The following is a 115,343-nucleotide window of genomic DNA, read 5'->3' as shown; positions in this document are numbered from 1 at the left end:
ATCAATGTATTGGCACGGCCATCAACTAAATCGCTGAATGGGTGATTTTCCTTTAATAAATCAATATCAAATGGTAAGTGTGCTTGCATTTCGCCATCGACAACCATTGTTGGGTGTTTGTCTTTCAAAATGCTTACCGCTTTTTGCATTTTAACTGCATCATCGCCGTCAGCACTTCCAAAATTTGAGTAAGTCAATAAGGCTATTCTTGGCTTGATATTGAATTTCTCTACTTCTTTGGCTGCCAATTCGGTAATTTCCACGATTTCCTCAGCAGTTGGATTGAAGTTTACGGTCGTATCGGCCAAGAAAAGTGGGCCAAAACGACTCATTAATATATACATACCCGAAACTTTCTTCACACCGTCTTGACGACCAATAATTTGAAGTGCTGGACGAATTGTTTCAGGGTAATTGCGTGTCATACCGCCAATCATGGCATCAGCTTCGCCTGTCTCTACCATCATCGCACCAAAATAGTTACGATTACGCATCAACTGCATCGCCTCAAAATGATTGTAGCCTTTACGCTTACGTTTTTCGTAGAAAATAGCCCCAAATCTTGCCAAACGTTCTTCTTGGTCAGCCGAGCGAGAGTCGATGATTTCTGCGTAAGGTAGGTCGATGTTGTTTTCTTCGAGCAATTGATTGATTTTTGCAACATTTCCTAACAGAATTGGCGTTGCAATTTTCTCGTCTTGTACTTCTTGAGCAGCCTTCAGAACCGTCAAGTTTTCGGCATCGGCAAAAACCACACGTTTAGGGTGAAGTTTAGCTTTATTCGTGATTACTTTCTTGAGCGAGTTATCTTGACCTAAGCGTTTAGCCAACATTGTGTCGTAAGCTTCCCAATCAGTTATCGGGAATTTCGCTACTCCACTTTCCATGGCTGCTTTGGCTACTGCAGGAGCAACTGTTGTGAGTAAGCGAGGGTCAACTGGTTTTGGAATGATATAATTTCGACCAAAAACCAAATTTGTTTCTCCATAGGCCAAATTCACTACATCAGGCACAGGTTTTTTAGCCAAATCGGCCAATGCTCGTACGGCTGCCAACTTCATTTCTTCGTTGATAACCTTCGAGCGAACATCTAATGCACCACGGAAAATGTATGGGAAACCAAGTACGTTATTCACTTGATTCGGGTAATCCGAACGACCAGTTGCCATGATAATATCTTCACGGGCAGCAATCGCATCTTCGTAAGAAATCTCTGGTGTTGGATTGGCCATTGCAAAAACAATCGCATCTTTTGCCATTGATTTTACCATGTCTTGGCTCAAAATATTCCCTTTTGAAAGACCCACAAATACATCAGCATCAACCAAAGCTTCTGCTAATGTAGTCTCGGCTAACATATTATCATTTGCAAATTCGATTTTCTTTCCATCCAAATTCGTGCGACTCGGGTGAATCAAACCTTTGCTATCAAACATGAAAATGTTCTTTTTATCAGCACCCAACGAATTATACAAGCGAGTACAAGAAATGGCCGAAGCACCTGCACCGTTGATGATAATTTTTACTTGAGAAATATCTTTTTCTACTAATTCGAGAGCATTTAGCAATGCAGCCGACGAAATTATGGCCGTACCATGTTGGTCGTCGTGCATTACTGGAATATTCAGTTCAGCCTTTAAGCGTTCTTCAATTTCAAAGCATTCGGGGGCAGAAATATCTTCAAGGTTTACTCCGCCGAAAGTTGGTTCAAGAATTTTTACTGTACGTACAAATTCGTCAACATCTTTGGTATTTAATTCAATATCAAATACATCAATATCGGCATAAATTTTAAATAAAAGCCCTTTTCCTTCCATTACGGGTTTTCCTGCGGCTGGGCCAATATCACCCAAACCCAAAACGGCAGTTCCGTTTGAGATTACAGCCACAAGATTCCCCTTTGCCGTATATTTATATACGTCTTCGGGATTTTCAAAAATAGCCATACATGGGTCGGCTACCCCTGGTGAATATGCCAAAGATAAGTCTTTTTGAGTAGCATACTCTTTTGTCGGAATCACTTCGATTTTACCCGGACGCCCTTTTGCGTGGTAATGAAGTGCCTCTTCTTTTAAATTTTGTTTACTCATTTTCGAATAAAATTAGTTTGATGATGCGAAGGTAAGGCTGAAAGTTTTTAGAGTTAAAGAAAAATAGCCTTTTTTTGATTAAATAACTGTTTTTGCCTATAAAAACAGCTTTTTGCATACTTTCTTACTTATTATTGATGTTGTCTTTCACAATATTCTCATAATCGTCAACGTGAGCAAAGGCTGCTTCCATTTTAGAGCGGTCGAATTCGTTTTCGTTATTTGAAATCCAAATTGTGGCTACGCCGTTTCCGATGAAGTTTGTAATGGCACGGGCTTCTGACATAAATCTGTCAACCCCCAAAAGCAGTGCTAAACCTTCTACTGGAATAACTTTTAGAGCCGTTAGGGTTGAGGCCAGTACAATAAATCCGCTACCAGTTACGCCCGCTGCTCCTTTCGATGTTACCATTAAGATACCAACGATTGTCAGAATTTGCTGAATATCCAGATGAACATTGAAAACTTGTGCCAAGAAAATAACGGCCATTGAGAGATAGATAGTCGTACCATCAAGATTGAACGAATAACCCGCAGGAACAACCAATCCAACCACTGATTTTGAGCAGCCCATTTTCTCCAATTTCTCCATCAATGATGGCAAACCTGCCTCTGAAGAAGATGTACCGAGTACAATGAGTAGTTCTTCACGAATAAATTTCAAGAATTTCCAAAGACTAATTTTATAGTATCGCAGAATAAAATAAAGTACTACAAAAACAAAGATTGCCATTGTTACATAGACTGTTCCCATCAATTTGGCGAGTGGGAGGAGGGTTTGAATACCGTACTTGGCAATCGTGAAAGCCATACCACCAAATGCCCCGATTGGTGCAAAAAGCATAACTTTATGCAAAGCCCAAAATACTTTTTTTGAGATGGGAGCAAGAAAATCAACCACTTTTTGTCGGCCTGAATAATTACTTAGTACAATTCCCAGTACTATGGCAATGACCAAAACTTGGAGCGTAACATTATCTAAGAAGAACTTCAGCCAACTAAATTCAGTGGCACTTTTGGTATATTTTGAAATATCCCCACCTTTGATAGCGTCAGTAACAACGCCATCACCTGGGCGGATTACATTGGCCACCACAACGCCTACCAATAATGCTATGGTAGTAACTACTTCAAAATAGATTAAAGCTTTTGCTCCAACTTTCCCAACTTTTTTCAAATCACCCATCGAGATGATTCCGAGTGTGATTGTTAGAAAAATGATTGGATTGATAAAAAGTTTTACGAAGCTAATGAATATGCTACTCAGAAACTCAGAAAATGTATTTTTGATTTCAAATTCAGAAATAATTAGGTTCTGTTTAAAGCCTTTTTCAAAGATTTGGTGCAGGGCAAATTCGGGATTGTAATGGCCGAGCAAAACACCACAAACAATGGCAGTAAGTACCCAAAACGTAAGGTTAGTAAAGAGTTTTTTCATTTTGAAATTTTATTATTCGGAATTTTATTGGGGTTATTTTTGAAAAGTGTATTTCAGAAAAAAATCAATAAATAGTGCCATAGCATGGCTGTTATTAGCGATAGTGGGATACTGATACCAATCATTAAACTTGCCAATGGTGGGTTTAATTTATGATTGATTGCAATAATTGAAGCTGTATTCATCGAACCCAAAGCTGCTCCAACCACGCACATTTTACCAATCCAAGTGTTTTCATGCAATAGAATGTTTTGTTGAAGCAATATAAGATATAATACAAAGATTATCAATGGTGCAACCAATAGTTTGAAAAATAAGCCAAATATTAATGGTTTTTGTGCAATATTTGCTTTAGATACATTGATTTGTAAACCTACTGATAATAAGGCAAGTACAGTGAACGGGCTACCTAATTTTTGTAAAACTTCGCTTATATAACTTGGAAAATGAAAGTTAATGATATTTAAACAAACGGCCACACAAAAAGCTACAAACGGCGGAAATGTGAAAATACTTTTGATAATAGATTTCGCTGATGGCTCTGAGGCTGAATAATAAGAGGCCGTCATGATTCCGAGTGTTCCACAAACTACAAACGAACCTGCCTGACTCATCAGAATTCCCATCTGTACGCCCGCTTTGCCGTACAATAATTCAAAAATTGGGAAGCCCACAAAAGAAATGCTACTAATGCCGGCCGTTATTGTCAATGCCCCTGTCGTGCTTCTGTCGAAGTGAAGGATTTTGGCAATGATTCTGAAAAATATAAATGAGCTTATGAATAGAATATAGGGCGTCAGGATAACGAGCAACTGATTTGCTTTGAAAGAAATTTCGCTTGTATAAAGTAGCGTCAGTGCAGGTAAACAAATATTAATGATAACTGCATTCAAACCCAAATAGGCATCTTTCGGAAAGCCTTTGGTTCGTTGGAGGATTCCCCCCAACGAAAGGCATATTATCAATAAAAACAGGTTAGCCATTTTTTAGCATTGACATTCGATAAAAACTTGATTTTTTAACTGCCCTCTCATACCATCAATCAACAAATTTAGTCTTTTAAATCTCTTGTCTGTAATAGTCTAAAAATTTATTGTAGCATTAACATAATAAAATGCTCCATTGAAACCAAATTGGTTGGCGTTTCGGGTGTAAGGTATCTGACCGTTGGTGTATCCCGCAAAATTAGTCAATACTTTGTCTGGATAAACATCGGTTATGTTATTACTACCCAAAGTGAGTGAAAACTTAGGAGAAAAAGCATAAGTAAGAGCTACATCAATGAGGGTTTTTCCACCGAATGTTTGCGTAATATGCGGTTTCCCTGTTGGTTTTTCCCAAGCCGTTACTGGGCCAAAGTAAGAAGCTCTAACATTTGCATTGAATTTGTTGATTTGATAACCCACCGATGCCAGTATTTTCTGACGTGGCTGAGCCGTTTCGATGAGGCTGATGCTCACAGTATCAATCATTAAAATCTTTGCGGTTGTGCCTGCCTGCAATAAACTTGGGGTTGGTTTCTGCGAAGTAAGCTTAGTTTCATTGAAAGTTAAGGCCAAACTTGCCGTGAGTTTACTTTTTGAGCTAAATTTATGATTGAAAGTAGTCACGAAGTCGATTCCTTTTGTTCGAGTGTTGATATGATTAGTAAAGAAACGTATTTCGCTAATTCCTGGGAATAATGGTTTGAGGGAGGCAATGCTACTCACAATCATACGCTCAGAAAGAATAATGCGGTCGGTGATATCAATTTGATAAGCATCCAGAGTAAATAAAAATTTATCGCCTGCTTTGGCCGTAATACCTAAATTATAGTTAAGCGAATTTTCTGCTTTTGGTTTTTCGATACCAAGTTGAGCCAAGCGAGGGTCGGAGTTAGGTAATTGTTTGGTTTGGATAATTGCCCCAGCCTGTACGGTTGATGTCGTTACGCTATTATATGTTTGCTGTAATGATGGAGCTCTAAAACCTTTATTTATCGAACCTCTGATTGAAATGCTTTCGTTAAGTTTCAAACGTGCCGCCAATTTTCCAGAGACATTACTACCAAAATCACTGTAATTTTCATAGCGAAGTGCTGCCGCAATCAAAAACTTGTTCGTAATATCACTTTCTACGTCTGCATATATACCGATATTATTTCTTGTAGCGTCTGTTTCATCGGCAGGTGCAATTCCTGGGCGACCACTCGAACCTGGTGCTTTATTTTTAGAAGTTGCCAATGGGCCAACTTGATATGATTCGGGGCTGCCTTGCTTCAAGAGAAATTGTTCGGCTCTGAACTGACTTCCAAATGCTATGTTTGTGTTTTTTGTACCAAGCAAACCTTTATAATTCTTTGAAATATTTGCCTCGATAGTAGTTTGCCCAACTGCACTTCGGCCAACGTAAAATTCAGTAGGAGAAGATGCTCCCATCGAAGGGTTTACGGTATTATTTGCCCATAAATCTAAATAATTATGGCCGTATCCTGCACTAAAATCCAGATTCCAACCATCCATTACCTTTCTATTTACACCTATTACCGAAGAATAATCTATTGTTTTACCAGGTAATTGTGGCGTAAAGCCATCAGGGAAAATCTCCGGAGTTGAATTGGCATTGGAAGGGTTGGCTACTCTGAAAAATCCATAAGCTAAAACATCTTTGGCCGAGACACCTCCAAAACTGTATAAATTCCATTTTTCATTAATCGGATAGCCTAAGTTATAAAAACCTTGGTAAGCCGTATTTTGATTACTACCGTATTTTGTTACTTTAAATGTGCCATAGTCACCCCAAACGCCTCTTGTTTTGAGAGTTGCTTCATCAGTAGCCTGTGTTGACGAGTAAATACCTGTATATGTACCGCCCGCAACTGGTCTTGGATTATAGAAATCAGAGCGGTCGGTGCCATTGGCGTGCTGATAATGAAGAGTCATATTAAGGTAGCTTTTTTCTTTACCCAGCTTAAACCCGTAATTCAAAGCACCCATATAAGTTCCTCCATCGCCCATTTTGGTAACCCCGAATTGGGTTTTGAATGTACCCTTACCAACACTTTTATTTAAACCTAAATTGACAATACCTGCAATGGCATCAGAGCCATATTGTGCAGCAGCACCATCACGCAAAACTTCAACTCGGTCGAGAGCTAATGATGGAATTGAGTTCATATCGGTCACGACAGTTCCTAAACCAACGGTTACGTTGAGATTTAATGCAGAAAACTGATGACGACGTTTGCCATCGACCAAAACTAATACTTGGTCAGGCGAAAGACCACGTAGTGTTGCAGGGTCGGCATAATTGGCTACACCATTGATACCAGTTTTAGCCGAATTGAATGAAGGGGAATTAAATTGTACCATTTGTCCAAGTTCGACTTGCCCTGTTGCTTGTAGTTCTTTGGCACTAAGCACATCGACTGGAACTGGACGCTCAACGTCAGTACGAGGCTGCCCTCGTGAGCCAATTACTACAACTTCGCTTAGTTGAGAAGCGGCTTCTGCCAACGTAACGTTAATAACATTGTTTTCACCAACTGTAATTTCTTGGTTTTGGTAGCCAATAAATGAAAACTGTAAAACTTCTCCCTTATCAGCGTTTATTTTGAATGTTCCATCAACTTCGGTGCTGGTGCCACGTTTAGTGCCTTTCACAACCACACTTACACCTGGCAGAGTTTCTCCTTTAACAGAGATTACTTTACCCGTAATTGGGTCTGCAATTGGCAAAACGGGAATGTTTGTATCGTTGTCTTGTATCTTTGTTTCTTCGATGGCTGAGTTCAGTACAATCTGATTGCCATAAACTTTATATGAAATCCGTAAAGGCGAAAAAACTTGACTTAGCACATCCGAAAATCGCTGATTTTGTACTTGTAAGCTAATTTTCTTGTCAGATAAAATTACTTTTGAACTATAAAAAAACTTTGCATCTGCCACTTTCCCGATTTCAGAAATGGCATCTTGCATATTTACATTTTGCAGATTTACCGAAACTTTCTTTTCGAGTAAATCTTGTGCTTTGCCATCATGGGCCAAAGACTGCAACACAAGTACAAATGCGAGAAAACATTGTGTTAGCGAAATTTTCATCATTTTAAGCAGAAGTGCTTGATTGAATAGTGGTTTTTGCATAGGTTTACAAAGGTTTTGTTTGATTAACTAAACTGAATGTGTTGCCTCAGCTGACATTTGGCGATGAAACTGAGGTGATTTTGAGCCGAAAGTGTTTCCAGCACTCTCGGCTTTTTTGTTGAATTTTGTTTTTGGGCTTTATTTATGAAGTTTTAAAATATAAATTCTTGTGTTATTCGCACCCCGCACCACTGACCAAAATACTTGTACCTTTTACTTGGTAGGTGGCATTGAGTGAGCGGGTGATGATGTCGAGCTTTGTGAAAAGTGGCATTTCGCTCAAATCTCCATTGAGCGTACAGTTGCCAAGCGACTCGTTTTCTAAAACCATCTCAATGCCGTAGGCTTTTTCGAGTGTCGTCAAAACCTCATTAAGCGGGGCATCTTTAAAATTGAAACTTATATTTTCTTTTTTAATTGAGGGTAATACTTCTGGTTTTTCGACCAATCCTGTTACAAAATGCTCTTCTTCATCAAAAAAAGTTACTTTAAGGTTAGGGGTAAGTATCACGCCATTGCTGTGTTTGCTTTCAGCATCTTTTTCATAAACCGTTACTTTTCCTGACACGACCGAAACCTCTGATTTTTTCATACTCGGAAAAGCCTTTATTGAAAAACTTGTACCTAATACCTTTGTCGTCATTTTGCCTGTGTAAATCAAAAACGGTCGAGTGGCATCGTGCATCACATCGAAGAATGCTTCGCCTGTTAGATTTACTTCTCTGAATTTTGTATCTGATTGATTATAAGAGAGTTGTGTTTTTGGTTGTAAGACCACTAAACTGCCGTCGGGTAAAGTAACTTTCAATTCTTTGGCAGAAACATTCTCGTATTTTGCCCAACCTGAAAATGGAACTCCACTTATGGTTTGAATATTTTTGGTGGATTTGTTATAAGTCCAAAGTCCAAAAGCCAATAATAACATAGCTGCGGCACCGCTCAAATACCAAACCCAGTTGATTTGTCGTGCAGGTGTTTTTTCGACTGGTGAAATTTTTTCTTTGATTTTCAGATAAAGTTCATTTTCTAAATGAAGTTGCTCTTCATCTGTCAGTTGGCTAATTCCATCAAGATTTTTTTCAAACGAATAATACCACGCCTCAATTAGCTCACGCTCTTGTTGAGTGCTTTTGTTATTCAAAAATCGTTCAATTATTTCTTTGTTTAGTATCATCGGTGCGGGGTTCCGTTTTCGTTTTGCTTTCATAGACTAAGTGAAACAAGTAGAGGTTTTCCCCTATACAAGAAATAAAAAAAGTGTAATTATTTTTTGAAATAATTATAAAATGTTTTCGAGAAGGAAAAGAATAAGGAGTGCAGTGTAGTCTTTCAAAGCCTCACGAAGAATTTTGAGGGCTTTTGTCATTTGATTTTCAACGGTTTTCTCCGAAATATCGAGCCTTTCTGATATTTCTCTCTGCGATAGTCCACTACGTTTCAGTAAAAAGACTTCTCGGCATTTTTCAGGAATCAGTTGAAGAGCTTCTTGATACGCTTGGTTCAACTCGTCAAAAGCAACGGCTTGTTCTGTAAAATTATCATCATTTTCAGTAGCATCGAGGGTTGATGAATATTTTTCAAACAAACTGTTCTTTTTGAATTGGGCAATCACAAGGTATTTTATTGAAGAAAATAAGTAGCTTTCGATATTTTCGATGGGAAGTGTAGTGCGTCGTTCCCAAAGCGAAACAAATAATTCTTGTACAACTTCTTCGGTAAGTTCTCTATCTTGGAGCCTTTTGTAAGCCGCTCCGTAGAGCTTAGAAAAGTATCTTCGATACAAAATCTCAAAAGCTCGACTATCGCCGTTGGCAATATCGGCAAGGAGTTCTTGGTCAGTATCGAAGGGTAATTTTTTCATTTTGGTACAAAAGAAAGATTTATTTGCAAAAAAACATAAATATTGACGCCTGATTTATTGATTAAAATATTTTGACTGAACCCAAAGTATAATTCTCGCTGTTAGTTCATAAAGTATCACATACGAAATCTATGGCAAGAGTCCCGTTAAATTTTGATGAAACAAAACCTAATATCAAAGAACGCCTAAAAGCACTGGGGAATTTACCTGCTTTTTTGCGTGAAGTCTATCTGACCTCGCCCGCTTTGACCATCAGCAATACAATTTTACGATTGTTGCGTTCGGCAATTCCGATTTCAATATTATATATAGGTAAACTTATCATTGATGAAGTTTTGGTTTTGAGTTCCACCAAATCAGATAACCTCAATCAAATCTATTTATTGATTGCGGCAGAGTTTGGGTTAATGATTATCAGTGATTTGCTTTCTCGTGGCATTGCTTTGACTGATAGTCTTTTAGGTGATTTATTTGCGAACAGGACGTCAATAAAACTAATGAAACACGCTGTTTCGCTTGATTTAGCTCAGTTTGAAAACGCTACTTTTTATGATAAACTTGAGCGTGCCAGACAGCAAACCAATGGCCGAACGGCACTTTTATCGCAGATTTTAGCACAAGGTCAAGATGCCATTACGATGGGGCTTTTGCTTGTCGGACTTGTAACTTTTAACCCGTGGTTGATTGTCTTGCTTTTGGTTTCGGTAATTCCTTCGTTTATTGGCGAGTGGCATTTCAATGCAAAAAGTTATTCGCTCCAAAGAGGCTGGACTCCCCAACGCCGAGAATTAGATTATTATCGTTTTATTGGTGCGAGTGATGAAACTGCCAAAGAAGTAAAACTTTTCGGGCTTTCGGATTTTATAATTGAGCGATTCAAAAGTTTATCAGACCGATATTTTAAGGAAAATAAGAAACTTGCCATTGAGCGTGCTTCGTGGGGAAGTTTGTTGGTGGCAATCGGAACTTTGGGGTATTTTGGTGCATACACTCTAATTATTGTTGATACTGTCAAGGGAATCGTAACAATAGGTAGCCTAACTTTTTTGGCGGGTTCGTTTCGTCAGTTAAAGTCATTGTTGGAGGGTATTTTGGGGCGATTTACCAGTATTTCGCAGGGTGCTTTATACCTCAATGATTTGTTTGAGTTTTATCAAATTGAGCCACAGATTGTTTCTCCAGTTCAAGCCAAACCATTTCCCAGTCCAATCCGAGAAGGATTTAATTTTGAAAATGTTGGTTTTAAGTACCCAAATTCTGATAAATGGGCAAATAGAAATCTAAATTTTGTATTGAAAGTAGGAGAGAAGCTGGCTTTGGTTGGTGAAAATGGCTCAGGAAAGACAACTTTAGTGAAATTGCTGGCAAGATTATACGACCCAGATGAAGGTCGAATCCTGCTCGATGGTGTCGATTTGAAGGATTATAATTTGGTAGAATTGCGTGAGCATATCGGCGTGATTTTTCAAGATTTTCAGAAGTTCAATTTTACTGCGGGCGATAACATTGCAGTAGGAGATATTGAATCTCGTGAAGAACTGCCCGAACTCGAAAGAGCGGCTCACCAAAGTTTGGCCGATACTGTTATTGAAAAATTACCACTTAAATACGACCAACCTCTGGGACGTAAGTTTTCTAAAGGAATTGAACTTTCGGGTGGTGAATGGCAGAAAGTTGCATTGGCAAGAGCATATCTTCGTGAAGCAGAAGTTCTGATTTTAGATGAACCAACAGCTGCTCTCGATGCCCGTGCTGAATATGAAGTTTTCCGACGTTTCGCCGAACTCACGAAAGGAAAAACTGCCATTCTGATTTCACATAGATTTTCTACGGTAAGAATGGCCGACCGAATTTTGGTACTCGATAAAGGAAATCTGCTCGAAATCGGTACGCACGAAGAACTTTTGGAGAAAAATGGTCGATATGCCGAATTATTTTATTTGCAAGCCGAAGGCTATAAATAGCATAATTTTCTGAGTTATACTAAATTGCCACGAATTTATCATTCGTGGCAATTTATTTGGTAGAATTTCAATAAATAAAAAGTGCATTGAGTTGTAATTCTTCTGAATCATAAACACCCGCTTCCCAATCGAGTTCTTTATAGTGGAGTTTAGATTTTTTAATAAGTGGAATGGGGTCAAATCCTTTTTTGGGCATTTGTAGTTGGTAACTTTTCGGTAAATAAATATCGTCAATTTCTTTAGATTTCATGAAATCTTCAATTAATCTCACTCTATACCCGTGAAATATTGCATAACTAATTGACCGAATTCGAGTTTCGAATCTGTTCTTCAGAATAGAAATGGCTTCGTCAAATTCATTAGTCCTATGAGATTCAATAATCTTCTTTGGGTTGTAGAATAGTAGTTCAGTAATAGAGTTATCCAAATCTTCTGCATACATCAGAACCACATCGACTTCATAAGTTTCTAAATGATTCATTGCCAGTTTGAGGGTATTCAATGATTCTACATGAAAATCTATGGGTATTAAAATTTTTGAGGCCATACTTTAACTTTTTGAATGTTAAAAATTAAAGTGCAAAACTCTTCTAAGCAGATAAGAGAAGCCTAAGAGGTAGATTAAAATCGGATTAGAATTTTAAGATTTGTTAAAATTGGGCATTTTGGTAGCAATTACAACTTTTTAGAAGTTTACTATAGGTTGCCGACCGTGGACTATTCAATATTTTTGAATATTTGCCAGAGGAAGTTTGATTTGAACAGTAGTTCCTTCGTTGACAACCGAAGAAACAAACAGCAACCCGTTGTGAATCTTAATGATATTCCGAGATAGTGGAAGCCCGATACCATAGCCCTCGAAATGTCGAGTGTTTGAGGCCCTAAAAAATGGGTCATAGATAAACTGCATTTCTGATTCAGGAATCCCAATGCCTTGGTCTTTGATAATCAAAAATACTTGATTGTCGCTCGAAGCGATACTCACATTTACGGGTTTATTATTTGAATATTTACAGGCATTGCTCAGTAGATTCGTAAATGCAAGTGATAAAAGTTGCTTATTACCCATTACTTTAAGTTTGAATGGATTTTCGGGTAAAAGACTAAAATCAATAATAATATTATTTTTCGGGTTTAGTTTATCAATAATTCCTTTGGCTTGCCACAAGAGTTCATCCGTACGCAAAATCTCAAAATTTACCTTTTTATTGCTATACCCTGTTTGAGCCAAATAAAGCAAAGTTTGTGTAATCTGATTGAGGCGTTCTGCTTGACCTAAAATACTATTTAATGATTGTTGGTATTCTTCGGGTGTGCGTTCTTTCATGAGCATAACTTCGGCTTCACCCATAATTGAAGTGAGCGGAGTCCCAAATTCGTGCGAAGCATTACTCACAAAGTTTTTTTGTGTTTCAAAAGCCGTTTCCAGTCTATTCAGTAGGTCATTAAATGTCGAAATAAGCTGACTAATTTCGTTATCATTATACTTTTCCTCGATTCGTTGATGAATATTGTCCGTACTGATTTGTCTTACACTATCAGTAATGTTTTTGATTGGGTCAAAAATATGTTTGGAAAAATAGAATGAAAGTGAAGTAATGAAAATAACTATTAGAAAAAACGCAACCAAGATGATATTTCGCATGAAAATAAGGTGATGCGAAGCATAGTAATTTTTGGCAGAAACAATTACGATATATTGTCTATCATTACTATTATATCTGATACCTGTGTAAAAGGTTTCGTTTACTTGAAGTGTCGATTTTGCTTTGTTTAGAATTTCTTTCAAAAAACCGAGCGGTAAAGTCGTTTTTTGAGCTATAATTGATAAATCGTCCTCCGATTTAACCTCGAAACGATAATCCCTTTCTTCGCTCAGCTTTTCAAGATTTTCATCTCTGATTTTCTTAAACGACTGTGCATCAATTTTATCGGCATCATAATTATATTTTGCTGAAATCTTCGCCCGAGTTTCTAAGCGTTTATAAAAGTCAGTGTACGAATAATTGTATAAAAAATAGTAAATGCTCCCACCCAAAAGTAATAGCATTATTACGTTTGTCAGGATAAGTACCAATGCTATTTTTAATTGAGTTTTCATGCTTCCTTCAATACATATCCCATTCCAATGACTGTATGCACCAGTTTGGGTTCGTAGTTTGAATCTATTTTCTTGCGTAGATAATTGATGTAAACATCTACTACATTGGTAGCCAAATTAAAGTTAATATCCCAAGCACTTTCAAGCAAATCGACTCTTGATAATACTCGCCCTTTGTTTTTTATGAGTGTAAATAGCAATCGATATTCGGTAGCGGTGAGCGATATAAATTCGCCATTGCGTTCAACTGTTTTGGCATCATCATCCATTCTGAGATTGGCAATCGTGTAGATATTTTCTTTACTTTTTATCTCATTACCAGCGGACGAACTTCTACGAAGCAATGCCTTGATTCTTGCCACCAGTTCTATAAATTTAAACGGTTTTGCCAGATAATCATCTGCTCCTGAGTTAAGACCGAGTGCGATATTATCGGCTGTGTTTAGAGCCGTCAGAAACAAAATTGGTGTTTGGATACTTTTATTTCGCAGAATCTTACAGACTTCAATACCGTTGGTGTCGGGAAGCATAATATCTAAAATAATCAAATCGAAATCATTATCAGAAGCCATCTGAATGCCGCTGTTCCCATCAAGAGCCACCGAAACCTCAAAGTTTTCTTCAGTTAAGCCCTTTTTTATGAAGCTAACCACATTTATTTCATCTTCTATCAATAATATTTTCTTCATTGTATTATCTGCTTAAAAAGTACAAAACGATTTATTTGGTAAACGTTGTACTATTTTTCCCATAAGGCTAAAGCAATTCTTAGCTTAGCATAATCATAAACTCCTTCGAGTGCTTCAAAAAGCGGTTTGATTGCATCACCTTTCTGAATATTCAATTTCATGGCTTCGGCAATGATTTGATTATATTCATAGGTGGCAATATATTGTTTAAGGTCAATATCTTGGCCATCTTGATAGAGTTTTACTAAATGACTCACAATCGTAACAGGATTAAGTGAGCGTTTGGCTGCCATTTCTTCGAGCGACATTCCTGCTTTATACATTTCAAAGGTTTCTAAAAATGTCATTCCTTTTTCCTGTTTTGCTCGCCCAATACCTGGGTTTTGCCCTGTAAACGACAATATCTCATTGATAAACTCATCGCCATATTGTCTGAATTTCTGCTCACCAACACCCGAAACTGCCATCATCTGAAAACGATTGATTGGCCGTTTCTGAGCCATGTCCGAAAGCGTCGCATCAGAGAAAATCACAAATGGCGGCACATTCTGCTCATCGGCAATTTTCTTACGCAAAATGCGTAACTTCTCAAACAAAGCATCTTTAATAACCTCTTTCTTCGATTTTTCTTTTGGTGCTTCTTCGTCTAATCTCGCACGTTTTACATCGTAAGCCTCAAATCTTACTAAATCAACTTTTCGTTCGCCTTTAAGCACCTGCCACGATACCGAGTTGAGTTTTAAAGCGTGTCTTTCGTCATAAGCAATGTCAATAACTCCCGAATTGAGTAGTTGCGTAATGTAATCGGCCCACTCTTCGTATTTCAGTTCCTTCCCTACACCAAAAGTTTTGAGGTTCTGATAGCCACGCTCATAAATGGCTCGGTTTTGTGCACCTCGCAAAATATCAATGAGCAGTCCCATCGCAACTTTTTCTTCTGCACGAGCAACTGCCGATAAAGCTTTTTGTGCAAAAATAGTCGCATCAAACTTTTTCGGAGGATTATGGCAAACATCGCAGTTTCCACAATCGTTTTGGGCTTCTTCGTTAAAATAACTTAGCAAAATTCTTCTACGACAAATCTCCGATTCGGCATATTGTTTCATACGGTCGAGTTTCGCAAACTGTACTTCTTTCATTTCATCGGGTAATTCCGATTTCTGAATCATCTCTTTGCGAGTAATAATATCGCCAAAGCTATAAAAGAGCAAGGTATCAGACTTCATACCATCACGCCCTGCTCGACCGATTTCTTGATAATAACTTTCTACATTCGATGGCAGACTATAATGAATCACAAATCTTACGTTTGATTTGTCAATGCCCATTCCGAAAGCAATCGTGGCCACAATTACCTGAATCTCATCTTTTATAAAAGCAACTTGCACTTCCGAGCGAGTTTGTGCATCCACACCCGCATGATAGTGCATGGCACGGAGACCTAATTTGCGAAGGCCTTCAGCAACCTCTTCAGTGTTTTTTCTGCTCAAACAATAAATGATACCCGACTGATACGGACGTTTGGCTATAAACTCATGAATGATTTTGAGTCGGTTTCTACCAGGAAGTACCGCCAAACTAAGATTCGGTCTATCAAAAGAAGAAATGAAAATTTGAGCATCAGGAATACCTAACTGAGTCAAAATATCTTTTCTCGTTACTTTGTCAGCTGTTGCGGTCAAGGCAACCATCGGAACACTCGGAAAAGCTTCTTTTAAAACCTTTAATTGAATGTATTCTGGTCTGAAATCATGTCCCCAGTTCGAAACACAATGCGATTCATCAATGGCAATCTGATTAACATTCAAGGTTTTGATAAATCCTAAATAATTATTCGAGAAAAGTTTTTCGGGCGAAATATACAGTAGTTTCAATTCTCCCGACTTACATTGTTCTTCAATCGTACGCAATTCAACCATCGAAAGCGTACTATTCATAAATGCCGCAGGTACACCGTTAGCTTTTAATGACTGCACTTGGTCTTGCATCAATGCAATTAGAGGAGAAATAACCAAAGTTATTCCCTCCATCACCAAAGCAGGTACTTGAAAACAAATAGACTTGCCACCACCCGTGGGCATTAGCACCATACAATCTTGTTTCGCCAAAATTGTATCAATTATGTCAGCTTGTAGTGGACGGAACTTATCGTAACCAAAATATTTTTTTAAAACTTGCTCTTTAGTCATTTATTCAGAAAAAGTAATTTGAGCAAAATTATGAGTAAAACATGACTTCTAATTTGAAAAACATTAATTTTACTGAAATTATTTTCAACAAACCAACCATTATTCATGAAAAAAACGCTGTTTTTATCATTGTTCATTTATTCAGGTCTTTTTGCACAAGACAAATCAACCGAATTTGCATCCACAATTTCAGCACAAGACTTAAAAAAACACCTTACTTACATTGCTTCCGATAGCCTCGAAGGTCGTGATACAGGTTCAGAAGGCCAACGAAAAGCTGCGGCTTATATCTCAAAGCATTTTTCTGATTTGGGTTTACAAGCCATTGCACCACAAAAAGATGGTAGCAAAGGATATTACCAAAAATTTAATCTATATCAGAAAGGTTGGAAAGATGCCTATATAAAGATAGGTAATAAAAAGAAAGAGTTCTTTAAAGATTATTATCCGAATGGTCTCACGAGTATTCCCGACGAACAATCAATGTCGGTTGTTTTTGTCGGCTATGGAATCGAACAGGATGGCTATAATGATTATAAAGATATAAATGTAGAAGGCAAAGCCGTAGTTTTTTTTGATGGCGAACCAAAAGATAAAGAAGGTAAATACTTATTCACAAAAGCTGATGAAAAGTCAGATTGGGTTGAAAGAGCAGGACTTCAAAAGAAAATCAATATTGCGTTGAATCATGGAGCAAAAATGTTTTTCGTAATTTCAGCAACCGATGCTCAAAAATTTACATCACTGGCAGCAGAGCGTAAAGCTGTTTTATCGAGATTCAATCAATTGAGTTTTAATGCTTCTACAACTGCCGAAAAAGCAACCTCAAACCCAACTTTCTTCGTCTCTCAAGAAATGGCCGCCGAAATGCTCGATGTGAAGTCAAATAAGCTGACTAAAATTATTGAAGAAATCAGTGATAAGAAAGAAAGTTTAGCAAGTAAGATAAAACCTTCAACGGTTTCGGTAAAAGCCGAGAGGGGAGAAGTACCAGTTGAAACACAAAACGTTTTGGGTTTTATGGAGGGTACTGATAAAAAAGATGAAGTAGTATTGATTACAGCTCACTACGACCACGTAGGAATTCAAAACGGACAGATTCATAATGGAGCAGATGATGATGGCTCAGGTACATGTGCTGTACTCGAAATTGCCGAAGCATTTGCTAAGGCAAAAGCCGCAGGTAATGGTCCACGTCGTAGTATTTTGTTTATGACCGTAACAGGTGAAGAGAAAGGCCTACTTGGCTCACAATATTATACAGACAAAGACCCAATCATTCCATTGGCTAAAACAGTTTGTGATTTGAACATTGACATGATTGGTCGAATTGATAAGCAGCACGCACCAAAAGAAGAATACGTTTACTTGATTGGTTCAGATAAATTATCGTCAGAATTACACCAAATAAGCGAAGATGTTAATAAGAAATACATCAATTATGAATTAGATTATACATTCAATGACCCTAAAGACCCTAACCGTTTTTACTATCGTTCTGACCATTATAATTTCGCTAAAAATAAAATTCCTGTAATTTTTTATTTCACAGGTGTACACGAAGACTACCACCGACCAGGTGATGACGTTGAAAAAATACTTTTTCCGAAATATCAGCAAATCACACGTTTAGTATTCCAAACAGCATGGGAGTTAGTAAACCGAGAAGACCGAATTAAAGTAGATAGTAATAAACAATAAGACTTTTGAGTGCATTTTGGGCTAAAATCTTACAATTCAGAATAAAAAAAAATATCAACGAAAACTTTAGTTATATGTATATTTGAACTTAATTAAAAATACCGCTAAATACTTGATAGCTAAAATGTTAAGACTTTCTATTGTATCAATTTGATACTAATAAAATCTTGGAAAAGTTCAATAAACCATTTTTTGACTAAAAATTAATTGTATTTATACTTTTTTGTTTCACGGTTTTTCTATAAAATTGTCAAAAAATTAAAAATAATACTTTATCTGGATTGGCAGTATTTTCTTTTGAAATCGCTCGATTTTTTAATTTTTTAAACTTTTATTTAACAAAAAAACATTTTTAACTTTTTAAAACCCTAAAATTTTCTAATCTAATGGAAAAAAAGACAGCAGCCCCTGCAGCTAAACCAGCAGCAAAACAATCAACTGGTGGTGGATTAAATCCAGCGTTAACAATCCCTGTTCTTCTTGCAATTGCAATCGCAACTTACGTTTTCATCTTAGGAGATTCAAGCCACTTCCTTGATGCCGAAAAACACAAACCAAAACCAGGTGACTTCTTTGGCCTTATCCACAGTGGTGGTGTTGTCGTGCCTATTTTGATGACTTGTTTCCTTTGCGTATTAGTATTCTCAATTGAGCGTTTCTTTACAATCAACAAAGCTTCTGGTACAGGTAACATCGACGCATTTGTTCGTAAAGTTCGTTCGTTATTAGATTCAAACAACGTTGCTGATGCAATCAAAGAGTGCGACAAACAAAAAGGTTCAGTAGGCAATGTAGTAAAAACTGCATTAGGTAAATACAGCCTTTTGACAACTGATGCTTCTTTAGATAAAGAACAAAAATTAGCAGCTCTTCAAAAAGAAGTAGAAGAAGCAACTTCATTAGAACTTCCAATGTTAGAGAAAAACCTTACAATCCTTTCAACGCTTGCAACAGTATCTACTTTGATTGCCTTATTAGGAACTGTATTAGGTATGATTCGTGCGTTCTCAGCTCTCGGTGCTGGTGGTGGAGCCCCAGATGCAGCTGCTCTTGCAACTGGTATCTCTGAGGCCTTGATTAACACAGCCTTAGGTATCGGTACTTCAGCTATCTCAATCATCATGTATAACTTCTTTACATCTAAGATTGATGATTTGACTTACAAAATTGACGAAATCGGTTTGAGCATCCAACAAAATTTTGCAGCTCATAACTAATCTTAACTGATGATTTAAGATTGTGTCTAAAAATAAATTATATAATTAGATAACAATCTAAATTTAATTTCGTTATATTTGTAAATAAACTAAATTATTAAGGAGTTATGCCAGCAGTAAAACCAAAACGAAAGAGTCCTGTCATGGATATGACAGCGATGTGTGACGTGGCATTCTTGTTATTGTCGTTCTTTATCATGACTACTCAGTTCAAAGGTCAAGAATCAGTAACAATTGACACACCTTCGTCAATTTCGCAAACAAAAATCCCTGAAACGGGTGTGGCTACTATTAGTATTGACCCTAAAGGAAAATACTATTTCGGTATCGCAGATGCAAAACAGCGTGGTGAATTACTTCAAAGAATGGCCCAAAAGTACGGAGTGTCTGTAAGCACTACTGACTTAAAGAGCTTTGAAAAATTATCAGATTTCGGTATCAGTATTGCTGGCTTGAAGCAATATTTGAATTTGCCTCCAGAAGACCAATTAAATGTTGTAATGGCAGGTATTCCGAACGATAGTACAAAAAGCGAATTAGGTGACTGGGTTTCAACTTACTTATTAGAAGTAAATCCTTCAGCTAAATTGGCAATTAGAGGTGATGCAGCCACTAATTATCCAGCTATTAAGCAAGTACTCAACGAACTTGGTAAAAGAGATATTAACAAGTTTCAATTGATTACTGGTGTTGAAAACGCACCTAATTAATATTTTAATGAATCATCTAAACATTGTAAAACAATGGCAGAAATAGACACCTCCAGTGGTGGTGGCAAAGGTGATGGTAAGGTACGGGCCAAGAAACATTCCGCAAGAGTTGACATGACTCCCATGGTAGATTTAGGATTCTTACTGATTACATTCTTTGTTTTCACCACGACGTTCAGCAAGCCTAATATGATGAAGTTGAATATGCCAGAGAAGGAGAAGGACCAAAACAAACCACCTGAAACGGCAGAAATCAAGGAATCAAACACGATTACAATCATAATGGGCAAAGATAATCGTATTTTCTATCACCAAAAGTCGTCAAAGAACTTGACTCCTGAATTGTTGAATGAAACCGATTATTCTAAAGACGGTATTCGTACCGCTATTTTGAAGGCAAAAGTTAACGCAATTGACCAAACTAAATTTACTGTAGTTATCAAACCAACTGATGACGCAACGTATAAAAATACAGTAGATATTTTGGATGAGATGGCTATCACAAAGTCAGACCTTTATGCAATCGTTGACCCTTCAAAAGAAGAGTTGGACATCTACAAGCAGAAAATCGCTGCTCCAAAACAGTAATTAAGTACATTCGTTAAGTAGTTGATATTTAATGACAAATTAAAAAAATATGGACCCTAAAAATAATGTCAATGTTACCTTAGATGACATGGTGTTCGAGACCCGTAACAAGGCCTATGGAGCATATGACCTAAGAAAGACATACAAAAAGACGGTCAACCGTTCACTTTTGTATGGTTCGATTGCATTTTTGGCAGCTGTGGGTGCTCCAATGCTTTATGCGTCAATCACGCCGAAAGCAAAGAAAGAAGTTGCGGTAGAAATCGACTTAGCTAAGTTGAAAGAAGAGAAAGTGGAAGACAAACCACTTGACCTTCCGCCACCGCCACCACCAGAGCAAAAGCCACCTGAAGTTGCTACAATCAAATTCTTACCTCCTGAGCCAAAGCCAGATGAAGAGGTAAAAAATGAAGAGCCGCCACCACCTGCTGAGCAGATTGAGAAAGCGGTAATCTCAAACGAAACTAAAGAAGGTGTTGAGTCTGATGAAATTGCAGCTGCTCCACCTCCAGTAGTTGAAGCTCCAAAAGCCGTTGAGATTGAGCAACCTAAAGAAGATGAAATCTTTACAACAGTTGAGCAACAACCAGAATTTCCAGGCGGTATCAAAGAAATGTATGCCTTTATTGGTAAAAATCTTAAATACCCATCGGCTGCTCAAAGAGCAAACGTTTCTGGAAAAGTTTTTGCAAAATTCGTTGTTGAGAAAGACGGTAGCTTAGGTGATGTTCAGATTTTAAAAGGAATCGGTTTTGGTTGTGATGAAGAAGCACAACGTGTATTGAAATCAATGCCAAAATGGAATCCTGGTAAACAAAATGGACGTAGCGTAAGGGTATTCTTTACTATGCCAATTTCATTCGTTCTTGAATAATGTTGCAGAATCGAAAACCAGAAGGTTTCAGTCAAATTACAATTTATATCAGAGCATTTACAGCTATTGCGTATGTTGTAATGGGAATATATGTTTTTATGAAGCGTACGCTTCTTCCAGTATCTGATGGTGTCGCTATGATAATGAGTGTTTTAATCATTGTCTATGGGATATTTAGAGGTTGGGGAGCATATAATGCCTACAAAAACAGTTTATAACTTCTGACTGGCTTAATATTGAAGGCCACTTCCTGTTAATGGAAGTGGCTTTTTTACTTTTGTGACCATATTCTATGTTATTATTGGTATAAATTTTTGAAGAAAATTTTATTTTTTGATTTTTGTATTGTTTAAGAAAATAATAGCAATATATTTGTGATTATATATTTAGCAAATAATCTAAATATTTTTAGGCAATTAATTGTAGTATTTGAGCGTTTAAGTATTAACCACCGAAGTTTATAATGAAAAGAATACTTATTGTGATGTGTACAGCACTTGCATTATGGCAGTGTAATTCACAAGAAAAACAAGATTTACCTAATGAAGGTGAGATTACTATTGCTGCAGATGAATCATTGCAGCCAATTGTAGAGGCAGAAGTGATGGCCTATAACGCCCATTATCCGAAAGCTAAACTCAATGTGGTGTATGTGCCAGAGCAAAGAGCTATGTCATTGATGATGAATGATTCGGTTAATGTTGCGATAGTAACTCGTGAAGCAACCCCAGGCGAAAAAGCAGTTTATACAAGTAATAATATTCCTTATTTACCAGCCAAAATGGCTCTTGATGGAGTTGCTATCATTAGTAATACTGAAAGTTCGATTAAAAATCTTTCAGTTATAGAATTGAAAGAAATGTTTGAAGGCCAGAAAAAAACAGATATTAAGTTGGTTTTTGATAATAGTAGTTCAAGTAACTTAAACTACATGATTCAAAAATTGGGCTTAAAAGACATAAAGAAAGCCAATATTTTTGCGGCAGATGGTAATAAGGACGTGATTGAGTATATCAAGAAAAATAAAAATGCCATTGGTGTAATTGGTGGAAACTGGATAAGCGATATTGATGATTCAAAAAGCCAAAGTTTTATAAATAGTATTCACGTGGTTGGGATTTCGGATGCAAAAACACCAGATAAATATTACACGCCAACAACAGCCAGTTTGAAAGCAAGAAAATATCCGTTTGAAAGAAGAGTAATTCTTCATACCAAAAAAGGATATGGTCTTACAAGTGCATTTATTAGATTCTGTTGTGCGTATATAGGGCAGTTAGTTGTTGAAAAATCTGGTTTGTTACCATATTATATATACGAAAGAGAAATAATATTAGAAAAAAAGCCAGTTGGAAAACTGCCATAATAGGTAAAATTAGGAAGTTATGTAGGAAGGCTAATTAACGAAACATTAACATTTTTTTTGATAACTTTCCAAACAAAAAACTGTCTAAACAATAAATAGCAAAAGAATAAAAAAGAGAAGCATAAAAATATTTTTTTATCTAAACGACATTTTATTTAACTTTGCTTACTTTTAATTAAAACCAAGAATCTGTAAACCTAACTTTTAGAGTGAAAATGAACAAGATTTTGAAATCTTTGGCAGTAGCAGCAGTAGCTGTACTGACGTTGTCGTTCCACACAATGGCACAAACTGTGCAGGACGGACTGAGAAATTTGGATGCTGAGCGATACAATGCTGCTGAAACCATTTTCAAGCAATTGGCATCAACTGCTCCATCGGCAGAAAACTATTATTATCTTGGCTACTTCTATCTTAATTTACAAGATGAAGAAGGAAAAGTAAGTTCGGCAGACTTAGAAAAAGCAAAAGATGCCTTTACTAAAGGTACGGCTTTAGATGCAAAGAAACCAGACCCATTGAATCGTGTTGGTTTAGCAACTGTTAAATTATTATCGGGAGATAGAGCAGGTGCGAAGGCTGATTTTGATTTAATTAAAAAAGATACGAAAAATAAGAATGCAGATGTGATTTTTCGTATAGGTGAAGCTTATTCTTTGTCAGCAAAAGTTAACGACCCAGCGGAAGCTGTGACAAATATTCAGGCAGCGTTAGATTTACAAAAAGTAAAAAACAACCCTGATTATTACATTGCAATGGCAAAAGCATACTTGATTAAAAATGACGGTGGTGCTGCCATGACTGCTTTGGAAAATGCTGCTAACATGGGCCAAAAATTAGCGAAAATCAAAACTTTGATGGGCCGTGTATGGTATCAAGGTAAGCAATATCAAAAAGCTGAAGGGTTTTTCAATGAAGCAATTGCTGCTGACCCTGAATATGCACCAGCTTATTATTACTTGAGTTTGCTATATACAACTTTCGGTAAATTTAATAAAGCTAAAGAAAATGCTTTGTTAGCATTGAAGAAAAGTGAGGCCACTGCTGCTGAAAAGTTACGTTACATTAAGTTAGCATTTGCAAGTAAAGATTATGATGGTGCATTAAGTGTACTAAATGAGATTTTTGATGCAGAAAAAGACCCAATCAAATATCGTTTGAAAGGTTATATTCAAACAGAGAAGGGTGAGTGTGCTGAGGCTGTAAAAAATATCACAGAGTTTTTGAACAAGGCAGAAAAAGAGCGTCATTTAGCTTCTGATTGGGGTATGTTAGGTCGTGCTTATGCTTGTATCAAAGATGATGCAAACAAGAAGTTGAACGATTCATTGTCTATCATCAACATGGATATTGCAATCGAGAAAGGTGATTCTACTTTTGATTACAATGGTGCTATCATAAACAACTATAAAGCAGCTAAAAACTGGCCTAAAGTTGCTGAACGTCTTGAGAAATATATTTCTACCTCTAAAAAAGGTGGTAATGCAACTGACTATTATAACTTAGCTGATGCTTATATGCGTTCAAGAAACTTCATTAAAGCAGATACAGTTTATTCAAAAGCTATTGAGTTATACAAAGACACATGGATGTTCCCGTATATTCAAAAGGCTCGTGCAAAACAATATGCTTTAGGAAATACAGTTGATAGTACATTCTCAGCAGCACCGTTATATGAAAAATATATAACTGTTTCGACAGATGCAATGAAAGCAGATGTGAAAAATGCTAAGTATTTCTCAGAAGCTTACGGTTATTTAGGATACAAAGCATTATTAGTTGAGAAAAACCCTGCCAAAGCAACTGAATACATGAATTTTGCTTTGAAGTACGACCCAACTAATACAAAAGCTCAGCAAGTATTGCAAAGCATTAATGGTGGAACTACACCTCCTGCAGGTGGTACTACGCCACCAAACAATAACTCACCTAATGGTGGAGCTCAGCCTAAAAACTAAGTAAGAAAATATATTTTAAAGAAGCCTAACTATATTTTAGTTAGGCTTCTTTGTTTCAAAATGATAATTTATTTCTATTAAAAGATACATTTTCTAAAAATTGCTTTTATTTTTGCCGTTAATACTCTTTTAACTAAGATTTTTTATAGAACTAAACCTCCTAATTGTTTAAGAACCAATCAAATATGTTTAATTTAGTAATATTCGGTCCTCCAGGTGCAGGAAAAGGTACTCAATCGGCAAAGATTATTGATAAATACAAATTGGCCCATATTTCTACTGGAGATATGTTCAGAATGCACATTAGTCAAAATACTGCACTGGGTCAAAAAGTGAAACAAATCTTGGCAGATGGATTATTAGTACCTGATTCTATTACGATTGATATGTTGGAGGAAGAAGTTCAAAATAACCCAGATGCAACTGGATTTATTTTTGATGGTTTTCCTCGTACAGTTGCACAAGCCGAATCACTTGATAAATTTTTGGAAGGAAAAGGCCAAAAAATAGATTTAGTATTACAATTAGATGTAACTGAGGCTGAAATCAAAAACCGTATTGCCGAAAGAAAAAAAGTAAGTGGAAGAGCGGATGATGATGAGGATAAATTAATCAAACGCATTGATGAGTATTTTACTAAAACGATTCATGTTTTACCGTTTTATCAAGAACAAGGTAAAGTGGTTAAAATCAATGGAATAGGTGAAGTGGAAAGTATATTTGGCATGATTTGTGCCGCAATTGACGAAGCAAAATAATTGAAAATACTCTTGTTTTGGAGTATTTGTTTTAGGACATTTTAAAGTAAAATATCATTTAAAATGTCCTTATATTGTACATTGAGATATTGATTTTAGCTATGACGAGTAACTTTATTGATTACGTAAAAATAAACTGTGTTTCAGGGAATGGTGGTGCTGGTTCAAGGCATTTTAGACGTGAAAAACACGTGCCTAATGGTGGCCCAGACGGTGGTGATGGTGGTAGAGGTGGACACATAATTTTGCGTGGAAATTCTCAATATTGGACTCTTCTACACTTAAAATACCAAAAACACATTAAAGCTCAGCATGGCGTTGCAGGTGAAGGCGGGCGTAGGTCAGGCCGTCAAGGTGAAGATGAAATCATTGAGGTACCGCTCGGAACAATTGCACGTGATGCTGAAACAGGAGAAGTGATGGGGGAAGTTACCGAAGATGGGCAACAAATTATTTTGTTGCCAGGCGGTAGAGGTGGCTTGGGAAACTGGCACTTTAGAAATTCAACTAATCAAGCTCCTGAATATCATCAATCTGGCGATTCTGGACAAGAGTTGTGGATTATTTTAGAACTAAAAGTATTAGCAGATGTGGGCCTTGTAGGCTTCCCAAATGCTGGAAAATCAACATTGCTTTCTACGGTATCGGCAGCTAAACCAGAAATTGCCGATTATCCATTTACAACTTTAACCCCTAACCTTGGCGTCGTTGCCTATCGTGATTTCAAATCGTTCGTAATGGCCGATATTCCTGGAATCATCGAAGGTGCATCTGAAGGCAAAGGTCTTGGGCTTCGCTTCCTAAGACACATCGAAAGAAACTCAATTTTGCTGTTTGTGGTTTCTGCCGATGCTGAAAATCCAATGAAAGAGTACAAAACACTACTCAAAGAATTGAAAGTTTATAATCCAGAATTACTCGATAAAAAAAGAGTGCTTAGTATTTCGAAGATTGATTTAATTGACGAAAAACAAATCAAGAAAATAAAAGCCAAAATTCCCGAAGATTTACCTTATGTATTTTTCTCGGCTGCAACTAATCAAGGAATTGATGAGTTGAAGGATTTAATTTGGCAAAATTTAGAAAGATAAATTGTGTATTGAACCTACACACTATTTTCATATTGATTAAAAATAAAATTCAAACACACAACTCCGATTGATAATCTGAGTGAACCTTTATTTAATGATTTCGCCATGAAAAAAACTTTTTTAAGTTTATTTCTCTTGGTGCATGTAACCGTTTTTGCTCAAGTGGCAATCACATTTCCTGTGAATAGGGCAGTTTTTCAAAGAAACTCCTCAAATACAGGGATGATTCCTATTGCAGGTACGTTTCAGACCCGAGTTGAAAGAATTGATGCACGACTGACTCCTATCATTGGTGGTAATGCCGTTGACTGGACTGCTATTGCTGTAAATCCTAATTTTGGAACTTTCATTGGTAATATTTTTGCTCAGGCAGGCTGGTACAAACTTGAGGTACGTGCTTCAAGAGGAGGAAGTGTTGTAGGCACTTCGACTATCGAAAAGGTTGGTATTGGCGAAGTGTTAATTGTTTCAGGACAATCAAATGCTCAAGGATACGAAAACCGAGGAAATCCTCCAGCCAATGATGATAGGGTAAATTGTATTACAAATTTCTACTCATATGGTCAAATAACCGAACCCCCTTTTCCTACTATTGCTCAACTAAGCGAGAATGTCAAGATAGCACCACTCGGAAATGGTTCTTGGTGTTGGGGGAAACTTGGCGACCTTTTAGCTGAAAAACTAAATGTACCTATATTGTTCATCAATACTGGTTTTGAAGCAATGGGTATTGAGGCGTGGAGTAAAAGTGCTGATGGTGAACGAGGTCAGGACTTTTATTCTGGGAATTTTGCCTTACCAGGGTATCCATACGAAAACCTAAAGAAATCGCTACACTACTATACCAATATGTTTGGTGTTCGTTCGATTCTTTGGCATCAAGGAGAAACAGATAATGATAAACGTACAAGCACTGAAAAATATCGTCAGAATTTGGAATATATTATTTCAAGAAGTAGAGGTGATACTGGTAAAAATATAAGTTGGATGATTAGTCGAGTTAGTCGAGTTAGTTCAGGAACATATCAGCCAGTTATTGATGCTCAAAACCAAGTAATTCAAAATTATCCTAATACATTTGAAGGCCCTGATACCGACCAAATTCTTGGCAGGACAGATGGCGTTCATTTCTTTGGAAGTGGATTAGTTGATTTGGCTCGAGCTTGGAATAGTAAACTTGACTTAAACTTTTTTGCAAAAGCCAATCCAATTCCACCATCATCTACACTTTTTTTTGATTTAAGATGTAATACAGAAAATGCTCAGAAACCCGTGCAAATTTTTATGCCAAATGGTTTTAAGGAGTATTATTGGACAAACGGTTTTAGTGATATTGCCAATACCGCTTCTTTAGAAACTAATACGGGATTTTATCGTGGCCGTGCGATTGATTATTTGGGTAATGTTTATTACACGCCTCTCGCTAATTATACTTCTCTATCTGTCACAAATCCTCCTTCTATTCAAGCAGAAGGGGCTACAAGTTTTTGTGAAGGTGAGAGCGTAAAACTAACTTCTAATGTTGACCAAGATATTTTTTGGAATACAGGAGCGAGTTCTAAGTCGATTGTAGTTAATCAAAAAGGCAATTATACTGTTAGTCAGGTAAATTATTTAGGATGCTTTGCAAAATCTAATGGTATTTCAGTAGATATTTTACCGAAGCCTGATGTAAAAATTGTAGCTGAAGGAGAAACGACATTCTGTGCTGATAAATCAGTAAAGTTGACAGCAAATACATTAAGGAATCTTGTTTGGAATAACGGAGAAACAAATATTTCAATTACAGCAAATCGGAGTGGAGATTATTTTGCTCGAGCAAAAAATGAATTTGGCTGTGAAGGAATATCTCAAAGTATTAAGATAAATGTCAATCCATTACCCGAAAAACCAATTGTAACTGCTGATGGTCCGACTGTATTTTGTGCAGATAAATCGGTGAGGTTGATTTCAAACGTCACTAATGGCATTACTTGGAGTACAGGAGATAGAACATCAAGTATAAACGTCACGAAAACAGGAGAATATGTAGTAACAGCACGGAATGATTTTGGGTGTCAGAATTCGTCTAACTTTATCCCAATAAAAGTTAATCCATTACCTCCAAAACCATTAATTACTGCCAGTGGGCCAACTACTTTTTGTGATGGTGATAATGTCAGAATTTCTGCCCCAGAAAGTCAAGCATATCAATGGAGTAATGCTAAGACTGCAAGAGAGCAGACAATTACTTCTTCTGGATTTTTCACAGTCAAAACAATTGACCAAAATGGCTGCATTTCGCCTTCTTCCGATGAACTGGAAATAATAGTTAAGCCTTCTCCAATTGGAATAAGTGTTTTACAGACAGGTACATTTACACTCGAAGCCCTTGCCAGTGGACTTTTTGATGCTAAATATGAGTGGTATAAAGATAATGTATTATTGACCAATACTTCAGTTGTGATTAAAGCAAAGACAGAAGGGGTCTATAATGTGAAAGGTTCAATATTATATCAATTAGGGGCAGGAAGGACATTACGATGTTATTCCCCACTTTCAAGTGGATATAGATTTAAAATTGACCCATCTGTACAAGGTATGAGTGTATTTCCTAACCCAGCACCCAAATCAATTATTAATATCGAAACACAAGAAGACCTGCAAGATGCAGTCGTTGATATTTATAATCTAAGAGGAACCCTAATTAAAAGTTACTCAGTACCTAACTTTGATGCCAGACGAACTTTCGATTTAAGTGAAATCCAGAAGGGAGGCTTTCTTGTCAATGTAAAAGCTGAAAATTTTAATGTAATTAAACGAGTTTATATTGAATAAATCTTAGATTTTTGCCATTAAATAACTTTTTTTAATAAGAATAGTAGATGCTGTATTGATTATAGGTACAGGCTTTTGTAAATTTGTAGGAGGCTATGAACCTTAATCCGTTTAAAAATGAATTATTTAAGGAATTGGTTAATATTGTTATTGAATATTGTTCTTTTAGACACCTATTCACAAATACAAATAACCTTCCCCGTTTCACGTATTGTTTTTCAAAGAAATAACCAAAATCAAGCAACTGTAAATATTGCTGGAAGTTATTTTCAACAACTTGACAAAGTAGAAGCAAGGGCAGTACCTGTCTGGGGAGGACAAGGTACTGAAACTGGTTGGAATGCCGTTCAGGAGTTTAAAAATAATGGCATTTTTAGTGGTACAATTCAGCTAAATGGTGGATGGTATAATATTGAAGTTAGAGGTATTTTAAACGGAAATATTATCACGACCTCAACTCTCGAAAGAGTAGGCGTAGGGGAGGTATTTATAGTAGCAGGTCAATCAAATGCACAAGGAGACCAAGGGTATTCTGGTGCAACGATTGGTGCTACTGACGATAGAGTTTCGACTATTAATTACTATGACCCTGCACTTAATGAAGATAATTTGCCCTTCCAGTTCTCGCAAATGGGGAATAATACCAAGATGGCACCTTACAATTACGTTCCATGGTTTTGGGCAAAACTTGGAGATAAACTCGCACAACGATTAAATGTTCCTGTTCTTTTTTATGGTGCAGCATTAGGTGGACTAAGTTGTGAGGTATGGAGACGTTCGGCCGAAGGACAGGACTTGAGACAAGAATTACCTACATTCGTTAAAGTTGCAGGGATGCCTTATAGAGGTATGAAAGCAGCCTTACAACAGTACGTTACTCGTACAGGAGTAAGAGCTATTTTGTGGCAACAAGGTGAGAGTGATGGGAGTTCAAGTGGAGAAACTTATTATAATAACTTACGAACTGTAATCGAAAAAAGTAGGTCAGACTCAAAAAAAGATGATTTGGCTTGGGTTGTTGCACGTTCATCACGTAATCCTTCTATATTACCTACTGTTATTGAGGGACAAAATCTAACAATTCAACGAGTACCAAATGTTTTTTCTGGCCCACCGACCGACGAAATAGTTGGAGCAAACTTTAGAGCCGATGGAATCCATTTTCATAATGATGGTTTATGGCTGGCATCGGATTACTGGAATAATTATCTTGATGGGAACTTTTTTTCTAATTCTCAACCTTTAATGGCGAGAAATTTACCTGTTATCACTATTGCTTGTAATCCCAATAATACTACAAATAAGTTTACAATTATTACTGGTGGATATCCACTTTATAAGTGGAGTAATGGAGGTACTTCAAACTTTATTACTGTTTCAAATGGTACATTTTCTTTTAAAGGCATTGATGAGGTAGGAAATACTATTTTCTCACAACCATTTACAATATCTACGAATAATAATGTAACTCAACCTGTGATTTCGGCTAACGGGAATACAACTTTCTGTGATGGACAAGGTGTTGTATTAACATCAAATATCAGTAGTGGAAATGTATGGAGTAATGGTGAAAGAGGGCAATCGATTGTTGCTCGTGGTTCTGGAAACTACTCTGTAGTTAATTATTCACTCAATGGATGTGCTTCGCCTGCATCTTCGTCAATTAATGTAAATGTACTTCCTTCTCCATTTAATTTTATAAATGCAAGTAAATCTCTGCCAATTTGCCCGGATGAAACTGTTGAGTTATTTACTACTAATAATGATGGTACTTCGTACACTTGGAATACAAATGAAACCTCTAAGCGGATTACTGTAAATAAAGCAGGGTCATATAGTTTGCGTATAAAAGGCCAAAATGGTTGTGAATCACAATCATTTATTGATGTGAATTTTCGTTCTCGACCATCAACTAATATTTTAGCAGATGGTGAAACCACTTTTTGTTTGGGAAAGAGTGTAAATATTTTTCCACAGAATGACTTTTCATCATATATGTGGAATACCGGAGCTACAACAAAGACGCTCAACGTTCGTACTGATGGCACTTATACATTACGAGTAAAAGATAATTTTGGCTGTGTATCTGATGCAATTACAAAGAAAATTACGGTAAACGCTCTTCCTGTAGTAAAAATAAAGGCAGATGGAGTTGATAAATTTTGTGAAGGAAATGTCGTTATTCTCTCGCCACAAATACAGTCCGCTTTAGGGTATAGATGGAGTACTGGTGAATCTTCAAAGGAAATTTATGTAGTTAAAGATGGACTATATACTTTGTCTGTAAGAGATGAAAATGGCTGTGAATCCACTCCAGACTCAATTAAACTAACATATATACCCTCGCCAATTGCTTCGATTACTTCTTCTGAAAATATCAATACGATATGCGATGGGTCATCACTATCGTTGGTTAGTAATGATGCCACCGCCTATGCTTGGAGTACTGGAGCAACCTCAAAAGGTATTTCGGTTGATAAAGCAGGAGTTTACTCATTGAAAATTAAAGATGATAAAAGTTGTTTATCAAAGGCTGTTTCTTTTGAAGTATTTGTAAAAGAAAGTCCTCCGACTCCTTCGGTAAGTTTGGAAGGTTCATTCCAACTTCACGCAATACCCAAAACTAATTTTGATAATCAGTTATTTAGTTGGAAAAGGGATACAGAGCAGCTTTCTACAATATCAGCAATTCTGAAAGCCAATGCCTCTGGTATGTATTCGGTGCGTGCAGTTTGGAAATATTTACTTTCTAATAATAAAGAGTTGTTGTGTTACTCTCCATATTCGAGTGCAGTTGAAGTATTTATTCCGTACCTCGATAATGGTTTTAGAATATATCCAAATCCAAATCCGACAGGAATATTTACGGTTGAAACGATTGGTGATAGTCCAAATGCTGAAGTTGCGGTATTTACCCTTACTGGACAAAAAGTATATTCAGGTTCTTTCAGTGATTTAAAAGAAAAACGAACCCTTGATTTAAGACAATTAGAAAAAGGTGTCTATATCATTCGTCTTGTTAGTGGTTCTTATGAAGCATCTTCAAGAGTAATCCTAAAATAAAAAAGGGGTGAAAATATTTTCGCCCCTTTTTTATTTTGTTTCTAAGTATAACAATAGTAATTTTGGGACATAAAAGACGAGAAGTAGTAAAAAGCTGTAAAAATCAAATTTTGTAACCCTTTGACTACTGTTAATTATTGATTTATGAAAGAATATTTGCCTTCAGATTTCCTCCCAATTTTGGTGCTAATCATAGCTGCCATAGGGTTTATTGTCACAACGATGATTGTAACTCATGCAATTGGTCCAAAACGTAAAAGTGAATTAAAAGATGCACCATTTGAGTGTGGTATTGACTCCGAAGGTGATGCCCGTACACCAATTTCAATCAAATATTTTCTAACTGCCATTTTGTTTGTTCTTTTCGATGTTGAGGTTATTTTTATGTACCCTTGGGCAGTAAATTTTAAAAAACTTGGATGGTTTGGCTTTGTCGAAATGGTTGTGTTTCTTACACTTTTAATGGCAGGTTTTTACTACATCATTCGTAAAGGCGTATTGAGCTGGGAAAGAGATTAATAATTTGTTTCTACCAAAACAAATTACACTAACACATAGTTGAAATAATAGATATTGTAGTTCTACAATTATACTATTGATAATAAGAAAACATGAGTAATCAAATAAAAACAATAGAAGCTCCCGAAGGATTTGAAGGTTCTGGCTTTTTTGCAACTTCATTTGAAAAAGTAATCGGAATTGCACGTAGTAAATCATTGTGGCCACTGCCGTTCGCAACTTCTTGTTGTGGTATTGAGTTTATGGCAACCATGGGTGCTCACTACGATATTTCACGTTTTGGTTCTGAGCGTCCGAGTTTTTCTCCTCGCCAAGCCGATTTGTTGATGGTAATGGGAACAATTGCCAAGAAAATGGCTCCAGTCGTTAAGCAAGTTTATCTTCAAATGGCAGAGCCTCGTTGGGTAATTGCAGTTGGAGCTTGTGCTTCGAGTGGTGGTGTTTTTGATACCTATTCAGTTTTACAGGGTATTGACCGTGTGATTCCTGTCGATGTGTATGTGCCAGGTTGCCCACCACGCCCAGAACAAATTTTAGATGGATTGATGCAAATCCAAGAATTGGCCGTTAATGAGTCACTTCGCAGAAGAAATACTTCCGAATATCAAGCTTTATTAGAATCATACAATATTCAATAAAGTAAAGATTTCTTATTGAAGAAAGTTTAAATTTTAGATTTAGAATGACTAATCAACAAATAGCTGAAGATGTAGTTGCCAAATTTGGAGAAAATACCCACTCTTTTGAAGAACCTTGGGGTTTGCTCACTTTTACTACCAATCGTCAGAATATTATCTCGCTTCTTGAGTATTTAAAAAAACACGAAACTTTTCGTTTTAACTTCTTGACCGATTTGACAGGTATTCATTTGCCAGATAATCAAGGAGCTGAGTTCGGAGTGATTTATCACTTGCATAGCCTCGAAAACAATGTGCGAATTCGTATCAAAGTTTTCTTGTCGCAAGATGATTTACATATTCCTACCACAACCACTCTTTGGCCAACCGCCAATTGGATGGAAAGAGAAACTTATGATTTCTACGGAATTCTTTTCGACGGTCACCCAAAACTAATCAGAATCTTGAATATCGAAGAAATGGACTACTTCCCAATGCGTAAAGAATATCCGCTCGAAGATGCCACTCGTGAAGATAAGATTGATGCTTTATTTGGAAGATAATACACCCCCAGTTAATGGGTAATATACAATAATAAATACTTTTCATTATTAGTCTCCTTCAGGGGATAGGGGTTTTATGGAAGACTTACTAATACCAAAAAATACATCAGATGCTTTGGCCTTAAATAGACCAATAGTTGAAGATACTGAATTTACTACTTTAAACCTTGGGCCAACTCACCCAGCCACGCACGGTATTTTTCAGAATATCTTGAAGATGGATGGTGAGAAAATCGTTTCGGGCGAACAAACAATTGGTTATATTCACCGTGCGTTTGAGAAAATTGCCGAGCGTCGTCCTTTCTATCAAATAACAACACTTACTGACCGTATGAACTACTGTTCGTCACCCATCAATAATATGGGATGGCACATGACAGTAGAAAAACTTTTGGGTGTAACCGTACCGAAAAGAGCTCAGTATATTCGTGTCATTATGATGGAGTTAGCTCGTATTGCTGACCACATTATTTGTAATTCAATCTTAGGTGTTGATACAGGTGCTTATTCGGGTTTCTTATACGTTTTTCAAGAACGTGAAAAAATATATGAAATTTATGAAGAAGTATGTGGGGCTCGTCTAACAACTAATATGGGTAGAATTGGTGGAATGGAAAGAGATTTATCTCCAACCGCAATCGCCAAAATCAAAGATTTGATTTATAATAGTCTTCCAAAAGTATTGGCTGAGTTTGAAAAACTTTTCAATCGTAACCGAATTTTTGTAGATAGAATTGTAAACGTTGGCCCAATTACGGCCGAGAGAGCATTAGAATATGGTTTTACCGGCCCTAATCTACGTGCGGCAGGTGTTGACTATGATGTTCGTGTAATGGAGCCATATTCATCTTATGAAGATTTTGAGTTTGATATTCCAGTAGGACATAACGGAGATACTTACGACCGTTTCATGGTTCGTAACCAAGAAATGTGGGAAAGTATTAAAATTATTCGTCAGGCTCTCGAAAATTTACCTGAAGGTCCATATTACGCTAACGAGAATCATTACTATTTACCTCCAAAGCATGATGTTTACAAAAACATGGAAGCTTTGATTTACCATTTCAAAATAGTAATGGGTGAAATTGATGCTCCAGCTGGCGAAATCTATCACGCAGTTGAAGGTGGCAATGGAGAACTTGGATTTTATTTAGTGAGTGATGGTGGACGAGCTCCATATCGTTTACACTTCCGTCGTCCGAGCTTTATTTATTATCAAGCATACCCAGAGATGTGCAAAGGAGTTTCAATTTCTGATGCCATCGTAATTATGAGTAGCTTAAACGTAATTGCTGGAGAGTTAGATGCTTAATAACAGATTATACAATGACTGAAAATAATAATATAGTTTTTACGCCCGAAAGACTGGCGAAAGTACAAGAAATCATCGCACGTTATCCTGAAGGGAGACAAAAATCCGCTTTATTACCAGTCTTACACTTAGCACAAGAGCAATTTGCTTGGATGAGCCAAGGTGTAATGGATTATGTAGCGAGTTTATTGTCTATTAAGCCTGTTGAAGTTTATGAGGTGGCATCATTTTATACGATGTTTCATTTAGAGCCAGTAGGTAAACACGTAATTGAGTATTGTCGTACTGGCCCTTGTGTATTGATGGGTGGGGAAGAGGTGTTTAGCCATCTTCAACAAAAATTGGGTATTAAGAAAGGTGAAACAACTGCCGATGGACTTTTTACTTTGAAAGAAGTAGAATGTTTGGCAGCTTGTGGTTGGGGACCATGTTTCCAAATTCGTGAAAAGTATTATATGCACTTGAACAACCAGAAAGTTGACGAAATTATTGAAGAACTTTCTAAGTAATAAAGATATATGTCACTAAAAATATTAACCGAACATTGTAGTACACCTGGAATTGAAACTCTTGAGGTTTATCGTAAGAAAGGCGGTTATACAGCCGTTGAAAAAGCCTTGAAAAAAATGACTCCTGATGAGGTTGTAGAAGAGGTCAAGAAATCTGGCGTTCGTGGACGTGGAGGGGCTGGTTTCCCAATGGGAATGAAGTGGTCATTTTTGGCAAAGCCAGAGGGTGTGCCACGTTATTTGGTTTGTAATGCAGATGAATCAGAACCGGGTACATTCAAAGACCATTATTTAATGAAAACTATTCCTCACTTATTAGTTGAGGGAATGATTATATCAAGCTACGCTCTTGGTGCAAACAAATCATTCATCTACGTGAGAGGTGAGTTGATGTACGTCATTCGTATTCTTGAAAAAGCTATTGAGGAGGCAAAAGCTGCTGGTTTCTTAGGTAAAAATATACTTGGAAGTGGCTACGATTTAGAATTGGTAGTTCAACCAGGTGGAGGTGCTTACATTTGTGGAGAAGAAACTGCTCTTTTAGAATCACTCGAAGGAAAACGTGGAAATCCAAGAAATAAGCCACCTTTTCCAGCTGTCAAAGGTCTTTATCAAAGTCCGACAGTAGTTAATAATGTTGAGTCTATCGCCACAGTATCTTGGATTGTCAACAATGGTGGTGAAGCTTATGCTGCTGTTGGTGTGGGTAAAAGTACAGGTACAAAATTAATTTCAGCGTCGGGTCATATCAATAAACCGGGTGTATATGAAATCGAACTTGGACTTTCTTGTGACGAATTCTTGAATTCTGACGAATATTGTGGCGGTGTTCGCACTGGTCATCGTCTGAAAGCAGTTGTTGCTGGTGGTTCATCAGTGCCGATTGTCCCAGGGTCATTATTCTTGAAAAACGCCAATGGTGAAGATAGATTAATGTCCTACGAATCATTATCTGATGGTGGATTTGCAACTGGAACAATGTTAGGTTCGGGAGGTTTCATCGTTTTTGATGAAACAGCTTGTATTGTTCGCAATACTTGGAACTTCTCAAGATTTTATGAACACGAATCTTGCGGTCAATGTTCCCCATGCCGTGAAGGAACTGGCTGGATGCAGAAAGTTTTGAATCGTATCGAACACGGAAAAGGTTCGATGAGTGATATTGATTTATTGGTTGATGTATCGAAAAAAATAGAAGGAAATACCATTTGTCCATTGGGTGATGCAGCCGCTTGGCCAGTTGCCAGTGCGATTCGCCATTTCCGTGATGAATTTGAGTGGCATATCAAACATCCACTTGAAGCAACAAAACCGGGTGCTGTTTACGCAGGTGCAGTTTTGGTTTAAGCCGTTCATCTGTAAAATATTATTTTAAGTAAGAAAAAAGAAGTTTATTATCAGAAAAACTGATGGAAGATATAAAACCAACAATGTTTAAGGTCACTGTGGATGGAGTGGAAGTAGAAGTTGCTCCGGGAACAACCATCATGCAGGCAGCTCGCCAAATCGGGCCAGAAGTAGCACCTCCAGCCATGTGTTATTACGAACCACTCAAGGGTTCGGGTGGAAAATGTCGTGCTTGTTTGGTAAAAGTTGCAGCTGGTTCGGCCAAAGACCCACGTCCGATGCCTAAATTGGTTGCTTCGTGTATTACACCTGTGCAAGATGGTATGGTAGTTGAAAACTTCACCAACCCACAAGTAGTGGAGGCTCGTAAAGGAGTAGTTGAGTTTTTGTTGCTCAATCACCCACTCGATTGTCCAGTTTGTGACCAAGCAGGTGAATGTCATTTACAAGATTTTGCTTTTGAAAATGGTGTAAGCACAACTCGTTACGAAGAAGAGCGTCGTACATTCGAGAAAGAAGACATTGGTCCATATATCCAACTACACATGACACGTTGTGTGTTGTGTTATCGTTGCGTTTATACAGCTGACCAAATCACCGACGGACGTGTTCACGGTGTGATGGGAAGAGGCGACCACGCTGAGATTTCAACATATATTGGTCGTGCGATAGATAATGATTTCTCAGGAAACGTAATTGATGTTTGCCCAGTAGGAGCTTTGACCGATAAAACTTATCGTTTCAAAAACCGTGTTTGGTTCTCAAAACCAGTAGATGCACACTGTGATTGCGATAAGTGTAGTGGAAAAGTTCAATTATGGTATCGTGGCGATGAAGTAATTCGTGTAACTGCTCGCAAAAACGAGTGGGGCGAAGTTAAAGAATTCATATGCAACACTTGCCGCTTTGAAAAAAAGAAAACCAGCGATTGGGTAATTGAAGGACCTACAAAAGTAAATCGTGCTTCAGTTATTTCAGCCAATAAATATGGTGCTAACTTGATTAAGAAACCTGATTTTGCATTAAAATTGGCTGAATCTCAATACAAAAAGATTGATGATTCTCGTCCGTATGTAAATGAAATGGCTGAAATTAAGCAATCAGAAGATTATAAAGCTTTAATGCAAAAAAATGAAAGCTTTTTTAAGAAGTAATTTTTGAGTTTTCATTAATAATATTTTGAATTTATTTGGAGTTGCGATTGAAACGTAATTCATAAATCATAATCCATCGGGCAAGCCCGTCGTAAATTTTTAATTATGAGTTCTTTTGTACAATGGCTGACTGAAAGTATGTTTCTTTGGAAAGCTCTCATTATCATCGTAATTTTTGCAATCACACTCGGCATTGCAGCTTACTCAACTTGGGCTGAGCGTAAGGTTGCTGCTTATATTCAAGACCGTCGTGGTCCGAACCGTGCTGGTTGGGGTGGTTTGTTACAGCCTTTAGCCGATGCGGGTAAAATGTTTTTCAAAGAAGATTTTATTCCAGCACAAGCCGATAAATGGTTATTTATTTTAGGCCCATGTTTATCAATGTTTACTGCTTTAATGTCGAGTGCTGTTGTGCCGTTTGGTAATTCATTTATAATTGGTGGAAAAGAAGTTTTTGTTCAAGCTATCGAAATCAACATTGGTATTCTATACGTTTTTGGTGTAGTTTCACTCGGTGTATATGGTGTAATGATTGGTGGATGGGCTTCTAATAACAAATTCTCTTTGTTAGGTGCTATTCGTGCAGCATCACAAAACATCAGTTATGAATTAGCAATGGGTATGTCAATCATTGCCATTTTGATGATGTCGGGTACATTGTCAGTTCGTGAGATTGTATTGCAACAACATGGCGGAAATTGGAATATCTTCTATCAACCACTTGGATTTTTGATTTTCACAGTTTGTGCATTTGCTGAGTGTAATCGTACTCCATTCGATTTACCAGAGTGTGAAACTGAGTTAGTTGGTGGTTACCACACAGAATATAGCTCAATGAAATTAGGTTTTTATCTATTTGCAGAGTACATCAATATGTTTGCTTCTTCGGCAGTGACAGCTTGTTTATTCTTTGGTGGATATAACTACCCAGGTATGGATTTCGTAGAGACACAGTTAATATCAGCTTTAGGTGCAAATGTTGGTCATAATGTTGCTACTTTGATTGGTATTGGCTCAATGTTTACAAAAATATTATTTGGTATTTTCTTCTTTATGTGGGTTCGTTGGACAGTTCCACGTTTCCGTTATGACCAATTAATGAATCTTGGTTGGAAGGGTCTTATCCCGTTGGCCGTTGCAAACCTTGTTATTACAGCTGGTGCGATTCTTTCAGGTTATAAATTAGTTGGAATCTGGGCAGGCTTAGGTTTAATGATTGTACTAATTTCTGTAGGTTGGTCATTACGTCCGAAAAAGAAAAATGCTATAATGGGAGCTTAATTGGTTTCCTTTTTACAATCACTTATTAATGTGAGCGATTGGCTATAAATAAAAATATTATTTTGAAGGCTTTAGTGATTTCTCTAAGGCTAAATTGATAAAAATTATGCAATTAACTAATAGAGCAAAAAAGACTGATAAATCCGAATTAAGTTTATTCGAGAGAAGTTATTTGCCTTCTCTTGCTACAGGTTTAGGAATTACTATTAAACACTTCTTCCAAAAGAAGCCAACAATCGAATATCCTGAACAAAAACGTTATTTAGGACCAGTTTTTCGTGGACATCATATCTTGAAAAGAGATGAAGAAGGACGTGAGCGTTGTACGGCCTGTGGGCTTTGTGCAGTTGCTTGCCCTGCCGAAGCTATTTCAATGGTTGCTCAAGAGCGTGTAAAAGGTGAAGAACACCTCTATCGTGAAGAAAAATATGCAGCAGTATATGAGATTAATATGCTCCGTTGTATTTTCTGTGGACTTTGCGAAGAAGCTTGTCCGAAGCAAGCGGTTTACTTACGTCACGATAAATTTGTACCTGTATTTACAGACCGTTCGGATGTAATTTATGGCAAAGACCAATTGGTAGAAGACATGAATCAACGTTACCAAAGAGATGCTTGGACCAAAGAAGATGCCATGAAGCTTTGGAAATAATTTTTATTAAGCCTTAGATTTTAACCAGAATATGCAAAATATACTTAGTTTACCTCCAATTTGGTACACTTTCGCAATCTTATCAGTACTGACGCTTTTTGGTGCATTAGGTACTATCATGTCGAAAAACCCAGTGCATAGTGTCATCTATTTAATCGTGACCTTCTTCTCGATTTCGGCACATTATATTTTATTAAATGCACAATTTTTAGCTGCTGTCAACATCATCGTGTATGCAGGTGCCATTATGGTTTTGTTTTTATTCGTGATTATGTTCTTAAATATGAAACAAGAATCTGATGAGATGAAGAATAATAAATTAATTACTACTGCGGTGATAACTGCTCTTTTATTGGGTGGTATTTTAATTATATTTCTCAGAAGAGCCGAAAAGCAGAAAGTTGATGTAACAAGTTTCAGTTCTCAAACAGGTATGGTTGAGGTTTTAGGTAAATCGCTTTATGGAGAATATTTGTTACCATTTGAGTTAGTTTCTGTATTGTTTTTAGTAGCAATGGCAGGAGCTGTAATGTTGGCAAAACGTGAAGCTGGTGAAAGACACTTCTAAGCTTAGGTAAATAATATGATAAAAGCGTCTTGTAAAAACTTACAAGACGCTTTTTGTTTTATGGTTTATTTAGCATCAATTATGATAGCATTCTTTTTTCTGAATTTATTCACAAACTCATTATAAGTGTTTTCGCCTTTTAGAAAATACCTATAAAACCAAATGATTGTGGCACTTGGAATAATATCAGTAAAAGGAATAATTTCTTCCAAGAAACCTGCCACTGCACCAAACGTTGTACGGTGAACGGCGTAAATTAAAATAGAAACAATTGGTGCAATTACCAAATCTGCTGCTTCGCCCAGTGCTGGAATTAGATAAGAAGCCATCCCTAAGGCATCAATAGCTAAACTTGCCATTAAATCTTTACGTTTTTTTTCTTTAAAACTTTGTGAAACGCTATCACTTTGATTTGTCATTATTAAAGGAGAATGAGGGGTGTATTTTCATTCAATATAATTAAACGTAGATTCGTTGGAAAAGTATCAGAATTAGTGAGGAATTTTTATGAATGGTTAAAAAGGCCAATAATTGGCTATTTTTGATGGAAATCTTAGATAATGCAGAAAAAACAGGTGTTATTACTACAAAATCTGTGCCAAAATTAAGCAACTTGCAAAATTTACGGATAACCGCTTGATATGATGGGAAAATATATCAAATTAAAAAATTATCCATTCAATAACTTTTTGGCACGGTTTTGGTTTTAAAAGTAGTGTTCGCAAAAGATACACACAGATAAATAATAGCGTAAGAAATCACTAAGCTATTGTTGTAAAAATATTCAAAAAGGTTCACTCAATAGACTTAAAGTCATCTGATATTATTGGATGACTTTTTTATTTTTTTGGTATATTGAGTAAAAAACTCCGCAGAGATTTCTCCCTACGAAGTTCTCGAAATCACTCAGCAACTTGTCGAATTAAAAGGTTCACTCTTTTTAAACTTACATTTTAAGTGATTTCGTTTATTAGACTATCAAATCTATTCTTTGGTCACAATTCGATTGTAATTTTTATCTAATTCAGTACTTTTCAAGCTAATTTCGACAATAATTGGCTTTTGATTAATATTTTTTCTAAAAAAAGATTTATTTTACACGACTAAAAAAATGTGAATCCTAAATTTCGGCAATGATAAATTTAAGTGCCAATATAGTTAATGTGTTTGATGGTACGATTTCGTACGGAACGTTGATTATCGAAAATGGTAGAATCCATCAAATAAATCTCCAAGGACCAGAAAAAGAAGGTGAGAAGTATATACTGCCCGGTTTGGTAGATGCCCATGTTCATGTTGAAAGTTCGATGCTTACACCCGCTCAATTTGCTCGTTTGGCGGTTGTACATGGAACCGTCGGAACTGTTTCTGACCCACACGAGATTGCCAATGTTTTGGGAGTGAAAGGTGTAGAATTTATGATTGAAGATGGGCGTCGTGTACCATTCAAATTTTGTTTTGGAGCTCCTTCTTGCGTGCCTGCAACTGGCTTTGAAACCGCAGGTGCGGAGATTACTGCAAAAGATATTGCACATTTATTTACGTTCAAGGAAGTCGGCTATTTGGCTGAGATGATGAATTTTCCGGGAGTACTGCACGAAGACCCGATGGTAATGCAAAAAATTGCTTTAGCACAGGCATTTAACAAGCCCGTAGATGGTCATGCCCCTGGTTTGAGAGGTGCTGCTGCAAAAAAATATATTGAAGCAGGAATTGAAACCGACCATGAGTGTTTTACAAAAGGCGAGGCTTTAGAGAAACTCAAGCTTGGTATGAAAATATTGATTCGGGAAGGAAGTGCTGCTAAGAATTTTGAAGAACTAATTCCGTTAGCGGATGAATATTTTGCTAATATGATGTTTTGCTCGGATGACAAACATCCTGATAATTTGGTCGAAGGCCATTTGAATCAATTGGTAAAAAGAGCGGTAGCAAAAGGAATTGATAGATTTAAAGTGCTAAGAATGGCTACTATTAATCCAGTTCTGCATTATAGAATGAATATTGGTTTACTTAGAGAAGGAGATTGGGCTGATTTTATAGTAGTTGATAATTTAGATGATTTTAATGTAGAAGCAACGTATATCAATGGACAGAAAGTGGCTGAAAATGGCGTTTCATTGATTGAAAATTTACAAAGTGAGATTATCAATAATTTTGATTGCGAACCACTTGAACCAAAGCAAATTGAAGTTGTTGCTCCAGAAAATGTTCAACGTATGCGAGTTATACAAACCATTGATGGACAGTTGATTACCAATGAGATATTTGTTGAACCCAAAGTAGAAAATGGTTTGGTCGTATCTGATTTAGAACAGGATGTTCTAAAAATTGTAGTTTTGAATCGTTATAAAACTGCTCCACCAGCCATTGCATTTATCAATAACTATGGTTTGAAAGAGGGGGCTATTGCATCATCAGTCGGGCATGATTCGCATAATATCATTGCAGTAGGAGTGGATGATTTTTCGATTTGCGAAGCAATTAATTTAATTATACGTGAAAAAGGTGGAGTGGCAGCTGTAAGTAATACTAAAAGAGGGGTGCTTGGTTTGCCAGTGGCGGGTTTAATGAGCAGTGATGATGGCTATAAAGTAGCTGAAAGTTATACAAAAATTGACCAATTTGTAAAGGAACAGCTTGGTAGTACGCTAATTTCCCCATTTATGAGTCTTTCGTTCATGGCATTGTTAGTTATACCAGCTTTAAAACTCAGCGATTTAGGACTTTTTGATGGAGAGGAATTTAAATTTGTAGATTTATTTGAATGATAAATAGTCCACGGTCAATAGTCTATAGACCACAGCAGTTCTCTTAATTTGATAACTTAGTGTAAGCAATATATGGTGCAAATTACTTAATAAACGAGGTGAATTAAAAACTTACCTCGTTTGTTGGTTTTAGAATGGTAATTTCCCCAAATCGACATTTCCACCAGTAAGAATAATTCCTACTTTTTTCCCAGCAAATCTTTCTTTTTGTTTTAATAATGCTGCAAATGGCACTGCACACGAAGGCTCAATAACTATTTTTAATCGCTCCCATATCAGTCTCATAGCAGCAATGATTTCTTCATCGCTTACAAGAATAATATCTTTTACATACATTCTGATAATCTCCAGCGTTTTATCTCCTAAATTTGTCATCAAGCCATCTGCAATGGTCTTGATATAAGGTGCTTTCTCAATTTTTCCACTTTTAAATGATAAAATCGCATCGGCTGCACCTTCTGGTTCACCCGAAATTATTTCTGCTTCTGGCAGCAAATAATGTGTGGCAAGGGCTGTTCCGCTTAATAGTCCACCACCTCCAACAGGGGCCATAACCACCTGTAAATTAGGTACTTCCTCAATTAGTTCGAGCGTTGCGGTTGCTTGTCCTGCAATAACATCATAATTATTAAATGGGTGAATAAACGTAGCTCCTGTTCGGTCAATTACTTGCTGAACTGTTGATTCGCGTGCTTCGAGTGTTGGTTCGCACTCAATGATTTCTCCATTAAGGGCTTTCACTCCATTCTTTTTGATGATTGGAGCATTACTTGGCATTACTATATACGCCTTCGTACCAACCGTTTTAGCGGCCAAAGCAATAGCCTGTGCATGATTGCCTGATGAGTGGGTAGTGATGCCTTTCTCTTGTTCTTCTTTTGATAAAGATAAAACGGCATTCATCCCCCCCCTTGCTTTAAATGCACCAATCTTCTGAAAGTTTTCACATTTAAAATATATCTCACAGCCAGCAAGTTCATTAATGCTCGCTGAACTTAACACTGGCGTATGATGAATGAACGGTTTAATACGTTCATGGACTTCTTTGATGTCGTTGAGGCTTGGTATATGATTCATATTTTGGAGAACGGTTTTCTAAGTCGCTCGAGAATTATCTTATGTATAGGATATAATCAGTTGCTGGTAAGGTTTCAACTTTTCCCTTCAACAATATAACTACTTGCCCCCTATGATAAGAAGCATGCAAAGCCAAATGACTTAGGATTTGATTGATAGTACTCGTAAAATGCTGACCAGTAGTTGTTTTATAGGCAATTAGTTGTTCAAAATCCTGTGTATTAATAATTTTATTGATGTCGGTATAGTTAATCTCCAAAAGTTCGAGCATGATTTCTTTATCAAATACTTCCCAAACTTTTAGTTCAGTCACATTACCATTGATTCGGTCGAGCCAGATTCGTTGGGCGGCAATCGTGTGCGAAAAAATCTCAATTGCACGTTGAGGTGTTTCGGAAGCACAGATAATGCTCTCCAAAACCTTCAGATTTGCCCAATGTTCATGCTCAAAAATTTGTTTAAAATATTCTTTCATTAAAAATACTTATCTAACGAAGTAAAAGAACTTTGTGGAACTATTGACTGCTATACGAACGTCGCCCACATCGACCTTGGACGACTTTATCTTCTCAATTTTTCAACTTCTGCTAAGACTTCAGCGATACCTTTGAGTGGAATTTTTACCCAACTTGGTCGATAATTTACTTCGTAACCAATCTCATAAACTGCTTTTTCGAGTAAGTGGAAGAGCAAAAGATAGTTGATTTCGTTGTTATCTCTGAATAACGGATGAGGATTTCCAAAAACCGAAAGATATTCTTCGAGATATGTATCTTTGATGAGTTTATACCATCTGTCAGCTGCCCTCTGTAGTTGAAGTTCGTCGATTTCGCTTGTTTCTGCCGAATTATAGAGTTTAGCCGACACAGCATAATGGTATGAGCGAATCATTCCTGCTACATCTTTTAGTGGCGAATGTTTTATTTTACGCTCCGAAATCGTGCTTTCGGGTTCACCTTCAAAATCAATAATCACTAAGTCATTTTCTGTTGCCAAAACTTGCCCCAAATGATAATCGCCATGAATACGTGTACGGTATGATAAAAGTGGTCGAGTAAGCACTTGGTCAACAAAATCAAGAATTAAATCTTTCGATTCCATGAATTTCCAAGCCAGTGTTTGAGCTTGCTCATCGAGACGTAAATAATTGTCTGTCAATAGATTATATCTGCGTTCGAGTAGATTTTCCATTTTTTGATGTAAAAATCTACGATATTGACGGTCGAATGGCTCGGCATTGAACGTATCTGCACCACGAAGAGCAAAAAGAGCTTTGTGCATTTCGGCGGTTCGATGAGCCAATAGTGCCACTTTTCCAAAGACTGATTCTTTAATTTGAAAATTACCATCTACAAAGGCCACCAAAAAATCATTCAGATAATCGCCCGTCATGCTCCAATCGTCTTTTTCACTTTTAATGACTTCAACCATTACTGCAAAGGTGATTTCAGCATTATCGGCACGTTTCCAAGTGATACTACCCGCAAATCTCGGAATATTTCTAAACTCCGAATGTTGAGTAATGAACTCAACCATTTCGGCTTCGGGATTTGTTTCGGTGAATAGTTTTCGGTAAAGTTTGAGAAAATACTTGTCTCCGAAAACCATAGCTGAGTTAGAAGAATCAATGTTTGGTAAAAAGGAATCAATTACTTCTGATTCTGCTACAAATGCTTTTCCATTGAAGAAAACGAGGTTATCGTTATTGCTCTGTTTGTATGTTTGTTTATGATAAACGCTAGAAAATAAAGCATTTCGAAAGTTTACATCATAAATAGCATCCACTAAATAGCCGATTTTCTCATCCATACTGGCTTTGCTCAAAATACCTTTTGCGGGTATTTCTTGAGTACCTTCTTCAACAAATGATAGTGGTAAAAGATATAATTCGCTGTCGCCTTCTTCGTATTTAGATTCAAATGTCATGAAAATAAATTCATCGAAGTGAACGGCATCTTTAACTTTTAATTGCTTGATTTGGCGAGCCTTTCCCGCAAACCAACGGCATTGAGCAATATATGGCGGTAAAATATTATCTTCTAAAACTGTGTGTACGTATTTATCTTTTTCGAAGCCTTCCCATTCAATTGCTAAAACAAATTCAGTCATTGTATTTTCGTTTTTTAAGTTAGGTTGTCGAAATTATGCACTCCCGACTGATTATGCAATGTTTTTGTAGTAAATGTTTTAGGAGAAATAGAAAAGCCTTGATTTATATTTATAAATCAAGGCTTTTCTAAAAGATAATATGTTGTTTACTTTCAAAGAATACCATCAAAAACCTTAATAGCAGGGCCAATAAGGTGAATATCGGAGAAGTCTTCGTTGAATGAAACTTGGAGATTTCCACCTTTGGTAATAACTTTTATTGGACTTTTCATACCCTGAAGCAAGTACGCCGATAGGGCAGAAGCCGTGACACCAGTTCCACATGAATACGTTTCGTCTTCTACTCCACGCTCATAAGTACGTACGTAAATGGTATCATCATTTAAGATTTCTACAAAATTTACGTTTGTGCCACCTCGTGCCATCCATTCATCAGAATATCTGATTTTTTTCCCTTCGGCATAAACATCAAATTTCTCAATATCATTGACATAAGCTACGTAATGTGGCGAGCCAGTATTCATAAAATCATAGTCGGCATGACGTTCAAGGCTGTGAACTTCGCCCATTTTTAACGAAATTACTTTGCTATCAGCTTGAGCAGTATGCTCACCGTCAACGGCTATGAATTTAGTGTTTTCTTTGAAGATACCTAAATCTTCGGCAAAACGAACGGTACATCGGCCTCCATTGCCACACATACTTCCCTCACGGCCATCGGCATTATAATAAACCATTCGGAAATCATAGTTGGCATCATTTTGCAATAAAATTAAGCCATCAGCACCAATTCCGAAACGGCGGTGGCAAAGATGTTCAATGTATTCTTGGCTTGCTGGGAAATTGCCTTCACGATTATCAATCATCACGAAGTCGTTGCCTGTACCTTGATATTTATAGAATTTTATGTTGTTCATATTATCTTAAATTAAAGGAAGACTTCGCTGGGCGACATTCACTCAAAGCGAAGTCTTCCTTAGAAATCGCTACTGTTATTGAATAACAAATATTCGATACAATTTAGTTTACAAGTTTGCCTAACGGATATAAAAAAAGCCGCTCCAATGGGGCGGCCTTTTCCTACACAAAATTATGAAAAAGCTATTACTTTTATCTTTAGACAATTTTGAAGTGAAAAAGTTAGATTTTTGTATAACTTTTTTTTCAAAATGTTTTCTTAGTTTTTCTTTAATTCTTTGATACGTGCAGCTTTACCTTGTTTTCCACGTAAGTAGAACAATCTTGCACGACGTACTTTACCGTAACGCACTACTTCGATTTTATCAACGCTTGGTGAAAGAACAGGGAAAATACGCTCTACACCTACACCATTAGAGATTTTACGTACAGTAAAAGATTCTCCGTTTGTACCAACGTTACGACGTTGAATTACAGTACCAGTATAAACCTGAATACGCTCTTTATTTCCTTCAACAATTTTAACGTGAACGCTAATTGTATCACCAGCCTTAAATTCAGGTTGTGTTTGTCTCTTGCCAGCAAATTCTGCTTCGACTAACTTAATCAAATCCATTGTTTTGTTATTTACTTGATTATCAAATGTTTATACGGTTAGTGAAGCGGCTGAACCGTACAAAGCCCAGCATTCTCCTAATCGGACTGCAAAGTTAATAAATCTTAATCGTAAATCCCAATCAACGAATAAAAATTTCGTTTGTTGTATTTGCTGTGACTAAAGTATAAAAAAAATAATTACTTGTAAAGTTTTCTTGAAAAATTTATAAAAATATTTTTTAAAGCTGATGTGTAGTTACGAAATCTCGGACATATTCTTTAATCATATCTCTAACTCGTGCAAATTCGGCTACGATTTCATCTTCTGTTCCCACAAATTTGGGTGGGTCTGGAAAATTATGGTGAAACTTATTGGCTCTACCTACCCAAATAGGACAATGTTCGTTGGCGTTATCGCAGACAGTTAATACATATTCAAAATCAATATTTTCATATTCGACTACATTATTTGAGGTGTGTTTTGAAATATCAATTCCATCTTTTCTCATGGTTTCAATGGCTCTTGGATTAACTCCGTGAGTTGTAATACCCGCACTATACACTTTTACTTTTTGTGCATCTGTGAAATGTTCGAGATACGCATGTGCAATCTGGCTCCGACAACTATTACCCGTACACAAGACTAAAATATTTGTCATTGTTATTTTTAAAGAATTGATTATTAGTTGATTAATAATTTTAGCAACATCCACCACCTGGTGTGCAGCAAGCACTCGCTGCCGCTACTTGCGAAAGGTTTACTTTTAATTTTTCGGCAGGAATACCGCACGAGTCTTGTGCCAAACAAGCGGTTTGTTTGCTCAAAAGCATGAAGTCTTTACCATTAAAGCCCAGTTCGTATTTTCCTATGGTTTCGGCTTGGTATTCTACTTCGATTTCGAGGTCTTCTATACCCAAAACTTTCTCTGAAAGTGCAATAATATCAAGTAATTTCTTTGGTTTTAAGCGGTGTTCGGTATCGGTAGCATTCCATAGTTGGAAGTTTGCTACTTTTTCATTGCGAACGGTTCCGCCACAATCAATAAAATGCTTTGTGATGACTCCAACTTCGGTTACATGGAAGTGTTCGGGAACTTGAGTGCCATTTTCGAGTTCAAAATTTACACTGTCAAGTGTTGGGAGAAGTGATTTTACTTCTGAAAGTTTCATTGTATTTGAGATTTAAGTTTGATTAACAACAAGTATTTTGGATAGGCTGCATTGGACCGAATAGGCCTTTGATTTTACTAAAAACTGGCTCATTGATGCAGTAGCAAATGGCATTTCCTTCGATATTGCCTTTGATAATTCCTGCGTTTTTTAATTCTTTCAAATGCTGCGATATGGTTGGTTGTGCCAATGGAAGTTCATTGACAATATCATTGCAGATACAAGCATTTACTTTCAATAAATATTCAATTATTGCTACACGAGCTGGGTGAGCGATAGCCTTTGCAAGCATTGCTACCTCATTTTGATTTTCGGTGAAAAGGTCGGTTTTTGTAAGCCCCATTTGAAAGTATATTTTTATATTGCAATATTACGATATGTAGTTTATTAAAAAAAGAGAAATCGTAAGTTTCTCCTGTTTTCAAAGCGAAGATACCCTTTAGCGTTCAGTTTTAAATGTCCAAGCCACAATTCTGCTAATTTTTTGCCCTTGTGCCATGTTGATGGTTTTTACTTCAACGGCATTAACTTTTTTAAGGTAATAGTAAATACTCGGTAAATGTTCTTTTTTTGCGATAAGGCTCGTAAACCACCTAATTTGTTGGCCTATTTCTTTACTTTCAAAAATCATATTTCTGACAAATGCTTCTTCGCCACCTTCACACCAAAGCTCGGCATTCTGACCACCAAAATTGAGTTTGTTTTTGTCTTTCAATCCTAAGTTTTTATTCTTTCGCTGGCTTCCCGTTGCGGCTTCTTCAGCTGATGCATGGAATGGCGGATTACAGATTGAAACATCAAAAAACTCGTTGGGTTTTATGACATCAGTAAAAATTTGTTTACTCGATGCCTGCAATCTACACTCAATTTTATCGCTTAGAACACTATTACTTTTGATAATATTTTGGGCAGATTTGATGGCAATCGGGTCAATATCAGTGCCGACAAAATCCCAACCGTAGGCTTGCGAGCCAATGATTGGGTAAACGCAATTGGCACCTACTCCAATATCTAAAATCTTGATTTTCTTACCGGTTGGAATTTGTTTTTGGTTTTCATCGGCCAGTAAATCTGCTATATAATGAATATAATCAGCACGCCCAGGAATGGGTGGACAAAGGTAGTTTCGTGGAATATCCCAAAGCGAAATTTGATAAAAATGCTTTAAAATGGCACGATTGAGCATTTTTACGGCATCAGGATTGGCAAAATCAATACTTTCATCGCCAAATTTATTGAGGCTAACAAATTTTTCTAAATCTGGGCAAGAGGCAATTAGTGCCTTAAAATCATAACGAAAACGATGTGGGTTTCGAGGGTGAAGCCCAGATTTTTCGGTCGAATCTTTTGGTTTTTGCTCTTTTTGCTTTTCTTTTCCGAACATACACTCATTTTTTTGACAAAGTACGGCTATAATTTGCAGAAACAAAAATAGCACACTCCCTAAAATAGAGGTGTGCTATGCGTTTTTTTAACTAAACCTAAACTAATGAATTTTCTAACTTTTTATCTTTCAATATCAAACCATTCGCATACTTGGTCGTGACGAAACCATGCTCAATGAGATATTCTAAATTCCATTTACGAACCATACCGTGATTAGGCAAGTTCGGACTTTCAACGTGGTGAACAATATGACCTTCTCCGTAATAATCATTCACTTCTTCGGCAGGAATATTGAACGGTGCTGAATTTATCAGTGGGAAATATTCGAGCGTAATGATTAATTGTTTGGTGCCAATATCTGATAGGCGGTCGATTGCTTTGAGGTAATCTTTTCTCATTTCGAGTGGTAAAGCAACCAAAGAGGCACGGTCATAAATCCAATCAATTTTGCCAATTTCTTGATTGCTGAGCGACATGAAATCTTTCTTGAGCAAGATAATATTGCCTGAAATGAAGGTTTCATCGTCGAGTTTTTGAAAAGAAAGGTTATTTTCGCTGAAAAACTGTAAGATAGCTTCTTCGACTAATTCGACGCCAATAACTTTATTGGCATATTGTGCCAGATAAAGCATATCTACAGTCTTTCCGCAGAGGGGTACGAGTATATTCTTGTTTTCAATTTCTTCGGGCGTCATGTACTCTAACACATAAGGGTGAATGTCTTTTCGGTGAAAAGAGGTGTAAAATCCGCCGAGTTCCCATGACTTAATCCAAAATGATGCTTCCATTGCTTTTTCGTAAATTTTGTGTTTTGATATTAGTTTTCTATGTTTTTTGATTTGAGGAAGTAAAAGCCGACTCCGAAGAGCCGACTTTTGGTACTTACTTATTTCATGGCTGTTAAGTGATTACAAAATTAGGGGCTTCTGGTGAAGCTACATAGAGTTAAACTACTACAATCAATAGGGGTTTTTACTTGATTTTTAAGTTTAATACGAAGCCCTGAAAAAGTTTTTGAGTCGAAATGATATATTCGTATATTCACGGATAATATTATCGGAGCAGTGCAACAAACTAACGACTGAAAATGAATATTCAAGGAAAAGCAAAAGAACAAATGACCTATGATGCCATTGTGGTAGGTTCGGGAATTTCGGGAGGATGGTCGGCAAAAGAATTATCAGAGAAAGGACTCAAAGTTTTGATGCTTGAGCGTGGCCGAATGATTGAACACGTGAAAGATTATCATACCGCCATGACTGCTCCGTGGGAATTTCCGCATCATAATTTGAAGATGCCAGAGAAAGAGTTAGAAAAATATCCAGTGCAGAACCGCACGGGTTTTACGATAACCGAAGCTACGGCTCATCATTTTGTGAATGATTTGGAAAACCCATACATAGAAGACAAACCTTTTGATTGGATTCGTGGCTATCATGTAGGTGGACGTTCGCTGATGTGGGGAAGATACTCGTTTAGATTTTCAGACATAGATTTTGAGGCAAATGCCAAAGAAGGTGTTGGGGTTGATTGGCCGATTAGATATAAAGATATTGCACCTTGGTATGACCATGTGGAGCGTTTTGCAGGAATTGCAGGCAATCGTGATGGTTTACCGCAATTACCTGATGGGATTTTTCAGCCTGTGATGCCTGATAATTGTATAGAAAGCCATTTTAGGGCTACAATCAATGATAAATTTGATGATAGAAAAGTGATTTCGGCACGAGCGGCACATTTGACTGCTCCAACCGAAGAGCAATTGGCTTTGGGGCGTGCCAAATGTCAATACCGAAATCTTTGTATGCGTGGGTGTCCGTTTGGAGCTTATTTTAGTAGTCAGTCGGCTACGATTCCTGCGGCACGTAAAACTGGAAATCTGACGATTCGCCCACATTCGATAGTGAATTCAATCATCTATGATGAAAAGACTGGGAAAGCTTCGGGTGTAAGAGTAATCGATGAGCAAACTAATGAATGGTTAGAATTTAATGCAAAGGTGATTTTCTTGAATGCTTCAGCTTTAGGTTCGACATTTATTTTGATGAATTCAAAATCGAATCGTTTTCCGAATGGCATGGATGATAGTGGTCAACTCGGACATAATTTGATGGACCATCATTTTCATGTGGGGGCTAACGGTGATTATGACGGCGACTTAGACAAGGTTTATTACGGCCGTCATCCTGCGGGGCTTTATATTCCACGTTTCAGAAATGTGAATGGCGATAAGCAAAATTTCAAACGTGGCTATGGATTTGAAGTTTATACTTGGCGAGAAGGCTGGGGAAGTGCCGCCGAAATGGAAGGTTTTGGGGCGAATTTTAAGGAGAAAAATACGCAGTTTGGTAACTGGAAGATGATTTTAGATGCTTTTGGTGAATGTTTACCTTATTATGAAAACAAAGTTTCGTTGACAGACGATAAAAAAGATAAATGGGGACAACCTGTTCTGAAATTTGATGCTCAGCACCGAGACAATGAGCTTGCTATGCGAAAAGATGCTCAAGAACAAGCCATTGCGATGATGGAATCGGCTGGTTTTAAGAATATAGAAGGCTTTGATGCCAAAGCTACGATTGGATTGAGTATTCACGAAATGGGAACTGCACGTATGGGAAATGACCCTAAGACATCGGTTTTTAATAAATTCAATCAACATCATGCAGTGAAAAATGTATTTTGTACTGACGGAGCAGCTATGACTTCTTCGCCTTGCCAAAATCCATCATTGACCTATATGGCACTTTCGGCTCGGGCTGCCAATTATGCCGTTGAGGAGTTGAAAAAGATGAATTTGTGAGATTAGGTTTTGAGAAAATAAAATGAGCGTTACATTTTGTAACGCTCATTTTATTTTACTGCTTAACCACTCGATAGACTTGAGAGAGTTTTTCAGTATTTATTTTAATTAAATATACCCCAGACTGATACTGACTAAAATCCAAACTTTGTTTTTGATGTGTCTGACTTTGAGTATATGTTTTACTGTCGAGTAATTGGCCGATACTGTCAAATATTTTTAATTCGGTAATGGCATTTAGATTTGTTAAATCAATATTTAATTGGTTAGCTGTTGGGTTTGGATAGATTTGAATTAGATTTTGAATTGGGTTTTCGTTGGCTAAGATTAAATCAACTGTAAATTCACCAGCTAAGACTTTTCCTAAGCCGCAAGTCTTATTGGTTACTTTTGATACTTTATAACTGGTCGATTTTTCAGGGTTTAACTCTAACTTTAATTCGTTATCATAAATCAATTTAGGTTGATAATTCTTAAAGTTCTCACTCGAATCAGCCTTAGTTGGAAGTCCACTATATGCAAATTTTCCATCTTTATCTATCACTGAAATTGACCAAGGAGCATCACCTGTGAGTTTTACAAGTGCCTTTACTTTCTCACCTACAATAAACTGGCTATTACCAGTTAGGGTAGCAGTGGGTAACTCATAAATTTTTATAGGAATTGTCAGAGCTGCACTTGGAATATTTGAGTCTTCTGCCGAACCTTTGATTTGATAATTAAATCCAAAGGGAAGGTTATCGGGTAATTGGAAATTTAATCTGATGATTTTATAATTTGTAGAATCTGTAATAATTTTAGTTTTGATGGTTGAGATAGGCGTAAAATTTAGTCCATCTTTATCAGATAACAATACCTTATATTTATTTACATCAATATTTTTATCGGTCGTAAATAGCTTTATATCTAAAGAGTCTTTTTTACCACTACAAAATGTATTTGTATATTCATAGTTATAAAAAGTTACGTTTTGAGGGGCAGATGAGACATATTTTCTATAAAAACCAAGTGTTTCAATTCTTTTATCAGCTTTGTTTAGCACCGTAATGGTAGCATTTCCTGAAGAAGTACCTACACCACAATAGTTCCTTATGCTTGCAATGCTATATGTAGTGGTTTTAATTGGAGAAACTTTCGGTTGTCCTTCAATGGAGGAGAATTTACTACCATCAGCAAATTCATAATAGTATGTCATGCCACTGATTAGATATATCGAGTCTTTTGAAATGGCGATATTCTGTCCATTATTATTGATGGGCTGTACATTCAATGCAACACTATTTCCTAAGTATATTTCTGTATTTCCACTTAAATTTACCTTCGGAGGTGTGGCAATTCTAAGATAGATAGGGTCAGAATCCCAGCTCATTCGGGCATTGACTAAACTTAGTGAATCAGGATTGACATTTCCAGCAAAATAGTTTTTACTCCTACTTTTTTTGCGAATTTGTATAAAGTAATAGCCAGAATATATATCATTTGGGAGTTTTATTTTGATATTATTTGGCGTATTTTTAAAAGTTGTAAGTTCTTTATTATAAGAAGATTTTGAGTCGGTATGTAAATAAACCCCCATCAAAGTATCTTTATTTATACCTTCTAAATAACTTAAATCAAGTGTAAGACTATCACCTATACAGTACGTATTACTTAATGAATTGCTTATTTTGGCTTTAATTGTAGGGCTAACGATAACTTTTACACTTCCATCTGCCACACCTGCACCGCATGAATTATAAACAGATTTTATAGAATATGTGGTTGTTTGGTTAGGAGAAAAATACTTGCCATTGTTATATAAAACTTGGACCATATTACCAATATTATTGAATACAACTCCAAAAGCATTTATATTCAAGTTTTCTCCATTGTTTAACACAACATTTAGATTTTCTACTTGAGTTAGGTTGCCTTTTATATACAAATAAGAGGGGCCAAAAACTTCGGATTTCCCTGATTGAGAAGTCAATTTGATATTTGGTCGGGCCTTTACTGTAAAAGATAAGTAGCTGTAGTTTGAAATGTGATTACCAATTACAGAACGAATTCGATAAACATAAGAACCAAAACAAGTATCTGGTATTGTGAACGTGAGTTCGTTGATACCCTGTTTAGTTGCAACATTATAAAATTTTAGTTTATTAGGCGATAACTGTTCCGCACTGTTAAATTTTGCCAATTGAATGACTAATGAATCTTTTTTAGGCTTATTCCCTACATATTCATAGGCAATTATTTGTTCCGAACCAATACATTCTGAATTTACAATACCGTATTTTTTTGAAACTTCACCTAAATTATTGATAAGAGTTTCAACTTTTTGCACTTTTATTGTTTTGTTAAACTCAGTTGTTCCACACGAATTGGTTGCTGAGTTTAAGTAGAATGTTGTATCTCGATTAATATTAAATTTTGTGTTTAAATAAGAAAAATTTTCTGAATTATAGGTATAATTCTTTTGATTACCGTTTAGAGTAAAATTAAGACTTGACCCGTAGCCATTGAAAAACATAAAATTTGAGTAGTCAGTAATATAGGTTGTTTCGGGAGTGGTTGTGTGGTCGGTGGCTGAATTTTGTGAGAAAGTGTATGATAGATTATATGGCTTGGATTCTAAATTGTATTTTATACTATTACTTCTTACACCATTACTTTCAAATAATAGTTCAATTGATTTATAATTTAAATAATAGGGTACTTGGTACTTGAACGGCGAACTATCTACTTCATACTCATCGGTTGTGATATTTCCGTAATAGTCAGTTGCTTTAGTGATAGCCTTAACTTTAGGATTGTTAGACCAATTACCAAAGAATATAAACGGGACTTCAGTTATTGTACCCCTACATGCTTTATTTGATAGATTAGTTGCGTCAATTACTAATTTAGGTGTATTGGCATTCATGACAAGTACATCAACTTTATCGGATGAGTTGATAGTCGCACATGGATTCTTGATAGACTCAATCTTAATAGTTGTCGATTTATCGACAATCATTTTAATAGATTGCTCGCCGCCAAGAAGTGGGTCACAATTAGATTGACATTCCAATTGTTCTTGATTTACCTGCCCTTTTAAACCATTTGAAAGCGTGTAGGTGATAGGATAACCTCCTCGGTATGTAATCGGAATATTCTCTAAGTTTGCTCCATTACCTGTCGAATATACAAGTGTTTTAAAAGAAACCTTGGGTGATAATAGAATGGTTGGGCTTGTAAAAAATTGGCTAATCTGTACATTTGAGTTATTCGATAAGGCAATTACGTTAAGCTGAACGTTTTTTATAGCAACTCTTTTTGTTCCTACAACTCTATCAATTTGTTCATTCAGATTTGTTGGTATTGTTATAGATATTTTTTTATTTCCTGCGTCAGTTTTTACCGATTTAATTTCATCTAAGCTAACAAGATTGCTCGTGGAATTAAGTGCTACCCCACTATTTGGTAAATATTCTTGATAAATTACTTCGGGAAACACTCTAAAGCGAATATCATTCAGTGCAGCATTTTTTGATAGATTTAAGGCATAATCTACTGTGTTTCCTTCACATATACTCGTTGAGGTGGTCTTGAAGTCAATAAATTGATAGTTTGAAGGCTTGATTATTAATTCAGGTCTTAAACTTTCCAAAACTCCACAAGCGGTAGCTATTTTGTTAAAAATGAGCGTTGTGTCTTTTTGAGGCATCGGCAAACTGATATTGGAAGCCGAAACCAACTCATTTGGTATGATATTTCTATTATTAATAACCAACTCTTTCAATGGCAGATAATATGCTGAATTTCTGTTGCCATCAATATATTGAGGAAATGAAATTTGAATTTGTTTATCATTGAAAGTAAGAACATGCGGCCCAACAGTATTTGTTTTTGTAGAAACAGAAATACCTGATACATTACTTATCGAATTAGTTTTCTCATCAATTATTCTAATATTATAACTCTCATTTTCTCTTAAAAAGCTTGGAAACGCTACTGTAACTTGATTGTTTATGTCTAAAGTAGATTTTACACTTCCAGTAAGCGACTTAAACTCAAAATCTTTTGAAAATTCGATTCTTAATGGAGCATTTAACTGAATGAAATTTGAAGTGATATTGATAGCGAATGGAATATCTTTACAGGCATTGTATTCATTTTTAATGATAAACTGGTCAAGGGCAATTTTTTTTACTACTTTGGCTTGTCCCATAGCCTCACCTTGTGTATCACATGAATTTGAAATTTCGCTGATTTTATAAATATTCACAGTATCCTGGGGCAAAACTGGTATTTCTATTATTGATGGAACACTCGAAACTTTTGATTCAAATACACTTCCATCCGAAAGCTTAGTTTTAACTGTTTGGAAATAATTAGACGAAATTATACCGTTTTTGAACTTTATGGGTAATTTTAAATTTACCTGTGGTGCATTTTTATAGTAAGCTGTTTCTTGTGAAAAATCAACGAAAAAAGGGAGTTTTCCGACCCCATATTCAATAAAAACGGAGTTCATAGATAGTATCGAAGGATTAGTAGAACCCATTTTGATTTGATACTTAGTGCCAACTTTCAAATTTTCAGGGAGTTCAAAGAGTGCATTTCCAGAATAACCAATATCCGTTTTTATTGAATAAATAGTAATTACATTTGAATTGCCAAGCTCCGAAATCTGCAAAAAAAACTTGTTATCTTCTTCATAGGCGGTGCTGCTTGTAGTTGTTATATACCCAAATGTGTAAGGTACCTTTTTAACACCGTATAATTGAGCATTTATCAGCCTGCCTCCGCACTTATAATCATCGCTTTCGGCTGTTGAGAAAAAAGTGTAGCCGTCTTGAGGGGTTATATTTTGGGCATTTAAAAATAATGGAAACAAACAAAGTAGCAAAAGTGTAGATTTTAATTGCATAAACAGTTGGTTTGATTTTAGAAACCAAAGTTATGAAATAAAGGAATTTAATGAAAAAGACGACTCAAAAATAAACCAAGCATTCTTGAGTCATATCTGAAGACTCTATATGAATTCCACTACCAAAACCGCACTTTTATTCAATCTGCCGTACAAATGAGGGAAATATTCATTATTAGTTGCCTGTTCGTATTTCAATGCTGCTGAAAGCTTCTCAGTATCGACATGAAGTTTCAGTAAATTGGTTTGACCTGCATAATAGCGTTCTAAAACCCCAGAAACTTGCTCGGTAGTACTAAGATGAATAAATGTTTCTTCATTAAAGGTTGGGCTTTCGTAGTAATCTAAATTTTCAAATGTTGCCCACCAGTCTTTAGTTGTAATATGATAGATTGTTGCCATAATATTGTTTTATTTTTCAAAGATGTACAAAATGTAAATTTGTGTTACAAAAAAACGCCCAGTTATGGGCGTTTTTAATTATGCTTTTACTTTTCCCCAACCCATCGTCGAAACCATCCAATCGGGAAGAGGTTTTTGTGTTTTTCTTTTCTTGAGGTCGAGGTACCAACCAATTTTCTTTAAAATCGGCACTTTATGCGTTTCTACAAACTCAATGAGTGTGCCATCGGGGTCTTCTAAATAAGTGAATCTTCCACCCGCTTTGCCCATCGCAAAAGTATCTGCACTATCGACCGTAAATGGAAAACCATTCTCTGCACATCGTTTTTTTAGAGCATTCATATCAAGCGTGTCAAAACACACGTGAATGAAGCCTAAGTCGCCCCAACTTCTGCCTTCAAAGATTGTTTTGGGGTTTCCTTCGAGGGCTTGTACTAATTCAATTTCAACGTTTCCAAGCAAACGACTAAATGCACCCGTATTTGTTACTTTTTTTCGTAATAAAACTCGGCGAAACTGTTTGTTTTGAGCATTTAACGAAGCAAAATCTTCAAAAGTGCCAGTTTTATCATACACCAGCTCGTTTATTTGAAGAACATCCTTATATAACTTCAATGCTTTATCAATATCACTTACCCCAATTACCACACCAACAACTCCACCCGTAAGGCTCTCATTTGGTTTAAACCATGAATCATCGCTTACGATTTGTAATAGATTGCCATAGCTATCTTTCAGCCATGCAGTTGATTTGTTTTCGGGAGATTGACTCGTTGTAAGCCCTTGATTTTGAGCAAATTGCTGTACATCTGTCGATTTGATTTTTACGGAAAAAATTCCTAAATCGCCAATTTGTGGTTCAAAATCTGCCGCCAATGGTTCTGGACGATTCGACTGCCAGATTTCGGCACCACCGCCACCAGCCATATTGAGTGCTAAAATTGCTCGGCGTTGGCGAACATTGCCTTTTGTGTAGCGTGTCATGAGGGTTGCTTCGGCAACATCATCAAAAAGGGGGACATTCAGCCCTAAGGTTTTATTATACCAACTAAATGCTTCTTGGGCATTTCGCACACCGATTCCAACTTGCTGAATTCCACTAATCAATTCTGACATAAAATATTTAATAGGAGTTTTTAATGATTTTTACTCTATGACATCCTAAGAGTAAATTTCCCCTACACATATCATATTTCATCATCGGTAATCTAACATTTTGCGGTATGTTTCGGTCATTTCTTGCTGAGAAGCCTTTCCACTCAGAAACATTCGCATGACTTTAAAATTTGCTTTCTGAACCCGAAGATAGGAATTAGTTTTGTATTTTCGGGCAGAAACAATTACATTTTTAGGAATAATCTTAAATTTCAGCACTTTATTTGCACGAATGATAAATTCATAATCTTCCATAATTTGGTAATCTTCTCTGAATTTACCGACTTTCAGAAAATCTTCTTTGCGAATAAAAAGTGTTTGGTCGCCACCACGGCACCAAATAAATGGTAGGCGAGTAAAGAACGCATTGACTTTCAATAGCCAATCATTGGCATCGAATTGGTAACGGTAGCACCCGAAATCATGACCCTTTATAATGGCTTTGATAATATCATTGGCATAATCGGGGTTGATTTTTGTATCGGCATGAACAAAGTAAAGAATATCTCCAGTGGCAATTGAAGCACCAAAATTCATTTGGCAGGCTCTGCCTTTTTGAGGAGACTTTTGAGCTATCGCACCTAATTTCTGAGCAATTTCTGTTGTGTTGTCGGTCGAATTGGGTGAATCGGCAACGATTATTTCATGCAGAAATTTATCCCCATAAATCTTTAAGGATTCGATGAGGCAACCAATATTTTCGGCTTCATTATAAGTAGGTATGATTACACTAATTTTCAATGGATTCAATGGAGTTTTTACTAAGAATCAAAAAAGTTAATTACGATATTTACGAATTAAATACATTTTGAGTTTTTAAAAAAGGAATTCCATGAAAATATTGTCGGTTGAACAAATTAGAGTGGCTGATGCTTATACGATTCAGCACGAACCAATCGCTTCGATTGATTTAATGGAACGTGCTTCAAGGGCCTTTGTTAATTGGTTTTGCAAGAATTTTGAAACTGGAAATTTCAAAGTAAAAATATTTTGTGGACTCGGCGATAATGGGGGAGATGGCTTGGCAATTGCCCGAATGCTTCAACCTTTGGGTTATGATATGGAAGTTTTTGTGGTAAAATATTCGGATAAAACCTCAGAAAATTTTCAGATAAATCTAAAACGTTTAGAAAGGCAATTGACTATCAAATACATTGAAAATGAACATTTTACTCTCCATTTTTCTGAAAATGATGTAATAATTGATGCACTTTTAGGTTCTGGGCTTTCTCGTTCGATTGAGGGTTTGCTAAAATCAGTAATCGAAAATATTAATAGGAGTGAAGTGACAATTATATCAGTTGATATGCCTTCGGGTTTGTTTGCTGATAAGTCAAATAATTCGACAGATACAATTATTAAAGCTATCCATACAGTGGCTTTTCAATTACCAAAATTAGCGTTCATGTTGCCACAAAATGAAGAGTTTGTGGGTGAATGGCACATTGTTGATATTGGTTTGCATAAAGATTTTATTCAGAATACTGAAACACGGTACCATTTTTCAACACCTAAAGAAGTTGAGAAACTAATAAAACCACGCAAGAAGTTTTCGCATAAAGGTACATTTGGTCATGCTTTACTCATTGCGGGAAGCCACGGAATGATGGGGGCGGCTGTGCTTGCCGCTCGTGCATGTATGCGTTCGGGTGTAGGAAAACTTACTGTACATTCTGTAAAATCGGGTTTGCCCATTCTACAAACACTTTTGCCCGAAGCGATGTACTGGGAGGCTTGGAATAGTAAAAGCTCCGATTTTATTGCTACCAGTTTCCATGTTGATGATTTTAGTAATCATTTTCAAGCAGTTGGTGTTGGACCAGGAATTGGAGTGAACGGAATCATTAGAACGAGTTTAGAAAAACTCTGTGAAATTTGCCGAGATTTAGCAATCCCGATGGTGTTAGATGCTGATGCTTTGAATAATTTTTCGACTGAGAAGGGGCGGTCTGCCATAAATAAAATTCCAGAGAGTTCAATTCTGACTCCACATCCTAAAGAATTTAGAAATCTGATTGGTAAATCATGGAAGGATGATTATGAAAAATTAGATTTTTTGCGAGAGTTTTCTGTGAGAAATAAAGTAATTGTCTGTCTGAAAGGGGCAAATACGGCCGTTGCTTTGCCCGATGGAACGATTCACTTTAATTCTTCGGGAAATGCAGGAATGGCTACCGCAGGTAGTGGCGATGTTCTAACAGGAATCATAACTGCCTTATTGGCACAGGGTTATGAACCAAAAGTAGCTGCAATTTTGGGCGTTTATCAACACGGAGTGGCAGGTGACCGTGCCTCCGAAAGGTTCGGCATGACAAGCATGATGGCCAGCGATATTGTGGAAAATATTAGGTTTTGAGTAAAAAAATACCGCTAAGGCCCAAAGGCTTTAGCGGTAAAGTATTTGTGAAATTTATTTAATTGAATTTATCTTCTCAATCATAATTCAGAACTGGAGCGAGCCATTTTTCAACTTCTTCGAGCGGCATATTTTTGCGTTTTGCGTAATCTACTACTTGGTCTTTAGCAATTTTTCCGATAGTAAAATACTTGCTTTCTGGATGGGCAAAATACCAACCACTTACCGAACTCGCAGGGTACATCGCAAAACTTTCAGTTAATTCTATGCCGATTCGGCCTGCATCTAATAAATTGAATAAGGCCGTTTTTTCGGTATGGTCAGGGCAAGCAGGATACCCCGGTGCTGGACGAATACCTTGATATTTTTCGGCAATTAATTCTTCGTTGCTTAATGTTTCGTCTGAAACATATCCCCAAAACTCTTTTCTCACACGCTCGTGCATCAATTCGGTAAATGCCTCGGCCAATCGGTCGGCGATGGCCTTTAACATGATTGAATTATAATCATCGTGTTCCTTTTCGTATTGTTCGAGTAATGACTCGATTCCCAAACCTGCTGTTACTGCAAAACCACCGATGTAATCACCCCCAGCTCCTAAAGGGGAGATATAGTCACTAAGGCACAAATTTGGCAAATTCTGTGCCTTTAAATTTTGTTGACGAAGGTGGTGTAAAACAGCCAAAGGTGGATTTTTTACCAATTCACCAGTCTCTGAAACTGCCGTTTCGCTCAAAATTCTGTACCCAGTATTTTTCAAAGCACCTTGACCAGCCGAGTTATATTCGTAGGCTTCAAAATTATGTAAAACAATGTCATCTCCCACCGAATTGGCTGGATAAAAACCAATAACTGCTTTTGCTTGTAATGATTTTTCAGCAATTACTTTTTTGAGCATTGCTTGAGCATCATCATAGAGTTTTTTGGCTTCCGCTCCAACAGTCTCATCATCAAAAATCTTTGGATATTTTCCTGATAATTGCCAAGTTTGGAAGAATGGAGTCCAGTCGATGTATTTAGCAATTTCGGCTAAATCATAATCTTCAAAAACTTTTGTACCCAAAAACTTAGGCTTGGTTGCTTTATAATTACTCCAATCAATTTTTACATGATTTTCTCTGGCTTTTTCAATCGTAATAAAGTTTTTATCCTTCTGACGGCTCGCATGGTCGATTCTTAATTGAGCATACTGAGCCTTGATTTCATCAAAAATCTCTTGATTTGTTTGCTCATTTTGCATCAAACGCCCAGCTACTGGCACACTTTTCGACGCATCTAATACGTGAATTACTGGCCCAGAATAATGCGGGTCGATTTTCACCGCCGTGTGGATGCGTGAAGTTGTTGCCCCTCCAATGAGTAACGGAATTTTGAATCCTTGACGTTCCATTTCTTTGGCTACGCCAACCATTTCATCGAGACTTGGGGTAATCAAACCACTCAAACCGATAATATCAACGTTATGCTTTTTAGCTTCTTCCAAAATCTTATTGGTCGGAACCATCACGCCCAAATCAATGATTTCGTAGTTATTACAAGCTAAAACTACACCTACGATATTCTTACCGATGTCATGCACATCACCTTTTACTGTTGCAAGCAAGATTTTACCTGCATTCGATGATGTTTCGGCATCACCTTCCACTCTATTTTGTAATTTCTCTTCCTCAATAAATGGTAATAGATAAGCCACTGCTTTCTTCATTACCCTTGCCGATTTTACTACTTGTGGCAAAAACATTTTTCCTTCGCCAAACAAATCTCCCACCACGTTCATACCGTCCATCAGAGGGCCTTCAATAACTTGCAATGGCTTTTCAAATCCTTGGCGAGCTTCTTCTACGTCTTCGTCGATAAACTCGGTTAAACCTTTAATGAGAGCGTGTTCCAAACGTTTTCCAACTGGCAATTCTCTCCAAGCATTATCAATTACAACTTCTTTTCCTTTCGATTTTACGGTTTCGGCAAAAGTTACCAAACGTTCAGTAGCATCTGGACGACGATTAAGCAATACATCTTCACAAAGCTCTAACATATCTTTAGGAATATCATCGTAAACGCCCAGTTGTCCAGCATTTACGATACCCATATCCATACCTGCCTTAATGGCGTGATACAAGAAAATCGTGTGCATGGCCTCACGCACAGGCTCGTTTCCTCGGAAACTGAAAGATATATTTGAAACTCCACCCGAAACTTTGGCATAAGGAAGATTTTCCTTTATCCAACGAGTAGCATTGATAAAATCAACTGCATAATTGTTGTGTTCTTCTAAACCAGTGGCAACCGTAAGGATATTTGGGTCGAAAATAATATCTTGCGGAGGGAAATTAACTTCGTTGACTAAAATATCGTAGGCTCTTTTACAGATTTCAATTCTACGTTCATAAGAATCCGCTTGTCCAACTTCATCAAAAGCCATCACGACCGTTGCGGCACCGTAACGTTTTACTTTTTCGGCCGATTCCTTAAACTTCGCTTCACCCTCTTTCAACGAAATCGAGTTTACGATTGATTTTCCTTGCACACATTTCAAACCCGCTTCGATAACTTCCCATTTAGAGGAGTCAATCATAATCGGCAAGCGAGAAATATCTGGCTCGGCGGCAATCAAATTCAAGAAAGTGGTCATGGCTTCTACGCCATCAATCATCCCTTCATCAAGATTAACATCAATTACCTGAGCTCCATTTTCTGCTTGATTTCTTGCTACCGACAGAGCATCGTCATATTTTCCTTCACGAATCAAACGGGCAAAAGCTTTTGAACCTGTTACATTACAGCGTTCTCCGACATTCACAAAATTTGTTTCTTTTGTCATTTTCAAAGGCTCTAAACCAGATACTTTCTGAATCGGTTCGAAAGTTGGAATGACACGAGGTTTGTATTTTGAAGCAACTTCGGCAATTGCTTTGATGTGGGCTGGCGTTGTTCCGCAACACCCACCAATAATATTCATGAAGCCATTTTGTAGGAAATCTTCTACAATTACAGCCATTTCGGCTGGCGACTGGTCATATTCACCCATTTCGTTTGGCAAACCAGCATTTGGGTGAGCCGAAACCATGAATGGTGCTTCGTTGGCCAAAATCTGTACATACGGACGCATCAAATCAGCTCCCAAAGCACAGTTTAGTCCAATCGACAACAAATCTATATGAGAAACCGAAGTTAAGAAAGCCTCAGTTGTTTGTCCAGAAAGTGTGCGTCCAGAAGCATCGGTGATTGTTCCTGAAACCATTACAGGAATATTATTTTGCACAAATTCCGATAAGTTTGCTCTCGTTTGTTTCGGTATCGAGCCACTTTGCAATGGTCGAACCGTACCGTTTTTTACATCATGGGCAAACAAATCAATGGCATACAAAGCCGCTTTGGCGTTAAGGGTATCGAAAATGGTTTCAACCAAAAGTACATCAGCACCACCATCGACCAAACCTTGAATTTGCTCATAATAAGCATCAACGAGTTCGTCGAAAGTTATGGCACGAAAACCTGGGTCGTTTACATCGGGCGAAAGCGAAAGCGTACGGTTGGTTGGCCCGATTGAACCAGCAACAAAACGAGGTTTGTCTGGATTTTTGGCAGTAAATTCATCAGCTACTTCACGAGCAATTTTGGCAGATTGATAATTCAATTCATACACATAATCTTCCATGTGGTAGTCGGCCATGGCGATTGATGTTCCCGAAAAAGTGTTGGTTTCGGCAATATCAGCCCCAGCTTCAAAGTATTTGGCATGAATTTCTTTAATAACCTCTGGTTTCGTGATAGAAAGCATATCGTTATTACCTTTCACTTCATGCGGAAAATCTTTGAAACGCTCGCCACGATAATCTGCGTCAGATAATTTGTATTCTTGAATCAAAGAACCCATTGCACCATCAAGCACAAGGATTCTATCTTTTAGTATTTCTCGGATATTAGCTTTTTGCATATTATTTATATTCTCGCTGTAATTTCTGATTAATATTTTCTTAAATCTGGCTCAACAAATAGCCAACGTACTTCGGGGCATTCGGTTCGGAGTTGAGCTTCAAAATCGTTGATGAGTGAGCTTACTTGGATAGTGTTTAAGTTAGGTTCGCACACTATTTTTATACAGGCTAAGACTTCGCCTGGCCCTTGCTGAATCGTAATACAATTCAACATTTCTTTAATCAATGGGTGTTTAGTCGCAATTTCGGCAGCTTTTACTGAGATTGTTGGGTCGGCACTTTCACCAATCAAAAGCGATTTTACTTCTTTCGCCAAGAAAACGGCAACACCAATTAATACCAATCCGATAGATATCGAGCCAAAAGCATCATATCGGCCACCGCCTGTATAATAAGAAATCAACAAGGCGATTAAGGCAAATACTAAACCCACGCAAGCCGCTGAGTTTTCGCCAAAAATGACTACTAAATCACTATCTTTTGTGTCTTTCAAAAACTGAAAAAACGATTTATCTTTTTTTCTTTTGTTTAATTCTACGATGTTTGAGAATGTGCTGTAACCTTCTAAACACAATGAAAATGCTAAGATTCCAACGCCCCACATGACATTTTCGACAGGTTCGGGATGCTCTAATTTGTGAAAACCTTCGTAGATTGAAAACATTCCTCCCAAAGAAAACAATAACATTGCCACCATAAAAGACCAAAAATACACAGAACGTCCATATCCGAGTGGATGTTTGGCATCGGGTTTCCTTCGGGCTTGTTTGACACCCATCAACAACAATACTTGATTTCCGCAATCGGCAAACGAGTGGATTGTCTCGGCAAGCATTGAGCCAGAGGCTGTCATGAATGCCGCAAAACCTTTAGCGGCGGTTATCAGCAAGTTGACAATCAAACTCTGAATGATATGACCTGTTGAGTGGTCTTGATGGTTAGTGTTTTTGCTCATAAAGGAATATCTGATTGGTATAATTTTGTAGTAGATGAACAACAAAATTTATCTCACAAAAGTACGATTTAAAGATTGATTTTTTAAATAATTTACAAAAAATAGATAAATTATCTAAAAGTCGATTGTTTAGTACGTTTTTTATTTTTAATTTTGACATAAATATTTGATAAAAACGACATTTTATCTATGCAAAAATTAGATAGTACTGACCGTGAAATTTTGAAGTCCCTTCAAGAAAATGCACACCTGACCACTAAAGAACTGGCCTCTCGATTAAATCTTTCGCCCACACCTGTGTATGAGCGTGTACGAAGACTCGAAAATGAAGGAGTAATAAAGAAATATGTAGCTCTCATCGACCGTGAGAAAGTGGGCAAAGACTTGATGGTTTTTTGTAATATACGATTGAAAGAACACGCCCAAGAAGCAGGAAAAAAATTCGTGCAGGAAATTGTGAAGTTAGATGAAGTGATTGAATGCCACAATATTTCGGGCGAATACGATTTTATGATAAAAGTTGTGGTGGAAGATATGCGTGAATACCAAAGTTTTTTGATGAACAAATTGGCTTCACTTGAAAATATTGGTAGCACACACAGCACTTTTGTGATGAGCGAGATTAAGAACGAAACGAGGTTGGATATTTAGATATGATACTTTAGACAAGAGACAAGAGAATATATTTTTTGTCTCTTGTCTCACTTCTAAAATCTAATTTTACAAATCAAACTTAATTCCTTGAGCTAAAGGTAGTTGTGTACTATAATTAATAGTATTTGTTTGGCGACGCATGTAGTTTCTCCACGCATCTGAGCCACTTTCACGACCTCCGCCCGTTTCTTTTTCTCCACCGAATGCTCCACCAATTTCTGCTCCCGATGTGCCGATATTTACATTGGCAATTCCGCAATCTGAACCAGCATAAGATAAGAACTGTTCTGCTTCACGCATATTGAGGGTAAAGATTGAAGAAGAAAGTCCTTGCGGAACGGCATTTTGTAATTCGATTGCTTCATCGAGCGTTGAAAACTTCTTAATGTAAAGAATCGGTGCAAATGTTTCGTGACAAACCGTTGGGCTTTGGTTTTCTACTTCCACAATTGTTGGTTTTACATAACAACCTGACTCATAGCCAGTTCCTTCTAAAACTTCGTTTCCATAAAGCACCTTGCCACCTTCGTTTTGAATATTGGCGATGGCAGTTTTATAGTTGTTTACGGCATCGACATCAATCAAAGGGCCAACGTGGTTATTGACATCGAGTGGGTCGCCGATGCGGAGTTGAGCATAGATTTTTACTAAACGGTTTTTCACTTCTTCGTACATACTTTCGTGCAAGAATAAGCGACGAGTAGTAGTGCAACGTTGTCCAGCCGTGCCGACTGCTCCAAAAACTACCGCAGGAATAACTACCTCTAAATCAGCATTTTGTGTAACAATAATGGCATTATTTCCGCCCAACTCTAACAAACTTTTACCAAAACGAGCTGCAACAGCTTGCCCAACCGTTTTACCCATGCGTGTAGAACCTGTGGCCGAAACCAAAGAAACATTCGTGTCATTCGATAACCATTCGCCTACTTTTCTATCTCCCACAATTAGGCAAGAAACACCTTCGGGAATATCATTTTTGCGTAACACTTCTTGAATGATATTCTGGCAAGCAATGGCAGTTAAAGGCGTTTTTTCGGAAGGTTTCCAAACGCAAACATCTCCACAAACCCATGCCAACATACTATTCCATGACCAAACAGCCACTGGAAAATTGAATGCTGAAATGATTCCGACAATACCCAAAGGATGCCACTGCTCGTACATACGGTGTTGCGGACGCTCTGAGTGCATAGTAAGACCATATAATTGACGAGAAAGTCCAACCGCAAAATCGCAAATATCAATCATTTCTTGTACTTCTCCCCAGCCTTCTTGTAGGCTCTTGCCCATTTCGTAGCTAACTAAACGACCTAAAGCATCTTTGTTTGCACGCAGAGCATCACCCATTTGACGAACGATTTCGCCACGTTTTGGTGCAGGAACTGTTCGCCAAACTTTAAAAGCTGCATTGGATTTTTCAATTACTTTATCATAATCTTCACGGTTTGCTTGACGTACTTTTCCAATCAATTGCCCATCAACTGGTGAATACGAACTAAGCACTTTTCCGCCACCCGCCCAGCTTTCAACACCTGTGCTAACGCCATTGTTGAGTGACTTGATTTTAAGTGTTTTTAATACTTGTTTCATTGGTTTTGTTGTTTTTTTGAAGTGTATGTATTGTTTTTAGATTTATTGCGTTTCAAACAATTCGGCTGGGTTCAGCTTAAATTGTAGCATATTTGCCGTGATTCTACCTCCATCGCCCCCTTTTCTTTGCATTGTTATTTTTCCGATTTTGAAATTACCTCTTTCCGTGATTTCAACAACTCCATTGCCAAAATAGTTGAGACAAAAATTCATTGGTTTCAAAACCCATCTTGAATTTGATTTTGTTTTTTGTGCCACCAACATCCATTCGGCCGCAAATTGTCCTCTACCTTTCAAAATATCCGAAACAATGAGCGATTTGTTGGATTCAAGCCATTTCACTATTTCTACCTGTTCGTTTTCCAAAAATTCATTGGCAAACATTCGTCTTTTATCTTTTGGAATATCAATACTTGGTTGGATTTCTCCTGTATATCGTTTTAAAATAGAAGCAATTTGGGGCGAAATATCCCACATTTCAACATATTTATCTACCCATCTCTTATCTATTTGATTAAATCCTTTTGGATTGCTTACAAGTTTGACTTGCAGATTCTGGGCATCAATCGCTTCTTTTAACTTTACCGTAATTTGAACTTGAACATCTGTTTTAAAACCACTTAACTTGATGGCTTTGACAAACTCAATCTCGGATAATTGATACTCCATTATTAAAAGCCATTTTTGAGCGTCTTCGTCAGTTTTCCAATTATTGAATTTTTCAACGATGTCATCTTCATTAAGAAACCCATTCCTTGCTGTCTGCGAACCTTTTAATTGTTCTTTGTTCATTTTTAGATAAAATTTTCTGAACTTCTATCATTATTCTTTGCAGTACATTAATCGAAACACTATTACCAAATTGCTTGTATGCTTGTGAAGGACTTTGGTTGATTTTAAAGTCTTCAGGAAACCCCTGCACTCTTGCACATTCTCGTGGAGTTAACCGCCTTATTTTGCCATCAATAAAATATAAACCTGTTTTTGCCCCAATTCCACCCCCGTGAGCTGAAAGTGTAATAGCATGACCTCGAATATCATAAATACGTTCACCTTGTCCGCCTTTATTTACTTTACCAATTTGTAGAGGCTTATTTATCTCAGTTTTCCCGAAAAGTGTATCTTGAAATGAGTAAGTCTTGTAAATTTCTATGTCTTCTCGTTCAATAAATTTGACATCGAATGGGTTTAGTTCTAAAATATCCTCTACCGAAATAGACTCATTAGATGGTGTTGGAAATGAAAAGCTATTAGAGTCAATATTTGTAGGAAAAGCAACGATATAAATTCTCTCACGGTTTTGTGGCAAACCAAAATTGCTTGAGTTTAAGATTTTTGTAAAGACTTTATAATCAAAATTTTCGAGTGTTTCTATTATTACTTTTAAAGTTCGCCCCTCATCATGATTAACCAAGTTTTTAACATTCTCTAAGAAAACTACCCTTGGTTTATGGAAATTTATAATCCGAGCAATATCAAAAAAAAGTGAACCTCTTATATCATCAAATCCCTTTTGCTTACCTGAAATTGAAAAGGATTGACAAGGAAAACCCGCACACAAAATATCATGTTTAGGAATATCAATTTCATCTATTTGAGTTATATCCCCATAGGGTCTTTTATCAAAATTCTCTTCATAAGTATCGGCAGCATATTTATCCCATTCCGAAGCAAAAACGCACGATGCACCAAACGAAGACAAAGCAACGTGAAATCCACCTATTCCTGCAAACAAGTCGATAAAAGTGTAACCAGACAATATTTTACTCTCAACTTTAATCATTATAGCATTCCTAAACTTCCCTTCTTTCTGCACAAATATAAAGAAACCAACCCAAGCCACAAACTCTCGGTTGTATATCCTAAGAATTTGCTATATTTAGGCATGAAATCTATTCAAAAACCTTATGAACGCTACCGAATTATCTTGGAAAACCTCCGATGGACTCAATATTTATGGCAAAAAGTGGGAAACCAGTATGCCCACAAAAGCTGTCATTTGTCTCATGCACGGCATGGGCGAGCATATCAATCGCTATAACCATGTGGCTGAAATGTTTACGTCTAACGGCTATGCCGTGATTGGCTGCGACCAACGTGGACACGGAAAATCGGAGGGAAAACGTGGGCATTTTCCTGATTTTGAAACTTTCTTGAATGATGTAGATGCACTTTTGAAAGCTGCCTCCACTCATTTTCCTGATACCAAACAAATACTTTATGGACATAGCATGGGTGGAAATTTGGTGGCTAATTATCTGCTTCGCTGTCAACCTAAAATTGCTGGAGCAATTCTTTCATCTCCTTATTTTAAATTAGCTTTTCAACCTTCGGCTGGGAAACTTTTTATTGGTAAACTTCTAAAAGGCATTTTTCCAGCTTTATCATTGAGTAGCGGTTTAGATTCTACGGCAATTTCTCGTGATGTGGAAGAAGTAAAAAAATACAAAGAAGACCCTCTCGTGCATGACAAAGTTTCAGCCAAAATGGGCATCGAAATGATAGAAACGGGCCAGTGGGCAATTGATAATGCCGATAAATTAAGTATTCCGACGCTACTTTATCACGGTACTGCCGACCGACTTACTTCGCATCATGGTAGCGAACTTTTTGCCGAAAAAGCAGGTAAACTCGTGACATTTATTTCTCTTGAAGGCTTATATCACGAAACACACAACGAACCCGAAAAACGTGAAGTTTTCAAGAAAATCATTCTTTGGCTGAATAATTTAGCATAATTCATTTCTTCTTGGGGCGTAAATACTTACGCCCATTCCTTCTTTCCTCAGTCTCATTTTCCTTATGAACAAGTTTGAAACTTGTTCTACTTCCTGCGTTTAATTCAATCAATCAAAAAAATAATTACATTTTAATTGTCATAACAAATATTATTTATAATTTTGTATGCTTAGCAATAGTTAGTATAACAAATATATTATTCGTTAATCCAATATGCCTATTTATCATAAACTCGGAAAGATTCCAGCAAAACGCCATATTCAGTTTGAAAAACCTGAGGGTGGTTTGTATTATGAGCAGCTTTTTGGAACAATTGGCTTCGATGGTATGGCATCGTTGATGTATCACATTCATCGCCCTACGCAGGTCATGCAAATACTTGAAAGCCAAGACCTTACACCAAAATCGGCCAATGCTCATAATATGATGATGCGGAAGTTTATTGGTTTTGATGTGGAGCCAAAAGATGATTTTTTGGAAAGTAGAGTACCGATGATGTTTAATAAAGATTGTATTATTGGTGTGGCCGCACCTAAGCAATCCTTGCGAGAATATTTTTATAAAAATGCCGATTCTGACGAATTATTGTTTATTCATAAAGGCTCAGGAACGCTTCGCACGCAACTTGGAAATATTAGTTTTGAATACGGCGATTATTTGGTGATTCCACGAGGAATGATTTTCCAAATTGATTTTGACACAGTTGATAATCGGATTTTTTATGTAGAATCGCACTCGCCGATTTATACGCCAAAACGCTACCGAAATCATTTTGGTCAATTGCTCGAAAGTTCGCCTTACTGCGAAAGAGATTATAAACTCCCCGAAATTTTAGAAACTTACGACCAAAAAGGCGAGTTTCTGATAAAAATCAAAAAACAACATCAGCTTCATCAGTTAATCTATCAATATCACCCTTTTGATGTGGTCGGTTTTGATGGCTACAATTATCCTTGGGGATTTTCGATTCACAATTTTGAGCCAATCACTGGCCGAATCCATCAGCCACCGCCTGTTCATCAGACTTTCCAAACCGATGCTTTTGTGGTTTGTTCGTTTTGTCCGAGACTTTACGATTATCATCCGAAGGCCATTCCAGCACCTTATAATCACTCAAATATAGACTCCGATGAAGTTATTTACTACGTTGATGGCGATTTTATGAGCCGAAATGATATCGCAAAGGGCCACATCACCTTACACCCAGGTGGCATTCCACACGGCCCGCACCCAGGTGCGATGGAACGCAGTATTGGAAAAACCGAAACGCACGAATTGGCCGTAATGGTTGATACTTTCCGACCTTTGATGATTACAGAAAACGCTCTGAAATACGACGATGGAAAATATTTTCAGAGTTGGATGCCCCCCGCCCCTAAAGGGGAGCTTTAACAATTTCGCCCCTAACTCCTAAAGGGAAATTTAAAAATTCTCTATTCTTTTTCGCACGGGCAAATTTGATTTTACACTTCATATAAAATATTAAAATAATGTTAGAAATATCAAAAACAGAAAGCCAAATCCTTAACTCCCCTTTAGGGGCTGGGGGTGACTTCCTACCAATCAATGGCACGGATTACATTGAGTTATACGTAGGAAATTGCAAACAAGCAGCACATTATTATCAAACTGCTTTTGGTTTTCAGCCTCTGGCTTATGCTGGGCTTGAAACTGGTCTGCGTGACCGTGAAAGTTACGTTGTTCAACAAGGGAAAATCCGTTTGATACTCACTTCACCACTTCATGGAGGTACTGAAATTGGTCGTCACATCGACCAGCATGGCGATGGTGTAAAAGTAGTTGCTCTTTGGGTTGATGATGCCCGTGATGCATATTACGAAACCATTTCTCGTGGAGCAAAACCATATTTCGAGCCAATTGAAGAAGAGGATGAATTCGGAAAAGTGGTGCGTTCGGGCATTCATACCTACGGCGATACAGTGCATATTTTTGTGGAAAGAAGCAATTATAAAGGCGTTTTCTTGCCAAATTTCCGTGCTTGGAATCCTACCTACAAACCTGCACCCGTTGGTTTGAAATACATTGACCATATCGTAGGAAATGTGGGCTGGAACGGCATGAATGAATGGGTAAATTTCTACGGTAAAGTGATGGGCTTTAATCAGTTGGTGAGTTTCGATGATAAAGATATTTCGACTGAATACACGGCTCTGATGAGCAAGGTGATGTCGAACGGAAACGGAAGAATCAAATTCCCAATCAATGAGCCAGCCGAAGGTAAAAAACGCTCACAAGTTGAAGAATACCTTGATTTTTATGGTGGTGCAGGCGTGCAGCATTTAGCAGTAGCTACTGACGATATTATTACAACCGTTACGCACTTGCGTAATCATGGAGTTGAGTTTTTGCAAGTTCCTGACAGTTACTACGAAGATTTAAAAGAGCGTGTTGGTGATATTGAAGAAGAAATCGAACAATTACGCCCACTCGGCATTTTGGTTGACCGTGACGAAGAAGGCTATTTGCTTCAAATTTTCACAAAACCAATCGAACCTCGTCCGACTATGTTTTTCGAGATTATTCAAAGAAAAGGAGCAAAATCATTCGGAAAAGGCAATTTCAAAGCTCTTTTTGAAGCAATTGAACGTGAACAAGTTTTGAGAGGAACGCTCTGAATTAATTTTCAATGATAGAATGAGTGAATGATAGAGTAATAAATCATTCACTCATTCTATCAATCTCTCATTCAATCATTAACTCCATGAATCAAAACTATAACATATACACACCTGCCGACCATGAAGTTTGGCAGGTGCTTTTTGAGCGGCAAATGCAGAAATTACCTGCAATTGCCAGCGAAGCATATCTGGAAGGAATTGAAAAAGCTGGTTTTGTGGCTGACCACATTCCAGATTTTGAGAGAGAAACTAACCCTCGCTTGCAGGAACTGACGGGCTGGTCGGTGGTGGCATGTGAGGGCTTAGTGCCAATCAAGGAGTTTTTTGAACTTTTGGCCGATAAAAAATTTCCTGCTTCAACGTGGCTTCGCACGATGGAACAATTGGAGTATTTGGAAGAACCAGATATGTTTCATGATACTTTCGGACATGTACCGTTGCTAACCAATCAATCTTTTTGTGATTTTTTGGCAGAGTTTAGTACAATTTCTCTCAAATACATCAACGATGAAGAGGCCGTAAAACTCCTACAAAAACTTTATTGGTTTACAGTCGAATTTGGATTGATTCGTGAAAGAAATAAACTAAAAATTTATGGTGGAGGAATCATTTCTTCAAGTGGCGAAAGTGTTTATAGCCTTTGTAGCGGAATACCCGAGCGAGTGCCGTATTCAATCGAAGAAATCTTGAAGACCGAAGTAAAAATTGATGCCTATCAGAAAAAATATTTTGTGATAGAATCTTACGAACAGCTCTTTCAATCACTCAAAAATTTTGAAGAAATTTTAGAACGTCAATTATTAGTGTATCAATAATTGAAGGTTTTTTCTACTTTTGTAATATAAATGCTTTTAGCTATTGACTATTAACTTTTAGCATCTCATAAATTTGGCAATTTTAGCTTTTATCAAGCAGTTATTTTGATAATTTCTTTAAAAGCAAAAACCAAATAATTTTAGTATCCCTTTTGCTAAAAGTTTGTAGCTAATTCCTAATCGCTAAGAAAGTAGATAAAGACTGAATTTAAAATAAATGACACACTCAGATAAGCGTTCGTACTATTTCAAGATTGATACTACCATCAAGCGTATTCGCAGTTTTATGCAAAAAGGCTTGACTGATGGCGGTATCGACCTTACTGTTGACCAGTGGGTGGTAATTGACCACATCAAACCAAAAGCAGGAATTAGTCAGAATGATTTGGCGGTTGATACCGCAAAAGATGCCCCAACCATCACCCGAATCTTAGATTTATTGGTAGAAAAAGGTTTAGTCAGACGCCAAATGGCCGATGAAGACCGCCGAAAATTTAATATTTATCTGACCGAAGAAGGTGAAAAACTCCACGAAAATGCCTTGGTAGTGATTGCCGAAATCCGACGTAAATCGTGGGGTAGTTTGACCGATGAAGACTACGACCATTTGGTAAGAATCATGGATACGATTCACAAAAATGTGAGCGACAAATAATTGATGGTTTGCAAAATCAGTTTACAACACTGTACTTTGTAAACCATTTTTGCAAAACAAAATTACAATGAATACTTGGCTCGATATAGCAGTAGACTGCGATTTTTCGATATATAATCTTCCATTTGGAATTTTTAGTACACACAAAAAAAAGCCACAGGTGGGTGTCAGAATCGGTAATTATGTTATCGATTTAGAACAAACTCGAAAGTTAGGTTTACTGAATATTCCTCGAAATATTTGTAATCAGTCGAGTCTGAATCCTTTTATTGGACTTGGTAAAAAACGCACAAATGCAGTGCGAATGCAACTTCAAGAATGGCTGACACAAGAAAATTCTCCATTAAAAAGGCATTTTGACCACGTTTTTCATAAAATTTCAGACGTAAAAATGCACTTGCCAGTAAAAATTGGTGATTATACTGATTTTTATTCAAGCATCGAGCATGCGACTAATGCAGGAAAAATCTTCCGTCCCGATAACCCGCTTTATCCAAACTGGAAACACATTCCCATTGCCTATCATGGTCGTGCAAGTTCGATTGTAGTTTCAGGTACGCCCATTTATCGCCCACAAGGACAATTCAAACCTGCTGATGCACAGACTCCTATTTTTGGTTACACAAAAGAATTAGATTTTGAATTAGAAATTGGTGCAATCATCGGTAGAAATTCGGAGCATGGCAAAAGTATCAGTACAGCCGAGGCAGAAGAGTATGTTTTCGGATTGGTACTTTTCAATGATTGGTCGGCACGAGACATTCAACGTTGGGAAACTCTACCGTTGGGGCCATTTTTGGGTAAAAACTTTGCTTCTTCCATTTCTCCGTGGGTCGTTACGCTCGAAGCTTTAGAAGGTTTCCGAGTGCAAGGTCCAATTCAAGAACCTCAGCCTTTACCCTATTTGCAAGTTGAGGGAATCCGAAATTTTGATATTCAACTTTCGGCTAAACTCAACGAAACAACCATTACCAACACAAATTTCAAGTTTATGTATTGGAATATCGCCCAGCAAGTTGCCCACCACACGGTCAACGGTTGTAACCTCAAAATCGGGGATATTTTGGCATCAGGAACCATAAGTGGTTCGAAAGTTGGTTCTTTTGGCTCTCTTTTAGAACTCACTTGGGCAGGAAAAAATCAAATTACACTCACAAACGGAGAAACCCGCACCTACCTGGAAAATGGCGACACACTAACTTTAGCTGGTTTTTGTGAAAAAGGTGGAAAAAGAGTTGGTTTTGGAGAAGTTGTGGGGCAAATAATCTAAGCTTCAATTGAGTAATAGGTTTGATTCTAAAAACTTCAATTATCCATTATACATTATTCATTCTCCATTATATAAATGCTAATACTCAACCCAAAAGAATTAGATTCAAGAGTTTTTTATAGTTATCTGACAGGCACAGTTGCCCCTCGGCCGATTGCTTTTGCGAGTACGGTTGATAAATTGGGCAATGTCAATCTCAGTCCATTTAGCTTTTTTAATATTATGGGCATTAATCCTCCGATTTTGGTTTTTGCACCCAATAATCGAGGGCGAGATGGCTCAAAAAAAGATACTACACTCAACTTAGAAGAAGTGCCAGAGGTAGTCATTAATATGGTAGATTACGCAATGGTGCAACAAATGTCGCTTTCAAGTGTGGAGTTTCCACGAGGCACAAATGAATTTATCAAGGCGGGTTTTACGGAAGAAAAATCTGTTTTAGTAAAACCTCCGAGAGTGAAAGAATCAAAAGCACAATTTGAATGTAAAGTTCTTGAAATAAAGCAGTTTGGCTCAATGAATCTGGCTATTTGCGAGGTTATTTTGGCTCATTTTTCTGAAGAAATTATCGGAGAAAATGGAAAAATCGACCAACAAAAAACCGATTGGGTAGCACGCATGGGCGGAGATTGGTATGTTCGGGCAAATGAAATATCAATGTTTGAAGTAGAAAAACCGACAACCAAAATCGGTATTGGTTATGATGCTATTCCTGAAAGCATTCGTTTATCTAAAATATTGACAGGTAATCATTTAGGTCAACTCGGAAATGTAGAAAATCTACCAACACAAGCAGAAATTGAGGCATATCGAGCAACGCCTACGATGCAAAATATCATCGAACAAGTAATGTATGGCTGTGCATTCCTCGATAATTTACTACAAACCGAAGCCGCTAAATTATTGAATGAAAATAAAGTAAAAGAAGCATGGCTGGTGCTTTTGCAACGCCCCTAAATCCCCACCCCTAAATCCCCTAAAGGGGACTTTGAAAAAAGGTGAACTTTGAAAAAATAATTCTTAATTCTACATTCTCAATTATTAATTCCCACTGGGTGTTGGTCGCCATTTAAAAGATTGATTATCAATGGCTCGCATGGTGCAAAGGATTCCATTGAGATGGTCATATTCGTGTTGGAGAAGTTCGGAAATAGCATCTTCTACTTGCCAAGTTTGTGGTTGCCAGTTTTCGTCTAAGTATTTAATTGTTAATGCCTTATGCCGTTTAACTTTTACCAGTAAATTAGGAAACGACATACAATCATCCCACAATTCAAACATTTCATCACTGAGATTTTCAAAAACTGGATTAATGATTGTAATAGGTCTATCCAAATTCAAATAAATCAAACGTTTCATTACTCCGAGTTGTGGGGCGGCAATACCTCTACCAAATTGATATTTTGCCCGAATTTCTTCCATTACATTGTGTAAATCAGCTACCCATTCCTTCACTTGTGGTAATTCATGCTCATACACAGGCTCACAAACTTCATATAAACGTGGGTCGCCGAGTTGGAGTAAGTCATTTAGTTTTTTCATCGAAATTGATTTAACAAAAATTAACACCCACAAATAAACTAAAAAATACCTACATTCGTTTTTTCGGTGCAATAAAATCGAATTTTAAACACAATGAAAAACTTACTCATAACAATCTTTACACTATCTTTTTTGAATGGTTTTGGTCAATTAATCACGAAAATGCCCGAAATAGATGACCAAACAAGCTACGAAACTGATATTACGAAGGTAGAAATTCGTGGTGGCTATACCATTGTTTCATTCAGTTATCAAGTTTCTCAGCGAAAAAGTAATTCTTATCAATTTCAGTTTCCATTCCCAAATCAAAATCAGCAAGGGTCCAATTACACGATTTCTTTTAATCCAAAGAGTTATTTGAATGGAAATGGTAAGCGTTTTAAATACATTAAATGCACAGGTATTCCCGAACTTCCCGAAGAAAAGCAAGTTTTCCCAGGTGAAAAATATCGTTTCACGGTTTACTTTGAAAAACTCGATGCAGGTATCGAAACATTCAATCTAATCGAAGGTAAAAATCGCCCCGAAGAACGCCATCAATATTGGAATTTTTATGGTGTTCATATCAACAATCCACTAACGCCTCCGCCAGCGGTTACTAAGAAAAGTGAAGAGCCAGAAAAAGAAGAAGAAATATTGGTGACAATCAAAGGAAAATTGATTGATGCAAAAACAAATAAACCAATAGCGGGAAAAGTTTTATATCGTTTTGATTATGATATACAAAAAGCTGATTCAGTAAAAACCAGTGCAACAGGCGAGTACTCATTCAAAATCAAGCCAGAAGCCTATACTTTTGTGGCTTCAGCCAAAGGCTATGAGAATGCTCAGGAAAGCATGGATTTATCTAAAATTGGTAAAAGTCAACAGTTTTCGCAGAACATTTATCTAAATCCCGTTGAAAAAGTAGTCAAAAAGCCGGAACCTGTAAAAGAAGAGACTCCAAAGCCAGAACCGAAAGTAGAGGTTGCGAAAGAAGAAACCAAAGAAAGCAGCCCCGTAAAAATCGAAGAAAATAAATTTAGACTTGATAAGGTATTCTTTGAAATTGGAGAATCAAAACTTTTACCAGATTCGTACGAACAACTCGATGGGCTTTTGAAAATGTTGAAAGAAGACCCTAAAATGACTATTGTTGTTGAAGGCCATACCGACAATGTTGGTGACCCAACGCAAAATAAACGACTTTCGCTTGAGCGTGCTTATAATGTACGTGAGTATCTGATTAGCAAGGGAATAGCAGGTTTCAGAATTCAATTTAAGGGTTACGGCGATACAAAACCTATTGCTGATAATAATACAGAAGAAGGTCGCAAGATGAATCGTAGAGTTGAATTTGTGATTTTGTAGAAAAATATCACCCTTATTTAGAAAGACATCTTGAAATACTTATTTTCGGGATGTCTTTCTATTTTTACTCTCATGAAACTCTGTTCCGCCCAAATACAACCCATCAAAGGCGATATTGAAAGAAATATTCAAAAACATGTTTCTTTCATTAATCTTGCTGTCGAAAATGGTGCGAATCTTATATTTTTCCCTGAACTATCATTGACAGGCTATGAACCTACTTTGGCAAATGAGTTGGCTACTACTCAAGAAGATAGCCGATTAGCTATTTTTCAAGAAATAAGCGATACCAAAAAGATTATCATTTGTGTTGGAATTCCAACTCAATACAAAGAGGACATTTGTATCAGTATGGTAATTTTCCAGCCGCACACTTCAAGGCAAACTTATTCAAAGCAGATTCTTCATGCTGATGAGTATCCGTATTTTGTAAATGGAGAACAGCAAGCTTTGATTTCATACAAAAGCTATAAAATTGCCCCAGCGATATGCTTTGAGTCGCTCCAAATAGAGCATTCAGCCAATGCGGCTACCAATGGAGCTAATATCTATTTGGTAAGTGTAGCAAAATCGGCCAAAGGAGTTGAAAAAGCCAATTTACATTATCCAAAAATCTCCCAAAATCTAAATCTTACAGTGCTGATGGCAAATTCGGTTGGCCCAGCCGATGATTTTGTAAGTACAGGAAACTCTGCTGTTTGGAATAACGAAGGTACATTACTCACTCAACTCGATGACACTCATGAAGGAATCATCATTTACGATATAGAAACTCAAAAACACACTACTCAAATCTACTAAAATTTCCCACCAAAGATAAAACAGGTATTTATACCCATCTAAAACTGTTGGTTGTTCTTTAGTTTTGAATCAGCAATTAGAGCTTATCCTAATCGTCATTTTTTCGATTCGAACCGTTAAAACTATCAGAACAATTTATGAAAAACGAACATATCGACATCGCCATTATTGGTGCGGGAGTTTCGGGAGTTTATAGTGCATGGAAACTAAAACAAAAATATCCCAACAAAAAAATCGTAGTTTTTGAAGGAAGCGACCACGTAGGCGGTCGTTTACTCTCAGTAAAACCACCCGAAATACCAAACATGGTGGCCGAATTGGGTGGAATGCGTATCCTCGAAAACAATCAGAAATTGATTGTAAATCTTATTGCAGAGCTAAACAAAGAACTTTCGAGTGACGAGCAAATCGAATTGTACGATTTTCCTGTTGACCAACCTCAAAACATTGCCTATTTGCGTGGCGAGCATCTTCGTTTAGCCGATTTCACCACCAAACCAGATAAGGTTCCATACAATCTTTCGTTTTTGGAGAGAAGTAACTCGTCGGGAACAATTATCGTAAATGCCATCGAACAATTAGTTCCAGGAATTACCAACCCCGATTTAACCGAAAACGAGCGTCTCGAAATGACAAGAAAAGCTACTTTCGAGGGAGTTCCACTCTATAAATTAGGTTTTTGGAATTTACTTTACCGAGTAATTAGCGGCGAAGCTTACCAATTTTGTTTGGATTCTGGTGGTTACAACTCAACGATGGTCAATTGGAATGCTGCTGCCGCCATTCCGTGGTATTTATCAGATTTTGGTATTACACCCAAATACAAAGGCTTCAAGTACGGCTTCCAACAAGTACCAATTACTCTCGGAAATTTCTTTGAAAAAATCGGTGGAGAAATTAGATTAAACTCAAAACTGGAGGCTTTTGAGTGGAAAGATGACAAGTTTGAATTAGTTATCAATGGCGAAAACTTGACTTCAAGCCAATTGATTTTGGCAATGCCTCGTCGTTCACTCGATTTATTATCGCCAAGTTGCCCGAAACTACAAGAAATTCAGTCGCTAATTGGCTCAGTTACACCTCGTCCACTTTTCAAGGTTTTTACTACTTATGCTAATCCTTGGTGGAGAGTGGCTGGTTTTACTGATGCAACTGGAAAGTACGTGCCATTGCAGTCGGGTAGAACAGTTACAGATTTACCAGTTCGTCAGACTTATTATTGGCCAAATAATGATGGAACCCCTGCCGAGAGTGGTACATCAATGCTACTGGCAAGCTACGATGATGGTTCAAATATTGGTTTTTGGGATGGACTCCGCCCTCAACGCAAAAAAGCTTGGGCCGAAGACCTTGCTCATACTAAAATCGAAGACCCATTTGAAGGAGAAGCAGAAGAAAATGAAGCTTCGGCAAAATCTGACGGTTTAAATCAAAAATGGTCGCAGTATAAAGCTCCACGTAAGATGATTACGGAAATGGCTCGTCAATTACGTAAAATTCATGACCTTGACTTTACGCCACAAGTACGCAGTGCGGCATTCCGTGATTGGGGCGAAGACCCTTACGGTGGCGGTTGGAATAGCTGGAATATTGGCGTAAAAACTTGGGAAGTAAGAGATAAAATTGTTCATCCGATTGAAGATTGCCCAATGTTTATTTGTGGTGAAGCCTACTCTGATGCCCAAGGTTGGGTAGAAGGGGCATTGCAAACGGCTGATATCATGCTTGAGAAGTTATAATGATTTGTTTTTAATATATTGATAATAAGTTATTTATGGTTTAAGTTGTTTTTGACTAAAAAACGATTCACTCAAGAATTATAAAGTAAAATTATCTTTGAATTGCATTACTTTTATTTTAATGTTGTTTGAGTTGAGATACTTTTGTAAGTTCGCTGAACCTAATCGTTAGAATATTTAGGAGTAGTTTGAAAATTAAACTTTACCTGAAAATAATCAGAATGACTTTTCCAAAGCGTGAAATAGCGGAGTTTGCTGTTCTTTTTGCGATAGCTTATTTATTTAAAATAGTGTTTGCACAGGCTTGGTTTTCTGTGCAAACACTTGTTGTTTTTATAACAATTTGGGCTTTTCTGAAGAGTATTTACTTCATTTTTGAAAACTCTACCCAATTACTCATTGCCACTTCCAAAGACATTGCTTATCACCGTTTTTTGTTTTTAATGACTTACAATATCGGGCAGATGACGCTTTCGTTTGCGGTAGATTTTTTCTGTTTATATGAAGTTGACAAAAATAGTTTTGTAGGCGTCATGCCCGAATTTGGTAAACTTGAAGAAGCTTTTGAGTTTTTTTACTTCAGCGTACTGAATTTTACATTCTTTGGATATGGAGATTTAATGCCCGCGACAGTATCTGCCAAACTCATTGTTTTATTAGAAATAATCATCGCTTTCTTGACGATAATATTTATTCTATCAGATTTTATTTCGATGAAAGATTCACTTAAAAAGTTGAAGAAATAGGATGAACAATTCAGAGAATTATTCTACAAAAAACGAGCGTGCTATCATTGATAACACGCTCGTTTTTTATTGAACGTTTCTGATTTTAGGCCATTTTCAAAGCTTCAAAACGTTTTTGTAATAAGGCAAATCCTCCAAATAACACTCCCGAAAAGAATAAATCACCTAAGATTTGGTTTTTCAAGAATGGCAAACCTGCGGTGTAGGAAGCAATTATTCCACTAAGATTATGAGGATATGTTCCTAAACTTTGGTCAGCTACAACTGATTCTGGATATAAAAATGCAAAATTCGTAATCAAAAAGAAAATCAATGAGCTAATTAATGAAGACGAAATCACACGTGCAGGATTTACATTTTTAAGTAAAACCATTCCCACAAACGAAACCAATGCAAATGCAGCATAAACGATAAACATTCCTGAGTGAAAACCCCAACCAGTGGTGATTTCAAGGATTGTATCACTTAATAACATAGCACCCATAGGGACAGCAATTGCTTGCCAACGGTTGGTAAAATATGCTCCACCAAACAATGCAATGGCTGCAATTGGTGTAAAATTAAATGGATGTGGAATGAATCTGGCCATTGCTGCCAAAACTACAATTGCCACTAATGTTGAAAAACGTGTAATATTCATATTAATGAGTTCTGACGGGGTCGCCCGTGCGATGTTGAGTTCTGAGTTCTGAGTTGAAGGTGAACTAATCTTCAGTGATACAAAAATAACACTCAGAACTCAGAACTCATAATTCAGAACTAAAAAAAGCTCAAAACTCAGAATTATTTAAGTACCCAAGTATCTTTACTACCACCACCTTGTGAAGAATTTACAACTAAAGACCCTTTTTTCAACGCTACACGAGTGAGTCCACCTGGGGTTACGTGAATGCCATCGCCGTATAGGATGTATGGACGTAAATCAACGTGGCGACCTTCGAGTCCATCTTCAACCAAGCATGGGCTGCGAGAAAGTGAGATGGTGGGTTGTGCAATATAATTTCTTGGGTTTGCCTGTATCAAACCTCTAAATTTCTCGTGTTCTTCTTTGCTGGCTTTCGGGCCAATCAACATTCCATATCCGCCAGCCTCGTTGGCTTCTTTTACTACCAGTTTTTCGATGTTTTCGAGTACATATTTCATCGAATCTGGCTCACCACACAAATAAGTTTCTACGTTCGGAATGATGGCATCTTCTCCTAAATAATATTTTATGATTCGTGGAACGTAGGCATAAACTACTTTATCATCAGCTACGCCCGTACCCGGTGCATTCGCTAAACCAATGTTTCCTTTTCTGTAAACGTCAAACAATCCTGGAATCCCAATCAATGAGTGAGGATTAAAGGTTTTTGGGTCTAAGAATGTATCATCAATTCTGCGGTAAAGTACATCAACTGTCTTGAAGCCTTTGGTTGTACGCATTTTCAGATAATCGCCAACCACTACTAAATCTCGGTAATCAACTAATTCAACCCCCATCTGTTGAGCCAAATATGAATGCTCAAAGTAAGCAGAGTTATAAATTCCTGGAGTAAGAACCGCCACAGTAGGGTCGGGGCGACCAGAGATATAACTCAATACTTCGAGTAATTTTGCGGGATATTCAGAAATCGAGCGGACATTAGTCTGAGAAAGTACATCAGGAAATGTTTGCTTTGATAATTCACGATTTTCGAGCATATACGATACCCCCGATGGACAGCGTAGGTTATCTTCGAGAACCGTAAAAACTCCGTTATTGTCTCTGATAAGGTCAGTTCCTGTTATATGAATCCAAACACCTTTTGGTGGTGTAAGTCCTTTACATTCGGGCAAAAAACCTTTACTTGATTCGATGATTTCACGAGGAACAATTCCATCACGAATAATTTTTTGCTCATTATAAACATCCTGTAAAAACAAATTTAAAGCAGTAATTCGCTGAATTAATCCTTTTTCGAGGTTGTCCCATTCTTGAGAGTCAATTACCCTCGGTACAATGTCAATCGGAATAATTCGTTCAGTTCCACCATCCTCTGAGTAAACATTAAATGTAATACCCGCCGAGACCATCGAACGTTCTGCCGCTTTCTGTTTATTCTTAAGGTTTTCAAAAGCAAGATTTTCAATCGTACCTTTGAGAGCCTGATTACCTGTCCGAGAATCTCCTTCTGGGGTAATCATTTCATCGAAGAAATTTTCGGTTTTGTAATTTTTAAAATCGTAATTCATGTCTTTCCTTTGGTCTTTGAGTAAATGAAAGTCCAAAATATGATTAATCTCTTTAAAATCAAAAGCATTTGGGTATAATTATTTACTTTTGCAATCCGTTTATTCTTTAGGAGTACACCTAACCCAAAACTGACCTTTTCAACAAAAAATGCGAATCCTTTTTTGTCTTTTTTTTATAACATATACTTCTTTTGCTCAGCAATGGCTCGGAATTTCGACGAGTAATTTTGCAGGAACATATAGTTTAGCCGCAAACCCAGCCAACGTTGCCGATTCTCGTTATAAGTTTTTTTTGAATGTTGTTGGTGGTAATGTTGACTTTATCAATAACTATGCTGCTTGGGCTGCTCCTTATTCTTTTATCGGACTTTCGACCAACACTGTTCCTGACCGATACCGTGCTTCTAATGGTTTACCAGGTTTCCGACCTTCGTATATAGAAGAAGCCCGTGAGAAACCTAACTCTGTTGCTTTTGCAGCGGCTGATGTGAAAGGACCTTCAATGATTTATACCTTCGAAAAGGCAAAATTTGCTGTCGGCTTTACTTCAAGAGTTAGAATGTTGACAAATCTGAGTAATACGACCTCAGATGTAGCACATATTATGGTTAATGGTACTTTGATTCAAGATTTATACGGTACTACTCAAGATAATAATCATTTAGTGATGAACTTGAATGGATATACCGAAATGGGATTAACGCTTGGGGCTGTTATCAGAGAACAAGACCAAGATTTTTTTAAAGTCGGGTTGACAGTAAAACGAGTAAATGGACTTTTGAATATCCATTATTTAGCCGATAATTTGGATTTTACCGTTGATGCTAATGCCATAAGGGCAAATCGCCAAGATGTATTTTTTAGAACTGCCGTCGGTACATATGGAACTACAACTGGAGACGCTATTAGAAGTGCAAGTTTTAGCACAGATTGGCTTTTTGGCAATTTAGCTGCTGGAAGTGGTTATGGGTTTGATATAGGTGCTGTTTACGAATTTCGACCCGAATTTGACAAATATGATGTAAAAGTAAACGGAAAGTGGCGAATGGATGGCACAAAAAATAAGTATTTGTATCGGATTGGAGTTGCTTTAATTGATGTAGGGAGTATAAATTATAATAATTCAAATTATGTAAATGTTACTCAAGTTGCTAAAACCAATGTGCTGATTAAGCCTGGTACTTTTAATAAAATTGATTCGCCCGATAGATTGTATCACCAAATGAATAATGCTTTTAGTATCAACGAAGCAGATTATCAACATAGTTTTGTGGCGGCTTTGCCAATGGCTCTTTCTACCAATTTTGATTATAAAGTTTCTGAAAAAATCTACCTAAATGCCTCTTGGATTCAGAGTTTGAGAAACCCCGAGAAAATGGGAATGAATCAACCTTCGATGTTGGCTATTACTCCTCGATACGAAAGCAAAAGATTTGATGTAGCTGTTCCAATTTCATTACAAAATGGTTATCGAAACCTTACTTTTGGGCTGGCGGGTAGAGTTGGGCCATTCTTTTTAGGTTCAGAAAATTTAGCAGGTATTGTCAATATCGGTAATCCGAGAGGAATCAGTGCCTATATGGGATTATTTCTACCAATTTTCAGAAAGCTACCCGATGCCCCGAATGGCTGCTATGTTGAAGAAAAGACAACCTTGCGTCATGAAATTAGGAATATACTCAATAAGCGTAGTCAAAAAAGGCGTTGGAAAAGAATTCGATAGGTTAAAACCCCATTTTAATCAAATTTTAATCTTATTTTTAGGAGATACTATACTTAGCTTTAGAATTTTACCGATGAAAAGCAAAAATAGGTTAGATTAAATTTATTAAATATGGCAGCGATTAAAGTTTTATTGGTTGAAGATGAGTTGAGATTGGCGGAATATGTTAAAAAAGGATTGGAGGAAAGCGGTTTTACTGTCGATGTCGCATTTGACGGCCAGATTGGAAAAAGTATGGCATTAACGAATAGTTATGACCTCATGGTTTTTGATGTGAATCTTCCAAAAATTAGTGGAATTGATTTAACCAAAAAACTTCGTGCCGAACAAATAAAAACTCCCGTAATGATTTTAACTGCAATGGGAACCACACAAGATAAGTTGTTGGGGTTTGATTCGGGAGCAGATGATTATTTAGTCAAACCTTTCGATTTCTTAGAACTTATCGCTCGCCTGAATGCTCTCTACCGCCGTTCAAGCGAAGGAAACGAACTCAAACGTAACCTTCAAGTTGCCGATTTAGAATTAGACCTTAATGAAAAAAATGCCCGCCGAGGTGGACAATTAATTCCACTAACATCTAAAGAATTTATGTTGTTGGAGTTTTTCATGCGAAACAACGGTAAGGTAGTTTCAAGAATCGAAATTGCCGAAAAAGTTTGGAACTTAAATTTCGATACAGGTACCAATACGATTGATGTTTATGTGAATTTTCTGCGTAAAAAAATCGACCAAAACTTCTCAGTAAAACTCATTCATACAGTAGTTGGTAGAGGTTATATGATGAAAGGTTAATGTTTGTTAACTTGCTCATAATAAAATAATTAACTCGTTAGTTGAAATGTTTTTTTGAAAAAAACGAACTCAATTAATGAGTTTTTTTCTTTTAATCTTTTTTTAATATTCCTTTAAAATCGACTTGATATTCAAAGACCAATTTTACAGCATCAAAATTAAAGAATGCGATGAAAAAATTGATTTTTGTTTTACTCCTTTTGAGTTTCAAAGTATCTGCACAAAACGATACACTCAAGATTTCGCTTAATCAGGCCGAAAATGCTTTTCTACAAGAAAACCTACAATTAATTGCTGCCAAACTGGGTATTTCTGAGGGCCGAGCATACGAAATTCAGGCGGGTCTGCGTGTAAATCCGAACCTTTATCTTGAACACATGCCATACAACTCACAAAGCCGAGAATTGGGTGGTTTGAGACAAAGCAATGCCGAACAAATTGTTCAATTTCAATATTTATTACAAGTTGCTCAAAAACGCCAAAAGGCAGTTTCGTTGGCACAGGCCAATACCGAACAAGCCGAAAACAGTTTTCGAGAATTAGTTCGTAATCTTCAATATCAACTTCGTTCATCTTTTTACGATTTATATTTTACCAATCAGGCTTTGGCTATGTATGAGCAGGAGATGTCTTCGCTGCAACAAACCCTTGGTGCTTATCAAGAGCAGTATAATAAAGGTAATGTTCCGCTTAAAGATTTGGCAAGACTAAAAGCGTATTTGGTTACTTTAAATACCGAAAAACAAACGCTTATCCAACAGAGATTTGATGACGAAAGAGATTTAGGCTTTCTGATTGGAGCTAAAAACAATTATCTGATTCAACCAATCATAGAAGGACAAATCAATAATGTCGATATTAATAAGTTCACAATCAGTGATTTATGGAATATTGCTTCCGAAAACCGTTATGATTTGAAAAGCACGCTTACCCAACGAAAAATCGAAGAACGTAATTTGTCATTGCAGATGGCTAATCGTAAGCCTGACCTAACGTTTCAGATGACATACGACCGTAACGGTAGTTTTGTACCGAATTACGTGGGTGTAGGTGTGGGTATGAATCTACCAGTTTTCAATAAAAACCAAGGAAACATTCAGGCAGCACAAATAAGAATTCAAGAAGCTGAAAAACTACAAAATTCGTATCAGTTGAAAGTCGAAAAAGAAGTACAAAATGCTTATTATAAGGCACATCAAGCCGATGAAGTTGCCAAAACGATTGATAGTAAATTTAGCGAAGACTTCTCGAAACTAATCGGAGGAGTGCTTGATAATTACCGCAAACAAAACATCACAGTAGTTGAATTTATCGACTTTTTCGATTCTTACAAACAAACCATTCTTCAGTATAATCAACTACAAAACGATAGAGTTTCGGCTTTTGAAAACCTCAACTATGTAGTTGGTAAAACAATTTTAAACTAAAAACTTCTTTAAGTCAGAAAAGATAAAACCTAAATAATATCATGAAAAATTCATTGAAAACATTGTCTATTAGCCTATTGTTGGTATCGATTTTTTCGACAGCCATGACAGGTTGCGGTGAAAGTCAAGCTAAACAAGAACCAAACGAAGCCGACAAACCGCTAAGTTTAGATGCTGAAACTTACAAAAATCTCAAAACAGATTCGGCAGAAATGAAAACTGTTAATCAAGTTTTGAACCTTACGGGAAAAATAACTTTCGACCAAGATGGTGTAGTTAAAGTTTTTCCTTTGGTTGGTGGACACATCGAGGATGTAAAAGTTGAACTGGGTGATTATGTGACCAAAGGCCAAGTGTTAGCAGTAATTCGTAGTGGCGATTTAGCCGATTTAGAGCAGCAAGCCATTGCAGCCAAAAGTGGCTTATCAGTAGCTCAGAAAAACCTTCAAGTATCAGAAGATATGACTAAATCGGGTTTATCGTCGCAAAAAGAATTATTAACTGCCAAAGAAGGAGTAGAAACTGCCAAAGCAGAAGTAAACAGAGTAGCCGAAAGAAAAAGTATTTTGGGCGGAAAAGGAATGTTGTATATCGTGAAAGCTCCAACCAATGGCTTTATTGTAGAAAAAACTGCCGCAACAGGAATGGAATTGAGAGGCGATGACCCCGAAAATTTATTTACAATCAGCAACCTTGACCGAGTTTGGGTGATGGCCAATGTTTATGAATCTGATATCGCCAACGTACATTTAGGTCAAGAAGCTAAGATTACAACTATCTCATTTCCAGATAAAATCTACACTGGTAAAGTTGATAAAATCTTTAATACGCTCGACCCAATGAATAAGACCGAGAAAGTAAGAATTCAGCTAACAAACAAAGATTTTCAATTAAAACCAGAGATGTTTACTAATATTTTGGTCGAGTATGGCGGAACTGAGCAACGTTTGGCAGTACCAAGCAAGTCTGTAGTTTTTGATAATAATCAAAACTATGTAGTGGTGAAAGAAAATGGTAAACTGGCCATAAAACCAATAACAGTATATAAAACAGTAGGCGATAAAACATTTGTAAGCAGTGGTTTGGCCGTAAATACTCCTGTTATCATCGAAAACCAACTTACCTTATTTCAGGCATTGAATCAATAATCGGAATTGTGGACAGATTTGGGTTACCGTATGGGGTAACTCGAATCTTAAATCGACTAAATTTTTACAGCTTTATTAAAAATATTTACACAAAAAATGATTTATATCAGTTTTAATCAAATTTTAAGACAAAATACTTAGTTGGAAAGCCATCTTGGAATATTTTTGTAGAAGGAATGAGTAACGCACTTTTAAAATATCTTCTTTTTCTGTGGATTCTTTTATTAGGGGTAAGTAGTCGAGCGAATGGATTTACACGAAATATTAGTCCGACCATTTCACCACCTGAAAGGCACACAATTGTTGGGCATCTGAATGATGTAGCCGCACCATACATACATGCACCCAAGCCAACATTTACTTTATTTTCGATTGAGTTTTTTTTCGAGGATATTGAAGAAGAAATAGAAGAAGTAGAGCCAAATAAAAATCACGATTCCACACACAATCATACAAATAAACCTTCCTCTGGCCATTTAGGCTTACAATCAAGTTATAACTACTATTATTTATCTAATCAAAATCTAAAAGATTCTAAGAGGTATATCCTAAACTGTGTCTATTTGCTATGAGATACGTTTTAGATACGCTTCAAGCGACAATATTTTTTAGTCATTTTCGAACCTGTTTGAATTGTAATTAAGCTTCACCTGCTTCATCTTAGATTCATTCAGAATTTTAATCAAACGCAAAATTTTACGCTCTTGAAATAGGCTTTATGGCCTAATTGGCAACGCTTTGCCCAAATTTTCAATGGCACTTCGACAACATATAAATTTTAATCCGAAGAAAACTAATTATGAAAAAATCACTCATGTTCATGGGCTTGGCAGTTTTGCTATTCAATGCAAGTTGCAAGACGGAAGGGAAGGAAGAAAAGACTGAAGAAGCAAAAATGGTTGTTACCTCACCTATTCGTAAAGACACAACAATTACGACTGACTACGTTTGTCAGATTCGCTCTATAAACAATATCGAACTTCGTGCCTTAGAAAAGGGCTATCTCCAAGATATTTTTGTAGATGAAGGAAAGTTTGTTAAGAAAGGCCAACTCATGTTTCAGATTATGCCCAATCTGTATCAAGCCGAAATGAAAAAAGCTGAAGCCGAAGCTAATTACGCTGAAATTGAGTACAAAAATACGAAGTCCTTAGCCGATGGAAATATAGTTTCAGCGAATGAGTTGGCATTGTCAAAAGCCAAGCTTGATAAGGCACTTGCTGAGTTGGCATTAACCAAAGTTCATTTAGGTTTTACCGAAATCAGAGCCCCATTTGATGGTATCATGGACCGACTGAAAGTTAGAAAAGGTAGCCTTGTTGATGAAGGAGATTTACTTACTACATTATCTGATAATAGTAAAATGTGGGTTTATTTCAATGTGCCTGAAGCTCAATATTTGAATTTTAAAACACATGCTAATAGTAATAATGGTATGTATCAAGTAAAGCTCAAAATGGCCAATAATGAGTTATTTAAATATACGGGTATTGTTGAAACCATTGAAGGAGAATTTGATAATGAAACTGGAAATATTGCTTTCAGAGCTACATTTCCGAATCCAGAAGGACTTCTCCGACACGGCGAAACAGGCAATATTCAAGTAACTGTTCCAGTGAAAAATGCTCTGCTTATTCCACAAAAAGCAACTTTTGAAGTACTCGATAAAACATACGTTTATGTGATTGATAAAGACAATATTGTGAGGTCTCGCCCAGTGACGATTGCTGCCGAAATGCCGCATTTATATGCCATAGCCTCTGGGCTTTCAGCTGGGGACAAGATTCTTTTGGAAGGTTTGAGAAAAGTTAAAGAAAACCAAAAAATTGAATACAAGTTTGAAGAACCATCGCAGGTGATTACGCACCTCAGCCTATACGCCGAATAGTTTTTATCCACCAAAACACAAGAAATATATGTTTACTAATATCATAAAAAGGCCCGTTTTAGCTATTGTTATTTCGGTATTGATAGTCTTTACAGGTACTTTAGCCATAAAGCAACTGCCCACGTCGCAGTTCCCCGAAATTGCACCAACCACCGTTAATATTTTTATAGCCTACCCAGGTTCAAGTGCCGATGTACTCGTAAAATCGACACTTGTAACGCTCGAAAATGCCATCAATGGTGTGCAGGGAATGAGATACCTCGCAACCGATGCCACCAGTGCTGGTGAAGCAACACTTCGTGTAATTTTTGAACCTGGAACCGACCCCAATCAGGCAGTAATCAGGGTAAAAACAAGGGTTGACCAAGTAATGCCGCTACTCCCCGAACTTGTTCAGCGAGAAGGAGTTGTGATTACACCCATTCAACCAAGTATGTTGATGTACATTAACCTTTATGGCACAGGTAAAAATTTTGATGAGAAGTTTTTGTACAACTATGCCAACGTTAATCTTTTGCCCGAAATCAACCGTATCAATGGGGTAGCCAGAACGCAAATTTTAGGTAGCCGTCAGTTTGCGATGCGTGTTTGGTTGAACCCTGACCGCATGCGTGCCTATAATATTTCGGCAGAAGATGTAATGAAAGCCTTGGCCGAACAAAGTATTATTGGTCGCCCAGGACGTATCGGTCAAAGTTCGGGTATTGCAGCTCAATCTTTAGAATATGTATTGACTTACAAAGGTCGCTATAATAAGCCAGAAGAATACGAAAATGTGATTTTAAGAGCAAATCCTGCTGGTGAAAGTATTCGTTTGAAAGATGTGGCCAAAGTAGAATTAGGTAGTGAATTCTTTGATATTTATTCAAATCTTGATGGACATCCTTCGGCGGCAATCGTGTTGAAACAAAACGTGGGAAGTAATGCCAGCGAGGTAATTCAACAAGTAAAAGATAAAATGGAGGAATTGAAAGCCACTTTCCCTCCCGGTGTTGAATACAAATTGAGCTACGATGTATCTAAATTCTTAGATGCTTCTATTGAGCAAGTGCTTCATACGTTGAGAGATGCTTTTATTTTAGTTGCATTGGTTGTATTCCTTTTCTTAGGCGATTGGCGTTCGACGCTCATTCCAATCATTGCAGTGCCAGTTTCTTTGATTGGGGCTTTCTTCGTGATGCAAATGTTTGGCCTTTCGATAAACTTAATTACTCTTTTTGCATTGGTTTTAGCGATTGGTATTGTGGTCGATGATGCCATTGTGGTAGTGGAAGCTGTTCACGCAAAGATGGAAGAAGAACACCTTACGCCATTTAAAGCCGTAAAAAAAGTAATGGGCGAAATCAGTGGGGCAATCATTGCCATTACACTCGTAATGGTGTCGGTATTCTTACCAATTGCCTTCATGTCAGGGCCTGTAGGAACATTTTATCGCCAGTTCTCCATCACAATGGCCAGTGCAATTATCCTCTCGGCGGTAGTTGCTCTTACCCTTACGCCTGTACTTTGTGGAATGATTCTTAAAAATAATCATGGTCAAAAACGTAAAAAATCGCCAATTGATTGGCTAATCGACCAATTTAATAAAGGTTTTGATAAGCTGACTGGTAGATATGTAAGTGTGCTAAAATTCATCGTCAACAAAAGATTATTGACTTTTTTAATCTTGGTGGCTTTTAGTGCGGGAATTATTTTCGAGAATAAAATTCTTCCAGCAGGTTTTATTCCGAGCGAAGACCAAGGAACTATCTATGCTATCATTCAGACACCGCCCGGCTCAACACTCGAAAGAACCAATGAGGTTTCAAGAGAATTACAGAAAATTTGTAAAGAAGTAGAAGGGGTAGAGTCAGTGTCATCATTGGCGGGTTATGAAATCATGACCGAAGGACGTGGTTCGAATGCAGGAACGTGTTTGATTAACTTAAAAAACTGGTCTGAAAGAGAAAAAGGCGTACATGAAATTATTGAAGAATTAGAAGAAAAAACCAAGGATTTAGGAGCAATCGTTGAATACTTCGAGCCTCCTGCGGTTCCGGGCTTTGGTTCTTCTGCTGGTTTCTCGATGCGAATGCTTGATAAAAACAACACGACTGATTATCAGGAGTTTGATAAAGTAAATAAAGACTTTATGGCTGCTTTGAGTAAGCGTAAAGAGCTAACAGGCTTGTTTACTTTCTTCGCTGCTAATTATCCGCAATACGAACTGGAGATTGATAATAACGTGGCGATGCAAAAGGGGGTTTCTATTGGAAAAGCCATGGAAAACCTAAACATCATGATTGGTAGTACTTATGAGCAAGGTTTTATTCGTTTCGGGCGATTCTTTAAAGTTTACGTACAGTCTTCTCCAGAGTTTAGACGACTTCCGTCCGACATCACGAATATGTTTGTGAAGAATGACCACGGTGAAATGGTTCCCTACTCGGCTTTCATGAAATTGGTAAAAAAACAAGGGCCAAATGAGATTACACGCTACAATATGTACAACTCATCGTCTATCCAAGGGCAACCAGCTAAAGGATATACCACCGCCGATGCCATTAAGGCCATTCAAGAAGTAGCAAAAACTCTACCTAAAGGTTATGACATTGCGTGGGAAGGTCTATCCTATGATGAAGCTCGACGTGGCAATGAATCAATCTATGTTTTTGCGGTCGTATTGATATTTGTTTACTTCGTTTTGGCAGCCCAATATGAAAGTTTCTTGTTGCCGATGGCGGTTATTTTCTCGCTTCCAGTTGGGGTATTTGGGTCATTCTTTTTGCTCAAAGCTATGGGTATGGCCAATGATGTGTACGCACAAGTAGGTCTTATCATGTTGGTAGGTCTTCTTGGAAAAAATGCCGTATTGATTGTAGAATTTGCCGTACAACAACGGCAAAAAGGAATGTCAGTTTTTGATGCTGCCATCGAAGGAGCGAAAGTACGTTTCCGTCCAATTTTAATGACGTCGTTTGCTTTTGTGGCGGGTCTAATTCCTTTGGTCCTTTCTCATGGTGCTGGTGCAATCGGTAATAAAACAATTGGTGGTTCGGCAATGGGTGGGATGCTTTTCGGAACAATTTTCGGTGTAATGATTATTCCGGGTCTGTATTACATTTTCGGTACTTTGTCTGATGGTAAGCATCTAATTAAAGATGAAGATGAGGCTCCACTTTCTGAAAGTTTTGTGGAAGCGAGTGAAGAACGCAGCAAAATGTTGAAGAACATTAGAAAAGCGAATGAAAAATTGAAGAAACTATTAAACCGAAACGACGAAGATGATACGAACTAACATAAAAAGGCATATTCTGTATATAGTTTTAGCCGTTTCTGCTTTTGCTTTCAATGCTTGTAAAACACCTGTAATTGTAGGGAAAACGGCTAAAAATGGCTTGCCTGCGAGTTACTCAACCTCGCAAGATTCAACAAATTCGGCTCAAGTAAAATGGAAAAATTTCTTTGCCGACCCTTATCTGAATGCACTCATCGATACTGCTCTACAAAATAATCAAGAGTTGAATATTACGATGCAAGAGATTGAGATGTCGAAAAATGAAATCATGGCTCGAAGAGGGGAGTACCTGCCTTTTGTAAGATTAGGTGGTGGTACGGGCGTTGATAAAGTTTCACGTTATACCAGCAAAGGGGCAAGCGATGAAATCACCGAGATAAAACCAGGTAAACGTACGCCAGTTGTTTTGCCAGATTCTTATTTTGGGGCTTTTGCAAGTTGGGAGGTGGATATTTGGCATAAATTACGCAATGCTCAAAAAGCCGCTGCTGCCAATTATTTAGGCACGATTGAAGGTAAAAACTTTTTGATTACGAATATCGTAGCCGAAATAGCCAACTCGTACTATGAACTATTGGCACTTGATAATCAATTAGATATTGTAAGAAAGAATATCGAAATTTTAAATTCAGCTTTATTAATTATCAAGCAAGAAAAAGAAGCAGCTAAAGTGACAGAGTTGGCCGTTCAACGATTTGAAGCGGAGGTTTTCAAAACACAAAGCCTTCAGTATGACATTCAGCAGCGAATAATTGAAACCGAAAATCGAATCAATTTCTTGGTTGGGCGTTTCCCAAAACCAGTGTTGAGAAGTTCTCAGCAATTCGCAACGCTTCTTCCCACCAAAATCTCAGCTGGTCTTCCAGCTCAATTATTAGAAAAAAGACCAGATATTCGTCGAGCAGAATTAGGAATCGAGGCCACAAAATTGAATGTAAGTGTAGCAAAAGCTAATTTTTATCCATCTTTGGGATTATCAGCTTCCTTAGGTTTTCGTTCATTCAATCCGATTATGTTGGCCAACATACCGCAGTCGCTTATTATGTCATTAGCAGGTGATTTGGCTGGGCCATTGATTAATAAAAATGCCATTACTGCAACCTATAAAAATGCCAATGCCAAGCAAATTCAAGCGGTTTATGATTATGAAAAGACAGTGTTGAATGCCTTTATTGAGGTAACAAATCAATTAGCGAACATTCAAAATCTCGAACAGAGTTACGCTATGAAAAATAATCAGGTTGACGCATTAACAAAATCGACCGATATTTCATTAAAACTTTTCAAGGCCGCTCGTGCAGATTATATGGAAGTTTTATTAACTCAGCGAGATGTACTTGAATCGAGAATGGAATTAGTCGAAACTCGAATGAAGCAAATGAATGCCTTTGTAAACGCTTACAGAGCTTTAGGCGGTGGTTGGAACTAATGTAGTTTGAGAGATTTTTGAATTTCTATTACAAAGAACACAAAAGAAATTGCACAGCGGTATGCTTACGTACTTAGTGCTATTCTTTGTGTTCTTTGTGTTTTTCCAAAAGTTTTAAACTAAAGCACAAAAAGTGATTTTTCCAGCATCCATCATTTTTCCAATATACTCATTTTCCTTTTAATCTTTTTTTAATCTTCCCTTAAAACCCCTTTCAGATACCCACGACACCTTTGTACTATCAAAATAAATAAGGAGCGTCATGAATAAGTTTATCAAAGGGATTCTCTCATTTTCCCTCAAAAACAAATACTTTATCTTCTTTGCCACACTTTTGGCAGTAATTGGCGGTTGGATTGCCTATCAAAATACACCGATTGAGGCATTTCCTGATGTAACCAATACTCAGATAACGATTATTACCCAATGGCCAGGCCGAAGTGCCGAAGAGGTCGAGAAATTCGTGTCGATTCCTATCGAAATTGGCTTAAATCCTGTTCAGAAAAAAACTGATATTCGCTCAACGACCGTTTTTGGTTTGTCGGTAGTAAAAGTAATGTTTGAAGATGGTGTTGATGATGCTTTTGCTCGTCAACAAATCAATAATCTTATCGGAAGCGTTAGCCTCCCCGAAGGTGTTGACCCCGATATACAACCACCTTATGGCCCAACTGGCGAGATTTTCAGATATACACTCGAAAGCAAAGACCGTAGTGTAAGAGAACTCAAAACTCTGCAAGATTGGGTAGTTGAGCGTCAGTTAAAAGGCGTAGCAGGTGTGGCCGATGTAGTTAGTTTTGGCGGTGAAGTAAAAACTTACGAGATTAGTGCCAACCCACATTTATTGGCTGATTATGATGTTACTCCGCTCCAACTATACCAAGCAGTTGCCAACTCAAATGTTAACGTTGGGGGAGATGTAATCGAGAAAAACTCAGAAGCCTATGTAGTCAGAGGTATCGGTTTACTCAAAGGCGTAAGCGATATAGAAAAAATTATCATCAAAAGTGCTAATGGAGTGCCTATTACGGTCAAAAATGTAGCAACCGTAACGGAATCGGCCTTACCACGACTCGGACAAGCGGGTAGAGATGCACAAAACGATGTGCTTGAATGTATTGTTGTCATGAGAAAAGGTGAAAACCCAAGCCAAGTGATTGAGAATGTAAAGGCAAAAATCGAAGAGTTAAATACTTCAATTTTGCCCAAAGATGTAAAAATCAATACGTTTTATAACCGTGAAACCCTCATCAATTTTGCGACCCACACCGTTACCCACAATTTGCTCGAAGGTATTTTGTTTGTAACCTGTATCGTGTTTCTGTTCATGGCCGATTGGCGTACAACCGTTACGGTTTCAATCGTTATTCCTTTAGCCCTCTTATTCTCATTTATTTGTCTTCGTCTGAAAGGAATGTCGGCCAATTTGCTCTCAATGGGAGCGATTGACTTTGGAATCATTGTCGATGGGGCGGTTGTAATGGTCGAAGGAATCTTTGTGGTTTTAGATAATCTTTCTCACCAAATTGGTATGGAAAGGTATAATAAACTTTCAAAACTCGGTATCATTCGCAAAACTGGTACCGAAATGGGGAAAGCCATTTTCTTCTCAAAACTAATTATCATTACTTGTTTGATTCCTATCTTCTCGTTTCAAAAAGTAGAAGGAAAAATGTTTTCACCATTGGCCTGGACGCTCGGTTTTGCCTTGCTCGGTGCGTTGATTTTTACACTTACTCTTGTGCCTGTTTTGGCCAGTATTTTACTGAAAAAGAATGTTCGTGAAAAACATAATCCTTTCGTTTTGTTTATCGAAAAATGGGTAATGCGAGCTTTCAACTTTGTGTTTTTGCACAAACGTAAAACCCTTCTCGTGACGGCCATTATTGTTGCGGTTGGTTTGTTTAACTTTAAGTTTTTAGGCTCAGAGTTTTTACCCGAACTCAACGAAGGCTCAATCTATGTGCGTGCCAGTATGCCAATGAATATAGCCCTCAACGAGTCGGTTAGATACACCAACGAAATGCGTCAGGTTTTCAGAAGTTTTCCCGAAGTAAAAGGTGTGATTTCGCAAACTGGCCGACCAAACGATGGAACAGACCCTACTGGTTTTTATAATATTGAGTTTTTGGTAGATATTTTCCCGAAAGAAGACTGGAAAAGAGATATTTCAAAAGAACAACTCATTGCTCAAATGCAGGAACGCTTGAAGAAATTTACGGGTGTAAACTTCAACTTCTCGCAACCAATCATGGATAACGTAGAAGAAGCTGTTTCGGGTGTGAAAGGCAGTATTGCCGTGAAAATCTATGGTCAAGACCTTGTTTTGATGGAGAAAAAAGCCAAAGAAGTATATAATCAGTTGGCAACCGTGCGTGGTATCGAAGACTTGGGCGTGATTAAAAACATAGGCCAGCCTGAACTCAGAATCGAACTTGACGAAGATAAATTGGCACTTTATGGCATTCAAAAAGGTGATGCTCAGGCCGTTATCGAGATGGCGATTGGTGGAAAAGCTGCAACTCAGATTTATGAAGGCGAACGCAAATTTGATTTAAGAATTCGTTTCCAACAAGAATATCGTAAATCTGATTCTGAAATTGGCGACTTATTGATTCCAACGATGAACAACACACAGATACCGTTGAAAGAAATTGCTAAAATCTATTATAATACTGGGCCGATTTTGGTGTTCCGTGAAGCTAACCAACGTTTCAATGCCGTAAAATTCTCAGTTCGTGGACGTGACATGGGAAGTGCCATTGCAGAGGCTCAACAAAAAGTAAATGCTCATGTAAAGTTACCAAATGGCTATTCGATGAAATGGGCGGGCGATTTTGAGAATCAACAACGTGCCACTAACCGCCTCGTTCAGGTAGTACCAGTTAGCTTATTGCTCATTTTCTTGATATTGTTTGTATTATTTGGTAATATCAAAGATGCTGGAATTGTGCTTGTCAATGTACCGTTTGCAATCATTGGCGGAATCGCTTCTTTGCTCATTTCGGGTACAAACTTTAGTATTTCGGCAGGTATTGGGTTCATTGCATTGTTTGGTATTTGTATTCAAAATGGCGTAATCCTGATTTCGGTTTTCAAGAAGAACCTACATAATCGAATGAGCTTGAGCGAATCTATCACAAAAGGTGTGGTTTCCAGAATTCGCCCAGTAATCATGACCGCCATGATGGCCGCTATTGGTCTGATTCCAGCGGCTATTTCAAAAGGAATTGGTTCAGAAACTTCAAAACCGCTCGCTATTGTCGTAATTGGAGGTTTGATAACGGCCACCGTTTTGACCTTACTGGCATTCCCGATAATATTCTATGTATTTTATCGAGAAAAATTAACTGAGAACTAATATCGAATGGGTTGAGCTTTTGCTCGACCCATTTGTTTGATAGCTGTCGCAAGTTTATTTACTTTGTATCATATCACTGCGAATTGAGGGCATTGCCGCCCGATTTGCTTCACAAAGCATTCCTATGAAAATTGTTGACAAACAAACCATCCGAATCCCGACAATTTTGAGTATCGCTCTCATTTTATTTTCGGCCAATATTTATCTTTTTTATAGTAATTTCCGAGAAAATGAGTTTTATCTCTATCTCCGAAACAACGCCATTACATTAGAAAAAATGATTATTGATAAAGGACTGAGCGGTGAAGACGTCAGGACTTTAGACGATATGAAAGAAAATATCTATACCCAAGAGCAATTTATTATTTATGACTCGACTGGCACAGTTATTTTCAAATCAAGATATGCCGTTACGCACCTAACCGATAAGATTAGAAAAGAAGTTTTTAAACACGAAGTCGAATTTAAGAAAGACGGCTACGAGCGAACCCTATTTTTAAGCCGCAATAATAAATACAAACAGCTATTTATCATTGAAGCTGCTGGCTACGATTTATCGGGGTTTAATAAACAACGCAACCTGCTTTATATTCTGATTATCGGTTCAGCTTTATTGATAAGTATCATTACGCTTACTACCAGATATTACATCAGAAAAGACTTAAAACCGATTGGCCAAATTGCTAAACGGATGAAAAAGATTTCGAGTAAAAACCTGCAATCACGTATTCCTGAGTCTAATTTGGATAACGAAATTGGACAAATGGCACATACTTTCAATGATTTGCTCGACCGACTTGATTATGCTTATACCCAACAACGTAATTTTGTGTCTTACGTAACGCACGAACTTCGCACACCACTGTCGATTTTACTCGGGAATGCCCAAGTTACGCTCATGAAGGAGCGAAGCGTTGAAGAATACAAGCAGACCGTTGAGAATTTTCAGCTTGACATCAATAATATGATAAACTTAGTAAATAGCCTACTTGAATTGGCTCGCATGAATGCCGATGCTCAATCGGTGCCATTTACTGAAGTGAGGGTTGATGAAGTGCTTTGGGCTGCTTCGGATTTAGTCAAGAAGAATCAACCAGAATATCATATCAATATCGAATTCGACCAAATTCCTGATAATGACGAGTCGATGATTGTTAGCGGAAACGCCGAGTTGCTGGTGTTGGTTTTCAGAAATCTAATGGAAAATGCTTGTAAATACAGCAATAATAAGCGTGTTGAAACAAAGATTTCGTATGATAGTAGCAAAGTGAAAATTGATTTTATCGACCAAGGTGTGGGAATGACTAAGCAAGAAACTGAACATATTTTTGAGGCATTCTACCGAAACGAAAAAACAAAAGAGATTTCGGGACATGGCATAGGTTTGCCGCTTACCCAACGAATTGTGGAGATTCACTCAGGAAAAATCTCGGTTCAGTCAGAAGAAGGAGTGGGGTCTATATTTACGGTTGAGTTTCCTATCAAAAATATTTATTGAGGTTTAACTGAGTTTTAATTTTGGTTTGAAATGCCTTTAAGTACCACCAACTACATTTGAATCACAAAGCCAAACAGTGTTTTGGATGAGTTAATTCTAAAATTTTTAAAGGTATGAAAAAGAATATTTTGTTGGCCGCAATGGTAGCCATTTTCGCCACAAGTGCATTTGCACAAACCACCCCACAAGCCTCAAAAAAAGAAGCAAAACTCGAAAAGAAAGAAGACCGTATCACGGAGCATAAAGCTGCCAATGAAGTTAAAAAGGAGCATAAAGCCGCCAAGAAAGAGGAGAAAGCAATGCATCATGCAGCGGCGAAGGAAGTAAAAAAAGAAGCTAAACAAAGCAACTAAAAGACTATTTGTTGAGTAACTTTGTTGCTCACGCACAAAACTTGCGAGCAAGGTATCAATCATACCTTGCTTCATTTATTTTAGAACTTTTATGAAAATATTGATTGTAGAAGATGAACTCCGCTTGGCCGAGTTTATCAAACGTGGACTTGAAGAACACACACACTTAGTAGAAATAGCTAAAGATGGCGAAATGGGCCTCAAAATGGCTTTTGATAATGATTATGACGTAATCATTATGGATGTGAACATGCCAAAAATGAATGGTTATGACGTAACACAAACAATCAGAAGCGAAAAGCAAAATACGCCAATTTTGATGCTAACCGCCATGGGTACGCTCGATGATAAAGCCTTAGGTTTTGATGCTGGCATAGATGATTTCTTGGTGAAACCATTTCAGTTTCAAGAACTTCTGATGCGTCTAAATGCCTTGCATCGCCGTAGTGCAATGGTGCAGCATCAAGTAAAGCGAAACATGATGAAAGTTGCTGATTTAGAACTCGACCTAACGGCTCGCACCGTTTTGAGAGCAGGCAAAGATATTTTACTTACTGCTAAAGAATACGCTCTACTCGAATACTTAATGATTAACCACAACCGAGTGGTTTCGAGAGTAGATATTGCCGAAAAAATATGGGATACCGACCTCGACCCAGCCAGCAATACAATTGACACATACATAAATTTTCTTCGTAAAAAAGTCGATAAAGATTTCTCTCCAAAACTTATTCATACCATCGTCGGGATGGGGTATATCTTAAAAGAATGATGGATTTTAATTTGCTGATAGTCAGTTGTTTATAATCCATTTTTTGCTCGTTTTTATTTTTAATCACTCTTTAATTTGATTTTTAGAAGCAATTAAGGTAATACTTATACATTTACATCAAGAAACAGTAATAGTGAATTTTCATAAAGGAATTTTAGGTTTTAAAACGCTGGTTTCTTATTAACCAGCGTTTTTTTTAAGACATAGTTTTAGTCCACCAGTAATGGGTTTAGTTAGTTAGGGTTATAGTTCTCTGATTAAAACCTGATTTTTAATCAGAGACTTTTTAGTCTAATAGTTTTATTCCAAAACCAAGTAACACTATATGGAAACTGCCGTTTTATCACCCGCTCAATTATTGACAAAAAAGTATTCAGACAACCGAATGCTTAGTTTGAAACTACAAATCGAACCTTGGGCTTTTGAAACCCTCCACGAATATTTCCCGAATGCCACCGAAACCGATTTTCATCGAGTTAGGCATCATTTGTCTGATTGTATCATGAAGTTTCAGCAGATACTGACAGGGAAAATCTTGCTCGGAACAGAGATTATGCTCGATTTTCTGAATGGTTTATTGATATTTGAGGTAAAAAATTACTCACAAACACTCTATCAATATCAGGTAGAAGAAACCTATACTTTAGATTTATCTAAGGTCGAATTGAACTGATATTACCCTCAAAATTCAATTAATAAGATTTTAATAAGGTTTTAAAATGGCTTCAATTTTCTACGATTTACTTTGATACAGAAAAACAAAACGAGTTTTGGCTTTAATTATCATTTTAAAATTAGTAAGAAAAATGAAAACCTTATTCCAAAAAGCCTTGCTCATCGGGATGATTGGGCTTGGCACTTCAACACTCAAAGCACAAGTTGTTAGCAACGCCGACCACAGTGCAGATTTTCGTAATTATTACACTTTTGCGTGGATTCAACCTGACGTTCAGGTACAAAATCCGATGTATAACAATGCTCTTATTACAAAAAATATCGAAAACGATGTCAATAAGGTGCTGATAAACAAGGGATTACAAATCAATACGCAAAATCCTGATTTACTTTTCAAGTTTCGTACTTATACCGAAAAGGCAATCAGCAATAACGGTGGGTACTCAATGGGTTATCCGATGATTGGATACAGTAGAGTTGGCCGCATGATTGTTCCTTATTCTATGGGATTTTGGGGTGGATATGCTTTTGGACCATATTCATATACACAAGGAACATTGGTTATTGAAGCCATCGATGCAAAAACAAATCAATTAGTGTGGCAAGGAGGAGCATCTGGAAGTGTTTCACCAAAACGTATCGAAAAATTAATTGCCAAAGGTGTAAATAAAATCATGCAGAAATATCCTGCATAATAGCAATTACTAAAAACTGGCGAACAGCTGAAGATTATACTTCAAAAGTTCGCCAGTTTTTTAATGGCTTTTTAATCGATATAGAGCTATTGCTACCCAACTACTTTTATGAGTAAAACGTAAACCTATAATGTGTACTAACCTTAATCAAAATGCAAACAATCATCGAGTACTTCAATTCTGCTCCCGATTCTCATCGGATTCTTTTACTTACCCTATCATTTTTTATTTTATGGAATCTTGAAAACATTATCAATCTCAGAAATGAGCCAAATCGCCTCAAGCATTTAAGATTGAATGCCACTTTTATGATTACAGCTGCCCCAGTTCAGTTTTTGTTGGGCATTCTAATGAATTTTACTTTACGCTGGACAAAGGCTCATCAGTTCGGAATTTTTCATCGCTATACTATCAAGAATCCTTTATTACTCTTTATTGCAACGTTCTTTTTTTTAGATTTCTGTGAATACGCCTATCATGTATTGATGCACAAAGTAAAAACTCTTTGGCGATTTCATTTGGTGCATCATGCCGATACCGAATTAGACGTTTCTACAACCTTACGTGAGCATCCAGGCGAAACTACCATTCGCTTATTATTCACCACATTGTGGGTTTTTATTGGCGGAGTTTCTCTCTGGACACTTATTTTCAGACAATTCATTCAAATTGTTTCAAACGTAATTGCCCACGCAAATTTCCGAATTCCAGAAAAATCAGATAGATTGATTAGTTTATTGTTGGTAACTCCCAATTTCCATCATGTGCATCATCATTATCTTCAGCCATATACCGATAAAAATTATGGTGATGTGTTAAGCGTTTGGGATAGGATTTTTGGCACTTATGCTCACTTACCAAAAGAGAAAGTAATTTTTGGAGTTGACACTCATTTTCAAACTTGTAAGATAAATACGTTTGGTAAATTATTGCGTTTACCGATGGTATATATCAAAAGCACTCGCTCAGGCTCTTTAGTAGATGCAAATCAAGAGAAAGATTTAATTGATGTGTAAATACCTAATATCCGCTTTTATCTTATGTTGCTTTTTCAATACGAATGCCCCAAAAATCGACACAAATAAAGTAGTTTTGGTTGATGTAGGAGACGTTTGGAATCTGATAAAAGACAAAAAATATAAGATAGACACTTCCAAAGCAGAAGTTGGTGTGCCATTATTTACGGTTTTACCAGGTTTTGGATATAGTCAGTTGACGGGTTTCACGGTTTTGGTTGATGGGAATATATCTTTTTATACTTATCCAAAAACAAATATTTCGGTTATTAAAATCACTCCTGAATATACCCAGAAACGACAGTTTACTCCGATTCTGACAACGAGTATTTGGAGTAAAAATAATCGTTATAATTTTGTTTCCGATTGGCGATATTACAAATATCATGTAAAGGATTTTGGTTTGGGCGGATTTACACAAGAAGACGTTTTTAATCAATTCAGTTATCGGTTTTTGAGATTTCATCAAGTAATATCAAGAGCCATAACACCTGATTTATTAATCGGAGTGGGTTATAATTTCGACAAACACTATCATGTAAAAAGCCTTGATAAGCTGTTGGTGACCAATGCAGAGAATTATGGCGTAAGTCGCTCGGCAATTTCTTCTGGAATTGTTTTAAATGCTTTGTTTGACACTCGACGAAATGAAAACAGCCCAGTTGCGGGTGGGTGGTACGGAAACATTTCGTTTACGCATAATATGACGGCTTTGAGAAGTTCGACTAATTATAACTCAATATATGCCGATTTTCGGCATTGTGTATCCTTTCCTAAAAATTCAAAGAGTATCTTGGCTTTTTGGAACATTAATTGGTTGACTTTCGGTGGGAAAGCTCCATATTTTGATTTGCCCAGTACACTTTGGGATACCTACGATAACGCAGGCCGAACTTTTATTCAAGGCCGATTCAGAGGGAAAAACATGCTTTATTATGAAACCGAATACCGATTTAATATTATCAAAAACGAGCTGCTGGGCGGAGCTATATTTGTTAATAGCCAAACCTTTGCTGAGCCTTCGAGTAATCAATTTTCAAAATTTTTGTACGGTTACGGTGGAAGTCTAAGAACAAAAGTAAATAAAAAATCAAATGTATATTTTATCTTATCTTATGGAGCAGGAAGCGGCGGTGCCAAAGGCTTTTTCTTTAATTTAGGTGAAGTGTTTTAAAAATAGTAGTAGTATGAAATTGTTAAAAGTAGGGTTCTATTTGTTTTTTTTAGTTTATTCGCAATCATCGTTTGCTCAAAATACACAAATTGCCGATAGAATTGTAGGCACTTGGTTTTCGGAAAATAAAGATTTGAAAGTTGAGATTTTTAAAAAGAATGATAAGTTTTATGGGAAAGTTGTTTGGTTTATCTGCGACCCCAAAACTCCGAACATGGAGGATTTTAAAGATACCGAAAATCCTGACCCTAAGCTCAGAAGCAGGCCGTGGCTTGGGATGCAAGTAGTTGATAATCTGACTTTTAATGGTAAAGATACATGGGGTAATGGCACAATCTATGACCCTAACTCGGGGCGTACCTATGATTCTGTCGTAAGGCTAAAAGATGCCAATACACTTATTGTGCGTGGGTATTGGGGTTTCGAAATCTTGGGTAAAAATATGGTGTTTTACAGAGTAGGATAGCTCAAAAGCAAGCAACTGGATAAAGTCATACTTCATCCAGTTGCTTAATTTTGATTTATTTCTCATTTGTATATTGAATCAAGTCGGCTACTAAGCCTGTCCAGCCGCATTGGTGGGCAGCACCGAGTCCTTCCCCTGTATCTCCGTTGAAATACTCATAGAAAAGATGTAAATCTTTGAAATGTGGGTCGGCATCAAACATTTCAAAATCTCCCGTATTTGGTCGGCGACTTTCTCCGTTCATTTGGAAGATTTTAATCAACCTATCGGCCACCATCAACGCAGCCTCTTTGATTGACATGATATTACCCGAATTAGTTGGGTATTCTACCTCAAAATCATCGCCATAATAACCATAAAACTTTAATAATGAGTCAATTAACAAGAAGTTAATCGGAAACCAAATTGGTCCACGCCAGTTTGAATTTCCTCCCATAATGCTCAAATCCGACTCGGCTGGCGTATATTTTACACTCAAAATCTCACCATGAAGGTTAAACTGATATGGGTTTTCTTTATGCGATTTTGACAACGAGCGAATACCATAATCTGATAAAAACTCTGCTTCATCGAACATTCGCTTGATAACCATTTTCATACGGTGGCCACGCAGGAGCGAAAGTAAGTGTGTTTCTCCTTTACCTGGTTCGTTCCATCGAGAAATCAGCGATGCCAAATCTGGGCGATTAGTAAGCACCCATTCTAATCGGCGTTTGAAATCTGGTAATTTTGAAAGCATTTCTTCGTCAATGACTTCTACGGCAAAGAGCGGAATCAGACCCACATACGAGCGAATCTTCATAAAGATGGTTTCTCCGTTTGGAGCATGCAGTTTATCATAATAAAACTGGTCAGCTTCGTCCCAAAGCCCCAAGTCATTGCCCTTGATTGGTTTATTGATGGCAGCCGCAATATGCAAGAAATGCTCGAAAAATTTAGAGGCCATATCCTGATAAACAGGTTTTTCTATCGAAATTTCACATGCAATACGCAACATATTGAGCGTGTACATGGCCATCCAGCCAGTTGCATCGGCTTGTTCGAGTTTTACACCGGGAATCTGGGCATTTCGGTCAAATACACCAATATTATCAAGCCCCAAGAAACCTCCGCCAAAGATATTATTGCCTTCTTCATCTTTCTGATTGACCCACCATGTGAAATTGATGAGCAATTTATGGAAGATTTTTTCTAAGAAAGCCAAATCTCCTTTGCCATCATTATTTTTCTTGTCAATCTCATAAACTTTCCAAGTTGCCCAAGCATGAACGGGCGGATTTACGTCCGAGAAATTCCATTCGTAGGCAGGAATCTGACCATTGGGGTGCATGTAATATTCTCGAAGTACAACGGCCAATTGTCGTTTGGCAAAATCGGCGTCGATGCGGGCGAGGGTGAGCGTATGAAAAGCCAAGTCCCACGCTGCAAACCACGGATATTCCCACTTATCAGGCATCGACAAAATATTGGCCATGTAGGCGTGTTTCCACGTATTATTTCTCGGGAAAGCTCTTCCTTTAAACTCAAATGGCATTTTGGGGTCGCCTTTGAGCCATTCGTTGATATTGTAATAGTAGAATTGCTTGTTCCACATCATTCCCGCAAAAGCCTGACGCTGAATATTGCGTTGTTCTTCTGACTTTATATCTTGCTGAATGTGGTCATAAAACTCATTGGCTTCTTTGATTCTCAAATCGAAAATTTGGTCGAAATCAACAAAAGCTTTCTGATTTTGTGAATTTTGACTAAACCTGAGTCTAATTGTATGGCTTTCGCCACCCTCAAATTTTTTAGTATATCGAGCAGAAGCCTTTGTTCCTATCTTGTTTGGGTTGATTGTCGTTGGCTTGCCAGTCAGGATATAGTTGCTGATACCGTCTTTTACATACATGGCGGTGTTTGGCTTGCCAAAAATACGCTCCATGTTGGTTTCATTCTCGCAAAATACAAGTTCGTCGGCACCTTCAACATATAATTTATATTTGCCCAAAAGCTGGTGCGAAACCTCAATCTGATTATTGGCAATGCCTGTGAGCATTGGGCTTTTTTTGTAAGCTTCGTAGCCCCAACTCCATGTATTTCTAAACCAAAGCGTTGGGAGCATTGTCAAAATCGCCGCTTTTTTATTTCGGTTATGAGCTGTTATTTTTATCAGAATATCATTTTCATCAGCTTTCGCATATTCAATAAAAATATCGAAATACTCATTGTTATTGAAAACACCCGTTTGCTCAATTTCAAACTCAGTATTTGAGCGATTACGTTTCTGATTTTCTTCAACAATTTGTCGGTAAGGAAACTCATTTTGAGGATACTTATAGAGCATCTTCATATAAGAGTGTGTGGGCGTACTGTCAATATAATAGTAAAGTTCTTTTACATCCTCACCGTGATTTCCTTCTGAACCAGTCAAACCAAAGAGGCGTTCCTTAATAATTTTATCTTTGTGGTTCCAAAACGAAACCGCAAAACATATATGTTGTTTGTTATCTGAAATTCCCCCGATACCATCTTCTCCCCAACGATATGCTCTTGAGCGTGCCATATCGTGCGGAACGTAGTCCCAAGCATTTCCATATACACTATAATCTTCTCTGACTGTTCCCCATTGTCTTTCAGATAGATACGGACCCCATTTTTTCCATCCTTTATTATCTTTTCTTTGGCTTAGGCGAATCTTTTCTTGTATCTCAGTCATACTCGTATCTTTAATCTGTTAAGGTTTAGGTTATAAGTATTTTACTTTCTTTTGCACCGTTGTATTCTATTTATAATAAGCCACATAGGTTTTTGTACTGAATAACTTTGGGCTATTCGCAAAAATATGAAAAATAATAAATGATGAAAGTTGAATACTCGAATAGCTTATAATAGTAACAAAAGTTATTGAAATAGTGATAAATTAATTGATAAAAACCAAAAAGCCTTCCGAGATATGCTCAGAAGGCTTTCATCGACTTCTCAATACTTTATTTGATGCGTGTTTTCACAACGCTTGCTGCTTTTTGTTTTTCTTCAAGAGCAATACGAGCATTTTCTTGGTCTTGCTTATTATCAGTTTGGTCTTTTAATAATTTTTCAAGCTCGATTCGGTTATTTTCTATTTCTTTTAATAGTTTTTCTTTTTCACGCTTGTTTTTTTCAATGTCTCGTACAATTCTGTCGCCAGTTTTGTTTACTCTATCAAGATTTTTTTGAGCTTCTTCTGCATCACGTTCAGCCAGTCTGACATCTTCATTTTGCATTGCAAAGGCATAAAAATCCTTCAAGAGTTGTTCAACACCTCTAAAAGATTTGTTGTTTTCTGAAACCATATTTCCGCCACCAACATCAAAAGATGCAAAGATTTTGGTTTTTACTTTCTGGTCAGAAATAACCTTTGTCATTAGATTGATTGGGTCTGGCGAAATATCAGGAATATTGGCGGCCGCAATATTAAAAACCTCACGGCTTTGTGCCACACCACCGTATTTTGAAATAAACAACGACCAGTCTTTTTCAATGAATTTCTTCTCGATGTTGAGCGTCATATAAAATCCTTCTTTTCGGTCTTTGCCAAAAACTTCCGAACCGCTCAAAATTGTTTGACCAAAACCTCCCAAACTCGCTACCAGCAAAATGCTTGTGATAAGTGCTTTTCTCATAATAATAAATTTTAATTGTCGCTATTAGGACGTTGTGATTGTGGTATTGTAACTGAAAACTTATAGATAAAAAAATTATGCCTGTCCCGCTTTTCTACAAACTAACACAATTTTTTGTTTGTCCATATTTTCGGTAGCAAATAAATAGTATTCACCGCCATCTTGCAAACCCAGCTTCTTTTTTATTTCTTCTGGTTTCATCGGAAAATTTCGGGTACTAATATTGGCTTTTGGCGTAGGTAATTTTGAGAGAATTTCTTTTTTATCGAACTTACAAACAGCTTCGCACAAGAAACTTCTGCCCGCAAAATTTTCTACCAATATAGCCGAAGTGTATAAATGGCTATTAGGAGCGAGCTTTGCCAAGCCATATTGAGCAGCAATACTTTTAAAAGCTCCTGCTTTCAAGATAGTTGCATTGGGTTCGTAAATATAAGTACTTGGTTGTGAGTATTTTATGTTGGCTTTTTCTTCGCTTTCGTAGCCAAATGTAAAAAGTTGCGTTTGATTATTGGATAAAAAATTTATACAATGAATTGAAGTTTTTGATTCAATTTTTGATTTTCTACTTATGAATAATAATTCTTTTACTTCATTTTCGAGAGCGACAATGTGTACTTCTGTAATGTTATCGCCTAACTGCTCAATGGCCAATTTAATATCCAGCATGGGCGAAAACTTTACCATATAGTTTTCTAACAAATGCTTGATAGAAAGCAGGTTTGGCTCACAATCTTCAATCTTAAAAACTTTATTTTTTGCCTCATCTCTACGATGCGGGTCAATGTAGAAATTAGTTATCGGTTGATGCGAAACGCCGCCCGTTGTTGATTGAGTAAATAATTCCGAGTTTTCGTTCAAAACTTCAATGTTGTTTTGTGCCAGAACTTCAAAATTATATCTCGCCACCACAGCTAAATTCGGGTTTTGCTCAATATATGTGACAGATTCTGTAACTTTTGATAAAGCCCAGCTATCAAGCCCCATACCTCCAGTGAGGTCGGCACACGGAGCATTGCCAAAATTTCGTACAAAAACTTGTGCTTTATAATTGGCCGTTATTTCGGAAGAAGCCTGTTCAACCGAGAGAGGAGGAGGAAAAATAACATTTGGGTTGGCATACCAAGAGGGTAGTTTATGCTTGGCTTTATTTCGGGCCAGCCATTGGTCGGCAACCAAACGCAACATTTCAGCATCAAAATCTTTGCTTTTTTTTAAGATAAATGACTGAATATCGCTACCTTGTATTTGATTAGCAATTTTATTAGCTTCTTTTAATTTTTCTAACATTGTTTGGGCAGATGAAATTAATTTCATTCATCGTTCTTCATTCTCCATCGCACGGGCGACCCCGTCTTAATTCTAATTTTGAAAAAATTAGTTCACAATATTATGTTTAGTTTTTGGGAAAAAGATGTTTTTTTGAAAAAATATGATGTAGTTATCATTGGAGCGGGTTTTTCGGGGCTTTGGTTGGCATATTTTCTAAAAAAATACCGACCGAAAATCGAAATAGCAATTCTTGAAGCGGGTACTTTGCCAACGGGAGCAAGTACCAAAAATGCTGGTTTTTCGTGTTTTGGTAGCCCCACTGAGCTACTCGAAAATATTACTGTAATGGGACTCGACCAAGCTATGTTTTGGGCCGAACAACGCCATAGAGGTATTAGCATGATTGCCCAATATTTTGGCTCTGAGATTGAGTTTGATGACTGTGGAGGAACTGAGCTTTTTAATGATAAAACCACTTTTGAAGAAACAAAAGAGCAATTAAATGACCTGAATCAATCAATAAAAAGTATAACAGGTAGCGATAATCATTTTTTTATTGATGAATCGGTTATCAATCAAGCAGGATTTTCGGGATTTCAGTACGCCATTAAAAATGACGTGGAAGGGTCGATTCATAGTGGTAAACTTATCAATTCAATGATTGAAGTGCTACAAGCCCAAAAAGTGAAAATATTTTTTGGGGTAGAAGTAGAGAATTTTGAAGAAAACCAAGAAGAAACCACCATTATTGCCAAAAATGGAATGGTTTTTAGAGCAAATCATCTGAGTATTACTACCAATGCTTTCACAAAGAGACTCCTACCCGAAGTTGATTTATACCCAGGTCGTGGGCAAGTTTTGATAACCGAACCCATCGAAGGATTAAATTGGCGAGGAACGTTTCATTTCGATAAAGGCTATTATTACTTCCGAAATTATCGAAATCGGGTTTTATTTGGTGGAGGTAGAAATTTAGATTTTCAAGCTGAAAATACCGATGAATTTGCCTTGACCGAATTAGTACAAAACCGACTGGAACAGCTACTCTACGAAAACATTATTCCGAAACACAAAAACGTAAAAATTGACCAACGTTGGAGTGGAATCATGGCATTTGATGATACTAAAACCCCTGTGAGCAAGTGTTTGAGTCAAAGAGTATCATTAAGTGTAAGAATGAACGGAATGGGAGTTGCCTTAGCCCCAACACTTTCAGAAAGTTTAGCGAAAGAGATACTAACGATTTTTTAGTTTTTTTCATAATGATGAAATTGGCGTGTAATTTTTTTCTTTGACCTAAATACTTGAAACCATTTTTATACTATCGTAGTTTTTTATTAGCTTTACATAAGAAATTCTAATAGGTAATATAAAAATCGTTTATTGATGTTTCAGCGAATCTTGGTATTGATGCTCCTAATGATGGTCGAATTTTCGACTGTTAGAAGTTGCTTTACCAGTTTTAAGCCAAGCATCGAAGTACAAGACATCGAAGATAGCAACGAAAGCGAAGACGCTTCTGAAGATATTTTGGTCGAAAAATTCTTTCTTTCTACACCCTCATTTCAGTTTTGTACGAGTAATTTCTTAGCTAAAAATGCCATTTGTGATTTAGTAGCTACCTCTATCCAAAATCCGTTCCGAACGATAGATTCTCCTCCTCCCAAGGCCTAATTGCTTTTCTTTAAATTTTCAAAACACCTATTTTTTGTGCAGTACCCACTCAAAACGAGTGATGGTATGTGTCATGTTTTATTGCGATTCTCAACTTTTATTGTCAGAAGACACTATTTAATAGTTTATAAATTCCTCTATGAAAATATTTAATTTTAATCACCTCAAATCTGATTTCTCGGCGGGTTTGGTTGTGTTTTTGGTAGCCTTACCACTCTGTTTGGGGGTGGCTTTGGCATCAGGAGCACCACTTATTTCGGGAATCATTGCTGGAGTTGTCGGTGGAATAGTTGTTGGAGCTTTGAGTGGCTCGCAACTTGGTGTAAGTGGGCCTGCCGCTGGCCTTACAGTTACCGTACTAACCTCTATTACTGAGCTTGGGGCTTACGATACATTCTTATTGGCTGTTGTATTGGCGGGCGTTTTTCAAATAATCTTAGGCCGATTGAAAGCGGGTGTTATTGGCTACTATTTCCCTACCTCAGTTATCAAAGGTATGCTTACAGCTATTGGCCTTATCATTATTCTAAAGCAAATTCCTCACGCAATGGGTATTGATTTGGATTATGAAGGAGACGAAGATTTTTTTCAAACAGACGGTCAGAATACCCTTTCCGAATTATTACGAGTAAGCGAATTATTCAACGAGG

At 37.2% G+C, this 115,343-nt stretch carries 94 protein-coding genes (2 of these 94 only partly in view); 58 read left to right on the top strand and 36 right to left on the bottom strand.

Annotation, left to right across the window (positions count from 1 at the left end):
• The 6 genes from IEX65_RS12615 to IEX65_RS12590 all read right to left on the bottom strand — a co-directional run.
• Positions 1-2,090: the 5' portion of an NADP-dependent malic enzyme gene (locus IEX65_RS12615; RefSeq protein WP_188766424.1), read on the bottom strand. The gene continues 187 nt to the left of window position 1, outside the view; 2,090 of the gene's 2,277 nt are visible here — the first part of the coding sequence; its start codon is at positions 2,088-2,090; the stop codon falls past the left edge of the window.
• Between the two features lie 124 nt (positions 2,091-2,214).
• Entirely contained in the window at positions 2,215-3,528 is a 1,314-nt protein-coding gene (locus tag IEX65_RS12610; protein WP_188766423.1) for a cation:dicarboxylate symporter family transporter, read from the bottom strand.
• Positions 3,529-3,581: 53 nt separating this feature from the next.
• Positions 3,582-4,511 (bottom strand): AEC family transporter, encoded by a 930-nt coding sequence (locus IEX65_RS12605; RefSeq protein WP_188766422.1) that lies wholly within the window; start codon positions 4,509-4,511, stop codon positions 3,582-3,584.
• Positions 4,512-4,610: 99 nt separating this feature from the next.
• Positions 4,611-7,649, bottom strand: a complete 3,039-nt coding sequence (locus tag IEX65_RS12600) for a TonB-dependent receptor (protein WP_188766421.1) — start codon at positions 7,647-7,649, stop codon at positions 4,611-4,613.
• A 172-nt stretch (positions 7,650-7,821) separates the two neighbouring features.
• The gene (locus tag IEX65_RS12595; protein WP_188766420.1) at positions 7,822-8,823 is read right to left on the bottom strand and encodes a FecR family protein; all 1,002 of its coding nucleotides are present in this window, start codon (positions 8,821-8,823) and stop codon (positions 7,822-7,824) included.
• A gap of 105 nt (positions 8,824-8,928) precedes the next feature.
• Complete coding sequence (locus tag IEX65_RS12590; protein ID WP_188766419.1) at positions 8,929-9,510, bottom strand: RNA polymerase sigma factor; 582 nt, start codon at positions 9,508-9,510, stop codon at positions 8,929-8,931.
• Between the two features lie 131 nt (positions 9,511-9,641).
• Here IEX65_RS12590 and IEX65_RS12585 point away from each other — a divergent pair, with 131 nt between their 5' ends.
• Positions 9,642-11,474, top strand: coding sequence for an ABC transporter ATP-binding protein (locus IEX65_RS12585; protein WP_188766418.1), 1,833 nt, complete (start codon positions 9,642-9,644; stop codon positions 11,472-11,474).
• A gap of 67 nt (positions 11,475-11,541) precedes the next feature.
• Here IEX65_RS12585 and IEX65_RS12580 read toward each other — a convergent pair whose 3' ends face one another.
• From IEX65_RS12580 to recQ, 4 genes are all read right to left on the bottom strand, one after another.
• The gene (locus IEX65_RS12580) at positions 11,542-12,021 is read right to left on the bottom strand and encodes a putative universal stress family protein (RefSeq protein WP_188766417.1); all 480 of its coding nucleotides are present in this window, start codon (positions 12,019-12,021) and stop codon (positions 11,542-11,544) included.
• 174 nt (positions 12,022-12,195) lie between these two features.
• Positions 12,196-13,575 carry a sensor histidine kinase gene (locus IEX65_RS12575; RefSeq protein ID WP_188766416.1) on the bottom strand — a complete coding sequence of 460 codons (1,380 nt, stop codon included), beginning with the start codon at positions 13,573-13,575 and terminating at the stop codon, positions 12,196-12,198.
• Positions 13,572-14,264, bottom strand: a complete 693-nt coding sequence (locus tag IEX65_RS12570) for a response regulator transcription factor (protein ID WP_188766415.1) — start codon at positions 14,262-14,264, stop codon at positions 13,572-13,574. Before IEX65_RS12570 ends, IEX65_RS12575 begins: the two co-directional genes overlap by 4 nt.
• 50 nt (positions 14,265-14,314) lie before the next feature.
• Entirely contained in the window at positions 14,315-16,453 is a 2,139-nt protein-coding gene (gene recQ, locus IEX65_RS12565) for a DNA helicase RecQ (RefSeq protein ID WP_188766414.1), read from the bottom strand.
• Between the two features lie 105 nt (positions 16,454-16,558).
• On the opposite strand from recQ, the gene IEX65_RS12560 reads away from it, so the two are divergent.
• The 22 genes from IEX65_RS12560 to IEX65_RS12455 all read left to right on the top strand — a co-directional run bounded on the left by IEX65_RS12560 (position 16,559) and on the right by IEX65_RS12455 (position 41,118).
• Complete coding sequence (locus IEX65_RS12560) at positions 16,559-18,154, top strand: M28 family peptidase (RefSeq protein ID WP_188766413.1); 1,596 nt, start codon at positions 16,559-16,561, stop codon at positions 18,152-18,154.
• A 386-nt stretch (positions 18,155-18,540) separates the two neighbouring features.
• Positions 18,541-19,371, top strand: a complete 831-nt coding sequence (locus tag IEX65_RS12555; protein ID WP_188766412.1) for a MotA/TolQ/ExbB proton channel family protein — start codon at positions 18,541-18,543, stop codon at positions 19,369-19,371.
• Between the two features lie 107 nt (positions 19,372-19,478).
• A complete protein-coding gene (locus IEX65_RS12550; RefSeq protein ID WP_188766411.1) occupies positions 19,479-20,081 on the top strand; it encodes an ExbD/TolR family protein in 603 nt (200 codons plus the stop codon).
• A gap of 33 nt (positions 20,082-20,114) precedes the next feature.
• On the top strand, positions 20,115-20,669 hold the full coding sequence (locus IEX65_RS12545) for a biopolymer transporter ExbD (protein WP_188766410.1): 555 nt from the start codon (positions 20,115-20,117) through the stop codon (positions 20,667-20,669).
• A 49-nt stretch (positions 20,670-20,718) separates the two neighbouring features.
• Positions 20,719-21,543 (top strand): energy transducer TonB, encoded by an 825-nt coding sequence (locus IEX65_RS12540; RefSeq protein WP_188766409.1) that lies wholly within the window; start codon positions 20,719-20,721, stop codon positions 21,541-21,543.
• Positions 21,543-21,761, top strand: a complete 219-nt coding sequence (locus IEX65_RS12535) for a hypothetical protein (RefSeq protein WP_188766408.1) — start codon at positions 21,543-21,545, stop codon at positions 21,759-21,761. The genes IEX65_RS12540 and IEX65_RS12535 overlap by 1 nt, the downstream gene beginning before the upstream one ends.
• 245 nt (positions 21,762-22,006) lie before the next feature.
• Positions 22,007-22,909, top strand: a complete 903-nt coding sequence (locus tag IEX65_RS12530; RefSeq protein WP_188766407.1) for a PstS family phosphate ABC transporter substrate-binding protein — start codon at positions 22,007-22,009, stop codon at positions 22,907-22,909.
• Between the two features lie 215 nt (positions 22,910-23,124).
• Positions 23,125-24,867 (top strand): tetratricopeptide repeat protein, encoded by a 1,743-nt coding sequence (locus IEX65_RS12525; RefSeq protein WP_188766406.1) that lies wholly within the window; start codon positions 23,125-23,127, stop codon positions 24,865-24,867.
• Between the two features lie 185 nt (positions 24,868-25,052).
• On the top strand, positions 25,053-25,625 hold the full coding sequence (locus IEX65_RS12520; RefSeq protein ID WP_188766405.1) for an adenylate kinase: 573 nt from the start codon (positions 25,053-25,055) through the stop codon (positions 25,623-25,625).
• A 101-nt stretch (positions 25,626-25,726) separates the two neighbouring features.
• Positions 25,727-26,716, top strand: coding sequence for a GTPase ObgE (obgE, locus tag IEX65_RS12515; RefSeq protein ID WP_188766404.1), 990 nt, complete (start codon positions 25,727-25,729; stop codon positions 26,714-26,716).
• A 105-nt stretch (positions 26,717-26,821) separates the two neighbouring features.
• Complete coding sequence (locus IEX65_RS12510) at positions 26,822-29,533, top strand: sialate O-acetylesterase (RefSeq protein WP_188766403.1); 2,712 nt, start codon at positions 26,822-26,824, stop codon at positions 29,531-29,533.
• 117 nt (positions 29,534-29,650) lie between these two features.
• Positions 29,651-32,596 (top strand): T9SS type A sorting domain-containing protein, encoded by a 2,946-nt coding sequence (locus tag IEX65_RS12505; protein WP_188766402.1) that lies wholly within the window; start codon positions 29,651-29,653, stop codon positions 32,594-32,596.
• Between the two features lie 144 nt (positions 32,597-32,740).
• Positions 32,741-33,115, top strand: coding sequence for an NADH-quinone oxidoreductase subunit A (locus tag IEX65_RS12500; RefSeq protein ID WP_188766401.1), 375 nt, complete (start codon positions 32,741-32,743; stop codon positions 33,113-33,115).
• Between the two features lie 92 nt (positions 33,116-33,207).
• Positions 33,208-33,753 carry an NADH-quinone oxidoreductase subunit B gene (locus IEX65_RS12495; protein ID WP_188766400.1) on the top strand — a complete coding sequence of 182 codons (546 nt, stop codon included), beginning with the start codon at positions 33,208-33,210 and terminating at the stop codon, positions 33,751-33,753.
• A 44-nt stretch (positions 33,754-33,797) separates the two neighbouring features.
• Positions 33,798-34,295: an NADH-quinone oxidoreductase subunit C gene (locus tag IEX65_RS12490; RefSeq protein WP_188766399.1), complete on the top strand. Its 498-nt coding sequence runs from the start codon at positions 33,798-33,800 to the stop codon at positions 34,293-34,295.
• A 76-nt stretch (positions 34,296-34,371) separates the two neighbouring features.
• Positions 34,372-35,607 carry an NADH-quinone oxidoreductase subunit D gene (locus IEX65_RS12485; protein WP_188766398.1) on the top strand — a complete coding sequence of 412 codons (1,236 nt, stop codon included), beginning with the start codon at positions 34,372-34,374 and terminating at the stop codon, positions 35,605-35,607.
• A 14-nt stretch (positions 35,608-35,621) separates the two neighbouring features.
• Positions 35,622-36,116: an NADH-quinone oxidoreductase subunit NuoE family protein gene (locus IEX65_RS12480; protein ID WP_188766397.1), complete on the top strand. Its 495-nt coding sequence runs from the start codon at positions 35,622-35,624 to the stop codon at positions 36,114-36,116.
• A 9-nt stretch (positions 36,117-36,125) separates the two neighbouring features.
• The gene (gene nuoF, locus IEX65_RS12475) at positions 36,126-37,463 is read left to right on the top strand and encodes an NADH-quinone oxidoreductase subunit NuoF (protein ID WP_188766396.1); all 1,338 of its coding nucleotides are present in this window, start codon (positions 36,126-36,128) and stop codon (positions 37,461-37,463) included.
• A 62-nt stretch (positions 37,464-37,525) separates the two neighbouring features.
• Positions 37,526-38,617, top strand: coding sequence for an NADH-quinone oxidoreductase subunit G (locus tag IEX65_RS12470; protein ID WP_188766395.1), 1,092 nt, complete (start codon positions 37,526-37,528; stop codon positions 38,615-38,617).
• Between the two features lie 105 nt (positions 38,618-38,722).
• A complete protein-coding gene (gene nuoH, locus IEX65_RS12465) occupies positions 38,723-39,898 on the top strand; it encodes an NADH-quinone oxidoreductase subunit NuoH (RefSeq protein WP_188766394.1) in 1,176 nt (391 codons plus the stop codon).
• 106 nt (positions 39,899-40,004) lie between these two features.
• Entirely contained in the window at positions 40,005-40,550 is a 546-nt protein-coding gene (locus IEX65_RS12460) for a NuoI/complex I 23 kDa subunit family protein (protein WP_188766393.1), read from the top strand.
• A 31-nt stretch (positions 40,551-40,581) separates the two neighbouring features.
• The gene (locus IEX65_RS12455) at positions 40,582-41,118 is read left to right on the top strand and encodes an NADH-quinone oxidoreductase subunit J family protein (RefSeq protein WP_188766392.1); all 537 of its coding nucleotides are present in this window, start codon (positions 40,582-40,584) and stop codon (positions 41,116-41,118) included.
• 65 nt (positions 41,119-41,183) lie between these two features.
• Here the strand turns inward: IEX65_RS12455 and IEX65_RS12450 are convergent, their stop codons facing one another.
• Complete coding sequence (locus IEX65_RS12450; protein ID WP_188766391.1) at positions 41,184-41,537, bottom strand: hypothetical protein; 354 nt, start codon at positions 41,535-41,537, stop codon at positions 41,184-41,186.
• 714 nt (positions 41,538-42,251) lie between these two features.
• Here IEX65_RS12450 and ade point away from each other — a divergent pair.
• Positions 42,252-43,889 carry an adenine deaminase gene (ade, locus tag IEX65_RS12445; RefSeq protein WP_188766390.1) on the top strand — a complete coding sequence of 546 codons (1,638 nt, stop codon included), beginning with the start codon at positions 42,252-42,254 and terminating at the stop codon, positions 43,887-43,889.
• A 129-nt stretch (positions 43,890-44,018) separates the two neighbouring features.
• On the opposite strand, the gene IEX65_RS12440 is transcribed toward ade, so the two are convergent.
• The 10 genes from IEX65_RS12440 to IEX65_RS12395 all read right to left on the bottom strand — a co-directional run bounded on the left by IEX65_RS12440 (position 44,019) and on the right by IEX65_RS12395 (position 51,934).
• Complete coding sequence (locus IEX65_RS12440; RefSeq protein WP_188766389.1) at positions 44,019-44,966, bottom strand: threonine ammonia-lyase; 948 nt, start codon at positions 44,964-44,966, stop codon at positions 44,019-44,021.
• A 34-nt stretch (positions 44,967-45,000) separates the two neighbouring features.
• On the bottom strand, positions 45,001-45,441 hold the full coding sequence (locus IEX65_RS12435) for a DinB family protein (protein WP_188766388.1): 441 nt from the start codon (positions 45,439-45,441) through the stop codon (positions 45,001-45,003).
• 86 nt (positions 45,442-45,527) lie between these two features.
• Entirely contained in the window at positions 45,528-47,075 is a 1,548-nt protein-coding gene (locus tag IEX65_RS12430) for a putative maltokinase (RefSeq protein WP_188766387.1), read from the bottom strand.
• Positions 47,076-47,227: 152 nt separating this feature from the next.
• Positions 47,228-47,992: a diaminopimelate epimerase gene (gene dapF / locus IEX65_RS12425; protein WP_188766386.1), complete on the bottom strand. Its 765-nt coding sequence runs from the start codon at positions 47,990-47,992 to the stop codon at positions 47,228-47,230.
• Positions 47,993-48,252: 260 nt separating this feature from the next.
• The gene (gene rplS, locus IEX65_RS12420) at positions 48,253-48,609 is read right to left on the bottom strand and encodes a 50S ribosomal protein L19 (protein WP_188766385.1); all 357 of its coding nucleotides are present in this window, start codon (positions 48,607-48,609) and stop codon (positions 48,253-48,255) included.
• A 220-nt stretch (positions 48,610-48,829) separates the two neighbouring features.
• Positions 48,830-49,249 carry an arsenate reductase ArsC gene (locus tag IEX65_RS12415; RefSeq protein WP_188766384.1) on the bottom strand — a complete coding sequence of 140 codons (420 nt, stop codon included), beginning with the start codon at positions 49,247-49,249 and terminating at the stop codon, positions 48,830-48,832.
• Positions 49,250-49,289: 40 nt separating this feature from the next.
• Positions 49,290-49,760, bottom strand: a complete 471-nt coding sequence (locus tag IEX65_RS12410; protein WP_188766383.1) for a DUF6428 family protein — start codon at positions 49,758-49,760, stop codon at positions 49,290-49,292.
• 22 nt (positions 49,761-49,782) lie between these two features.
• A complete protein-coding gene (locus IEX65_RS12405) occupies positions 49,783-50,103 on the bottom strand; it encodes an ArsR/SmtB family transcription factor (protein ID WP_188766382.1) in 321 nt (106 codons plus the stop codon).
• Between the two features lie 96 nt (positions 50,104-50,199).
• The gene (rlmF, locus tag IEX65_RS12400) at positions 50,200-51,144 is read right to left on the bottom strand and encodes a 23S rRNA (adenine(1618)-N(6))-methyltransferase RlmF (protein ID WP_188766381.1); all 945 of its coding nucleotides are present in this window, start codon (positions 51,142-51,144) and stop codon (positions 50,200-50,202) included.
• Positions 51,145-51,241: 97 nt separating this feature from the next.
• Positions 51,242-51,934, bottom strand: coding sequence for a class I SAM-dependent methyltransferase (locus tag IEX65_RS12395; protein ID WP_188766380.1), 693 nt, complete (start codon positions 51,932-51,934; stop codon positions 51,242-51,244).
• Positions 51,935-52,233: 299 nt separating this feature from the next.
• On the opposite strand from IEX65_RS12395, the gene IEX65_RS12390 reads away from it, so the two are divergent.
• Complete coding sequence (locus IEX65_RS12390; RefSeq protein ID WP_188766379.1) at positions 52,234-53,949, top strand: GMC oxidoreductase; 1,716 nt, start codon at positions 52,234-52,236, stop codon at positions 53,947-53,949.
• A gap of 55 nt (positions 53,950-54,004) precedes the next feature.
• On the opposite strand, the gene IEX65_RS12385 is transcribed toward IEX65_RS12390, so the two are convergent.
• The 4 genes from IEX65_RS12385 to IEX65_RS12370 all read right to left on the bottom strand — a co-directional run bounded on the left by IEX65_RS12385 (position 54,005) and on the right by IEX65_RS12370 (position 61,141).
• A complete protein-coding gene (locus tag IEX65_RS12385; RefSeq protein WP_188766378.1) occupies positions 54,005-58,843 on the bottom strand; it encodes a T9SS type A sorting domain-containing protein in 4,839 nt (1,612 codons plus the stop codon).
• 105 nt (positions 58,844-58,948) lie between these two features.
• The gene (locus tag IEX65_RS12380; protein ID WP_188766377.1) at positions 58,949-59,245 is read right to left on the bottom strand and encodes a DUF952 domain-containing protein; all 297 of its coding nucleotides are present in this window, start codon (positions 59,243-59,245) and stop codon (positions 58,949-58,951) included.
• Between the two features lie 78 nt (positions 59,246-59,323).
• The gene (locus IEX65_RS12375) at positions 59,324-60,361 is read right to left on the bottom strand and encodes a VOC family protein (protein WP_188766376.1); all 1,038 of its coding nucleotides are present in this window, start codon (positions 60,359-60,361) and stop codon (positions 59,324-59,326) included.
• Between the two features lie 81 nt (positions 60,362-60,442).
• Positions 60,443-61,141: a TIGR04283 family arsenosugar biosynthesis glycosyltransferase gene (locus IEX65_RS12370; RefSeq protein ID WP_188766375.1), complete on the bottom strand. Its 699-nt coding sequence runs from the start codon at positions 61,139-61,141 to the stop codon at positions 60,443-60,445.
• Positions 61,142-61,232: 91 nt separating this feature from the next.
• Here IEX65_RS12370 and IEX65_RS12365 point away from each other — a divergent pair, with 91 nt between their 5' ends.
• Complete coding sequence (locus tag IEX65_RS12365) at positions 61,233-62,756, top strand: NAD(P)H-hydrate dehydratase (protein WP_188766374.1); 1,524 nt, start codon at positions 61,233-61,235, stop codon at positions 62,754-62,756.
• 76 nt (positions 62,757-62,832) lie between these two features.
• Here the strand turns inward: IEX65_RS12365 and metH are convergent, their stop codons facing one another.
• Both metH and IEX65_RS12355 read right to left on the bottom strand, forming a co-directional pair.
• Positions 62,833-66,693 (bottom strand): methionine synthase, encoded by a 3,861-nt coding sequence (gene metH / locus IEX65_RS12360; RefSeq protein WP_188766373.1) that lies wholly within the window; start codon positions 66,691-66,693, stop codon positions 62,833-62,835.
• 29 nt (positions 66,694-66,722) lie between these two features.
• The gene (locus IEX65_RS12355) at positions 66,723-67,649 is read right to left on the bottom strand and encodes a cation diffusion facilitator family transporter (protein ID WP_188766372.1); all 927 of its coding nucleotides are present in this window, start codon (positions 67,647-67,649) and stop codon (positions 66,723-66,725) included.
• 189 nt (positions 67,650-67,838) lie between these two features.
• On the opposite strand from IEX65_RS12355, the gene IEX65_RS12350 reads away from it, so the two are divergent.
• The gene (locus IEX65_RS12350) at positions 67,839-68,300 is read left to right on the top strand and encodes an Lrp/AsnC family transcriptional regulator (RefSeq protein ID WP_188766371.1); all 462 of its coding nucleotides are present in this window, start codon (positions 67,839-67,841) and stop codon (positions 68,298-68,300) included.
• Positions 68,301-68,369: 69 nt separating this feature from the next.
• Here the strand turns inward: IEX65_RS12350 and amaB are convergent, their stop codons facing one another.
• The 3 genes from amaB to dcm are packed head-to-tail and all read right to left on the bottom strand — an operon-like array spanning position 68,370 to position 71,739.
• Positions 68,370-69,896, bottom strand: a complete 1,527-nt coding sequence (gene amaB / locus IEX65_RS12345; protein ID WP_188766370.1) for an L-piperidine-6-carboxylate dehydrogenase — start codon at positions 69,894-69,896, stop codon at positions 68,370-68,372.
• Positions 69,897-69,938: 42 nt separating this feature from the next.
• Positions 69,939-70,688: a PDDEXK family nuclease gene (locus tag IEX65_RS12340; RefSeq protein ID WP_188766369.1), complete on the bottom strand. Its 750-nt coding sequence runs from the start codon at positions 70,686-70,688 to the stop codon at positions 69,939-69,941.
• Positions 70,636-71,739 carry a DNA (cytosine-5-)-methyltransferase gene (gene dcm / locus IEX65_RS12335; protein ID WP_262891855.1) on the bottom strand — a complete coding sequence of 368 codons (1,104 nt, stop codon included), beginning with the start codon at positions 71,737-71,739 and terminating at the stop codon, positions 70,636-70,638. The genes IEX65_RS12340 and dcm overlap by 53 nt, the downstream gene beginning before the upstream one ends.
• A 64-nt stretch (positions 71,740-71,803) precedes the next feature.
• Here dcm and IEX65_RS12330 point away from each other — a divergent pair, with 64 nt between their 5' ends.
• From IEX65_RS12330 to IEX65_RS12300, 7 genes are all read left to right on the top strand, one after another.
• Positions 71,804-72,634, top strand: coding sequence for an alpha/beta hydrolase (locus tag IEX65_RS12330; RefSeq protein WP_188766368.1), 831 nt, complete (start codon positions 71,804-71,806; stop codon positions 72,632-72,634).
• A gap of 214 nt (positions 72,635-72,848) precedes the next feature.
• Complete coding sequence (locus IEX65_RS12325; protein WP_188766367.1) at positions 72,849-74,027, top strand: homogentisate 1,2-dioxygenase; 1,179 nt, start codon at positions 72,849-72,851, stop codon at positions 74,025-74,027.
• 98 nt (positions 74,028-74,125) lie between these two features.
• Positions 74,126-75,271: a 4-hydroxyphenylpyruvate dioxygenase gene (gene hppD / locus IEX65_RS12320; RefSeq protein WP_188766366.1), complete on the top strand. Its 1,146-nt coding sequence runs from the start codon at positions 74,126-74,128 to the stop codon at positions 75,269-75,271.
• An 86-nt stretch (positions 75,272-75,357) separates the two neighbouring features.
• Positions 75,358-76,089: a phenylalanine 4-monooxygenase gene (locus tag IEX65_RS12315; protein WP_188766365.1), complete on the top strand. Its 732-nt coding sequence runs from the start codon at positions 75,358-75,360 to the stop codon at positions 76,087-76,089.
• Between the two features lie 217 nt (positions 76,090-76,306).
• A complete protein-coding gene (locus IEX65_RS12310) occupies positions 76,307-76,744 on the top strand; it encodes a MarR family winged helix-turn-helix transcriptional regulator (RefSeq protein ID WP_188766364.1) in 438 nt (145 codons plus the stop codon).
• Positions 76,745-76,811: 67 nt separating this feature from the next.
• Complete coding sequence (gene fahA / locus IEX65_RS12305) at positions 76,812-78,014, top strand: fumarylacetoacetase (RefSeq protein ID WP_188766363.1); 1,203 nt, start codon at positions 76,812-76,814, stop codon at positions 78,012-78,014.
• Between the two features lie 75 nt (positions 78,015-78,089).
• Entirely contained in the window at positions 78,090-78,971 is an 882-nt protein-coding gene (locus tag IEX65_RS12300) for a flavin reductase family protein (RefSeq protein WP_188766362.1), read from the top strand.
• 84 nt (positions 78,972-79,055) lie between these two features.
• On the opposite strand, the gene IEX65_RS12295 is transcribed toward IEX65_RS12300, so the two are convergent.
• A complete protein-coding gene (locus IEX65_RS12295; protein WP_188766361.1) occupies positions 79,056-79,556 on the bottom strand; it encodes a peptide deformylase in 501 nt (166 codons plus the stop codon).
• A 93-nt stretch (positions 79,557-79,649) separates the two neighbouring features.
• Between IEX65_RS12295 and IEX65_RS12290 the strand changes: the two genes are divergently transcribed.
• The 4 genes from IEX65_RS12290 to IEX65_RS12275 all read left to right on the top strand — a co-directional run bounded on the left by IEX65_RS12290 (position 79,650) and on the right by IEX65_RS12275 (position 84,192).
• A complete protein-coding gene (locus IEX65_RS12290; protein ID WP_188766360.1) occupies positions 79,650-80,906 on the top strand; it encodes an OmpA family protein in 1,257 nt (418 codons plus the stop codon).
• A gap of 72 nt (positions 80,907-80,978) precedes the next feature.
• Positions 80,979-81,707: a carbon-nitrogen hydrolase family protein gene (locus tag IEX65_RS12285; protein WP_188766359.1), complete on the top strand. Its 729-nt coding sequence runs from the start codon at positions 80,979-80,981 to the stop codon at positions 81,705-81,707.
• Between the two features lie 137 nt (positions 81,708-81,844).
• Complete coding sequence (locus tag IEX65_RS12280; RefSeq protein ID WP_188766358.1) at positions 81,845-83,446, top strand: flavin monoamine oxidase family protein; 1,602 nt, start codon at positions 81,845-81,847, stop codon at positions 83,444-83,446.
• Between the two features lie 221 nt (positions 83,447-83,667).
• Positions 83,668-84,192 carry an ion channel gene (locus IEX65_RS12275; protein WP_188766357.1) on the top strand — a complete coding sequence of 175 codons (525 nt, stop codon included), beginning with the start codon at positions 83,668-83,670 and terminating at the stop codon, positions 84,190-84,192.
• Between the two features lie 85 nt (positions 84,193-84,277).
• Here IEX65_RS12275 and IEX65_RS12270 read toward each other — a convergent pair whose 3' ends face one another.
• Both IEX65_RS12270 and IEX65_RS12265 read right to left on the bottom strand, forming a co-directional pair.
• The gene (locus IEX65_RS12270; RefSeq protein ID WP_188766356.1) at positions 84,278-84,832 is read right to left on the bottom strand and encodes a DUF6580 family putative transport protein; all 555 of its coding nucleotides are present in this window, start codon (positions 84,830-84,832) and stop codon (positions 84,278-84,280) included.
• 143 nt (positions 84,833-84,975) lie between these two features.
• Positions 84,976-86,406, bottom strand: a complete 1,431-nt coding sequence (locus IEX65_RS12265) for a circularly permuted type 2 ATP-grasp protein (RefSeq protein ID WP_188766355.1) — start codon at positions 86,404-86,406, stop codon at positions 84,976-84,978.
• Between the two features lie 148 nt (positions 86,407-86,554).
• Between IEX65_RS12265 and IEX65_RS12260 the strand changes: the two genes are divergently transcribed.
• The 17 genes from IEX65_RS12260 to IEX65_RS12180 all read left to right on the top strand — a co-directional run bounded on the left by IEX65_RS12260 (position 86,555) and on the right by IEX65_RS12180 (position 108,103).
• Positions 86,555-88,129, top strand: coding sequence for a DUF5723 family protein (locus tag IEX65_RS12260; RefSeq protein ID WP_188766354.1), 1,575 nt, complete (start codon positions 86,555-86,557; stop codon positions 88,127-88,129).
• 111 nt (positions 88,130-88,240) lie between these two features.
• Positions 88,241-88,924 carry a response regulator transcription factor gene (locus tag IEX65_RS12255; RefSeq protein WP_308424957.1) on the top strand — a complete coding sequence of 228 codons (684 nt, stop codon included), beginning with the start codon at positions 88,241-88,243 and terminating at the stop codon, positions 88,922-88,924.
• Between the two features lie 170 nt (positions 88,925-89,094).
• Positions 89,095-90,351 carry a TolC family protein gene (locus IEX65_RS12250; RefSeq protein ID WP_188766353.1) on the top strand — a complete coding sequence of 419 codons (1,257 nt, stop codon included), beginning with the start codon at positions 89,095-89,097 and terminating at the stop codon, positions 90,349-90,351.
• 41 nt (positions 90,352-90,392) lie between these two features.
• Positions 90,393-91,499, top strand: a complete 1,107-nt coding sequence (locus IEX65_RS12245) for an efflux RND transporter periplasmic adaptor subunit (protein WP_188766352.1) — start codon at positions 90,393-90,395, stop codon at positions 91,497-91,499.
• Positions 91,500-91,675: 176 nt separating this feature from the next.
• Positions 91,676-92,071, top strand: a complete 396-nt coding sequence (locus tag IEX65_RS12240; protein WP_188766351.1) for a hypothetical protein — start codon at positions 91,676-91,678, stop codon at positions 92,069-92,071.
• Positions 92,072-92,298: 227 nt separating this feature from the next.
• On the top strand, positions 92,299-93,387 hold the full coding sequence (locus IEX65_RS12235; RefSeq protein ID WP_188766350.1) for an efflux RND transporter periplasmic adaptor subunit: 1,089 nt from the start codon (positions 92,299-92,301) through the stop codon (positions 93,385-93,387).
• A 28-nt stretch (positions 93,388-93,415) separates the two neighbouring features.
• Complete coding sequence (locus IEX65_RS12230; protein ID WP_188766349.1) at positions 93,416-96,664, top strand: efflux RND transporter permease subunit; 3,249 nt, start codon at positions 93,416-93,418, stop codon at positions 96,662-96,664.
• The gene (locus tag IEX65_RS12225; RefSeq protein WP_188766348.1) at positions 96,651-98,093 is read left to right on the top strand and encodes a TolC family protein; all 1,443 of its coding nucleotides are present in this window, start codon (positions 96,651-96,653) and stop codon (positions 98,091-98,093) included. Before IEX65_RS12230 ends, IEX65_RS12225 begins: the two co-directional genes overlap by 14 nt.
• Positions 98,094-98,355: 262 nt before the next feature.
• Entirely contained in the window at positions 98,356-101,454 is a 3,099-nt protein-coding gene (locus IEX65_RS12220) for an efflux RND transporter permease subunit (RefSeq protein ID WP_188766347.1), read from the top strand.
• Between the two features lie 124 nt (positions 101,455-101,578).
• A complete protein-coding gene (locus IEX65_RS12215) occupies positions 101,579-102,952 on the top strand; it encodes a sensor histidine kinase (RefSeq protein WP_188766346.1) in 1,374 nt (457 codons plus the stop codon).
• A gap of 113 nt (positions 102,953-103,065) precedes the next feature.
• Positions 103,066-103,305 (top strand): hypothetical protein, encoded by a 240-nt coding sequence (locus IEX65_RS12210; protein WP_188766345.1) that lies wholly within the window; start codon positions 103,066-103,068, stop codon positions 103,303-103,305.
• Between the two features lie 91 nt (positions 103,306-103,396).
• Entirely contained in the window at positions 103,397-104,077 is a 681-nt protein-coding gene (locus tag IEX65_RS12205; RefSeq protein WP_188766344.1) for a response regulator transcription factor, read from the top strand.
• A gap of 325 nt (positions 104,078-104,402) precedes the next feature.
• Positions 104,403-104,750 carry a hypothetical protein gene (locus IEX65_RS12200; RefSeq protein WP_188766343.1) on the top strand — a complete coding sequence of 116 codons (348 nt, stop codon included), beginning with the start codon at positions 104,403-104,405 and terminating at the stop codon, positions 104,748-104,750.
• Between the two features lie 133 nt (positions 104,751-104,883).
• Positions 104,884-105,447 (top strand): DUF4136 domain-containing protein, encoded by a 564-nt coding sequence (locus IEX65_RS12195; RefSeq protein WP_188766342.1) that lies wholly within the window; start codon positions 104,884-104,886, stop codon positions 105,445-105,447.
• A 152-nt stretch (positions 105,448-105,599) separates the two neighbouring features.
• Complete coding sequence (locus tag IEX65_RS12190) at positions 105,600-106,463, top strand: sterol desaturase family protein (protein WP_188766341.1); 864 nt, start codon at positions 105,600-105,602, stop codon at positions 106,461-106,463.
• Positions 106,456-107,637 (top strand): BamA/TamA family outer membrane protein, encoded by a 1,182-nt coding sequence (locus IEX65_RS12185; RefSeq protein WP_188766340.1) that lies wholly within the window; start codon positions 106,456-106,458, stop codon positions 107,635-107,637. The genes IEX65_RS12190 and IEX65_RS12185 overlap by 8 nt, the downstream gene beginning before the upstream one ends.
• A gap of 13 nt (positions 107,638-107,650) precedes the next feature.
• Positions 107,651-108,103: a DUF2147 domain-containing protein gene (locus IEX65_RS12180; protein WP_188766339.1), complete on the top strand. Its 453-nt coding sequence runs from the start codon at positions 107,651-107,653 to the stop codon at positions 108,101-108,103.
• Between the two features lie 55 nt (positions 108,104-108,158).
• On the opposite strand, the gene IEX65_RS12175 is transcribed toward IEX65_RS12180, so the two are convergent.
• The 3 genes from IEX65_RS12175 to IEX65_RS12165 form a co-directional block, all read right to left on the bottom strand.
• A complete protein-coding gene (locus IEX65_RS12175) occupies positions 108,159-110,801 on the bottom strand; it encodes an MGH1-like glycoside hydrolase domain-containing protein (protein WP_188766338.1) in 2,643 nt (880 codons plus the stop codon).
• 271 nt (positions 110,802-111,072) lie between these two features.
• Entirely contained in the window at positions 111,073-111,747 is a 675-nt protein-coding gene (locus IEX65_RS12170) for a hypothetical protein (RefSeq protein WP_188766337.1), read from the bottom strand.
• Between the two features lie 75 nt (positions 111,748-111,822).
• Complete coding sequence (locus IEX65_RS12165) at positions 111,823-113,037, bottom strand: THUMP-like domain-containing protein (RefSeq protein WP_188766336.1); 1,215 nt, start codon at positions 113,035-113,037, stop codon at positions 111,823-111,825.
• A 78-nt stretch (positions 113,038-113,115) separates the two neighbouring features.
• On the opposite strand from IEX65_RS12165, the gene IEX65_RS12160 reads away from it, so the two are divergent.
• The 3 genes from IEX65_RS12160 to IEX65_RS12150 all read left to right on the top strand — a co-directional run.
• Positions 113,116-114,270, top strand: a complete 1,155-nt coding sequence (locus tag IEX65_RS12160; RefSeq protein WP_188766335.1) for an NAD(P)/FAD-dependent oxidoreductase — start codon at positions 113,116-113,118, stop codon at positions 114,268-114,270.
• 135 nt (positions 114,271-114,405) lie between these two features.
• Positions 114,406-114,693, top strand: a complete 288-nt coding sequence (locus tag IEX65_RS12155) for a hypothetical protein (protein WP_188766334.1) — start codon at positions 114,406-114,408, stop codon at positions 114,691-114,693.
• Positions 114,694-114,832: 139 nt separating this feature from the next.
• A protein-coding gene (locus IEX65_RS12150; protein WP_188766333.1) for a SulP family inorganic anion transporter crosses the window boundary here: on the top strand, positions 114,833-115,343 show its beginning. Its footprint extends 1,031 nt past the window's final position; 511 of the gene's 1,542 nt are visible here — the first part of the coding sequence; its start codon is at positions 114,833-114,835; its stop codon lies beyond the right edge, outside the window.

Origin of the sequence: Emticicia aquatilis (genome assembly GCF_014644295.1) — a bacterium.
In the GTDB taxonomy this organism is placed as follows: Bacteria; Bacteroidota; Bacteroidia; order Cytophagales; family Spirosomataceae; genus Emticicia; species Emticicia aquatilis.
Note: the sequence above shows the minus strand (reverse complement) of the source record. Positions and strands in the feature narration are given on the sequence as shown.

Coding starts and splice junctions, on each gene's coding strand:
- nuoF (WP_188766396.1), top strand. CDS start 36,126: ATGTCACTAAAAATATTAACCGAACATTGTAGTACACCTGGAATTGAA.
- IEX65_RS12530 (WP_188766407.1), top strand. CDS start 22,007: ATGAAAAGAATACTTATTGTGATGTGTACAGCACTTGCATTATGGCAG.
- IEX65_RS12375 (WP_188766376.1), bottom strand. CDS start 60,361: ATGTCAGAATTGATTAGTGGAATTCAGCAAGTTGGAATCGGTGTGCGA.
- IEX65_RS12455 (WP_188766392.1), top strand. CDS start 40,582: ATGCAAAATATACTTAGTTTACCTCCAATTTGGTACACTTTCGCAATC.
- IEX65_RS12235 (WP_188766350.1), top strand. CDS start 92,299: ATGAAAAAATCACTCATGTTCATGGGCTTGGCAGTTTTGCTATTCAAT.
- IEX65_RS12195 (WP_188766342.1), top strand. CDS start 104,884: ATGAAAACCTTATTCCAAAAAGCCTTGCTCATCGGGATGATTGGGCTT.
- IEX65_RS12605 (WP_188766422.1), bottom strand. CDS start 4,511: ATGGCTAACCTGTTTTTATTGATAATATGCCTTTCGTTGGGGGGAATC.
- IEX65_RS12490 (WP_188766399.1), top strand. CDS start 33,798: ATGACTAATCAACAAATAGCTGAAGATGTAGTTGCCAAATTTGGAGAA.
- IEX65_RS12155 (WP_188766334.1), top strand. CDS start 114,406: ATGTTTCAGCGAATCTTGGTATTGATGCTCCTAATGATGGTCGAATTT.
- IEX65_RS12550 (WP_188766411.1), top strand. CDS start 19,479: ATGCCAGCAGTAAAACCAAAACGAAAGAGTCCTGTCATGGATATGACA.
- IEX65_RS12470 (WP_188766395.1), top strand. CDS start 37,526: ATGGAAGATATAAAACCAACAATGTTTAAGGTCACTGTGGATGGAGTG.
- IEX65_RS12575 (WP_188766416.1), bottom strand. CDS start 13,575: ATGAAAACTCAATTAAAAATAGCATTGGTACTTATCCTGACAAACGTA.
- IEX65_RS12205 (WP_188766344.1), top strand. CDS start 103,397: ATGAAAATATTGATTGTAGAAGATGAACTCCGCTTGGCCGAGTTTATC.
- IEX65_RS12540 (WP_188766409.1), top strand. CDS start 20,719: ATGGACCCTAAAAATAATGTCAATGTTACCTTAGATGACATGGTGTTC.
- IEX65_RS12250 (WP_188766353.1), top strand. CDS start 89,095: ATGAAAAAATTGATTTTTGTTTTACTCCTTTTGAGTTTCAAAGTATCT.
- IEX65_RS12170 (WP_188766337.1), bottom strand. CDS start 111,747: ATGAGAAAAGCACTTATCACAAGCATTTTGCTGGTAGCGAGTTTGGGA.
- IEX65_RS12280 (WP_188766358.1), top strand. CDS start 81,845: ATGAAAAACGAACATATCGACATCGCCATTATTGGTGCGGGAGTTTCG.
- IEX65_RS12300 (WP_188766362.1), top strand. CDS start 78,090: ATGCTAATACTCAACCCAAAAGAATTAGATTCAAGAGTTTTTTATAGT.
- IEX65_RS12240 (WP_188766351.1), top strand. CDS start 91,676: ATGAGTAACGCACTTTTAAAATATCTTCTTTTTCTGTGGATTCTTTTA.
- IEX65_RS12260 (WP_188766354.1), top strand. CDS start 86,555: ATGCGAATCCTTTTTTGTCTTTTTTTTATAACATATACTTCTTTTGCT.
- IEX65_RS12435 (WP_188766388.1), bottom strand. CDS start 45,441: ATGAAAGAATATTTTAAACAAATTTTTGAGCATGAACATTGGGCAAAT.
- IEX65_RS12585 (WP_188766418.1), top strand. CDS start 9,642: ATGGCAAGAGTCCCGTTAAATTTTGATGAAACAAAACCTAATATCAAA.
- IEX65_RS12460 (WP_188766393.1), top strand. CDS start 40,005: ATGCAATTAACTAATAGAGCAAAAAAGACTGATAAATCCGAATTAAGT.
- IEX65_RS12520 (WP_188766405.1), top strand. CDS start 25,053: ATGTTTAATTTAGTAATATTCGGTCCTCCAGGTGCAGGAAAAGGTACT.
- IEX65_RS12350 (WP_188766371.1), top strand. CDS start 67,839: ATGCAAAAATTAGATAGTACTGACCGTGAAATTTTGAAGTCCCTTCAA.
- IEX65_RS12165 (WP_188766336.1), bottom strand. CDS start 113,037: ATGTTAGAAAAATTAAAAGAAGCTAATAAAATTGCTAATCAAATACAA.
- IEX65_RS12560 (WP_188766413.1), top strand. CDS start 16,559: ATGAAAAAAACGCTGTTTTTATCATTGTTCATTTATTCAGGTCTTTTT.
- IEX65_RS12270 (WP_188766356.1), bottom strand. CDS start 84,832: ATGAATATTACACGTTTTTCAACATTAGTGGCAATTGTAGTTTTGGCA.
- IEX65_RS12570 (WP_188766415.1), bottom strand. CDS start 14,264: ATGAAGAAAATATTATTGATAGAAGATGAAATAAATGTGGTTAGCTTC.
- IEX65_RS12200 (WP_188766343.1), top strand. CDS start 104,403: ATGGAAACTGCCGTTTTATCACCCGCTCAATTATTGACAAAAAAGTAT.
- IEX65_RS12225 (WP_188766348.1), top strand. CDS start 96,651: ATGATACGAACTAACATAAAAAGGCATATTCTGTATATAGTTTTAGCC.
- IEX65_RS12415 (WP_188766384.1), bottom strand. CDS start 49,249: ATGACAAATATTTTAGTCTTGTGTACGGGTAATAGTTGTCGGAGCCAG.
- IEX65_RS12340 (WP_188766369.1), bottom strand. CDS start 70,688: ATGAACAAAGAACAATTAAAAGGTTCGCAGACAGCAAGGAATGGGTTT.
- IEX65_RS12405 (WP_188766382.1), bottom strand. CDS start 50,103: ATGGGGCTTACAAAAACCGACCTTTTCACCGAAAATCAAAATGAGGTA.
- IEX65_RS12390 (WP_188766379.1), top strand. CDS start 52,234: ATGAATATTCAAGGAAAAGCAAAAGAACAAATGACCTATGATGCCATT.
- IEX65_RS12500 (WP_188766401.1), top strand. CDS start 32,741: ATGAAAGAATATTTGCCTTCAGATTTCCTCCCAATTTTGGTGCTAATC.
- IEX65_RS12275 (WP_188766357.1), top strand. CDS start 83,668: ATGACTTTTCCAAAGCGTGAAATAGCGGAGTTTGCTGTTCTTTTTGCG.
- IEX65_RS12245 (WP_188766352.1), top strand. CDS start 90,393: ATGAAAAATTCATTGAAAACATTGTCTATTAGCCTATTGTTGGTATCG.
- IEX65_RS12265 (WP_188766355.1), bottom strand. CDS start 86,406: ATGAATTACGATTTTAAAAATTACAAAACCGAAAATTTCTTCGATGAA.
- hppD (WP_188766366.1), top strand. CDS start 74,126: ATGTTAGAAATATCAAAAACAGAAAGCCAAATCCTTAACTCCCCTTTA.
- IEX65_RS12315 (WP_188766365.1), top strand. CDS start 75,358: ATGAATCAAAACTATAACATATACACACCTGCCGACCATGAAGTTTGG.
- IEX65_RS12545 (WP_188766410.1), top strand. CDS start 20,115: ATGGCAGAAATAGACACCTCCAGTGGTGGTGGCAAAGGTGATGGTAAG.
- IEX65_RS12220 (WP_188766347.1), top strand. CDS start 98,356: ATGAATAAGTTTATCAAAGGGATTCTCTCATTTTCCCTCAAAAACAAA.
- nuoH (WP_188766394.1), top strand. CDS start 38,723: ATGAGTTCTTTTGTACAATGGCTGACTGAAAGTATGTTTCTTTGGAAA.
- IEX65_RS12535 (WP_188766408.1), top strand. CDS start 21,543: ATGTTGCAGAATCGAAAACCAGAAGGTTTCAGTCAAATTACAATTTAT.
- IEX65_RS12330 (WP_188766368.1), top strand. CDS start 71,804: ATGAACGCTACCGAATTATCTTGGAAAACCTCCGATGGACTCAATATT.
- IEX65_RS12510 (WP_188766403.1), top strand. CDS start 26,822: ATGAAAAAAACTTTTTTAAGTTTATTTCTCTTGGTGCATGTAACCGTT.
- IEX65_RS12215 (WP_188766346.1), top strand. CDS start 101,579: ATGAAAATTGTTGACAAACAAACCATCCGAATCCCGACAATTTTGAGT.
- IEX65_RS12495 (WP_188766400.1), top strand. CDS start 33,208: ATGAGTAATCAAATAAAAACAATAGAAGCTCCCGAAGGATTTGAAGGT.
- IEX65_RS12385 (WP_188766378.1), bottom strand. CDS start 58,843: ATGCAATTAAAATCTACACTTTTGCTACTTTGTTTGTTTCCATTATTT.
- IEX65_RS12325 (WP_188766367.1), top strand. CDS start 72,849: ATGCCTATTTATCATAAACTCGGAAAGATTCCAGCAAAACGCCATATT.
- IEX65_RS12440 (WP_188766389.1), bottom strand. CDS start 44,966: ATGAATCATATACCAAGCCTCAACGACATCAAAGAAGTCCATGAACGT.
- IEX65_RS12210 (WP_188766345.1), top strand. CDS start 103,066: ATGAAAAAGAATATTTTGTTGGCCGCAATGGTAGCCATTTTCGCCACA.
- rplS (WP_188766385.1), bottom strand. CDS start 48,609: ATGGATTTGATTAAGTTAGTCGAAGCAGAATTTGCTGGCAAGAGACAA.
- IEX65_RS12365 (WP_188766374.1), top strand. CDS start 61,233: ATGAAAATATTGTCGGTTGAACAAATTAGAGTGGCTGATGCTTATACG.
- IEX65_RS12450 (WP_188766391.1), bottom strand. CDS start 41,537: ATGACAAATCAAAGTGATAGCGTTTCACAAAGTTTTAAAGAAAAAAAA.
- recQ (WP_188766414.1), bottom strand. CDS start 16,453: ATGACTAAAGAGCAAGTTTTAAAAAAATATTTTGGTTACGATAAGTTC.
- IEX65_RS12590 (WP_188766419.1), bottom strand. CDS start 9,510: ATGAAAAAATTACCCTTCGATACTGACCAAGAACTCCTTGCCGATATT.
- IEX65_RS12595 (WP_188766420.1), bottom strand. CDS start 8,823: ATGATACTAAACAAAGAAATAATTGAACGATTTTTGAATAACAAAAGC.
- obgE (WP_188766404.1), top strand. CDS start 25,727: ATGACGAGTAACTTTATTGATTACGTAAAAATAAACTGTGTTTCAGGG.
- IEX65_RS12285 (WP_188766359.1), top strand. CDS start 80,979: ATGAAACTCTGTTCCGCCCAAATACAACCCATCAAAGGCGATATTGAA.
- IEX65_RS12580 (WP_188766417.1), bottom strand. CDS start 12,021: ATGGCCTCAAAAATTTTAATACCCATAGATTTTCATGTAGAATCATTG.
- IEX65_RS12505 (WP_188766402.1), top strand. CDS start 29,651: ATGAATTATTTAAGGAATTGGTTAATATTGTTATTGAATATTGTTCTT.
- fahA (WP_188766363.1), top strand. CDS start 76,812: ATGAATACTTGGCTCGATATAGCAGTAGACTGCGATTTTTCGATATAT.
- IEX65_RS12430 (WP_188766387.1), bottom strand. CDS start 47,075: ATGACTGAATTTGTTTTAGCAATTGAATGGGAAGGCTTCGAAAAAGAT.
- IEX65_RS12480 (WP_188766397.1), top strand. CDS start 35,622: ATGACTGAAAATAATAATATAGTTTTTACGCCCGAAAGACTGGCGAAA.
- IEX65_RS12380 (WP_188766377.1), bottom strand. CDS start 59,245: ATGGCAACAATCTATCATATTACAACTAAAGACTGGTGGGCAACATTT.
- IEX65_RS12295 (WP_188766361.1), bottom strand. CDS start 79,556: ATGAAAAAACTAAATGACTTACTCCAACTCGGCGACCCACGTTTATAT.
- ade (WP_188766390.1), top strand. CDS start 42,252: ATGATAAATTTAAGTGCCAATATAGTTAATGTGTTTGATGGTACGATT.
- IEX65_RS12525 (WP_188766406.1), top strand. CDS start 23,125: ATGAACAAGATTTTGAAATCTTTGGCAGTAGCAGCAGTAGCTGTACTG.
- IEX65_RS12175 (WP_188766338.1), bottom strand. CDS start 110,801: ATGACTGAGATACAAGAAAAGATTCGCCTAAGCCAAAGAAAAGATAAT.
- metH (WP_188766373.1), bottom strand. CDS start 66,693: ATGCAAAAAGCTAATATCCGAGAAATACTAAAAGATAGAATCCTTGTG.
- IEX65_RS12600 (WP_188766421.1), bottom strand. CDS start 7,649: ATGCAAAAACCACTATTCAATCAAGCACTTCTGCTTAAAATGATGAAA.
- IEX65_RS12355 (WP_188766372.1), bottom strand. CDS start 67,649: ATGAGCAAAAACACTAACCATCAAGACCACTCAACAGGTCATATCATT.
- amaB (WP_188766370.1), bottom strand. CDS start 69,896: ATGAAACAAGTATTAAAAACACTTAAAATCAAGTCACTCAACAATGGC.
- IEX65_RS12555 (WP_188766412.1), top strand. CDS start 18,541: ATGGAAAAAAAGACAGCAGCCCCTGCAGCTAAACCAGCAGCAAAACAA.
- IEX65_RS12610 (WP_188766423.1), bottom strand. CDS start 3,528: ATGAAAAAACTCTTTACTAACCTTACGTTTTGGGTACTTACTGCCATT.
- IEX65_RS12310 (WP_188766364.1), top strand. CDS start 76,307: ATGACACACTCAGATAAGCGTTCGTACTATTTCAAGATTGATACTACC.
- IEX65_RS12395 (WP_188766380.1), bottom strand. CDS start 51,934: ATGGAAGCATCATTTTGGATTAAGTCATGGGAACTCGGCGGATTTTAC.
- IEX65_RS12485 (WP_188766398.1), top strand. CDS start 34,372: ATGGAAGACTTACTAATACCAAAAAATACATCAGATGCTTTGGCCTTA.
- IEX65_RS12180 (WP_188766339.1), top strand. CDS start 107,651: ATGAAATTGTTAAAAGTAGGGTTCTATTTGTTTTTTTTAGTTTATTCG.
- IEX65_RS12290 (WP_188766360.1), top strand. CDS start 79,650: ATGAAAAACTTACTCATAACAATCTTTACACTATCTTTTTTGAATGGT.
- IEX65_RS12230 (WP_188766349.1), top strand. CDS start 93,416: ATGTTTACTAATATCATAAAAAGGCCCGTTTTAGCTATTGTTATTTCG.
- IEX65_RS12255 (WP_308424957.1), top strand. CDS start 88,241: ATGGCAGCGATTAAAGTTTTATTGGTTGAAGATGAGTTGAGATTGGCG.
- IEX65_RS12185 (WP_188766340.1), top strand. CDS start 106,456: ATGTGTAAATACCTAATATCCGCTTTTATCTTATGTTGCTTTTTCAAT.
- IEX65_RS12410 (WP_188766383.1), bottom strand. CDS start 49,760: ATGAAACTTTCAGAAGTAAAATCACTTCTCCCAACACTTGACAGTGTA.
- rlmF (WP_188766381.1), bottom strand. CDS start 51,144: ATGTTCGGAAAAGAAAAGCAAAAAGAGCAAAAACCAAAAGATTCGACC.
- dapF (WP_188766386.1), bottom strand. CDS start 47,992: ATGAACAACATAAAATTCTATAAATATCAAGGTACAGGCAACGACTTC.
- IEX65_RS12190 (WP_188766341.1), top strand. CDS start 105,600: ATGCAAACAATCATCGAGTACTTCAATTCTGCTCCCGATTCTCATCGG.